Below are 109,734 nucleotides of genomic sequence, written 5' to 3'. Positions count from 1 at the left end.
CGTCGAACAGCGGCTGCATGTCGATGGCGAACCAGACCTCGCCGCCGTGTTTGCGGCGCGTCAGCACCTCGAAGCGCGCCGGGCGCTGGCTGCGCAGCGCCTCGTGGAACGGCGCCACGTCGGCCGAGGCGTTGCGCGGGCTGTGCAGCGCGCCGTCGACGGCCCGGCCGCGCACCTCGTCGGCCGACCAGCCGGTGATGCGCGTGAAGGCATCGTTGACCCACTCGATGCGGCCGCCGGGGTCGGTGACGACGACCACGTTGTCGGTGCGCGAGACCACCAGCGCCAGGCGCTTGAGCTCGCGTGTCTGCACCGCCAGGCGCTGCAACTGCTCGCGCAGCGCGCGCATCGTCGGCGCCGCGACCAGCAGCACGACGGCCGCCAGCACCAGCAGCGTCATGCCCACGCCCCACTGCAGCACGCTGGACTGGCGCGCGCTGCGCTCCAGCGAGGCCTCGTGCAGGCGGCGGTACAGCAGGTCGGCGCCGGCGAGCGCAGGCTCCACCTCCTCCTGCAGGGTCTCGGCGACCCGGGTCGCGTTGTCCGCATCACGGCGCGCGAGGTGCCAGTCCAGCGTGTCGGCGCGATACCAGAGGCGCTCTCGCACCACGTGCCAGCGCGCCAGCGCGGTGGCGACCTCGTCCTCGTCGTGCCATGAGAGCGTCTGCTGCGCCGCCAGCAGCGCCTCGATGCGCAACTCGGTGCTGCGCGACCGGTCGATCGCCTCGGACAGCAGCGCCGTGTCCACGGTCCCCGTCATGCCGCCGCCGGCGACCATCGCCGCCAGGCGGCCGACCTGCTGGCAGAAGCCGCGCTGCGCGCCGGCCAGGCCGATCAGCTCGGCATCCAGCGCACGCACGCGCTCGAGCCGGCCGTTGTACCAGGACTGGAAGCCGGCCAGCGCCACCAGCGTCGCGAAAGTGAACCACAACGCATAGCGGATGCGGCGGTGCGCTCGGTCAACGCTGCCAGGCGTCGTCGACGGGCTGGTGTCCATCAGGGGCGGGGGGGAGGGAAAGTCGCGGCCGGCGCGGACTGCGCCACGGCGTTTATCGGCCGTTGGGTGCGCCGGCTGAAGCGGTTTCGTGCACCACGCGGTCGTGGCGCGCGGCACGCGCCGCGGCGGCCGCACCGCCCAGGCCGGCGACGGCGGCCAGCCAGAACACCGCCGGCAGGCCGTGGTGCTCGGCGACCCAGCCGCCGGCCAGGCCACCGCAGACGCCCGGCACGCCGTAGCCCAGCACCGAGTACAGCGCCTGGCCGCGGGTGCGCAGCGCGCCGGGGAAGTGACGGCTCACCAGCACGATGCTGGCGGCGTGGTGGGCAGCGAAGGTCAGCGCGTGCAGCAGCTGCGCGGCCACCAGCAGCGCCGTCGAGCCCTCGGCCGCGGCCGTCATCGCGAAACGCGCCGCCGACGCCAGCCCGGCCCACTGCAGCCAGCGGTAGGCGTCGAAACGCGCCAGCGCCTGGCCCTGGAACCAGAAGAAGACGATCTCGACAGCCACCGACACCGCCCACAGCGCGCCGACCGCCGACTTCGGGTAGCCGCGCGCGTCCAGCAGCAGCGAGAAGAAGGCGTAGAGCGCGGTGTGCCCCAGCACCGTCAACGCCACCGAGGCGAAGAACCAGGCCACCGCGGGCCGGCGCAGCACCGGCAGCACCGGCGGCGGCAGCGCTGCGCCGGCGGCCTTGGCCCCGGGCTCGGGCAGGCGCATCGCGACCGCCAGCAGCAGCGCGTACAGCAGGCACAGCAGCACCGGGAACAGCGAGATGCCGGCACGCTGCAGCAGCGCGCCGGCGGCGACGACCGAGACCACGAAGCCGATCGAGCCCCAGACGCGCACGCGGCCGTAGCGCCGCGCGTCGAAGCCGCCGGTGGCGCTGAGCCGCGAGGCCAGCGCCGACTCGGACAGCGGCACGATGGCGCCGTTGGCCAGGAACAGCAGCGCGGTGCAGGCCGCCACCGCCCATTCGCCACGCACGAAGAGAAAGCCGCTGGCGGCCACCAGCGCCGCAGCCGCCGCCAGGCGGATCAGCCGCACGCGCGAGGCGCCGTGGTCGGCCCACCAGCCCCAGCCGTAGGGCGCGACGACGCGTGTCCAGCTCTGCAGCGAGGCCACGGCGCCGATCAGCAGCGTCGAGAAGCCCAGCTCCTTGAACCACAGCGGCGCGTAGGGGTTGAACAGCGCGATGCCGGCGAAATAGACGAACCAGACCGCGCCGAAGGCGCGCAGCCCGGTGGGCGCGGGGTTCAAGCGCCGGCCGGCCGGGCCGCGGGGATCGGCGGGATCGGCAGCTCGACGTCGCCGCACTGCGCACGCTGGCGCAGCACGTGGTCCATCACCACCAGCGCCAGCAGCGCCTCGGCGATCGGCGTCGCGCGGATGCCGACGCAGGGGTCGTGGCGGCCGTGGGTCTCGACCGTCGTCGGCTGGCCGGCACGGTCGATCGAGGCGCGTGCGATGCGGATCGAGCTCGTCGGCTTGATCGCCAGGCGCACGACGATCTCCTGCCCGGTCGAGATGCCGCCGAGCACGCCGCCGGCGTGGTTGCTGGCGAAACCTTCGGGCGTCAGCTCGTCGCCGTGTTCGCTGCCGCGCTGGGCGACGCAGGCGAAGCCGGCGCCGATCTCGACGCCCTTGACGGCGTTGAGGCCCATCATCGCGTGCGCGATGTCGGCGTCCAGGCGGTCATAGAGCGGCTCGCCCAGGCCGGCCGGCACGCCGCGCGCACGGACCTCGATGCGCGCGCCGCAGGAGTCGCCGGCCTTGCGCAGCGCGTCCATGTAGGCCTCCAGGCGCGGGATGTCGCGGGTGTTGGCGGCGAAGAAGTCGTTGGCGCCGATGTGGCGCTCGTCCTCGAACGGGATCTCGATCTCGCCGAGCGCGCTCATCCAGCCGGTGAACGTGCAGCCGTGGCGTTCCTTCAGCCACTTGCGCGCGACGGCGCCGGCGGCCACCGTCGACGCCGTCGTGCGTGCCGACGAGCGGCCGCCGCCGCGCGGGTCGCGCAGGCCGTACTTGCGCCAATAGGCGTAGTCGGCGTGCCCGGGGCGGAAGGTGTCCAGCAGGTTGCCGTAGTCCTTGCTGCGCTGGTCGGTGTTGGGGATCAGCAGCGCGATCGGCGTGCCGGTGGTGCGGCCTTCGTAGACGCCCGACAGGATCTGCACCCGGTCGGCTTCCTGGCGCTGCGTGACGTGGCGGCTGGTGCCCGGGCGGCGGCGGTCGAGCTCGGGCTGGATGTCGGCTTCCGACAGTTCCAGGCCGGGCGGGCAGCCGTCGATGACGCAGCCGATCGCCGGGCCGTGGCTCTCGCCGAAGTTGGTGACGCGAAAGAGTTCGCCGAGGGTGCTGCCGGACATGGGAACGCTGCGTTGGGGGCAGCGGATTCTATGCGGGGGCCCCCGGCCGGCCGCTCAGGCCGCCGGCTGCGCCGGCGTGTCTTCCTCGGGCCAGTCCTTGATGTAGGCCTTCAGCATGCGGTTCTCGAAGTCCTGCGCGTCGACCACCGACTTGGCGACGTCGTAGAACGAGATCACGCCCATCAGCGTGCCGTGGTCGAGCACCGGCATGTAGCGCGCGTGGCGCAGCAGCATCATGCGGCGCACCTCGTCGATGTTGGTCTCGGGCGTGCAGGTCAGCGGCGCGTCGTCCATCACCGAGCGAACGTGGCGCGTGCCGACGTTGCCGTGGCATTCGACGACCGCCGAGATCACCTCGCGGAAGGTCAGCATGCCGACGAGGTCGCCGTGCTCCATCACGACCAGCGAGCCGACGTCGAATTCGGACATCGATTTCATCGCCTCGGCGAGCAGCTGGTCCGGCGAAACCGTGTACGTCGTGTTGCCCTTGACGCGCAGGATGTCGGTGACTTTCATGCGGGCAATATAGCCCACAATCCGGCGCCATCCCCCCTGTGGAAGGTCCGTCATGGCCGGTCCCGCCGACCCTGGTTTCGACACGCTGGCGCTGCATGCCGGCGCCGCACCCGACCCCGCCACCGGCGCCCGCGCGGTGCCGATCCACCTGACGACGAGCTTCGTCTTCGACAGCGCCGAAGGTGCCGCCGCGCTCTTCGACCAGGAACGTTCGGGCCACGTCTACAGCCGCATCAGCAACCCGACGACGGCGGTCTTCGAGGAGCGCATGGCGGCGCTCGAAGGCGGCGTCGGCGCGATCGCCACGGCCAGCGGCCAGGCCGCGCTTCACCTGGCGATCACGACGATTGCCGGTGCCGGCAGCCATGTCGTCGCCTCGCGCGCGCTGTATGGCGGCTCGCACAACCTGCTGGCTTACACGCTGCCGCGTTTCGGCATCGAGACGAGCTTCGTCGATCCCGGCGACGTAGCCGCCTGGCGCGCAGCGATCCGGCCGAACACCCGGCTGCTGTTCGGCGAGACACTCGGCAACCCGGGGCTCGACGTGCTCGACATCCCGGCGGTGGCCGCCGTCGCGCACGACGCCGGGCTGCCGCTGCTCGTCGACTCGACCTTCACCACGCCCTGGCTGATCCGGCCCTTCGATCACGGTGCCGACCTCGTCTTCCACTCGGCGACCAAGTTCCTGTCCGGCCACGGCACCGTCGTCGGCGGCGTGCTGGTCGACGGCGGCAGCTTCGACTGGGAGGCCTCGGGGCGTTTCCCCGAGCTGACCGAGCCCTACGCGGGCTTTCACGGCATGGTCTTCAGCGAGGAGAGCACGGTCGCCGCCTTCCTGCTGCGCGCGCGCCGCGAAGGCCTGCGCGACTTCGGCGCCTGCATGAGCCCGCACACCGCGTGGCTGGTGCTGCAGGGGCTGGAGACGCTGCCGCTGCGCATGGCGCGCCACGTCGACAACGCACGCCGCGTCGCCGAGTTCCTGGCCGGCCAGCCCTTCGTCGAACGGGTTCGACACCCCGATCTGCCGGGGCACCCGAGCCACGAACTGGCGAAGCGCCTGCTGCCGCGCGGCTGCGGCTCGGTGTTCAGCGTCGACCTGCGCGGCAGCCGCCGCCAGGGCCAGGCCTTCATCGAGGCGCTGCAGATCTTCTCCCACCTGGCCAACGTCGGCGACTGCCGCTCGCTCGTCATCCACCCGGCGTCGACGACGCACTTCCGCATGGACGACGCGGCGCTGGCCGCCGCCGGCATCGGGCCGGGCACGGTGCGGCTGTCGATCGGGCTCGAAGACCCGGCCGACCTGATCGAGGACCTGAAGCGGGCGCTGAAGGCCGCGGAGCGTGCGGCATGAAGCTCGTCGTCAACGGCCACACGCTGTACGCCTACACCGGCGGCGTCGAGTTCGACCCCGCCCTGCCCTGCGTCGTCTTCGTGCACGGCGCGCTCAACGACCACAGCGTCTGGACGCTGCTGGCGCGCTGGTTCGCGCACCACGGCCGCTCGGTGCTGGCCGTCGACCTGCCCGGCCACGGCCGCAGCGAGGGGCCGCCGCCGGCCAGCGTCGAAGCCGCCGCCGACGGCCTGCTGGCGCTGCTCGACGCCGCCGGCGTCGAGCGCGCGGCCATCGTCGGCCACAGCCTGGGCTCGCTGATCGCGCTGGAGGCCGCGGCACGCGCCCCCGAGCGCATCACGCAGCTGGGCCTGATCGGCACCGCGTTCCCGATGAAGGTCAGCCCGGCGCTGCTGGCGACCGCACGCGAGACGCCGCAAGCGGCGATCGACCTGGTCAACACCTTCTCGCTGTCGACGATCGCCGCCAAACCTTCGTTCCCGGCACCCGGCGCCTGGCTGCACGGCGGCCAGCGCGCGCTGATGCGCCGGATGCAGGGCCAGGCCGAAGCCGGCGGGCTGAACCTCTTCGCGCACGACTTCGCGATCTGCGACGCCTATGCCGGCGGCCTGCAGGCCGCGGCGGCCGTGCGCTGCCCGGCGGCGCTGGTGCTGGGCCGGCGCGACTCGATGACACCGCCGCGTGCGGCGCGTGAACTCGGCGAGGCGCTGCGCGCGACGGTGACGACGCTGCCGGCCGGCCATTCGCTGATGGCCGAGGCGCCCGACGGCGTGCTCGCGGCACTGCGCGCGCTGCTCGATTGAGCCGGCGCCGGCGGCGCGCCGGCCCCAGGCTCCTACAATGGCGCCTCGTCCCCACGACGGATGAACCGGGAGCGAAGACGCCGCGACACCGCGGCGCACGCGGGCCGCACCAGGCCCGCCGTCTTCGCTACGGCCGCGGCCCTCGCCGCGAGCCGCCGCGAGCCTACCCCCGCGCTCGCGTCCCCGGTGCACCCCGGCGGCGCCGTCCGGCGCGCGCCGGCTTTCGCTTTCTGCGCCGTCGCCCCCGATGTCCTCGCCTTCAGAACTGCCGCCCGATCCCGCCACGCCCGATGAAAAGACGGCCGTGCCGCTGAAGATCGAGGACTGGCTCACCGTCGCCGTCATGGCGGCGCTCGCGCTGATCACCTTCGCCAACGTGCTGGTGCGCTACTTCACCGACCAGTCCTTCGCCTGGACCGAGGAGATCTCGGTCTTCCTGATGATCGTGCTGGCGCTGGTCGCCGGCTCGGCGGCGGTGGCGCGCAACCGGCACATCCGCATCGAGGTCTTCGCCGACGCCGGGCCGCCGCGGCGCCAGCGTGCGCTGGCGCGTTTCGGCGCGCTGATGGTGGCGCTGCTGTTCGCGATCATGGCGGTGCTGTCGGCGCGCATCGTCTGGGACCACGTGCAGTGGGAGGAGACCTCGCCGGGCATCGGCGTGCCGCAGTGGTGGTACTCGATCTGGCTGCCCATCCTCTCGGTGGTGATCGCCGGGCGTGCGCTGGGGCTGTTCGTGCGCCGCGGGCGCGAGCGTGACGGTGACGAGGAGGCCGGGCGATGATCCCGACGCTGCTCTTCGTCGGCTTCCTGGCGCTGATGTTCCTCGGCGTGCCGATCGGCGTCGCGCTCGGGCTGGCCGGCACCGCGGCGATCGCGCTGGCCAACCTGGACACGCAGTGGTTCGGGCTGCTGGCGGTGCCGCAGAACTTCTTTGCCGGGCTGGGCAAGTACCCGCTGCTGGCGATCCCGATGTTCGTGCTCGTCGGCTCGATCTTCGACCGCTCCGGCGTCGCGCTGCGGCTGGTGAACTTCGCCATCGCGATCGTCGGCCGCGGCCCCGGCATGCTGCCGCTGGTGGCGATCGTCGTCGCGATGTTCCTCGGCGGCATCTCGGGTTCGGGCCCGGCCAACGCCGCGGCCGTCGGCGGCGTGATGATCGCGGCGATGGCGCGCGCCGGCTACCCGGCGTCGTTCTCGGCCAGCGTCGTCGGCGCCGCGGCGGCCACCGACATCCTGATCCCGCCCAGCGTCGCCTTCATCGTCTACTCGGTGCTGGTCTCGGGCGCGTCGGTGCCGGCGCTGTTCGCCGCCGGCATGGTGCCCGGCATCCTGGCCGGCATCGCGCTGATCCTGCCGGCGGTGTGGCTGGCGCGCAAACACGGCATGGGCGCCGCCGAGGCCACGCTGCCGCGCCCGCCGTTCTGGGCCAGCCTGCGCGAGGCGAGCTGGGGCCTGTTCGCGCCGGTGCTGATCCTCGGCGGCATGCGCGCCGGCTGGTTCACGCCGACCGAGGCCGCCGTCGTCGCGGTGTTCTACGGCCTGTTCGTCGGCGTCTTCATCCACCGCACGATCGCGCTGCGCGACCTGGCGCCGATCCTGCGCGAGTCCGGCGAGCTGTCGGCGGTGATCCTGTTCGTCGTCGCGCTGGCGGGCATCTTCGCCTACTCGCTGTCGACGATGGGCGTCATCGACCCGCTGACGAACGCGATCGTCAACTCCGGGCTCGGCGAGTACGGCGTGCTGTCGCTGCTGATCCTGATGTTGATCGTCGTCGGGATGTTCCTCGACGGGGTCTCGATCTTCCTGATCTTCGTGCCGCTGCTGCAGCCCATCATGACCCACTACCAGTGGGATCCGGTGTGGTTCGGCGTGCTGCTGACGCTGAAGGTGGCGCTGGGCCAGTTCACGCCGCCGCTGGCGGTGAACCTGATGGTGTCCTGCCGCATCGCCGGCGTGCGCATGGAGGAGACCGTGCGCTGGGTCGGCTGGATGCTGCTGGCGATGTTCATGGTGATGGTCGCGGTGATCGTGTGGCCCCAGCTCGCGCTGTGGCTGCCGGCGCAGCTGGGTTATTGATCCCTGTCCCGAGGAGAAGACGACGATGAAACGAACGTTCCTGAAGTTCACGCTGGCCGCCTGCGCGCTGGCCGCCGCCGGTGTCGCCAGCGCCCAGACCGCGCTGCCGCCCGGCTACAAGGCCGAGTACCGCATGAGCCTGGTGCTCGGCACCGCCTTCCCCTGGGGCAAGGGCGGCGAGATCTGGGCGAATCTCGTGCGCGAGCGCACGCAGGGCCGCATCAACATCAAGCTGTATCCGGGCACCTCGCTGGTGGCCGGCGACCAGACGCGCGAGTTCCCGGCGATCCGCCAGGGCGTCATCGACCTCGCGGTCGGCTCGACGATCAACTGGTCGCCGCAGGTCAAGCAGCTGAACCTGTTCTCGATGCCCTTCCTGATGCCCGACCACGCGGCGCTGGACGCGCTGACGCAAGGCGCGGTCGGCCAGCAGATCTTCCAGGCCATCGACCGCGCCGGCGCGCTGCCGCTGGCCTGGGGCGAGAACGGCACGCGCGAGATCAGCAACAGCAAGAAGCCGATCCACACGCCGGCCGACCTGAAGGGCATGAAGATCCGCGTCGTCGGCTCGCCGCTGTTCCTGGACACCTTCACCGCGCTGGGCGCCAACCCGACGCAGATGAGCTGGGCCGACGCCCAGCCGGCACTGGCCTCGGGCGCCGTCGACGGCCAGGAGAACCCGCTGTCGATCTTCACCGCGGCCAAGCTGCACACCGTCGGCCAGAAGCATCTGACGCTCTGGGGCTACGTCGCCGACCCGCTGATCTTCGTCGTCAACAAGGACGTCTGGAAGAGCTGGACGCCGGCCGACCAGGCCATCGTGCGCCAGGCCGCCATCGACGCCGGCAAGCAGCAGATCGCGATCGCGCGCAAGGGCGTCGTCGAGGCCGACCAGCCGCTGCTCAAGGAGATCGGCGCGCTCGGCGTCACGGTGACCAAGCTGACGCCGGCCGAACGCGAGGCCTTCGTGAAGGCCACGCGCCCGGTCTACGACAAGTGGAAGAAGCAGATCGGCAGCGACCTGGTCGACGCCGCCGAGAAGGCGATCGCGGCGCGCAAGTAAACGCCGCTCAGGCAGGCCGACGGCGGCGCGCCAGCGCCGCCGCGGCCAGCGCGGCCATCACCAGCGCCGGACCGGCCGGCTCGGGCACGTCCTGCGTCACCTCCGTGAACACGAGGCTGCCGAAGCCTTCGGTGCCGGCGCCGGTGGTGTCGTAAGCCAACCGGGCTTCGCTGGCCGAACCGAAGCCGGCGACGAGCTGCAGCAGCGGCTGCACGAACGGGTCGCCGGTGACGAACGACAGGTCCACACCGAGCAGGCTGCCGGCCGAGAACCAGGCCAGCGGCAGGATGTCGGCATCGGCCATGTCCAGCGTGTAGCGGTGGCCGGCGAAGTCCAGCGTGAAGCTGTTCAGTTCGAGGCTGCCGTCGTAACCGGCCGCCGGGTCCTCGAAGCCGACGCTGCCGCTGATCGTGCTGCCGTCCAGCGGGCCGTAGTCGACGGCGCCGTCGATGCGATAGAGCGCGGCCTGCGCGGGGGCGGCCAGGCCGGCGAACAGCGTGGCGGCCAGCGCCGCGGCCGACAAGAGTTGGCGGGTCATCCAGGTCTCCAGGTTCAGAAGAGGAAGTTCGAGGCTTTGAGAAGCTCGGCGCAGGTGCGGCCCTTGACCAGCACCATCGCGCGCGCCGCTGCGGGGCCGGCAGCATCCGGGTCGATGCTCAGCAGCGCATCGGCGCCGGAGACGCTGCAGAAGAGGTAGCCCTGGCCGATCGGGTCGGCGGACGGCACACGCAGGCTGCGCAGCAGCTCGGCGAACGAGATGCGGTCATCACCCGGCGTGAAGTCGGTGATCGTCGCGCCGCCGGCAAAGCCGCTGCTGAAGACGAAGGTGTCGCGGCCGCCACCGCCGCTCAGCGTGCGCCGGCCGGCGCCGCTGACGATGACATCGTCACCCGGCGTGCCGGTGACGCTGGTGCTGGACGGTACCGCGGTGATCGTCTTCACCAGGTTCAGGCCGACGAGCACCGGGTCGTGGTCCGACGAGCGGTACGGCGTCGCCGCATACGGGTCGGGCGCGCAGGCGGCGCAGGCCGGCTGCTTGAACTCCAGGTTGTAGTCGTGCGCCACCGACTCGTCGGCGTTGATGTGCCAGTGCCGCGCACCGCTGACCTTGGGCGACAGCGTGGCGGTCGAGATCGCGTGGTCCAGGCGGCCGGCGGCGCCGTCGAAGACATAGGAATAGCCGGAGGCATCGAAGCGCCCGGGCTCGTCGACGTAGCCGCTGCCGGTGAACTGGAACACCGGATCTTCCTGGGCGTAGGCGTTGAAGTCGCCGACCAGCAGCACGTCGTGGCTGCCGCTGGCGGCCTGCAGCTGGGCGACGAAACGGCGCAGCTGCTCGGCCTGGGCGACACGCAGCGCGTTCCAGCAGCCCTGGCCGTCACCGCTGTCGACGTTGCCGGGGGCGTCGGCATCACCGGCGGCCGGGCAGCTGCTCTTGCTCTTCAGGTGGTTGACGACGACGGTGAAACGTTCGCCGTTGGCCGGCGCGAAGGTCTGCGCCAGCGGCGGGCGGCTGTTGACCGCGGCGGTGTCGCTGGCCGGCGCGCCGACACGCGTCAGGCGCGAAGGCTTGTAGATCATCGCCACCTTGATCGCGTCGCTGCCGGTGCCGGCCGCCGGCTCGGGCAGCGCGGCGTAGGTGCCCGAGCCGACACGCAGGTTCAGCGCGTCGACGAGGTTCTGCACCGCGACCACGCCGTTGTTCTGGATCTCCATCAGCCCGACGACGTCGGCGTCCAGCGCAGCCAGCGCCTCGACGATCTTGGCGCGCTGGCGCTGGAACTCGGCCAGGCTGTTGGCGCCGCGGCAGTTGGACGCCGAGACCGTGCCGCCCTGGCTGCAGCCCTGCCCGGTCTGGCCGCCGGCGGTGGCGCCGTTGGTGAAGGTCGTGAAGTAGTTCAGCACGTTGAAGCTGGCGACCTTGACGTTGCCGCCGACCGCGGGCGGCGCGACCGGGCGCGGGTTGGCCGTCGTGTAGCGCAATGCGCCCGTGTCCAGCGGCAGGATGCGGTAGTCGCTGGGCGCACCGGCACCGCTGGTCGCGGTCGACAGGCCGTAGTCGATGACACCGGTGATCGAGCCGATGACGTCGCCGGCGCGCAGCGCGCCGTTGGGGCCGGTGAACGGCGTCGGGTTGACGTTCTGTGCCGAGCTGCCGTCGTCCAGCACGATGCGGCGTGCGGCGTTGTCGGCGGCCAGCGCCTGGGCCTGTGCGCCGGGGCGATGGCGGTTGGTCGGCGTCTCCAGCCGGCCGCCGGCCGACAGCGTCAGCTGGCCGTAACGCGCCTGGAAGTAGCTCTGGTCCACCGTCAGCGGGCCGGACAGCGTGACCAGCATGCCTTCGTAGCGCTCCAGCCCGCCGGCGACCGGCAGCGCGAGCGGCAGCGGCGTGATGCTGCCGCTGCCGAGCAGGGTGATCGCGCTGGGCGTCGTCAGCTGGGTGACGCTGCCGCTGCCGGCGGCGAACTCGGCGACCTGGCCGGTCAGCTGCAGCAGCTGGCCGGCGGAGACCGTCGGCGCGCTGCCGGTGAAGACGAAGAGGCCGTCGGAGGTGGCGGTGTCGCCGTCGCCGCTGGCGTCCTGCAGGAAGAAGCCGTTGTTCGTCAGCCGGGTGACGACGCCCGAGGTCCTGACCGTCTGGCCGACGAAGGGGCTGCGCTCGCCGCTGCCCTGGATCTCCGGGATGCGGCGCGACGCCACCGTGTCGTCGCCGCCGCCCGTGTTGCTGCAGACCGTGGCCGCGCTGGTGCTGTTGCGCGGCGCCGGCGTGCCGGTGACGAAGTCGCTGGCGTTGTCGCCGCTGTCGGTGCAGCCGCCGGCCTTGCGCAGCAGCGCGCTGCTGCTGCTGGCCGCCGGCGCGGCGCCGCTGCCCTTGTAGAAGTTGGCGCTGCCGTAGCCGACGAGATCGACGATGTGCGCCTGCTGCTCGGCGCTGCAGGCGGTGGAGCCGCCGTTGCAGGCCAGGCCGGTGGCGATGTCCAGCAGCGCGACCTTGCCGTTGCTCGCCGACAGCTCGGTGTTGCCGATGGCGTCAGGCGCCGGCAGCGTCGGGCCGGAGCTGCTGCCTCTCAGCTGCACCAGATACCAGCGGCCGGGCTGCAGCGTGCCGCTGAGCAGCGTCACGCCGTTGCCGGCGAAGCTGCCCGTGCCGGTGGCGCTGGCGTACTGGACCGACCAGCCGTCCAGGCTCACCGGCGTGCGGCCGTTGTTGAACAGCTCGACGTAGTCGTTGGCGAAGACGTTGCCGTTGCCGCCGTAGACCTGGCTGATGACGACGCCGGCACTGGCCGGCGCTGCCGCCAGCCAGGCTGCGATGGCCGCCGCGACGGCCGAAACACGCTGGTTCATATCACGCCCCTCCTCAGGTGATGGGGCGGCACGCTATCCAGGCGTCGTGAAGCGTCCGTGACGCGGCCTGCCGCCGCCGCGCCATCCCCCCGAAGTGCGCGTCCCTTCGGGGAGGGGGTTCAAAAGCGAGACCTGACCCCGTCGAAAGCGGCGCTCAGACCGGTGGCGCGAAAACCGGGCTGCCGGGCAGGCCCTCGGGCACCGGCGGGTGGGTGACGAGGGCCTTCAGCTCGGGCCGCGGCCGGGCCAGCGGCGCAAGATCGGGGCGCGGGCGCGCGGTGGCGGGGTCGGCGGCGAGCATGCGTTCGAGCGCCGCGGCCTGGGCGAGCAGCGTGGCGTCGCCGTGGCGACGGCCGACGAGCTGCAGCGCGAACGGCATGCCGGCTTCGTCGCGCCCGGCGGGCAGCGCCAGCGCCGGGTGGGCGGCCAGCGTCACGCCGTAGCAGCAGGCCAGCCAGCGGTAGTAGGTGTCGAGCCGGCGGCCGTCGACGCGCTCGACGTAGAGCTGCGTCCACGGCGGCGGCGACACCGGCAGCACCGGGGCGACGATCAGGTCCAGGCGTTCCAGCGCCGCGGCGAAGGACCGGGCGATGCGGGTCTGCGCGCGCTGCGCACGCGCCCGGTCGGCGAGCGTGCAGCCTCCCGCCAGCTCGAGGTTGGCACGCAGGTTGGGGCCCAGCTGATCGGGCTCGACACCGTCGAACGCGGCGGCGAAGGCCTCGGCCCGCGCGACGTCGAAGGCCAGGTCGGCGTCGGCCAGGTCCAGTTCGACCGGCTCCACACGGGCGACCTGCGGCGCCAGCGCCGCCACGCGTGCGCGCAGCACGCGGCGGATCGCCGGGTCCAGCGGCAGGCCGCCGAAGTCCTCGCAGAAGCCCACGCGCAGCGTCGACGGGTCGCACTCGGGCAGCGGCCAGAAGGCCGACGGCGAGACCTCGACGGACAGCGGGTCGCGCCGGTCCAGCCCGACCATCGCCGACAGCATCAGCGCGGTGTCGGCGACGCAGCGCCCCATCGGCCCGAGCACCGGCAGCGGCGACCAGCCCAGCGTGCGCGCCGGGTCGGCGACCAGGCCAGGGCTGGGCCGCATGCCGACGACGCCGCTCCACGCGGCGGGGATGCGCAGCGAGCCGCCGGTGTCCGAGCCGGTGGCCAGCGACACCATGCCGGTGGCCAGCGCGACGGCGCTGCCGCCCGACGAGCCGCCGGCGCTGCACGCCGGGTCGAAGGGGTTGCCGGTCGCGCCCCAGACGGCGTTGCGCGTGTTCGCGCCGGCGCCGAGGTCCGGCGTGTTGGTCTTGCAGACGACGATGGCGCCGGCCGCGCGCAGCCGGGCGACCAGCGCGTGGTCCTCGCGCGGGACGTAGCCGCGCATCGCGGTGTTGCCGCAGGTCGTCAGCAGGCCGGCGGTGTCGAGCAGGTCCTTCACGCCCAGCGGCAGGCCGTGCAGCAGCGGCAGCGGCTCGCCGCGCGCCCCCGCGGCCTCGGCGGCGCGGGCGGCGGCGCGGGCACGCGCGAAGTCGGTGGCGCAGATGGCGTTGACGCCGGGGTTCAGCGCTTCGATGCGCGCGATGCTGGCGTCCAGCAACTCGACGGGAGAGAGCTCGCCGAGCCCGATCAGTGCGCGTTGCTCGACGGCGCTGAGCGCCAGCAGGGTGTCGGGATTCATCAGGGGCCGGGGTTCGGAACTTGAAACGGTGGAGTCGGGAGAGGGCCGCGAAAGACGGGGTCAGGTCCCGCAGGACCTGACCCCGGTGTTCCGACGGCACGGCTCACCCGAGCAGTTCGGCCAGCGTCAGCGCCTCCAGCCGCGCGCGGCGGCGGAACGGCGCGGTGGCGGCGGCCGGGGCGACCAGCAGCGCGTCGAGCAGCGGCAGGGCCGCGGTGGTGTCGGGGTCGCAGAGCAGCACGTGGCGCGCGGTGCCGCCTTCGTCGAGCCGCGCGACCCAGTCCAGGCCGGCCAGCAGCTCCAGCACCGGCTCGAGCTCCAGCGGGTCGGCACGCAGGCGCTCGGACAGCGCCGGCAGCGACAGCCCGTGGCCGGCCCCGCGGCGCGCGGCGGCCAGCTCGCCCAGCACGACGAGGGCCAGCTCGAAGCGGTGGCCCGCCGTCGGCGGCCGGCGCACGACACGCATCTGCAGGCTGGGTGCGTAGGCCGCGATGACCGCGCCGAGCAGCACGATGACCCAGCTGAGGTAGATCCACAGCAGCAGGATCGGCAGCGACGCGAAGGCGCCGTAGACCGAGGAGTACATCGGCACCTTGTCGACGTACCAGGCCAGCCCTTCCTTGGCGAACTCGAAGGCCACGGCGACGAACAGCGCGCCGGCCCAGGCGTGCTGCCAGCGCACCGTCGTGTTGGGCACGTAGCGGAACAGCCCCGCCAGCGCCGCGGCCAGCAGCGCGAACTCGGCGACGTTGAGCGCCGCGCTGACGCCGCCGGGCAGCACGCCGACCAGCCCGCGCGAGGCCGACAGCGCGTAGGACGTCATCGACAGGCTGACGCCGACGACCAGCGGCCCGAGCGTCAGCGCCGCCCAGTAGACCAGCACCCGCTGGGCGATCGGCCGCGGCTGGCGCACGCGCCAGATGGCGTTGAGCGTGCGGTCGATCGTCAGCATCAGCGCCAGCGCGGTGGCGCCAAGGAACAGCAGGCCCACCGAGCCGGCGCGGTTGGCCTGCGACGCGAACTGCGTCAGCGCACGCATCACCGGCCGCGCGATCGTGTCGGGCACCAGCGACTGCAGGAAGTACTTCTCCAGCGCGATCTGGAACTTGGCGAAGATCGGGAAGGCGGTGAACACGGCCAGCATCACCGTGACCAGCGGCACCAGCGCGATCAGCGTCGTGAAGGTCAGGCTGCTGGCGGTGAGGCCGAGGCGGTCTTCGCGGAAACGCTGGCGCAGCGTGCGCAGCGTGTCCAGCCAGGGCCACTGGCGCAGCGCGGCGGCGGCCTCGTGCCAGCGGGCACGCAAACGGCGGCCGATCGCTGCGGCCGAGAGACGATTCATGCTGGATATGATGCCAGCATGGTTTCCCCCGCCGTCCCCGACGTCCCCGCCGTTCCCGATGCCGCCGTGCGGCAGACCCGCGCGCTGGCCCTGGCCTCGCTGATCGCCCTGATCGTGCAGGGCCTGGCCTGGGAGCTGTGGATCGCGCCCACCGGCAGCGGCACGCTGGCGCTGAAGGTGCTGCCGCTGGTGGCCGCCATCCCCGGCATGCTGCGCCACCGGCTCTACACCTTCCGCTGGGTCAGCATGGCGCTGTGGCTCTACGTCACCGAGGCGCTGGTGCGCTCGACCAGCGAACACGGCGCCGGCCAGGCGATGGCCGTCGTCGAGCTGGTGCTGTGCATCGTGCTCTTCGTCTTCTGCTCGCTGTACGTGCGCCGCCGGCTGCGCGGCGTGAAGGCGGCGGCATGAATGCGGGGCTGCTGCAGACGCTGCGCGACGTGGTCGGCGCGGCCCAGGTGCTGACCGACGGCGACCTGACGGCCTATGAACTCGACTGGCGCCGCCGCTGGCGCGGCCGCGCGCTGGCCGTCGTGCGCCCGGGCAGCACCGCCGAGGTGGCGGCCGTCGTGCGCGCCTGCGCCGCGGCCGGCGTGGCCATCGTGCCGCAGGGTGGCAACACCGGCCTGGTCGGCGGCGGCGTGCCCGACGCCAGCGGCACGCAGGTGCTGCTCAACCTGCAGCGGCTGAACCGCATCCGCACGATCGACGCCGCCAACCTGACGCTGACCGCCGAAGCCGGCTGCGTGCTGCAGGCGGTGCAGGAGGCGGCCGCCGCGCAGGGCCTGCTGTTCCCGCTGAGCCTGGCGGCCGAAGGCAGCTGCACGATCGGCGGCAACCTCGCGGCCAATGCCGGCGGCACCCAGGTGCTGCGCTTCGGCAACGCGCGCGAGCTGTGCCTGGGGCTCGAGGTCGTCACCGCGGCCGGCGAGGTCTGGGACGGGCTGTCGGGCCTGCGCAAGGACAACACCGGCTACGACCTGCGCGACCTCTTCGTCGGCAGCGAAGGCACGCTGGGCATCATCACCGCGGCGACGCTGAAGCTGTTCCCGCAGCCGGCAGCGGTGACGACCGCACTCGCCGCCTGCGACAGCCTGGACGACTGTGTCGCGCTGCTGAACCTGGCGCGCACGCGGCTGGGCGCCGGGCTGACCGGCTTCGAGGTCATGGGCCGCTTCGCGCTGGAACTGGTGGCCAAGCACTTCCCGGCGCTGCCGCGGCCGCTGCCCGGTGCGCCGTGGACGGTGCTGCTGGAGCAGAGCGACACCGACGGCGAGGCCGCCGCGCAGGAGCGTTTCGAGGCCCTGCTGGGCGCGGCGCTGGAAGACGGCATCGTCGGCGACGCCGCGGTGGCCGCCAACCTGGCGCAGTCGCATGCGATGTGGCACTTGCGCGAGTCGATCCCGCTGGCCCAGGCCGAGGAAGGGCTGAACATCAAGCACGACATCGCGCTGCCGGTGTCGGCCATTCCCGGCTTCTGCGCCGCCACCGACGCCGCGCTGGCCGCGGCGATCCCGGGCGTGCGGCTGGTGTGTTTCGGCCACCTCGGCGACGGCAACCTGCACTACAACGTGCAGGCGCCCGAAGGCGGCGACGCCAAGCGTTTCCTGGCCGAGCAGGAGCCGGCGGTCAACCGCATCGTCTACGACGCGGTGACGGTCTGCGGCGGCTCGATCTCGGCCGAACACGGCATCGGGCAGCTGAAGCGCGAGGAGCTCGCCGAACGCAAGTCGCCGGTGGCGCTGGCGATGATGCGCGCGATCAAGGGCGCGCTGGACCCGCAGAACCTGCTGAACCCCGGCCGCGTGCTCTGACGCCGCGCCGGGCGCGGTCTATTGCAGCGGCCCCTTCAGCGCCGCCGGCAGCGGCAGCGAGAGCACCTCGATGCCCTCCTCGTTCAGCGCCTGGCGTTCCTCGGGCGTGGTCTGGCCGCGGATGCCGCGGTTCTCGCTCTCGCCGTAGTGGATGCGCCGCGCCTCCTCGGCGAAACGCTCGCCGACGTCCTCGGTGTCGGCGAGCAGCTGGCGCACGGCGCCCAGCCAGGCGGCCTGCAGGTCGGCGTCGGTGGCCGGGGCCTTGGGCGGCTCGGGCGGCGGCTCCTTGGCACCCGACAGGTTCAAGCGCGGCGCGCTCGGCAGCCGCGTGACGACGTGGTCGCCGCAGATCGGGCACTCGACGAGGCCACGGCCGTTCTGGTCCATGAACTCGTCGTCGGAGGCGAACCAGCCCTCGAAGCGGTGGCCGTTCGCGCAGCGCAGGTCGAGCACCTTCATCGTCGCGGGCTCAGGCGCTGGGGCCGTGCTCCGGGTCGGGGGTCCAGGCCAGCGGCCAGGCGCCGGCGCGCCAGCGCTGCAGCCAGTGCAGGCCGACGCGGGTCTTCACGTCGGGCAGGCCGTCGCCCATCGCCAGCGCGTCGAGCTCGGCTTCGGTGAGCTTCATCACCTCGACGAACTCGCCGTCGTCGAGCTGCTGCTCGCCGGCGACCAGACCGCGCGCGAAGTAGATCCAGATGCTCTCGCTGGAATAGGCGGCGGCGTTGTGGATCTCGCAGGCGAAGGCCCACTCGCGGGCGCGGTAGCCCGTTTCCTCGAGCAGCTCGCGGCGGGCGCATTCGAGCGTGTCCTCGCCGGCATCACGTTTGCCCGCCGGGAACTCGACGATCGAGCGGGCGATCGGGTAGCGGTACTGGCGCACCAGCACGACGCGGCCGTCGTCGAGCAGCGGCACGACGGCCACCGCGCCCGGGTGGCGGATGTACTCGCGCGTGGCCGCGCTGCCGTCGGGCAGCACGACCTCGTCGCGATGCACCTCGAGGAAACCGCCTTCGAGCAGCGTGCGCCCGCCGGTGCGGCGTTCGCGCAGGTGGACGTCGTCGGTCTCGTCGCTCATCGGGAGAGGCTCAGCTGGACAGCGCCTTCACGATCGCGTCGCGGCACATCGCCATCAGGCCACCGGGCAGCAGACCGAAGACCAGCACCGCCAGGCCGTTGACGGCGAGCAGCGCGTTGACGCCGGTGCTCTGGCCCACCGGGCCGGCGAGCTTGGGCTCGTCGAAGTACATGACCTTCACGACACGCAGGTAGTAGAACGCGCCGATCAGCGACATCATCACCGCGAACACCGCCAGCCAGACGTAGGCCTCGACGTTGGTCGACACCATCGCCTGCAGCACCGCGAGCTTGGCGTAGAAGCCGACCATCGGCGGCAGACCGGCCAGCGAGAACATGAAGATGCTCATCACGCCGGCGATCCACGGGCTGCGGCGGCCGAGGCCGGCGAGGTCCTCGATCTGCTCGCTCTCGAAGCCCTGGCGCGACAGCACCATGATCAGGCCGAAGGTGCCCAGCGTCGTCAGCACGTAGGCGACGACGTAGAACATCGACGAGCTGTAGGCGTTGCCGGCCGACAGCGTGTTGCCGCTGACGACGCCGGCCGACATGCCGAGCAGGATGAAGCCCATCTGCGCGATCGTCGAGTACGCCAGCATGCGCTTGAGGTTGGTCTGCGCGATGGCGACGACGTTGCCGACGACCAGCGAGGCCACAGCCAGCACGATGAACATCTGCTGCCAGTCGACCGCCAGACCCAGCATGCCCTCGACGAGCAGGCGGATCGTGATCGCGAAGGCGGCGAACTTCGGCGCGCCGCCGATCAGCAGCGTCACCGAGGTCGGCGCGCCCTGGTAGACGTCGGGCACCCACATGTGGAACGGTGCTGCGCCGAGCTTGAAGGCGACGCCGGCGACGACGAACACGACACCGAAGACCAGCACCTCGCGGTTGATGTTCGGGTTGGTCGCGATCTGCTCGAAGACGCGCGGGATCTCCAGCGAGCCGGTGGCGCCGTACATCATCGACAGGCCGTAGAGCAGGAAGCCGCTGGCCAGCGCGCCGAGCACGAAGTACTTCATCGCCGCCTCGGTGGCGACGGCGTGGTCGCGGCGCAGCGCGGCCAGCGCGTACAGCGACAGGCTCATCAGCTCCAGGCCGAGGTAGACGACGAGGAAGCTGTTGGCCGAGGTCATCACCGAGATGCCCAGCAGCACCATCAGCGCGAGCACGTAGAACTCGCCCTTGAGCATGTCGCGCGAGGCCAGCGTCGGCCGCGCGTAGGCCACGGTGGCGAGCATCGCGATGCCGGCGAAGAAGGCCAGCAGGTGGCCCATCGGGTCGGTGACGACCTGGCCGCCCATCGCGTAGGTGGTCTCGCCGCCGTTGAAGGCCGCGAAGTGCATGCCGGAGAACACCAGCACCGCGAGCTGGGTCAGCCAGAAGGTCGGCCGGCGCTCGGGGTCGGTGATGAAGAGATCGGCGATCGCGATCACGCAGATCGCCGCCAGCAGCCAGATCTCGGGCTGGAGGGCGAGCCAGTTCATCGGGTTCAGGTTCTGCATCGCGTGGCTCGGGTCAGGGCAGCTTCGAGACGGCAACGTGCTTGAGCAGTTCGCTCACCGACACGTCCATCACCTCGGTGAAGGGCTTGGGATACAGGCCCATCCACAGCACCGCGGCGGCCAGCAGGGCCAGCATCAGGAACTCGCGGGCGTCGATGTCCTGCAGTTCCTTGACGTGGTCGTTGGCCACCGGGCCGAAGTAGACGCGCTTGACCATCCACAGCGTGTACGCGGCGCCGAAGATCAGCGTCGTGGCGGCCAGGCCGGCGACCCAGAAGTTGTGCTTCACGGCGCCGAGGATGACCATCCACTCGCCGACGAAGCCGGCGGTGCCCGGCAGGCCGCAGTTGGCCATCGCGAACAGCACCGCGAAGGCCGCGAACTTGGGCATCGTGTTGACGACGCCGCCATAGGCCGAGATCTCGCGGCTGTGCACGCGGTCGTAGAGCACGCCGATGCACAGGAACATCGCGCCGGAGACGAAACCGTGCGAGATCATCTGCACGATCGCGCCGGTGACGCCGAGCTCGTTGAAGATGAAGAAGCCCAGCGTCACGAAGCCCATGTGGGCGATCGACGAGTAGGCCACCAGCTTCTTCATGTCGCGCTGCACCAGCGCGACGAGGCCGATGTAGACCACGGCGATCAGCGACAGCGTGATGATCACCCAGGCGTACTCGCGCGCCGCGTCGGGCGCGATCGGCAGCGAGAAGCGCAGGAAGCCGTAGGCGCCCAGCTTCAGCATGATCGCCGCCAGCACCACCGAGCCGCCGGTCGGCGCCTCGACGTGGGCGTCGGGCAGCCAGGTGTGCACCGGCCACATCGGCACCTTCACCGAGAACGCGGCGAAGAAGGCGACGAACAGCAGCGTCTGCGCGGTCAGCGTCAGCGGCAGCTTGTGCCAGTCCTGGATCTCGAAGCTGCCACCCGACTGGTAGTACAGGTAGACCACCGCGACGAGCATCAGCAGCGAGCCCAGCAGCGTGTAGAGGAAGAACTTGAACGCCGCATAGACCCGGCGTGCGCCGCCCCAGACGCCGATGATGATGTACATCGGGATCAGGGTGGCCTCGAAGAAGACGTAGAACAGCAGGCCGTCGGCAGCCGAGAACACGCCGACCATCAGGCCCGACAGGACCAGGAACGCGCCCAGGTACAGCGGCACGCGGTCGGTGATGACCTGCCAGCCGGCGATGACGACGATGACGGTGATGAAGGCCGTCAGCGGCACGAACCACACCGACAGCCCGTCGACACCGAGGTGGTAGTTGACGTTGAAGCGCTCGATCCAGGGCACGAGCTCCTGGTACTGCAGCGCCGCCGTGCCGGCGTCGAAGCCGGTGATCAGCGGGATCGTCACCAGGAAGCTGGCGACCGCGCCGACGAGAGCGATCCAGCGCGCGAGGTGGGGATTGCTGTCGCGGCCGACGGCCAGCAGCAAGATCCCGAAGGCGATCGGCATCCAGATCGCGAGACTCAGAAGACCCATTCTTTGCTCTCTTCTATTGCGGTCGCGAGTCAGCCCGTCAGGCCGCCGAGGAACGGCCACAGGCGCCAGGTCATGAAGCCGAAGATGCCCAGCAGCATGACGAGCGCGTACCAGTACAGGTGACCGGTCTGCACGCGGCGCAGCACGCCGGCGAGCAGGCCCACCGTCTTGGCCGAGCCGTTGACGATCGCGCCGTCGATCAGGCCGACGTCGCCCCCCTTCCACAGACCGGTGCCCAGCAGGCGCGCGCCGGCGGCCAGCACGTGCTCGTTGAACCAGTCCATGTAGTACTTGTTCTCGAGCACGGTGCGCAGCGGCTTGAGCGTGCGGTCCAGCGCGGCCGGGATCTGCGGTGCCTTCAGGTAGAAGACCCAGGCGGTGACGACACCGGCCAGCGCCAGCCAGAACGGCGCGGTCTGCAGGCCATGCAGCGCCATCGCGGTCGCGCCGTGCCACTTCTCGGCCAGCTCGGCCATCGCCGGGTGCTTCGCAGCGTCGACGAAGATCGCGCCGGCGAAGAAGTCGCCGTAGAGCATCGGGCCGATGGTCATGAAGCCGATCACGACCGAGGGCAGCGCCAGCAGCAGCAGCGGCGCGGTCACGACCCAGGGCGACTCGTGCGGCGTGGCGTCGTGGCCATGGCCGTGCTCATCGCCATGCGCGTGGTCGTCCTCCGGCGGGAAGGGCTTGTGGCGGAAACGCTCCTCGCCGTGGAAGACGAGGAAGTACATCCGGAACGAGTAGAACGCGGTGACGAAGACACCGGCCGTGACCGCGAACAGCGCGAAGCCGGCGCCCGGCAAGGTGCTGGCGTGCACCGCCTCGATGATGCTGTCCTTGGAGTAGAAGCCCGAGAACAGCGGCGTGCCGATCAGCGCCAGCGAGCCCAGCAGCGCGGTGATCCAGGTGATGGGCATGTACTTGCGCAGGCCGCCCATGTTGCGGATGTCCTGGTCATGGTGCATGCCGATGATCACCGAGCCCGCGGCCAGGAACAGCAGCGCCTTGAAGAACGCGTGCGTCATCAGGTGGAACACCGCCACCGAATACGCCGACACGCCCAGCGCCACCGTCATGTAGCCCAGCTGCGACAGGGTCGAGTAGGCGACGACCCGCTTGATGTCGTTCTGGATGATGCCCAGGAAGCCCATGAACAGCGCGGTGATCGAACCGATCACGAGCACGAAGTTCAGCGCCGTGTCCGACAGCTCGAACAGCGGCGACATGCGCGCCACCATGAAGATGCCGGCGGTGACCATCGTCGCGGCGTGGATCAGCGCCGAGATCGGGGTCGGGCCTTCCATCGAGTCGGGCAGCCAGACGTGCAGCGGGAACTGCGCGCTCTTGCCCATCGCGCCGATGAACAGGCAGATGCAGATCACGGTGATCAGCATCCAGTCCTGGCCGGGGAAGCTCAGCGCGGCCAGCTCCGGGCCCTTGGCGAAGGCCTCGGCGTAGTCCAGCGTGCCGGCGTAGGCGACGATCAGGCCGATGCCCAGGATGAAGCCGAAGTCGCCGACCCGGTTGACCAGGAAGGCCTTCATGTTGGCGAAGGTCGCGCTCGGCTTCTTGAACCAGAAGCCGATCAGCAGGTAGCTCACCAGGCCCACCGCCTCCCAGCCGAAGAACAGCTGCAGGAAGTTGTTGCTCATGACCAGCATGAGCATCGAGAAGGTGAACAGCGAGATGTACGAGAAGAAGCGCTGGTAGCCCGGGTCCTCTTCCATGTAGCCGATGGTGTAGACGTGCACCATCAGCGACACGAAGGTCACGACGCACATCATCATCGCCGTCAGGCCGTCGACGAGGAAGCCGACTTCCATCCTCAGGCCGCCGACGACGGCCCATTCGTAGATCGTGCCGGCGAAGCGGGCACCGTCCATCGCCACGGCCTTCAGCACGATGGCCGAGCAGATGAACGAGATCAGCACGCCGAGGATCGTCACCGTGTGCGCGCCGCGGCGGCCGACCGCCTTGCCGGCCAGGCCCGCGACGAGCGCACCGACCAGCGGCGCGAGCGGGACGGCGAGCAGGAGGTTTTGCGAGAGAGTCGCTGCCATGTCTGTCGTCAACCCTTCAGTTCGTCGAGTTCCTCGACGTTGATCGACGCGCGGTTGCGGAACAGCACGACGAGGATCGCCAGGCCGATCGCCGACTCGGCGGCGGCGACGGTCAGGATGAAGAACACGAAGATCTGGCCCGCCATGTCGCCCAGGTAGTGCGAGAAGGCGACGAAGTTCAGGTTGACGGCCAGCAGCATCAGCTCGATGGCCATCAGCAGCACGATCAGGTTGCGCCGGTTCATGAAGATGCCGATGACCGACAGCGCGAACAGGATGGCGCCCAGCGACAGGTAGTGGCCGAGCGTGATCGGTCCGAGGCTCATGCTTGGCCTTCCTTGTTGTCGGTCGCGGCGTCGGCCTTGACCGTGGGCACCTTGACCAGGCGCACGCGGTCGGCGCGCTTGACGCGCACCGCCATGGCCGGGTCGACGCGGCGGCTGTCCTTGCGGTGGCGCAGCGTCAGCGCGATCGCGGCGACGATGGCCACCAGCAGCAGCACGGCCGCCAGCTGCAGCGGGTACAGGTAGTGCGTGTAGAGCTCGATGCCCAGCAGCCGGGTGTTGCCCATCTCCAGCGCCTGCGCCGTCAGTTCGGGCGCCTGCGCCGGCTGGAAGCCGCGCAGCAGCACCAGCGACATCTCCAGCGCGATGACCGCGCCGACCATGCCGGCCAGCGGGAAGTGCTTCCAGAAGCCGGTGCGCACCGATTCGCTGTTGATGTCCAGCATCATGACGACGAACAGGAACAGCACCATCACCGCGCCGACGTAGACCAGCACCAGCACGATGGCCAGGAACTCGGCCTGCAGCAGCATCCAGATGCAGGCCGCGTTGAAGAAGGCGAGCACGAGGTAGAGCACGCCGTGCACCGTGCTGCGTGCGGTGATCACGCGCAGCGCGGCGAACAGCAGCACCGCGGAGAAGAGATAGAAGAGCGCCGTGGTCGTGTTCATGTTCTCAGCGGTAGGGAGCGTCCGCCTCGCGGTTGGCCGCGACTTCCTTCTCGTAGCGGTCACCGACGGCCAGCAGCATGTCCTTCGTGAAGTACAGGTCGCCGCGCTTTTCGCCGTGGTACTCGAAGATGTGCGTCTCGACGATCGAGTCGACCGGGCAGCTCTCCTCGCAGAAGCCGCAGAAGATGCACTTCGTCAGGTCGATGTCGTAGCGCGTCGTGCGGCGCGTGCCGTCGGCGCGCACGTCGCTCTCGATCGTGATCGCCATCGCCGGGCACACCGCCTCGCAGAGCTTGCAGGCGATGCAGCGCTCCTCGCCGTTCTCGTAGCGGCGCAGCGCATGCAGGCCGCGAAAGCGCGGCGACAGCGGAGTCTTCTCCTCGGGATACTGGATCGTGATCGCCTTGGACAGGAAGTGCCTGCCGGTCAGCGCCATGCCCTTGAAGATCTCGGCGAGCATGAAGCTCGACAGCACGTCCTTGATGGCGGAGGCGTTGGGCATCGTCGACCTCACTTCCAGATGTTGAACGGCGACTGGATCCACAGGCCGATCACGACCAGCCAGACCAGGGTCACCGGAATGAAGACCTTCCAGCCCAGGCGCATGATCTGGTCGTAGCGGAAGCGCGGCAGCGTCGCGCGCACCCACAGGAACATCGTCACGACGACGAAGACCTTGGCGACCAGCCAGAACCAGCCGGGGAGGAAGTCGAGGAAGGCGAACGGGGGCAGCCAGCCGCCGAGGAACAGCACGACGGTCATCGTGCTCACCAGGATCATGTTCGCGTACTCGGCCAGGAAGAACATCGCGAACGACATCCCCGAGTACTCGATCATGTGGCCGGCGACGATCTCGGACTCGCCCTCGACGACGTCGAACGGCGCGCGGTTGGTCTCGGCCAGGCCGGCGATGAAGAAGACGAAGAAGATCGGCAGCAGCGGCAGCCAGTTCCACGACAGCAGGTTGGCACCGTTGTCCACGCCCAGGCCGCGGCCCTGCGCGGCGACGATCTCGCCGAGGTTCAGCGTGCCCGAGACCATCACCACGACGACGAGCGCGAAGCCCATCGCGATCTCGTAGCTGACCATCTGCGCCGACGCGCGCAGCGCGCCGAGGAAGGCGTACTTCGAGTTCGACGCCCAGCCGGCGATGATGACGCCGTAGACCTCGATCGAGGTGATCGCCAGCAGCAGCAGCAGGCCGGCGTTGACGTTGGCCAGCACCGTCTCCGGGCCGAACGGGATCACCGCCCAGGCCGCCAGCGCCGGCGTGATCGTCATGATCGGGCCGAGGAAGAACAGGCCCTTGCTCGCCGCGGACGGACGGATGATCTCCTTGAAGATCAGCTTGACCGCGTCGGCGATCGGCTGCAGCAGGCCGCCCGGGCCGACGCGGTTGGGGCCGAGGCGGATCTGCGTGAAGCCGATGCCCTTGCGCTCCCACAGCGTCAGGTAGGCGACGCAGCCCATCAGCGGCAGCACCAGGACGACGATCTTCAGCAGCGTCCAGACCACCAGCCAGCCGCCGGGGCCGAGCGCGGCGGTGCCGTATTGGTTCAGCGAGTCCAGCATGGTCAGGCCTTCTCCACCGTGATCGGGCCGAACATCGCGCCCAGCGCGACGGTGTCCGGGTGGCCGGCGGCCACGCGCACGGCGCCGTCGGCCAGCCAGGGCTCCTCACGCGCGGCGAGCACGGCAGCGCCCTGCCCCTGCGCGACCAGCACCTTGTCGCCCTTGGCGAGAGCGAGCTGGCGCCACAGCGACGACGGCAGGCCGACCGGCGGCACACGCGCGTCGGCGCTGCGCTGCAGCGGCGCCGAGCGGCGCACCAGCGAGTCGGTGGCGTAGATCGGCACGTCGGCGACACGCTCGAGCGCGCCGTCGCGCGCGACCGGCGAGCCGGTGGCGGCGGCCGGCGTGTTGTCCAGACGCGCGGCGATCGTGGCCGGGTCGCCCAGCGCCTCGGCGCGCACGGCCTCGGCGCTGTCGTGATCGAAGCCCGGCAGTCCGAGCAGGTTGCCGAGCACGCGCAGCACCTTCCAGGCCGGACGCGTGTCGCCCAGCGGGCGCACGACGCCCTGGAAGCTCTGCAGCCGGCCTTCGGCGTTGACGAAGCTGCCGGCGGTCTCGGTGAACGGCGCGATCGGCAGCATGACGTCGGCGACGTCGGCCATCGCGTCCTCGAACGGCGACAGCGAGACGACGAGCCCCGAGCCACCCAGCGCGGCACGCGCGGCGGCGGCGTCGGCGGCGTCAAGCACCGGCTCGAGGTTCAGCGCGATCAGCGCCTTCATCGGCTGCGACAGCATCTGGCCGGCGTTGAACCCGCCTTCGCCCGGCAGCGCGCCGACGAGCTGGGCGCCGACGGTGTTGGCCGCCTCGCCGAGGTAGCCGACGGCGGCGCCGGTGTGCTGGCCGATCCACTGCGCCAGCGCCAGCAGCGCCGAGGCCTGCGGGTGTTGCGCGGCGGCGTTGCCCAGCAGCACGGCCTTGTGTTCGCCGGCGACGAGCGCGGCGGCGACAGCCTGCGCGGCTTCGCCCGGCTGGGCCTCGACCGGCGAGGCGACGCCCTTGGCGGCGGCGACCGCGGCAGCGACTTCGGCCAGCGCGCCATGCCAGCCCGACGGCAGCGCCGCCAGGTGGCCGGCCAGCGGCATCGCCCAGTCTTCGCGCGACGCCGACAGCGAATGGACGCGTGCCCCGTGGCGCGCCGCCTGGCGGATGCGCTGCGCGAACAGCGGGTGGTCCTTGCGCAGGAAGGAGCCGACGACGAACACCGTGTCCAGCGTCGTCAGCGCGGCGATCGGCAGGCCCAGCCAGCGCGCGTGGCCGGCCGGCGCGACGTTGGCGAAGTCGGCGTGGCGAGTGCGGAAGTCGACGCTCTGGCTGCCCAGGCCGCGCACGAGCTTGGCCAGCAGGTGCAGTTCCTCGACGGTGGAGTGCGCGCTGCCGAGCGCGCCGACGCCTTGCGGGCCGAACTCGGCGATGACGCGCTTCAGGCCGTCGGCGACGTAGCCCAGCGCGGTGTTCCAGTCCACGGCCTGCCACTGGCCGCCCTGCTTGATCATCGGCCGGGTCAGGCGCGACGGGCTGTTCAGCGCGTCGTAGCTGAAGCGGTCACGGTCGGCGATCCAGCACTCGTTGACGTCCTCGTTCTCGAACGGGACGACGCGCAGCACCTTGTTGGCCTTGACCTGGACGATCAGGTTGGCGCCGGTGCTGTCGTGCGGGCTGACGCTCTTGCGGCGCGACAGCTCCCAGGTCCGGGCCTGGTAGCGGAAGGGCTTGCTGGTGATCGCGCCGACCGGGCAGAGGTCGATCATGTTGCCCGAGAGCTCGCTGTCGACGGTGTTGCCCAGCATCGTCGTGATCTCGCTGTGCTCGCCGCGGTGGACCATGCCGAGCTCCATGACCCCGGCGATCTCCTGGCCGAAGCGCACGCAGCGCGTGCAGTGGATGCAGCGCGACATCTCCTCCATCGACAGCAGCGGGCCGACGTCCTTGTGGAAGACGACGCGCTTCTCCTCGCTGTAGCGCGAGGCGAAGCCGCCGTAGCCCATCGACAGGTCCTGCAGCTGGCACTCGCCGCCCTGGTCGCAGATCGGGCAGTCCAGCGGGTGGTTGATCAGCAGGAACTCCATCACGCCCTTCTGGGCGCGCACGGCCTTCTCGCTGTTGGTGCGCACCACCATGCCCTGCGTGACCGGGGTCGCGCAGGCCGGCATCGGCTTCGGGGCCTTCTCGATCTCGACCAGGCACATGCGGCAGTTGGCCGCGATCGAGAGCTTCTTGTGGTAGCAGAAGTGGGGAACGTAGGTGCCGGCCGCGTCGGCGGCATGCATGACCATGCTGCCTTCGGCGACCTGGACCTTTTTCCCGTCGAGTTCGAGTTCGATCATGCGAGCCCTAGGCGTGCTGGGAGACCATGCAGGTCTTGTGTTCGACGTGCCAGGCGAATTCGTCGCGGAAGTGCTTCAGCATGCCCTGCACGGGCATGGCAGCCGCGTCACCGAGGGCGCAGATCGTGCGGCCCTTGATGTTGTCCGCGACGGAGTCGAGCAGCGCCAGGTCCTCGGCGCGCCCCTTCCCGGTCTCGATGCGTTCCACCAGGCGCCACAGCCAGCCGGTGCCCTCGCGGCACGGCGTGCACTGGCCGCAGCTCTCGTGCTGGTAGAAGTAGGACAGGCGCATCAGGCTCCTGACCATGCAGCGCTTGTCGTTCATGACGATGACGGCGCCCGAGCCCAGCATCGAGCCGGCCTTGGCGATGGCGTCGTAGTCCATCGTCAGGTCCATCATCACCCGGGCCGGCAGCACCGGTGCCGACGAGCCGCCGGGGATCACCGCCTTCAGCGCCCCGCCCTTCACGCCGCCGGCCATCTCCAGCAGCGTGGCGAAGGGCGTGCCCATCGGGATCTCGAAGTTGCCCGGGCGCTCGACGTCGCCGACCACCGAGAAGATCTTCGTGCCGCCGTTGTTCGGCTTGCCGACCTCGAGGTAGGCCTGGCCGCCGTGGTTGATGATCCACGGCACCGCGGCGAAGGTCTCGGTGTTGTTGATCGTCGTCGGCTTGCCGTACAGGCCGAAGCTCGCCGGGAACGGCGGCTTGAAGCGCGGCTGGCCCTTCTTGCCTTCGAGCGACTCGAGCAGCGCCGTCTCCTCGCCGCAGATGTAGGCGCCGAAGCCGTGGAAGGCGTGCAGCTGGAAGCTGTGCTGCGAGCCGAGGATGTTGTCGCCGAGGAAACCGGCGGCACGCGCCTCGTCCAGCGCCTCCTCGAAGCGCTGGTAGACCTCGAAGATCTCGCCGTGGATGTAGTTGTAGCCCGTGCGGATGCCCATCGCGTAGGCCGCGATGCACATGCCTTCGATGACGATGTGCGGGTTGTACGAGAGGATGTCGCGGTCCTTGCAGGTGCCGGGCTCGCCCTCGTCGGAGTTGCACACCAGGTACTTCGGCCCGGGGAACTGGCGCGGCATGAAGCTCCACTTCAGCCCCGTCGGGAAGCCCGCGCCGCCGCGGCCGCGCAGTGCCGACAGCTTGACCTCGGCGATGACCTGGTCCGGCGTCATGCCCGGGCCGCCGTCGGCGCCCAGGATCTTCTTCAGCGCCGAGTAGCCGCCGCGCGCGACGTAGTCGGCCAGGCGCCAGTTGCGGCCGTCGAGGCCGGCGTAGATCTGCGGCTGCAGGTGCCGGCCGTGGAAGCAGGTCTCGACACCGCGGGTCTTGAACTTGGACAGGTCGACCATGCTCATCCTTCCTTGCGCAGCGTCTCGATCAGCTCGTCGAGGCGCTCGTCGCTCATGAAGCTCAGCATCTCGCGGTCGTTGACGAGCATCACCGGCGCGTCGGCGCAGGCGCCCAGGCACTCGCTGGGCTGGACGGTGAACAGGCCATCCTCGGTCGTGCCGTAGGGCTCGACGCCGAGCTTCTTGCAGACGTGGTCCAGCGCATGCTCGCCGTGGCGCAGCTGGCACGGCAGGTTGGTGCAGACGTTGAGCTTGTACTTGCCCACGCGCCGCTGGTTGTACATGTTGTAGAAGGTCGTGACCTCGTGGACCGCGATCGCCGGCATGCCCAGGTAGGCGGCGATCGCCTCCTCGGCTTCCTGCGACACGTGGCCCTGCTCGTGCTGGACGATCGCCAGACAGGCCATCACGGCCGACTGCTTCTGGTCGGCGGGGAACTTGGCCACTTCGCGCGCGAAGCGCGCCAGCGTGGCTTCGGAGAAATTCATCGATCGACCTCGCCGAACACGATGTCCATGGTGCCGATGATCGCGACCGCGTCGGCGAGCATGTGGCCACGCGCGAGCTCGTCGAGCGCGGCCAGATGCACGAAACCCGGCGGACGGATCTTCATGCGGTAGGGCTTGTTCGCCCCGTCGCTGATCAGGTAGATGCCGAACTCGCCCTTGGGGTGCTCGACGGTGGCATAGGCCTCGCCCTCGGGGACGTGCATGCCTTCGCTGAAGAGCTTGAAGTGGTGGATCAGCTCTTCCATGTTGGCCTTCATGTCCACGCGGGCCGGCGGCGCGACCTTGTGGTTGTCGGTGATGACCGGGCCGGGGTTCGCGCGCAGCCAGTCCACGCACTGCTGCACGATGCGGTTGGACTGGCGCATCTCCTCCATGCGGACGAGATAGCGGTCGTAGGTGTCGCCCTTCACGCCGACCGGGATGTCGAAGTCGACGCGGTCGTAGGCGTCGTAGGGCTGCTGCTTGCGCAGGTCCCAGGCGATGCCCGAGCCGCGCAGCATCGGGCCGGAGAAGCCCAGGTTCAGCGCGCGCTCGGGGGTGACGACCCCGATGCCGACGGTGCGCTGCTTCCAGATGCGGTTGTCGGTGAGCAGCGTCTCGTAGTCGTCGACGCGGCTGGGGAAACGCTTGACGAAGTCCTCGATGAAGTCGAGCAGCGAGCCCTGGCGGTTGGCGTTGAGCTCCTTGAGCGCGCGCTCGTTGCGGATCTTGCTGAACGTGTACTGCGGCATCGCGTCCGGCAGGTCGCGGTAGACGCCGCCCGGACGGAAGTAGGCCGCGTGCATGCGTGCGCCCGACACCGCCTCGTACATGTCGAAGATGTCCTCGCGCTCGCGGAAGGCGTAGAGGAAGACGTTCATCGCGCCGCAGTCCATGGCGTGCGTGCCCAGCCACAGCAGGTGGTTGAGCAGGCGCGTGAGTTCGGCGTACATCGTGCGGATGTACTTGGCGCGCAGCGGCACCTCGATGCCCAGCAGCTTCTCGACCGCCAGGCAGTAGGCCTGCTCGTTGACCATCATCGACACGTAGTCGAGACGGTCCATGTACGGCAGGTTCTGCAGGTAGGTCTTGGTCTCGGCGAGCTTCTCGGTGGCGCGGTGCAGCAGGCCGATGTGCGGGTCGGCGCGCTGGATGACCTCGCCGTCGAGCTCGAGCACGAGGCGCAGCACCCCGTGCGCGGCCGGGTGCTGCGGGCCGAAGTTCAGCGTGTAGTTCTTGATCTCGGCCATCAGTGCAGCCCGCCGTAGTTGTCCTCGCGCACGACGCGCGGAATGATCTCGCGCGGCTCGATCGTCACCGGCTGGTAGATCACGCGCTTCTTCTCGGGGTCGTAGCGCATCTCGACGTTGCCGGTGGTCGGGAAGTCCTTGCGCATCGGGTGACCGATGAAGCCGTAGTCGGTGAGGATGCGGCGCAGGTCGAGGTGGCCCTCGAAGACGATGCCGTAGAGGTCGAAGGCCTCGCGCTCGAACCAGTTGGCCGAGCCCCAGATGTCGTTGACCGAGGCCACCACCGGCAGGTCGTCGTCGGGGCAGAAGACCTTCAGGCGCAGGCGCCAGTTGTGCGTCACCGACAGCAGGTGCGAGACGACGCAGAAGCGCGGGCCGTCCCAGGGCTGGTTGCGATAGTCCGAGTAGTCGACGCCGCAGAGGTCGACGAGCTGCTCGAAGCGCAGTTCGGGCGTGTCGCGCAGCGTGCGCGCGACGTCCAGGTAGTCGGCGGCGCCGACGGTGATGGTGATCTCGCCGAGCGCGCGCACGGACGTGCGGATCTTGCCGGCCAGCGCGCTTTCGAGGGCGCTCTGCAGGAGGTCGAGTCGGATGCTCATCGTGCGGATCGCGCGGTCAGCGCGCGATGGTGTTTTCGCGTCGGATCTTGCTCTGCAGCTGCATGATCCCGTACAGCAGCGCCTCGGCCGTCGGCGGGCAGCCCGGCACGTAGACATCCACCGGAACGATGCGGTCGCAGCCGCGCACGACGGAGTAGCTGTAGTGGTAGTAGCCGCCGCCGTTGGCGCAGGAGCCCATGCTCAGCACCCAGCGCGGTTCGGCCATCTGGTCGTAGACCTTGCGCAGCGCCGGCGCCATCTTGTTGCACAGCGTGCCGGCGACGATCATCAGGTCGCTCTGGCGCGGACTGGGCCGGAACAGCATGCCGAAGCGGTCCATGTCGTAGCGCGCGGCGCCGGCATGCATCATCTCGATGGCACAGCAGGCGAGGCCGAAGGTCATCGGCCACAGCGATCCGGTCTTGGACCAGTTGATCAGCTTGTCCACCGAGGTGGTGACGAAGCCTTCCTTGATGACGCCTTCGATTCCCATAGCGTGTCTCCCAGCCGGCCGGGTTCAGTCCCAGTCCAGCGCGCCTTTCTTCCACTCGTAGACGAAGCCGACGACGAGGATGCCGAGGAACAGCATCATCGCCCAGAACCCGGTCGCGCCGATGTCGTGCAGGGCGACGGCCCAGGGGAAGAGGAAAGCGATCTCGAGATCGAAGAGGATGAAGAGGATGGCGACGAGGTAGTAGCGCACGTCGAACTTCATGCGCGCGTCCTCGAAGGCCTCGAACCCGCATTCGTACGGGCTGTTCTTCTCGACGTCCGGCCGATTGGGGCCGAAGATGAAGCCGAGGACCTGTGGCGCGACGCCGACGGCAAGGCCGACGAGCACGAACAGGATGACGGGGAGGTAGGCCTGGATGTCCATGTTTCTTTGATCCTAGTCAGAGTCCCGTCAGGTTCTGTCAGGTCGAAAAAAAACGCGCCTCGAACAGCCTACACGACTGCCCGACGGGCGCGCTTCTCGCCCGTTCGGATTGCTCCTCGGGGCGGCATTGCCGGATGCTTGGACCACCTCCGGACAACACGTCACTCGGTCTTTGGTGCCGACGGCGAGACTCGAACTCGCACAGCTTTCGCCACTACCCCCTCAAGATAGCGTGTCTACCAATTTCACCACGTCGGCAAGACGTCAAACTCTGGCGCTTACTGTCTGGTTGGCATGAGGGTCGCTCACCAGACAAAGACGCATTCTATATCGATTCGCGGTTTCTTTCTCGTAAAGCCTTACAGACGATTCAGTCGCGCTCAATTCGCACCGGTCGCGCCGGAGGCCGGCGCCGCCGGGGTCAGCGCACCCGGAATCGCACCGGTGGCCGGCGCGCTGGGTTCGGCCGGGGCCGTGGGCGCCGCGCGGTCGAGAACGCTGCCGCGCTCCTGGGACGGGCCTCGCACGCTGTTGGACATGAAGGCCAGCGCCAGCGTGCAGCAGAAGAAGAGCGTCGCGCAGGCCGCCGTCGAGCGCGACAGGAAGTTCGCGCTGCCGGTGGCACCGAACAGGCTGCCCGAGGAGCCGCCGCCGAACGAGGCGCCCATGTCGGCGCCCTTGCCGTGCTGGATCAGCACGAGGCCGATCATCGCCAGGGCCGACAGGATCTGCAGGACGAGGATGAGGTTCATCCAGATGTGCATGGGAAAACTCCGGGAAATACTCAGGCCGCGGCGCGGCAGATCGCGATGAAGTCGGCGGCCTTCAGCGAGGCACCGCCGATCAGCCCGCCGTCGATGTCGGGTTGCGCGAACAGCGTCGCGGCGTTGTCCGCCTTGACGCTGCCGCCGTAGAGGATGCGCATCGTCTGGCCGCGGCCGGTGGCGGCCTGCAGCTGCGCACGCAGCACCGCGTGCACCGCCTGCGCCTGCTCGGGTGTCGCGGTGCGGCCGGTGCCGATGGCCCAGACGGGCTCGTAGGCGACGACGATCTCGCTGGCGCAGTGCGTCAGCTGGTGGATCACCGCCGACAGCTGGCGCTTGACGACAGCCTCGGTCTCGCCGGCGTCACGCTGCTCCAGCGTCTCGCCGACGCAGACGATCGGCGTCACGCCACGCGCCAGCGCCGCCTGCGCCTTGCGCGCGACGACGGCGTCGCTCTCGGCGTGGTAGGCGCGGCGTTCGGAGTGGCCGACGATGGCATAGCGGCAGCCGCATTCGGCCAGCATCGCCGCCGACACCTCGCCGGTGTAGGCGCCCTGCTCGTGCTCGGAGACGTCCTGCGCACCCCAGCGCAGGTCCGTGCCGGCCAGCGTCGCCGCGGTTTCGGACAGGAACACGTGGGGCACGCAGACCGCCACGTCAGCGGCGTAAGGGCGGCCGGCCATCAGCGCGGCCAGCAGCTCGGCGTTCGCCGGGCGGCTGCCGTGCATCTTCCAGTTGCCCACCACGAGCTTGCGTCGCATCTTGGGAGTCCTCGAGAAGGGGTTCACCAGCTCAGCACGATCTTGCCGACGTGCGAACCGGATTCCATCAGCGCGTGCGCCGCGGCCGCCTCGGCCGCCGGGAACACGCGGTGCACGACCGGCTTGACGGCGCCGGTCTCCAGCAAGGGCCAGACCTGCTCGTGCAGCGCACGGGCCAGGCCGGCCTTGTAGCCGACGCTGCGCGCACGCAGCGTCGAGCCGGTGATCGTGATGCGCTTGCGCAGCACCTGGCCGGCGTCGAAAGCGCTGGCCGTGCCGCCCTGGACCGCGATGATCGCCAGGCGGCCGTCGACCGCCAGGCACTCGACCTCGCGCGCGACGTAGTCGCCGGCGACCATGTCGAGCACGACGTCGACGCCGCGGCCATCGGTCAGGCGATTGGCTTCGGCGGCGAAGTCCTGCGTGCGGTAGTTGATCGCGTGGTCGGCACCGATCGCCCGCGCGGCGGCGCACTTGTCGTCGCTGCCGGCGGTGACGATCACCTGCGCGCCGAAGGCCTTGGCGAGCTGGATCGCGGTGACGCCGATGCCGCTCGTGCCGCCTTGCACCAGCAGCGTCTCGCCACGCGCCAGGCGCGACAGGGCGAACACGTTCTGCCAGACGGTGAAGAAGGTCTCGGGCAGGCTCGCCGCCTCGACCATCGTCAGCCCGCGCGGCACCGGCAGGCACTGCGCCGCCGGAGCGGCGCACTGCTCGGCATAACCGCCGCCGGCAACCAGCGCACAGACCGCGTCGCCGATCGCCAGCCCCGCGGCCGCGAGATCCTCGGGCGCACCGTCGAGCACCGTCCCGGCGACCTCCAGACCGGGAAGGTCGGAAGCGCCCGGCGGCGGCGGGTAGTGGCCGCGGCGCTGCAGCACGTCCGGGCGGTTGACGCCCGAAGCCTGCACCGCAATCAGCAGCTCGCCGGCCGCCGGCACCGGCGCCGGGCGCTGCACGATCTGCAGCACCTCGGGCCGGCCGAAACGGCTGATCTCGACAGCACGCATCGCTGCGGCTTACTCCTGGCCGGGCGCGCGCTCGGCGCCCTGCTCCGGAGCCGGCGCCTCGGCGGCCGGCGCGTCGGCGGCCGGAGCCGCCTCGGCCCGCGGCTCGCGCGGTTCACGCGGCTCGCGGGGTTCACGCTCGCGGCGCGGACCACGATCGCCGCGATCGCCACGGTCACCCCGCTCGCTGCGCTCGCGGCGCGGACGCTCTTCCTCGACGTAGCCTTCCGGCTTGTCGAGCAGCGCCTTCATGCTGAGCTTGATGCGGCCCTTCTCGTCGGTCTCGAGCACCTTGACCTTGATGACCTGGCCTTCTTCGAGGAAGTCGGTGACCTTCTCGACACGCTGGTGGGCGATCTGGCTGATGTGCAGCAGGCCGTCCTTGCCCGGCAGGATGTTGACCAGGGCGCCGAAGTCCAGGATCTTGGTGATCGGGCCTTCGTAGACCTTGCCGATCTCGGCCTCGGCCGTGATCTCCTCGATGCGCTTCTGCGCGAAGGCGGCCTTGTCGGCGTCGGTGCTGGCGATCGTGATCGTGCCGTCTTCGCCGATGTCGATCGTGCAGCCGGTCTCGTCGGTCAGCGCCCGGATCGTCGCGCCACCCTTGCCGATGACGTCGCGGATCTTCTCCGGGTTGATCTTCATCGTGTACAGGCGCGGGGCGAACTGGCTCACCTCGGCCTTGGCGCCGCCGACGGCCTCGACCATCTTGCCCAGGATGTGCAGACGCGCTTCCTTGGCCTGCGCCAGGGCGACCTGCATGATCTCCTTGGTGATGCCCTGGATCTTGATGTCCATCTGCAGCGCCGTGATGCCGCTGGCGGTGCCGGCCACCTTGAAGTCCATGTCGCCGAGGTGATCCTCGTCACCGAGGATGTCGGTCAGCACGGCAAAGCGGTTGCCTTCCTTGATCAGGCCCATCGCGATGCCGGCGACGTGCGCCTTCAGCGGCACGCCGGCGTCCAGCAGCGACAGGCAGCCGCCGCAGACCGAGGCCATCGACGACGAACCGTTGGACTCGGTGATCTCCGAGACCACGCGCATCGTGTACGGGAACTCGTCCTTGTTCGGCAGCACGGCGACCAGCGCCCGCTTGGCCAGGCGGCCGTGGCCGATCTCGCGGCGCTTGGGGCTGCCCACGCGGCCCGTCTCGCCGGTGGCGAACGGGGGCATGTTGTAGTGCAGCATGAAGCGGTCCTCGAACTCGCCGGCCAGCGCGTCGATGCGCTGCGCGTCGCGTTCGGTGCCCAGCGTCGCGGCGACCAGGGCCTGCGTCTCGCCGCGCGTGAACAGCGCCGAGCCGTGGGTGCGCGGCAGCACGCTGGAGCGGATCTCGATCGGGCGCACGGTACGCGTGTCGCGGCCGTCGATGCGCGGCTCGCCGGCCAGGATCTGGCCGCGCACGATGCGCGCCTCGATCTCGAACAGCAGGTTGTCGACGGCGACCGGGTCGAAGGCGACGCCCTCTTCCTTCAGCGCGGCCTGCACGCTGGCGCCGACGGCACGCGTGGCCTGGGTGCGGGCCTGCTTGCTGCGGATCTGGTAGGCGGCGCGCAGCGGCTCCTCGGCCAACGCGGTGACCTTGGCGATGAAGGCCTCGTCCTTGGCCGGCGGCTGCCAGTCCCAGGCCGGCTTGCCGGCTTCACGCACCAGCTCGTTGATCGCGGCGATCGCGATCTTGCCCTGGTCGTGGCCGAAGACGACGGCGCCGAGCATCACTTCCTCGGACAGGCCGGTGGCCTCGGACTCGACCATCAGCACGGCGGCTTCGGTGCCGGCGACGACGAGGTCCATCTGGCTGTCGGCCAGCTGGGCGGCGCTCGGGTTGAGCACGTACTCGCCGTTGACGTAGCCGACGCGCGCGGCGCCGATCGGGCCATTGAACGGGATGCCGCTGATCGACAGCGCGGCGCTGGTCGCGATCATCGCCGGGATGTCGGCCTGGACCTCGGGGTTCAGGCTCAGCACGTGGATGACGACCTGGACCTCGTTGTAGAAGCCTTCGGGGAACAGCGGACGGATCGGGCGGTCGATCAGGCGCGAGGTCAGCGTCTCGAGCTCGCTCGGACGGCCTTCACGCTTGAAGAAGCTGCCGGGGATCTTGCCGGCGGCGTAGGTCTTCTCGATGTAGTCGACGGTCAGCGGGAAGAAGTCCTGGCCGGCCTTGGCGTCGGACTTGGCGACCACGGTGGCCAGCACGACGGTGTCGTCGACGCTGACGACGACGGCGCCGGTGGACTGGCGGGCGATCTCGCCCGTTTCCATCGTGACCTGGTGCGAGCCCCATTGGAAGCTCTTCGTGACCTTGTTGAACATGCTCATGGGCATTGCCTTTCGGTGTTGGGCCGGCGCGATGCCATTCCAGTGAAACCCTGTTCGAGGCGTCGTTGGAATGACACGGCTGCGTCCGTGCCCGGTTGGAGAAACCTGGGAAGACGGGGCCGCCGCGGCGCGGCGCCCCCGATCCGATTCTTACTTGCGAAGGCCCAGCTTGGCGATCAGCGCGGTGTAGCGATCGGGCGCACGGTCCTTCAGGTAGGCCAGCAGGCGCTTGCGCTGGTTGACCATCTTCAGCAGGCCGCGGCGGCCGTGGTGGTCCTTCAGGTGCTGCTTGAAGTGCGGGGTCAGCTCGTTGATGCGAGCGGTCAGCAGCGCGACCTGGACTTCGGGGGAGCCGGTGTCGTTGGCGCCACGGGCGTTGGCCGCGACGATCTCGGCCTTCTTCGCGATATCGAGGGACATGGGCGTTTCCTCTTGACGAGTGGAGACCGCCCAGGCCGTTGGCGCTGGCTGCGGTTTCCGTGTTGCGGACTTGCGGATCACCAGTGAAACCGACCGGTGCCGTGCGTGGATCCCGCCGGCCGAAACCAGCGGAACACGCGATTATAGACGGATCGCGGCCGCCAGCCGTTCCAGACCCGCATCCAGCCGTGCCGGGTCCTTGGACGCGAAGCACCAGCGCAACCAGCCCTCGCCTTCCGGGCCGAAGGCCGCACCCGGCGCCAGGCCCAGCCCGTGGTCGCGCACCAGTGTCTTGGCGAAGGCCAGCGAGTCGTCGCGGCCCTCGACGCGGAAGAAGGCGTACATGCCGCCCGGCGGCGAAGCCACGGTGACGCCGGGCAGCGCCTGCAGCCCGGCGACCAGCCGGTCGCGGCAGCCGCGCAGGCGCGCGACGAGGCCGGGCACGAACTCGTCGGCGATGCCCAGCGCCGCCAGGCCGCCGCGCTGCACGAAGACCGGGGCGCAGGAGCTGTTGAACTCCAGCAGCTTGCCGATGCCGTCGTGGTGGCCGGCCGGCAGCACCAGCCAGCCCAGCCGCCAGCCGGTCATCAGGAAGCTCTTGCTGAAGCTGTGCACGACGACCAGCCGGTCGTCGTCGCTGGCGATGTCCAGGAAGCTCGGCGCCGCCCGGGCGCCGCCGTCGAAGACCAGGCGCTCGTAGACCTCGTCGGCGACGATCCAGGTGCCGGTCCTGCGGCAGTGCTCCAGGATCGCCTGCTGCTCGGCGCGTGTTAGCGTCCAGCCGGTCGGGTTGTTCGGCGCGTTGACCAGCAGCACGCGGCTGCGCTCGGTGACACGCGCCAGCAGCTCGTCCAGGTCCAGCGCCCAGCGCCCGCCCTGCGGCCGCAGCGGCACGCGGGTGACGGTGGCGCCCAGGATCTCCGGCTGCGCCGTCAGGTTGGGCCAGACCGGCACGACGGCGACGACCTCGTCGCCGGCACCGACCAGCAGCTGCATCGCCAGCATCAGCGCGTTGACGCCCGAGGACGTGACGGCGATGCGGCCGGCGTCGACCGGGCCGTGCAGCGCGCTGGCGTAGGCGGCGATCGCCTCGCGCAGCTCGGGCAGGCCGAGGTTGTGCGAATAGAAGGTCTCGCCGGCTTCGAGCGAGCGTGCCGCGGCCCGCCGCACCGGTTCGGGCGTGACCTCGTCGCTTTCGCCGAACCAGAAGGCGAGCACATCGTCGCGGCCGAGGCCGGCGTTGGCGACTTCGCGGATCTTGGAAGCCGGCAGGGTCTGGATGGTGTCGCGCATCGGGGTCTCGGCGTCAGCGGGGGCGGATCATGCGGCAGGTGCTGGGCTGGGCGACGGCGGCTGCGTCCAGGCGGCGCAGCGTCTTGAAGCCGTAGCCCGAGCCTTCGACGTCGTGCGGCACCTCGCGGGTGCCGGCACGTTCCATCACGCTGACGACCAGCGGCTGCTGCAACTGGTGGTCCTCGGCGCGCATCGTCGCGCGGTGCAGGCCGCCGAGCGTGGCGCCGTCATAGCTCAGGCCTTCGAGCGCGTGCGCCACCGCGGCGGCTTCGGTGCCGCGCGCACGTTCGATCGCCGCGGCCAGCATCTCGACCAGCACCTGCATGCGCGCGTGCACGTAGTCCTCGCGCGGGTCCGGGAAACGTTTGCGGAACGCGGCGTAGAAGGCCTCGGCCGGCGCGCCGCCGACGTTGGGGTGCCACTCGGCCACCGCCAGCACCGAGCCGATGCCGGCGTCGCCCACCGCGGCCGGCGCGCCGAGCGCGTTGCCGTAGAAGGTGTAGAGCTTGGCGTCGCTGCCGACCTCGCGCAGCGCGCGCACCAGCAGCGTCAGGTCGTTGCCCCAGTTGCCGGTCAGCACCGCCTGGGCGCCGCTGGTCTTGATCTTCGTGGCGTAGGGGATGAAGTCCTTCACCCGGCCCATCGGGTGCAGCTCGTCGCCGACGATCTCGATGTCGGGGCGCTTGGCGGCGATCATCTCGCGCGCCTTGCGGTTGACGTGCTGGCCGAAGCTGTAGTCCTGGCCGATCAGGTAGACCTTCTTCACGGCGCGGTCGCCCTGCAGCACGTCGGTCAGTGCCGCCAGCCGCATGTCGGCGTGGGCGTCGAAGCGGAAGTGCCAGAAGCTGCAGCGTTCGTTGGTCAGCGCCGGGTCGACGGCCGAGTAGTTGAGGAAGATCGCGCGCCGGTCGGGCTCGCGCGCGTTGTGCTTGTCCAGCGCGTCGATCAGCGCCGCCGCGGTGGCCGAGCTGTTGCCCTGCAGCACGAAGGCAATGCGCTGGTCCAGCGCCGCGCGCAGCAGCGACAGCGCCTCCTCGGTCGAACCCTTGCTGTCCAGGCGCACCAGCTCCAGCGGCCGCGCGCCGCCGGGCAGGCGCACGCCGCCCCGTGCGTTGACACGTTCGACGGCCCACTGGATGTTGCGTGCGACGGCGTCACCGGCGTTGGCGAAAGCGCCCGAGAGGCCCTCGATCAGCGCGATCTTGATCGGCGCGGCCTGGGGTTGCGCGTGCAGCGGGGCGGCCAGGCCGGCGGCGGCGAGCGCGAGCCAGGCGCGGCGCGTCAGGGAGGAGGGGTTCATCGCGGAGACGTTCGGCTGGCGGCGGGCGCGGCGCGCCCGCCCGGAGACCGTCGCGCGCGGGCGGCGCGCCGGGGCGGAAGCGGGATTCTAGGAGGCCGCTGCCGAGACCTCGTCCAGCGGCCAGCGCGGCCGCACGTCGAAGGCGCCGTCGGTGCTGCCCTGAGCCAGACCGCGCTCCAGCCGCATCGCCGCGGCCATCGCGATCATCGCGCCGTTGTCGGTGCACAGCGCCAGCGGCGGGTAGAAGACACGCGCGCCGAGCTTCTTCGCGCCGGCGTCCAGCGTCTCGCGCAGCCGGCGGTTGGCGCCGACGCCGCCGGCGACGACCAGGCGCTTCGTGCCGCTGGCCTTCAGCGCGCGCAGCGCCTTGGCCGACAGCACGTCGACGATCGCCGCCTGCGTCGACGCCGCCAGATCGGCGCGCGACTGCTCGCAGACGTTAGGGCCCAGCTTGCGCTGCTGCGTCATCACCGCGGTCTTGAGGCCGGCGAACGAGAAGTCGAGGTCGCCGCTGTGCAGCAGCGGCCGCGGCAGCGCGAAAGCCGTGGCGTCGCCGAACTCGGCCAGCCGCGACAGCGCCGGCCCGCCCGGGTAGCCCAGGCCGAGCAGCTTGGCGCTCTTGTCGAAGGCTTCGCCGGCGGCGTCGTCGATCGTCTCGCCGAGCAGCTCGTACGAGCCGACGGCGTCGACGCGCATCAGCTGCGTGTGGCCACCCGACACGAGCAGCGCGACGAAGGGGAACTCGGGCGCCGGGTCGGCGAGGAAAGGCGACAGCAGGTGGCCTTCGAGATGGTGCACGCCGAAGGTCGGCCGGCCGAGCGCGGCGCCGAGCGCGACGGCGACGCCGGCGCCGACCAGCAGCGCGCCGGCCAGCCCCGGGCCGCGCGTGTAGGCGACGAGGTCGACCTCGGCCAGCGTGCGCCCCGATTCGGCGAGCACCTGGCGCGCCAGCGGCAGCACGCGGCGGATGTGGTCACGCGAGGCCAGTTCGGGCACGACGCCGCCGTATTCGGCGTGCATCTCGGCCTGGCTGTGCAGCGCCTCGCCGAGCAGGCGCGGTGCGGCGCCGGGCCGGGTCTCGACCAGCGCGACGCCGGTCTCGTCGCAGGAAGACTCGAATCCGAGAACGATCATGGCGGGCAGTGTCGAGGCGCTGGTGCGCGCCTCCCGAAGTGCTGGCACGGTGCTTGCGAGAGATGAAGCGACACCTCCGTCGGGTGTCTGTCTATCTCCTCAGCAGGGCAACAGGCCCTTTATACCCACCTCTCCGGCTCGCGCCGGGGAGGTTTTTTTCGTTTGGCGGCAAGACCCTGGCACCGACGCGGGGCGCGGTGCTCCGGCTCAGTGCTTCTCGCGCGCGTGGTTGATCGAGTAGCGCGGGATCTCGACCGTCACGTCCTGGTTCGACAGGATGGCCTGGCAGCTCAGCCGCGAGGTCGGCTGCAGCCCCCAGGCGCGGTCGAGCAGGTCTTCCTCGGTCTCGTCGAGTTCGCCCAGCGACGCGAAGCCCTCCTTCACGACGACGTGGCAGGTGGTGCAGGCGCAGCTCATCTCGCAGGCGTGCTCGATCTCGACGCCGTTGTCCAGCAGCGCCTCGCAGATCGAGGTGCCGGCCGGCGCCTCGACGGTCTTGCCCTCGGGGCAGTACTCGGGGTGGGGAAGGATTCGGATGACAGGCATGGTTCAGACGTCCTCGACACGGCGGCCGGACAGCGCCTGCCGGATGCCTTGGTTCATGCGCGCTGCGGCGAAGGCTTCGGTGCCGTCGGCCAGCGCCTTGACGGCAGCTTCGATCGCCGCGGCGTCGCTGCCGGCGGCGATCGCCAGCGTGTCGGCGATCAGCGTGTCGATCGCGGCACGCTCCTCGGGCGACAGCAGCGCGCCGTCGGCGTCGAGCGCGGCACGCGTGGCCAGCACCATGCGCTCGGCCTCGACCTGGGCCTCGCGCAGCGCGCGTGCGGCCATGTCGTCGGCGGCGTGCGTGAAACCTTCCTGCAGCATGCGCGCGATCTGGCCGTCGTCCAGTCCGTAGCTGGGCTTGACGACGACGCTGGCCTCGACGCCCGAGCCCTGCTCGCGCGCCGAGACGCTGAGCAGGCCGTCGGCGTCGACCTGGAAGGTGACGCGGATGCGCGCCGCGCCGGCAGCCATCGGCGGAATGCCACGCAGCTCGAAACGCGCCAGCGAGCGGCACTCGGAGACGAGGTCGCGTTCGCCCTGGACGACGTGGATCGCCATCGCCGTCTGGCCGTCCTTGAAGGTCGTGAAGTCCTGCGCCTTGGCCACCGGGATCGTCGTGTTGCGCTCGACGATGCGCTCGACCAGGCCGCCCATCGTCTCCAGCCCCAGCGACAGCGCGATCACGTCGAGCAGCAGCAGTTCGCCGTCGCCGGCATTGCCGGCCAGCGCGTTGGCCTGCACCGCCGCGCCCAGCGCGACGACCTCGTCGGGGTTCAGGTTGGTCAGCACTTCGCGGCCGAAGAGTTCGCCGACCGCGGTGCGCACCAGCGGCATGCGCGTCGCGCCGCCGACCATCACCACGCCCTGCACCTCCTCGCGCGTGACGCGGGCGTCGCGCAGCACCTTGCGCACCAGCGCCAAGGTGCGCTCGACCAGCGGCCGCGCCAGCGTCTCGAGCTGCCCGCGCGTCAGTTCGACGGCGTGTTCGGCGCCGCCGATGGTGGCGCGCCAGGTGGCGCTCTCGGCGGCGCTCAGCGCCTCCTTGGCGGCACGCGCGGCGACCAGCGCGGCGCGTTTGTCCTGCGGCGACACCGCCGCGACGCCGGCCTGCGCCAGCGCCCAGTCGGCCAGCGCGTGGTCGACGTCGTCACCGCCCAGCGCCGCGTCGCCGCCGGTGGCGACGACCTCGAAGACACCGCGGTTCAGACGCAGCAGCGACAGGTCGAAGGTGCCGCCGCCCAGGTCGTAGACGGCGTACAGGCCTTCGCTCCCCTGGTCCAGGCCGTAGGCGACGGCAGCGGCGGTCGGCTCGCTGATCAGGCGCAGCACGTTCAAGCCGGCGAGTTGCGCCGCAGCCTTGGTCGCCTGGCGCTGGGCGTCGTCGAAATAGGCCGGCACGGTGATGACGGCGCCGAAGATCTCGTCGTCGAACGAGTCCTCGGCACGCTGGCGCAGCGCCGCCAGGATCTCGGCCGAGACCTCGACCGGCGTCTTCTCGCCGTCACGCGTGGCGATGGCCACCATGCCCGGCGTGTCGACGAAGCGGTACGGCAGCTTGCCCGCCGTGCCCTGCAGGTCGGCCAGGCGGCGGCCCATCAGGCGCTTGGCCGAGACGACGGTGTTCTCGGGGTCCTCGGCGGCCGCGGCCAGCGCGTCCCAGCCGATGCGGCGACCGCCGCCGTCCAGGTAACGCACCGCCGACGGCAGCAGCACGCGGCCCTGCTCGTCGGGCAGGCACTCGGGCACGCCGTGGCGCAGCGAGGCGACGAGCGAATGCGTCGTGCCCAGGTCGATGCCGACGGCGATGCGCCGCTGGTGCGGGTCGGGCGTCGCGCCCGGTTCGGATATCTGCAGCAGCGCCATCGGCTCTTCAGCGGGTCGGGTCCAGGGCGTCGAGACGGCGCTCGATGTCCTGGCGGAAACGGTTCACGAACATCAGCGCACGCACGTCGGCGGCAGCCGCGGCGGCATCGTCCTCGGTGTCGAGACGGCGCTCGACGTCGGCCAGCAGCGCCCGTTCGGCGGCGGCGACCTCGGCGTCCAGCGCCTCGACGGCGGCCAGGTCGGCGGCTTCTTCCAGCGCTTCGCGCCACTGCATCTGCTGCATCAGGAACGAGGTCGGCATCGCCGTGTTGCGTTCGGCGTCGACGGCGGCGCCACGCAGCTCGCAGAGGTAGGCGGCGCGCGCCAGCGGGTCCTTCAGGCGCTGGTAGGCCTCGTTGACACGCACCGCCCACTGCATCGCCACGCGCTGCGCGGCGGCGCCCTGGGCGGCAAAGCGGTCGGGGTGCACCTCGCCCTGCAGCCGGCGCCAGGCGGCGTCGAGCGCGGCGCGGTCGACGCCATGGCGGCGCGGCAGGCCCAGCAGCGTGAAATCGTCGTCGTCGAGCTTCATAGCGCCTTGGCGTAGAAGGCCGAGAGGCCGTTGTCGGGGTAGCCGGCGAAAGCACCGCGGCGCACGTAGCCGCAGCGCTCGTAAAGACGAATCGCCTCGTGCTGGTCGACGCCGGTCTCCAGCAGCGCCCAGCGGTAGCTCTCGGTGCGCAGCCGGTCTTCCAGCGAGTTCAGCAGCTTCTCGGCGATGCGCTGGCCGCGTTCGGCCGGCGGCACGAACATGCGCTTGATCTCGCCGTAGGGCTCGCCCGCGGTGGCGGTCTCGCCGGGCATGCGGCGGAACGCGCCGATGCCGACCAGCCGGCCGGCGCGGCGCGCGACCTGGAAATACACGTCCGGCGCCAGCAGCGCCTGCACGTCGAGGATGTGGTTGGCCTCCGGCGGGTACAGCGATGCGAGATAGGCGTCGAGCTGCTCGAGCAGCGCGGCGACCTCGGGCTGGTCGGGGCGTTCGGGGCGGATGGTCAGCATCGCGTGCAAGGCAAAGCGCGGCCACGAGGGCCGCGCCGGACTCGGGGCAACCCGGTATTGTCGGTCAGACGCGGAAGGACTCGCCGCAGCCGCAACGGTCGCGTTCGCGAGGGTTGTGGAACTTGAAGCCCTCGTTGAGGCCTTCGCGCACGAAGTCCAGCTGCGTGCCGTCCAGGTAGGGCAGGCTCTTCGGGTCGACGAGCACCTTGACGCCGTGGTCCTCGAAGACGATGTCCTCGGCGCCCACCTCGTCGGCGTACTCCAGCTTGTAGGCCAGGCCCGAGCAGCCTGTCGTCTTGACGCCCAGGCGCACGCCGACGCCCTTGCCGCGGCGGCCGAGATAACGCGTGACGTGGCGGGCCGCCGCTTCGGTCAGAGTGATCGACATGATCCCCTTACGGCTGCGTCGCCACGGCTTCGCCGTGTTTGGCCTTGTAGTCCTGGACCGCGGCCTTGATCGCGTCCTCGGCGAGGATCGAGCAGTGGATCTTCACCGGCGGCAGCGCCAGTTCCTCGGCGATGTCGGTGTTCTTGATCTCCAGCGCCTGGTCCAGCGTCTTGCCCTTGACCCATTCGGTGACCAGCGAGCTCGACGCGATCGCCGAGCCGCAGCCGTAGGTCTTGAAACGCGCGTCCTCGATCAGCCCGGTGTCCGGGTCGACCTTGATCTGCAGCTTCATCACGTCGCCGCAGGCCGGGGCGCCGACCATGCCGGTGCCCACCGTCTCGTCACCCTTCTCGAAGCCACCCACGTTGCGCGGGTTCTCGTAGTGGTCGACGACCTTGTCGCTGTAGGCCATGTGAGTTCTCCTGGTTCTATCCGTTCAGTGCGCAGACCACTGGATCGTGCTCAGGTCGACGCCGTCCTTGTACATGTCCCAGAGGGGCGACAGCTCGCGCAGCTTGGCGACGCGGTCCTTCAGCGTCGCCACCGCGTAGTCGATCTCCGCTTCGGTCGTGAAGCGGCCGATCGTCATGCGCAGGCTGGAGTGCGCCAGCTCGTCGCTGCGGCCCAGCGCACGCAGCACGTAGCTGGGCTCCAGGCTGGCCGAGGTGCAGGCCGAGCCCGAGGACACCGCGATGCCCTTGATGCCCATGATCAGCGACTCGCCCTCGACGAAGTTGAAGCTGGCGTTGACGTTGTGCGGCACGCGCCGCTCGAGGTCGCCGTTGATGAAGACCTGCTCGATGTCGGCGATGCCGTCGAGCAGGCGCTTCTGCAGCATGCGGATGCGCTCGCTCTCGGTGCCCATCTCGGCCTCGGCGATCGCGAAGGCCTCGCCCATGCCGACGATCTGGTGCGTGGGCAGCGTGCCCGAGCGCATGCCGCGCTCGTGGCCGCCGCCGTGCATCTGCGCTTCCAGCCGCACGCGCGGCTTGCGGCGCACGTACAGCGCGCCGATGCCCTTCGGGCCGTAGCTCTTGTGCGAGGCCAGGCTCATCAGGTCGACCGGCAGCGTGCCGAGGTCGATCGCCACCTTGCCGGTGGCCTGCGCGGCGTCGACGTGGAAGATGATGCCGCGCTCGCGGCAGAGGCGGCCGATCTCCGGGATGTCCTGGATCACGCCGATCTCGTTGTTCACGAACATCACCGACACGAGGATCGTGTCCGGGCGCAGCGCCGCCTTGAAGCGCTCCAGGTCGAGCAGGCCATCCTCCTGGACGTCGAGGTAGGTGACCTCGAAACCCTGGCGCTCCAGCTCGCGCATCGTGTCGAGCACCGCCTTGTGCTCGGTCTTCACCGTGATCAGGTGCTTGCCGCGCGAGGCGTAGAAGTGCGCCGCGCCCTTGATCGCGAGGTTGTTGCTCTCGGTGGCACCCGAGGTCCAGACGATCTCGCGCGGATCGGCCTTGATCAGCGAAGCGACCTGCGCACGCGCCTTCTCGACCGCCTCTTCCGCTTCCCAGCCCCAGGCATGACTGCGAGACGCCGGGTTGCCGAAGTGCTCGCGCAGCCACGGGATCATCACGTCGACGACGCGCGGGTCCACCGGCGTCGTCGCGCCGTAATCCATGTAGATCGGGAAATGCGGGGTCATGTCGCTTACTTGGTGAAGGAACTGCCGAACGCGAAGACCGAGTTCGGCGCGGTGACCTTGATCGGCTTGACGACCGGCTGCGAGGAGATCGCGCGCTTGATCGGCGCTTCCTCGACCGAGACGCCCTTGGCGATCTGCTCGTCGACGAGCTTCTTCAGCGAGATCGAGTCGAGGTACTCGATCATCTTGTTGTTCAGGCTCGCCCAGAGGTCGTGCGTCATGCAGCGGCCGCCGTCGTCGCCGTGGCAGTTTTCCTTGCCGCCGCAGCCGGTGGCGTCGATCGGCTCGTCGACGGCGACGATGATGTCGGCGACGGTGATCTCGTCGGCGCCACGGCCCAGCGAATAACCGCCGCCCGGGCCGCGCGTGCTCTCGACCAGCTCATGGCGGCGCAGCTTGCCGAACAGTTGTTCCAGGTAGGACAGCGAAATCTGCTGCCGCTGGCTGATGGCCGCCAGCGCCACCGGGCCGCTGTGCGAGCGCAGCGCGAGGTCGATCATCGCGGTGACGGCGAAGCGGCCTTTGGTGGTCAGTCTCATGGATGTCTCCTTACGAAGGCGTCGGCGATCGCGGGTTTCCCCGTAGAGCGATCCCGACTAGATTGCTCAAGTATAGCTGAGACCAACCAATTTGGTCAAGCTTGGGGCGGCGCCGTCACGTGGACTGCGCACGCAGCAGGCGGGCGACGATCCCGTCGCACGCATCCTCGACCAGATCGAGAACACGTTCGAAACCCGCTGCCGACCCGTAATACGGGTCCGGCACCTCGCGCACGCCTGCATGCTGCAGTGCGTGCTCCATGAGCAACCCGAGGTCGGCGCGGGCGTCGTCGGGTGCGATCTGCCTCAGCCGGGCCAGGTTGTCCTCGTCCATCGCGAGGATCCAGTCGAAGCGCGAGAAGTCCTCGCGCTCGACCTTCCGGGCCCGCAGCCGGGCGAGATCGTAACCCCGCGCAGCCGCGTGGCGCACGGCGCGTGGATCCGGCGCCTCGCCGGCGTGATAACCGTGGGTGCCGGCCGAGTCGACTCGCAGCCGCTTCGCGAGCCCGGCGGCTTCGAGCTTGGCACGCAGCACGCCCTCGGCAGTCGGCGAACGGCAGATGTTGCCCATGCAGACCAACAAGATGCTGTTCGGCGCCGGGTTCATCGAGCGCCTCCGCGCGCGGCGTCAAGCGGAACCACGTTGACATCGTGGCCGTCGGCGCCGAAGGCCTGCTCGCGCAGCAGCGCGAGCTGGTCGCGCACCCGCGCCGCCTTCTCGAACTCGAGGTTGCGCGCGTGTTCGAGCATCTGCTTCTCCAGCGCCTTGATGCGCTTGCCCAGGTCCTTCTCGGACATCGCCTCGACCTCGGCGGCCGCCTGCGCCGACTGCAACTCGTCCTTGGCGGTCTTGTCGCTGACGACGCCGTCGATCAGGTCGCGGATCCTCTTGTTGACCGTGCGCGGCACGATGCCCATCGCCTCGTTGTGCGCGATCTGCTTGGCGCGCCGACGCTCGGTCTCGTCGATCGCGCGGCGCATCGAGTCGGTGATCTTGTCGGCGTAGAGGATGGCCTTGCCGCGCGCGTTGCGCGCCGCGCGGCCGATGGTCTGGATCAGGCTGCGCTCGGCACGCAAAAAACCTTCCTTGTCGGCGTCGAGGATCGCCACCAGGCTCACCTCGGGCAGGTCCAGGCCTTCGCGCAGCAGGTTGATGCCGACGAGCACGTCGAACAGGCCCAGGCGCAGGTCGCGCAGGATCTCCACGCGCTCGACGGTGTCGATGTCGCTGTGCAGGTAGCGCACCTTGACGCCGTTGTCCGACAGGTAGTCGGTCAGCTGCTCGGCCATGCGCTTGGTCAGCGTCGTGATCAGCACACGCTCGTTGACGTCGACCCGCTCGCGGATCTCCTGCAGCACGTCGTCGACCTGGGTCGAGGCCGGACGCACCTCGACCTCGGGGTCGACGAGGCCGGTCGGACGCACGACCTGCTCGACGACCTGGCCGGAATGCGTCTTCTCGTAGTCGGCCGGCGTCGCGGTGACGAACACCGCCTGGCGCATGCGGCGCTCGAACTCCTCGAAACGCAGCGGGCGGTTGTCCAGCGCGCTGGGCAGGCGGAAGCCGTACTCGACCAGCGTCGTCTTGCGCGCGCGGTCGCCGTTGTACATGCCGCCGAACTGGCCGATCAGCACGTGGCTCTCGTCGAGGAACATGATCGCGTCGCGCGGCAGGTAGTCGACCAGCGTCGACGGCGGCTCGCCCGGTGCGGCGCCCGACAGGTGGCGGGTGTAGTTCTCGATGCCCTTGCAGTGGCCGACCTCCTGCAGCATCTCGACGTCGAAGCGCGTGCGCTGCTCGACACGCTGGGCCTCGACGAGCTTGCCGTTCTTGACGAAGAAGTCGACACGCTCGCGCAGCTCGGCCTTGATGCCGTCGACGGCGCGCAGCACCTGCTCGCGCGGCGTCACATAGTGACTGGACGGGTAGATGACGAAACGCGGCACCTTCTGGCGCACGCGGCCGGTCAGCGGGTCCAGCAGCGCCAGCGACTCGATCTCGTCGTCGAAGAGCTCGATGCGCAGCGCCAACTCGCTGTGTTCGGCCGGGAAGACGTCGATCGTGTCGCCGCGCACGCGGAAGCTGCCGCGGCCGAAGTCGATCTCGTTGCGCGTGTACTGCATGGCCACCAGCCGGGCGATGACGTCGCGCTGGCCCATCTTGTCGCCGACACGCACGATGAGCCGCATCTGCGTGTAGTCCTCGGGCTTGCCGATGCCGTAGATCGCGCTGACGGTGGCGACGATGACGACGTCGCGGCGCTCGAGGATGCTCTTCGTCGCCGACAGCCGCATCTGCTCGATGTGCTCGTTGATCGCGCTGTCCTTCTCGATGAACAGGTCGCGCTGCGGCACGTAGGCCTCGGGCTGGTAATAGTCGTAGTAGCTGACGAAGTACTCGACGGCGTTCTTCGGGAAGAACTCGCGGAACTCGCTGTACAGCTGCGCGGCCAGCGTCTTGTTCGGCGCGAAGACGATCGCCGGCCGGCCCAGCCGGGCGATGACGTTGGCCATCGTGAAGGTCTTGCCCGAGCCGGTGACGCCCAGCAGCGTCTGGTAGCTCAGGCCGTCGTGCACGCCTTCGACGAGCTGGTTGATCGCGGTCGGCTGGTCACCGGCCGGCGGATACGGCTGGAAGAGCTGGAACGGGGAATCGGCAAACGTGACGAACTCGCCCCGGGCGGGCTCCGTCGCGACGTCGGTGGCTTCGGTCATCGGGAACAACCTGGTGGCGGACATCTAGAATTCGAGGGCAACCGCAGAGGGTAACGCAGCCGCGAACTGTCTGCCGGCCGCCCCGTCCGCCCCGCCACTCCTCAGGAATCCGCCATGTCCGCCTCCGTGTTCGCCGCCGTCCAGATGGCCCCGCGCGACCCGATCCTCGGTCTCAACGAACAGTTCGCCGCCGACCCGAACCCGGCCAAGGTGAACCTGGGCGTGGGCGTCTACTTCGACGACAACGGCAAGCTGCCGGTGCTGGCCTGCGTGGCCGCCGCCGAGAAGCAGCTGCTCGAAGCCACCAAGCCGAAGGGCTACCTGCCGATCGACGGCATCGCCGCCTACGACAAGGCCGTGCAGGGCCTGGTGTTCGGCGAAGGCAGCGAGGTGCTGCAGGCCGGCCGCGTGGCCACCGTGCAGGCGCTGGGCGGCACCGGCGGCCTGAAGGTCGGCGCCGACCTGCTGAAGAAGCTGAACCCCGCCGCCCGCGTGCTGATCAGCGACCCGAGCTGGGAAAACCACCGCGCGCTGTTCAGCAACGCCGGCTTCGAGGTCTCGACCTACCCGTACTACGACGCCGCGACGCGCGGCATCCGCTTCGACGCGATGCTCGCGGCGCTGAAGGCCGCCGCGCCCGGCACCATCGTCGTGCTGCACGCCTGCTGCCACAACCCGACCGGCTGCGACCTGACGCCGGCGCAGTGGACCGAAGTCGTCGCCGCCTGCCAGGCCGCCGGCCTGGTGCCCTTCCTCGACATGGCCTACCAGGGCTTCGGCGAAGGCATCGCCGAGGACGGCGCGGTCATCGGCCAGTTCGTCGCCAGCGGCCTGCAGTTCCTCGTCTCGACCTCGTTCTCCAAGAGCTTCTCGCTCTACGGCGAACGTGTCGGCGCGCTCAGCGTCGTCTGCGCCGACCGCGACGAGACCACGCGCGTGCTGTCGCAGCTGAAGATCGTCATCCGCACCAACTACTCCAACCCGCCGACCTTCGGCGCCCAGCTCGTGGCCACCGTGCTGACGACGCCGGCGCTGCGTGCGCAGTGGGAGGAAGAGCTGGCCGGAATGCGCCTGCGCATCCGCGCGATGCGCGCCGCGCTGGTCGAGAAGCTGGCCGCCGCCGGCGTGGCGGGTGACCTGTCCTACATCACGCGCCAGAAGGGCATGTTCAGCTACTCCGGCCTGTCGGCCGAGCAGATGCAGCGCCTGCGCAGCGAATTCGGCGTCTACGGCGTCGATTCGGGCCGCATCTGCGTCGCCGCGCTGAACAGCAAGAACATCGACGCCGTCGCCACGGCGATCGCCAAGGTCGCCTGACGCCCCTCCGGCCGGTGACAACCGGCCGGAACCCAAGCGTTTTCCGCGTTTCCCCCTGCCGTCCGGCGCGGCAGGATGCTCGTTGACCGACTACTATTGCTGCACTGCACAATGCAGGCCGCGAGGACGGAGACGAGCATGCTGTATCACCTGTACGAGACGCAGCGCGCGCTGATGGCGCCGTTCGCGGAGTTCGCGGCCGCCACCGCCAAGCTCTACGACCACCCGCTGTCGCCGTTCGCGCACACGCCGATGGCGCAGCGCGTGTCCGCCGGTTTCGACCTGCTGCACCGGCTGGCCAAGGAATACGAGAAGCCCGAGTTCGGCATCACCTCGGCCACCGTCGACGGCGTCGCCGTCGCGGTGCAGGAGCAGGTGGCGCTGGCCAGGCCCTTCTGCCGGCTGCTGCGCTTCAAGCGTTTCAGCGACGACCCGCACGCGCTGGCGCGCATGAAGACGCAGCCGACGGTGCTCGTCGTGGCGCCGCTGTCGGGCCACCACTCGACGCTGCTGCGCGACACCGTCACCAGCCTGCTGCACGACCACAAGGTGTTCATCACCGACTGGACCGACGCGCGCATGGTGCCGGCCGACGAAGGCCCGTTCCATCTCGCCGACTACGTCGCCTACGTGCAGGACTTCATCCGCCTGATCGGCCCGAACGTGCACGTCATCTCGGTCTGCCAGCCGACCGTGCCGGTGCTGGCCGCGGTGTCGCTGCTGGCCAGCGGCGGCGAGGCGACGCCGCGCACGATGACGATGATGGGCGGCCCGATCGACGCCCGCCGCAGCCCGACCGCGGTGAACAACCTGGCGATGAACAAGAGCCACGCCTGGTTCGAGGCCAACGTCATCTACCGCGTGCCGAGCAACTACCCGGGCGCCGGACGCGCCGTCTACCCCGGCTTCCTGCAGCACTCGGGCTTCGTCGCGATGAACCCCGACCGCCACGTCAGCAGCCACTACGACTACTTCCTCGACCTCGTGCGCGGCGACGAGGACAGCGCCGACGCCCACCGCAAGTTCTACGACGAGTACAACGCCGTGCTCGACATGCCGGCCGAGTACTACCTCGACACGATCAAGACCGTGTTCCAGGACTTCGCGCTGGTCAACGGCACCTGGGACGTGCACGGGCAGCGGGTGAGGCCGCAGGACATCACGACGACGGCGCTGCTGACCGTCGAAGGCCAGCTCGACGACATCTCCGGCGCCGGCCAGACGCGTGCCGCGCACGACCTGTGCTCGGGCATCCCGCGCACGCGCCAGTTCCACTACGACGTCGAAGGCGCCGGCCACTACGGCATCTTCTCGGGCCGACGCTGGCGCGAGAAGGTCTACCCGGAGGTGCGCGGTTTCATCGCCCGCTTCGACAAGCCGGCACCGCGCGCGGCCGCCCGATAATCGGGCGGTGACCGCCGCCCTCGCCGACCGACTCGACGCCGCCCTGCCGCAGACGCAGTGCACGCGCTGCGGCTACGCCGACTGCCGCACGTACGCCGAGGCGCTGGCCGCCGGCAGCGCCACCCTCGACCGCTGCCCGCCTGGCGGCGCCGAAGGTGTCGCGCGGCTGGCCGCGCTGCTGGGCGTCGAAGCCCGCCCGCTCGACCCGGCGCACGGCGCCGAAGGCCCGCGCGGCCTGGCCGTCGTCGACGAGAGCTGGTGCATCGGCTGCACGCTGTGCCTCAAGGCCTGCCCTGTGGACTGCATCGTCGGTGCGAACAAGCGCATGCACACCGTCATCGACGCACTGTGCACCGGCTGCGGTCTGTGCCTGCCCGCCTGCCCGGTCGACTGCATCACGATGGTCGAAGCCACGCCCGGCGCCAGCGGCTGGGCCGCCTGGAGCGCCGCCCAGGCCGACGAGGCCCGCGCCCGCTACAACGCCCGGCGCACGCGGCTGGAACGTGAGAAGCGCGAGAACGACGAGCGCCTGGCCGCCAAGGCCGCGGCCAAACTCGCCGACCTGCCGAACCAGACCCGGCTCACCGACCCGGCGGCGATCGACCGCAAACGTGCCGTCATCGAAGCCGCGCTGGCGCGTGCACGCGCCCGGCGCCAGGAAGCCTGATGCACGACGACGCGATCGAGCCCTTCTTCGCGACGCTGGCCGCGGCCAACCCGTCGCCGCAGACCGAGCTCGAGTTCACCAGCGTCTTCGAGCTGCTGTGCGCGGTGCTGCTGTCGGCGCAAGCCACCGACGTCGGCGTCAACAAGGCGACGAAGCGCCTGTTCGCGCGGGCGCCGACACCGCAGCGTTTGCTGGATCTGGGGCTGGACCAGGTCACCGAGTCGATCCGAACGATCGGCCTGTTCCGCACCAAGGCGAAGAACCTGATCCAGACCTGCCGCATCCTCGTCGAGCAGCACGGCGGCGAGGTGCCGCGCTCGCGCGAGGCGCTGGAGGCGCTGCCGGGCGTCGGCCGCAAGACGGCGAACGTCGTGCTCAACGTCGCCTTCGGCGAGCCGACGATGGCCGTGGACACGCACATCTTCCGCGTCGCCAACCGCACCGGGCTGGCGCCGGGCAAGACCCCGCTGGCCGTCGAGCTGAAGCTGCTGGAACGCGTGCCGCCGAAGTACGCCGTCGACGCGCACCACTGGCTGATCCTGCACGGCCGCTACGTCTGCCAGGCGCGGCGGCCGCAGTGCGAACGCTGCGCGGTGCACCGCTGGTGCGACAGCGCTGCTTCTACAATGCCCGCGGAGGGATAGGCGTCGAAGATGGGCAACCTGCAGGATCTGAGCGAGCGCGTCGACCGTCTCGTGTTGCGGCACGAGGAACTCAAGCGCTCCAACGCGCTGCTCGAGGCCCGGCTGGCCGCGGTGACCGCCGAGCGCGACAGCCTCGTGTCGCGGCTGGCCGCGGCACGCGCGCGCATCGACGCGCTGATCGAGCGCCTGCCGGCCACGCCGCCGGCGGCACCTGCAGCGCCGGCGCCCGGAGAAGGCGCATGAAGCAGGTCGAAGTCACGATCCTCGGCCAGGGTTACATCCTCGGCTGTCCCGAAGGCGGCGAGGCGCTGCTCGCCGCCGCCGTCGCCGCGGTCGACCGCGAGATGAGCGCGATCCGCGACGCCGGCAAGGTCAAGGCGCGCGAACGCATCGCCGTGCTCGCGGCCCTCAACCTGGCCTACCAGATCGCCGAACGCGGCAACGCAGCGGCGCCCGCCCCGGCTCCGGCACCCGCGCCGCAACCGGAAGCCGCCACGGCGACGTCCGCGGCCGACACCGAGGCGATCGACGCCCTGGTGCGCCGCCTCGACGCGGCACTGGGTGAAGACGGGCATCTTCTGTAGCCCTTTTCGCCTTCGGGCCGCGAGTCGGCCGACTAGAATGGCAGCGTCCGTCGCGCGTGCGCGGGTCTAGATTTCCTCGATCCGATGGTCTTTGACCATGGGCTTGGAACATCGCCTCGCTGGTGTGAACGTCTCGCGTCAGATGAGCCCGAAGCTTGGCTGACCTCGCCCACCTGAACGTTCCCCATGGGTTCTTCAGGAATGCGACCCCCGAGCGCGCGGCGGACACCCTTCCCGATTTTCCCGATCTCCCCGCGACGGTCCCTCGCATGGCGCGCCACTGGCTGATGAAGAGCGAGCCCGACGAGGTCTCGATCGACGACCTCGCCGCCGCGCCCGGCCGGCATCTGCCCTGGACCGGCGTGCGCAACTACCAGGCGCGCAACTTCATGCGCGACGCGATGCGCCCGGGCGACGACGTGCTCTTCTATCACTCGTCCTGCGCCGAACCGGGCATCGCCGGACTGGCGCGCGTGAGCGGCCCCGCGGTGCCCGACGAGACCCAGTTCGACCCGGCGAGCCCGTATCACGACCCGAAAAGCACGCGCGACCAACCGCGCTGGCTGCAGGTCGAGGTCGAACTGGTGCGCAAGACGCGGCTCTTGAGCCTGCGCGAGATGCGCCAGGCGCCCGAACTGGCGACGATGCGCGTGCTGCAGCCGGGCAACCGGCTGTCGATCACCGAGGTCGACGACGCCGAATGGGCCGCCGTGCTGGCCCGGCTCGAACGCTGACGCCGGCGTGGACTTCGGCGTCCTGCTCGTCGCCGAGCTGATCGCGCTCGGCATCGCCACCGGCTTCGTCGCCGGGCTGCTGGGTGTCGGCGGTGGCATGACGATGGTGCCCTTCCTGACCGCCATCCTGTCGCACCGCGGCGTCGAGGCTGGCCTGGCGGTGAAGATGGCGATCGCGACCTCGATGGCGACCATCGTCTTCACCTCGCTGTCGAGCATGCGCGCCCACCACCGCCACGGCGCGGTGCGCTGGGACTACGTGCGCGGCATCGCGCCGGGCATCGTGCTCGGCGGCCTGGTCTCGGGCGCCGGCGTCTTCGCGCTGGCCAAGGGCCGCGGGCTGGCGCTGTTCTTCGCCGTCTTCATCGGTTTCTCGGCGCTGCAGATGCTGCGCGGCAAGCAGCCGCGGCCGACGCGCACGATGCCCGGCGCGGCGGGTCAGGCAGCGGTCGGCTCGGGCATCGGGCTGGTGTCCGGGCTGCTGGGCGCCGGCGGCGGCTTTCTGTCGGTGCCGTTCATGAGCTGGTGCAACGTGCCGCTGCGCCAGGCGATCGCGACCAGCGCCGCGCTCGGTTTCCCGATCGCGCTGGCCAACGTCGCCGGCTACCTGATCGCCGGGCGCGACCTGCCGCCGGCGCTGCCCGGCGCCTTCGGCTACCTGTATCTGCCGGCGCTGGCGATCGTCTCGGTGGCCAGCGTGACGCTGGCGCCGCTGGGCGCACGCGCGGCGCAGCGCATGGACCAGCGCCGGCTGCGGCGCATCTTCGCGCTGATGCTGTTCGCGCTCGCGGCGTACATGGCCACGCGGGCCTTCGCCTGAGGCCGCGCGCTCAGCGCGGCTCGAACGGGATCGCCGCCAGCGTGACGTGGTTGCCGCCGCGGCGGCGCGCCTCGGCGATGGCGGTCTCGCAGGCCGACAGCAGCTCGTCGCGGCTGTGCGCGGTGTGCGGGAAGCTGGCCACCCCCATCGACACGGTGAAGGACATCTCGCGGCCGTCGAGCACGACGATCTGCGCCGCGCACTGGCGGCGGATGCCTTCCATGCGCGAGTGCGCGGTCGCCAGGCCGACGCCCGACAGCAGCACCGCGAAGCGCCGGTCGTCGAGCCGGCAGGAGGCGTCCATCGCCCGCGTGCCGCTGCGCAGCAGCCGGCCCAGGGCCTCGAGGATGCGCTTGTGCGCGGCCTCGCCGAGCGCACGCACCGGGTCGGACAGCGGATCGAGCTCGATGAAGACGATCGAGAACTCGCGGTGCTCGCGCGTGGACAGGTCGACCTCGCGGCGCAGCTGGTCCTCGAAATGGGCGCGGGTGTACAGGCCCGAGGCCGGGTCGCGCAGCGCCTGGTCGGCGAGCTCGCGGCGCAGCGACTCGTTGGCCTTCTGCAGCTGCTCGATCTGCGCCAGCGCGGTGGCCAGCTGCGCCTGCTGCTGATGCAGCGGCGCCAGGTCGATCCACAGGCTGGCGATGCGCCGCTGGCCGTCGCGCTCGTCGACGACACGCAGCACCGAGAAGTCGTGGCGGCGGCCGTCGCGCTCGATGCGGTGCTCGCTGCTGAACGGCGCGCCATGCATCAGGGCCGACTGGTCGGCGGCACGCAAGGCGCCGACGACCGGCGCGTCGAACAGTTCGGCGTCGGTGTGGCCGATCACCGCCTGGGCTTCGCGACCGAGGAAGCGCAGCAGCGCGTCGTTGGCGTACTCGTATCGGCCGCTCGCCGCATCCTTGATGCCGGCCAGCGCACCCTCACGCTGCATCCAGGCGTCCAGCAGCAAGGCCAGCGCCGCGGGCACGCGGGCGTCGGCAAGGCCGGCATCGATCACATCGGACATGGGCAAATGGAGGTTGGACGGTGATTGCAGGTCGCAGACACAAAAAGCGCGCGACAAGCAAAGCACCAATTCTGGCGCAAGCGGACCCCTAGCTTGAGCGTCGGCCCCCCCGGACAGGGCAGTCAGGCCGACACCCCCTGGCACCGGAGCGAGGTGCCCCCGTGTCGGGCCGGATTGCCGCGGCGTTCCGGCGGGTCCCCAATCCGCTCGATGACGCCCGGGTTCCGCGCCGAAATCGGTCCGGAACTTGCGAAACCGACTTAGGGAGACACCAGACCATGGGCATCGCGGGCTATCTGAAGGAGATCGGACGTGGCGCTGCCGGCGCGCGTTCGCTGTCGGCCGACGCCGCCGAGGCGCTGATGGGCGCGGTGCTGGACGGCGAGGCGTCCGACCTGGAGATCGGCGCCTTCGCGCTGGCGATGCGCATGAAGGGCGAGACGCTCGACGAGCTGGTCGGCTTCCTGGCGGCGGCCCAGGCCCGGCTGACGAGCTTCCACGCCGACGGGCCGGTCGTCGTGATCCCCAGCTACAACGGCGCCAGGCGCCTGCCCAACCTGACGCCGCTGCTGGCGATGACGCTGGCCCAGGAAGGCGCGCGCGTGCTCGTGCATGGCGTCGGCCACGATCCGGCGCGCGTGACGACGGCGACGATCTTCCACGACCTGGGCATGCCGGTCGCCCAGGACGAGGGCGACGTGCACGCCTTCTGGGCGCGGCACGAGCCCGCCTACGTCGCCACGGCGACGCTGAGCCCGGCGCTGCAGCGCCTGCTGGACGTGCGCTGGAGCGTCGGCCTGCGCAACAGCGGCCACACGATCGCCAAGATGCTCAACCCCTGCACCGGCGCGCGCGTGCTGCGCCTGGCGAGTTTCACGCACCCCGAGTTCGGGGCGCTGCTGGGCGCCTGGGCACAGCGCGAGCGTGTCGACGTGATGCTGCTGCGCGGCACCGAAGGCGAGGCGGCAGCCGACCCGCGCCGGCAGCCGCGCATGGAGACCTGGATCGGCGGCCAGCTGCGCAGCGAATGGTCGCTGCCGGCGCACGAGGGCGTGGTGACCGAGCTGCCGGTGCTGCCGCGCGAGATCGACGCCGCGACCACCGCGCTGTACATCCAGTCGGTGCTCAGCGGCGAGAAGCCGGCCCCGGCGCCGCTGGCCCGGCAGGTGGCCTGCATCCTCGGCGCGCTCGACGAGCTGCAGGAGCCGCGCCTCGCGCGCGAGGCCGCCGGCGCTTGAGGCCCGCGTCATCACCAGCTTGGCAAGCGCCGCCAGAACAGGCTAGAATCGCGCGCTTTGCTGGCAAACACCTAGCGTGTCGATCTCGGTTCGCCTGGGTCAGCCCAGAACCGCCGAGACACCGAGCGCACACACCACACGGGATCCCTGCTTACATGACCACCATCCGCGTCAAAGAGAACGAGCCGTTCGACGTTGCCCTGCGCCGCTTCAAGCGCACCATCGAAAAGATCGGTCTGCTGACCGAACTGCGCGCGCGCGAGTTCTACGAGAAGCCCACGGCCGAGCGCAAGCGCAAGAAGGCCGCCGCGGTGAAGCGTCATTTCAAGCGCGTGCGCAGCATGCAGCTGCCGAAGAAGCTCTACTAAGAGCTTCGGCCGCGCGCCACAACGAACAGCCCGCGCGGGACGCCGCAGCGGGCTTTTCCTTTTTGTCCGACGAAAGAAGACGATGAGCCTGAAGGAACGGATCAGCGAAGACATGAAGGCCGCGATGCGGGCCAAGGACAGCGAACGCCTGTCGACGATCCGCATGCTGCAGGCGGCGATCAAGCAGCGCGAGGTCGACGAGCGCGTGGTGCTGGACGATGCTGCCGTCATCGCCATCGTCGACAAGCTGATCAAGCAGCGCAAGGACTCGGTCGTCGCCTTCGAGCAGGGCGGCCGGCCGGACCTCGTGGCCAAGGAGAGCGCCGAGATCACGGTGCTCGAGGCCTACGTGCCGCAGCGCCTGTCGGCCGAGCAGATCGGCGCCGAGATCGCGGCGCTGGTGGCCGAGCTCGGCGCCGCCGGCCCCGGCGACATGGGCCGCGTGATGGCCGCTGCCAAGACCCGTCTCGCGGGGAAGGCGGAAATGGCGCTGGTGTCCGCCGCGGTCAAGCAGGCTCTGGCAAAGTAGGGGCATGAACGCCCCAGCCCTGCGCGCGATCGCCCCAGACGTCTACGTCGCTCCCCAACTCCCCCCGGAAGCGATGGCCGAGGCGGCCCGCGCCGGGTTCCGCAGCGTCATCAACAACCGGCCCGACCACGAGCACGGGCCCGGTCAACCCACCAGCGCGGAGATCGAGACCGCGGCCCGCGCGGCGGGGTTGGAGTACCGGCACCTGCCGGTCGCCGGCGGCTACCAGTCGCCCGAAGAGATCGCGGCCTGCGCCGCGCTGCTGCGCGAACTGCCGCGGCCGCTGCTGATGTTCTGCCGCTCCGGCAGCCGCTCGGCAAGGCTGTACCAGCTGGCCACGGCCGGCTGAGCGCGGCCGCACCCGGCCGCACCCGCCACCGGCATCCCCGGGCGTCCGCCTCGCCGGACGCGAGCGGCGGCGAGCGCCCGCCACTGGAGACAACGTGTCCGCCCTACTCCGCCTCTCAAGGCTCATCGACGCGATCAACGAGTTCGTCGGCCGCCACCTCGCCTGGCTCGTGCTGGTGATGGTGCTGATCAGCGCCACCAACGCCGTCGCGCGCAAGGCCTTCGCCGTCAGCTCGAACGCCTTCCTCGAGATCCAGTGGTACCTGTTCGCCGCGGTGTTCCTGCTTGCCGCGGGCTACACGATGCTGCGCCAGGAGCACGTGCGCATCGACGTCGTGCTCGGCCGCTTCCAGCGCCGCACGCAGGTCGTGGTCGAGGCGGTCTGCATCGTGCTGTTCCTGATGCCCTTCGGCCTGCTCGTCATCGACCTGGTGCTGCCGCTGGTCATCAAGGCCTACGAGACCGGCGAGATGTCGTCCAACGCCGGCGGCCTGATCCGCTGGCCGGTCTACGCGCTGGTGCCTGCCGGCTTCACGCTGCTGCTGCTGCAGGGCGTGTCCGAGTTCATCAAGCGCATCGCCTTCCTGCGCGGGCTGGCCGATGACCCGGGCCGGCGCGGCAAGAGCCGCAGCGACGAGGAGGAACTGGCCGCCTTCCTGCGCCAGCAGGCCGATGGAGCGAAGAAGTGATCGAGTTCCTCTCGGCCAACATGGCCCCGATCATGTTCGCGGGCCTGGTGCTGTTCCTGCTGGCAGGCTACTCGGTCGCGTTCTCGCTGGCTGCCTGCGGGCTGGCCTTCGGCTTCATCGGCATCGAGCTCGGCCTGCTGCCGTCGTCGCTGATGCAGGCGCTGCCGCTGCGCATATTCGGCATCCTGCAAAACGACACGCTGCTGGCGGTGCCGTTCTTCACCTTCATGGGGCTGATCCTCGAGCGCTCGGGCATGGCCGAGGACCTGCTCGACACCATCGGCCAGCTGTTCGGGCCGATCCGCGGCGGCCTGGCCTTCGCGGTGATCCTCGTCGGCGCGATGCTCGCGGCGACCACCGGCGTCGTCGCCGCGTCGGTGATCTCGATGGGGCTGATCTCGCTGCCGATCATGCTGCGCTACGGCTACGACCGGCGCGTGGCCAGCGGCGTCATCGCCGCGTCGGGCACGCTGGCGCAGATCATCCCGCCGTCGCTGGTGCTGATCATCATGGCCGACCAGCTCGGCCGCAGCGTCGGCGACATGTACAAGGGCGCCTTCATCCCCGGCTTCCTGCTCACCGGGCTGTACGTGCTCTACGTCGTCGGCATCGCCTTCCTGCGGCCGGCCGCCGTGCCGGCGCTGCCGCCCGAGGCGCGCACGATCCGCGAGGACGACGGCCGCTCCGGGCTGCGCTCGCTGGGCGTGCTGGCGCTGGTCTCGCTGGCCGCGGCGCTGGCCTTCGCCCACACCCGCCCCGACAGCATGCCGACCGACGAGCTGATCGTGCTGTCGATGTCGGTCGGCGTCGGCACCGCCTTCGTGCTGGCGGTGCTCAACCGCGTCGTGCGCGCGCGGCTGCTGTCGCAGATGGCCGAGCGCGTGACCTTCGTGCTGATCCCGCCGCTGGCGCTGATCTTCCTGGTGCTGGGCACGATCTTCCTGGGCATCGCCACGCCGACCGAAGGCGGCGCGATGGGCGCCGTCGGCGCGCTGGCGATGGCGGTGGTGCGCCGGCGGCTGTCGCTGCCGCTGCTGCGCCAGGCGATGGACACGACGATGAAGCTCTCGTGCTTCGTCATGTTCATCCTGATCGGCTCGACGGTCTTCAGCCTGACCTTCCAGGGCGTCGAGGGCCCGCACTGGGTGGAGAAGCTGCTCACCGGCCTGCCGGGCGGCCAGACCGGCTTCCTGATCGCGGTGAACGTGCTGATCTTCGTGCTCGCGTTCTTCCTCGACTACTTCGAGCTCGCGTTCATCGTCGTGCCGCTGCTGGCGCCGGTGGCCGACAAGCTGGGCATCGACCTCGTCTGGCTGGGCGTGCTGCTGGCGCTGAACATGCAGACCTCGTTCATGCACCCGCCGTTCGGTTTCGCGCTGTTCTACCTGCGCAGCGTGGCGCCGGCCGAGGACTACGTCGACCGGCCGACCGGCCGGCGCATCGGCCGCGTGACCACGGGCCAGATCTACCGCGGCGCGATCCCGTTCGTGATCATCCAGATCATCATGGTGGCGCTGGTCATCGCCTTCCCGAACCTGGTCTCCGGCGGGCTGGACAAGAAGGCCGCGCTGGACACCAGCGGCGTCGTCATCGAGGCCCAGCCGCCGGCCGAGGACCGCGACCAGAGCACCGAGAACCTGGACGAGCTGTTCGGCGCACCGCCGGCCAGCGCGCCGGGGCAACAAGAATGAAAGGGGTCAGGTCCCACAGTGAAAAGGGGTCAGGTCCCACGGGACCTGACCCCTTGCATCCTGGCCGCCGGAGCGTGGGCGCGACGCCCTGCCCCGGCCTCGCGCGTCAGACCTTCTGCGACTGCATGTAGCTGTCGAAGCCGGCCTCGGCGAAGCGGTACCAGAGGTTCTGCTCGCTGCGGAACTTGGAGAAGTCGGTGTAGACCTTCTTCCAGGCCGGGTTCTTGGCCGAGATCTCGGCGTACAGCGCCATCGCCTGCTTGAAGGCCTCGTCCATCGTGTCCTTCGGGAAGCGGAACAGCTTGGTGCCGCCGGCCACCAGCTGGCGCAGCGCGTTCGGGTTGCGCGCGTCGTACCGGGCCTGCATGTCGACGTGGGCCTCGGAGGCCGCCGCCTGGATCATCGCCTTGTACTCGGCCGGCAGGCCGCCGAAGGCCTTGGTGTTGATGAAGAAGTCCAGCTGCGGGCCGCCTTCCCACCAGGCCGGGTAGGCGTAGTGCGGCGCGACCTTGTTGAAGCCCAGCTTCAGGTCGTCGTAGGGGCCGACCCACTCGGCGGCGTCGATCGTGCCCTTCTCCAGCGCCTGGTAGATCTCGGCGCCGGGCAGCGCCTGCACGACGACGCCCAGGCGCTCCATCACCTGGCCGGTGACGCCCACGGTGCGCAGGCGCAGGCCCTTCAGGTCGGCCAGCTTGGTGATCGGCTTGCGGAACCAGCCGCCCATCTGGGCGCCGGTGTTGCCGCCGGGGAAGCTGATGATGTTGTAGTTGGCGTAGAACTCGCGCATCAGCGTCAGGCCGTTGCCCTGGTACATCCAGGCGGTCATCTGGCGCGAGTTCAGGCCGAACGGGATCGCCGTGCCGAGCGCGAAGGTGATGTCCTTGCCGACGAAGTAGTACGGCGCCGTGTGCGCCATCTCGACGGTGCCGTTCTGCACGCCGTCGACGACGCCGAACGCGGGCATCAGCTCGCCGCCGGCATGCACCGAGATCTGGAACTTGCCGCCCGACATCTCGCCGACGCGCTTGGCGAACAGTTCGGCGGCACCGAAGATGGTGTCGAGCGACTTCGGGAAGCTCGACGCCAGGCGCCAGCGGATCGTGCTCTGCGCGTGAACGATGGCCGGCGCGGTGCCGGCGGCGAGCACGCCGGCCAGGCCGGCGCCTCGGACGAAGGAACGACGTTCCATGAAAGTGTCTCCTGATCCCGACAGCGGTGAGAGGTTCGGGTGCGCAGGATTCTAGGCAGCACCCCCCTGGGTCTCCGAGGGGTTTTCCCGTTCGGCAGCGCGCGCCGTGCGGCGGCGCAACAGCGTCAGGCGCCGGCCAGCTTCATGCGGTCCAGCAGCACCGAGCCGACCGACTTGCTGCCCTGCTCGTAGACGTCCGAGCCGATGGCGACGATGCCGGCGAGCATCTCGCGCAGGTTGCCGGCGATCGTCACCTCGTGCACCGGGAAGGCGATGCGGCCGTCCTCGACCCAGAAGCCGGCAGCGCCGCGCGAGTAGTCGCCGGTGACGTAGTTGACGCCCTGGCCCATCAGCTCGGTGACGAACAGGCCGCGGCCCAGGCGGCGCAGCATCGTGTCGAGGTCGTCGCCGGGCTGCGTCAGCCGGCTGCTCATCGCCAGGTTGTGCGAGCCGCCGGCGTTGCCGGTGGTGCGCAGGCCCAGCTTGCGCGCCGAGTAGCTCGACAGGAAGTAACCCTGCACGACGCCGGCGTCGACGACGCGGCGGCCGGTGGTGCGCACGCCTTCGTCGTCGAAGGGCGCGCTGCCCTTGCCCTTGGCGGCGTGCGGGTCCTCGACGATGTCGACGTGCGCCGGCAGCACCTTCTCGCCCAGGCAGCCGTGCAGGAAGCTGGCCTTGCGGTACAGCGCGCCGCCCGAGGTGGCCTGCACGTAGGCCCCCAGCAGGCCGGCGGCGACCGCCGACTCGAACAGCACCGGCACCTCGGCGGTGGCGACGCGGCGCGACTTCAGCCGCGACAGCGCGCGTTCGGCGGCGTAGCGGCCGACGGCCTCGGGCGAGGCCAGCTCGGCGGCGTTGCGCATCGAGCTGTACCAGGCGTCGCGCTGCATGTCGTGGCGACGGCCCGGCAGCGAGGCGATCGGCGCCACCGACAGGTAGTGGCGCGAACTCGCGTAGCCGCCGCGGAAGCCGCGCGTGTTGCCGGCCCAGAAGTGCGACTGCTGCGCCGAGACGCCGGCGCCCTCGGAGTTGGTGATGCGGCGGTCGACGGCGAAGGCCGCGGCCTCGCAGCGCCGCGCCAGCTCGGCGGCGCCGGCAGCGTCGATGTCCCAGGGGTGGAACAGGTCGAGGTCGCGCGCGGCCTCGTCGGCGGTGGCCAGATCCTGCTCGTCGGGCAGGCCGGCGACCGGGTCCTCGGCGGTGAAGCGGGCGATGTCGTAAGCCGCCTGCACGGTGCGCGAGATCGCCGCGGGCGAGAAGTCGGAGGTGCTGGCGTTGCCGCGGCGGTGGCCGAGGTAGACGCTGACGCCCAGCGACTTGTCCTGGTTGCGCTCGACGTTCTCGAGCTCGCCCATGCGCACCGACACCGACAGGCCCACGCCTTCGGAGACCTCGACGCCGGCGTCGCTGGCCCCGAGCTTCTTCGCCTGGGCGAGAACGTCGTCGACGATCTGCTGGAACTGGTCGCGGCGGTAGGCGAAGCCGGGGGCGCTGGAGGTCGTCATCGTGGGGAGGAACGGGCCGGAACCGGCTCGGAAAGCGGAGAAAGGAGGCGCCCGACTATGATACCGGCCCGCTTCCAAGACCCTGTCCGCGATGACCCGACGCGCAGCACCGCACCGCGGCCTCGAACTCCCCTACGGCGGCGGCACCGACGCCGACGACGACCGCCCCAGCAAGACCCAGCTCAAGCAGAAGTCGCACGAGCTGCAGACCCTCGGCGAGCAGGTCGCCGCGCTGTCCGACGAGCGCCTGGCCGCCGTCGAGATGCCCGAAGCCTTGCGCGACGCGATCGAGGAGTACCGCCGCACGCGCTCGCACGAGGGGCGGCGCCGCCAGATGCAGTACATCGGCAAGCTGATGCGCTCGGCCGACGAGGAGGTGCTGCGCGAGGCCGTCGCCGCCGCCGCGCTGGGCTCGGCGCGCGAGACGCTGAAGCTGCACGAGGCCGAACGCTGGCGCGCCGAGCTGATCGCCGACGACGCGGCGCTCGACCGCTGGGTTCAGGCCCACCCCGAGACCGACGTGCAGCGTCTGCGCAGCCTGGTGCGCGCCGCGCGCCGCGACGCCGCGGCCAGCGTCGAGCAGCGCCAGACGAAGAACTTCCGCGAGCTGTTCCAGTTCCTCAAACCCTTCATCGAGATCCCGGCATGAGCGCTCAGGACAGCGTGCGCATCGGCCTGGTCTCGATCAGCGACCGGGCCTCGTCCGGCGTCTACGAGGACAAGGGCCTGCCGGCGCTGCGCGCCTGGCTGTCGGCGGCGCTGCGCAACCCGGTCGAGTGGGAGGAGCGGCTGATCCCCGACGAACGGCCGCTGATCGCCGCGACGCTGCGTGAACTGGTCGACGAACGCGGCTGCGCTCTGGTGCTGACCACCGGCGGCACCGGCCCGGCGCCGCGCGACGTGACGCCCGAGGCGACACTCGACGTCGCCGAGCGCGAGCTGCCCGGCTTCGGCGAGCAGATGCGCCAGATCAGCCTGGCCTTCGTGCCGACGGCGATCCTGTCGCGCCAGACGGCGGTGGTGCGCGGCCGGGCGCTGATCCTCAACCTGCCGGGCCAGCCCAAGGCGATCGCCGAGACGCTGGAAGGCCTGCCGCAGGCCACGCCGCCAGTGCGCGGCATCTTCGCCGCGGTGCCCTACTGCATCGACCTGATCGGCGGGCCGTACCTCGAGACGGACCCGGCGCGCTGCGCGGCCTTCCGGCCGAAGTCGGCGCAGCGGCCGGCTTCAGACAGCTGAACGACTGGAGACCGGAAGACGGGGTCAGGTCCCACGGAAGACGGGGTCAGGTCCTGTGGGACCTGACCCCGGGCTTTGGCAGCGTCACGAAAGACAAGAAGACAAGGGGTCAGGTCCCGCAGGACCTGACCCCAGCATCGGCATCCCGGCATCCGCCGGCCATGCGGCGCTACTTGACCAGGCGGTTCAGCCGGTCGGCGTCGAAACGCTCGGTGGTGTGCGCGTCCTGCGGCACGCAGTCGGCGGCCGGCAGCTCGCGCGAGCGGGCGGCGAGCTTCTCGATCGCCTGCCAGAGCAGCGCGATCTGGTGCTCGTGGCCCGAGGCGCTGTCGATCAGCCCCTTCATCGCCAGCGACACCGGGTCGTCGCCCTGCGTCACGCCGTAGGCCGAGAAGCCCAGGCGCGCGGCGCGTTCCTCGCGCTCGGCGTCGGCGTTCTTGACGACGATGCGCGCCGGGATGCCGACCGCGGTGGCGCCCGGCGGCACCGGCTGCAGCAGCACGGCATTGGAGCCGACACGCGCGCCGTCACCGACGGTGAAGCCGCCCAGCACCTTGGCGCCGGCGGCGACGATGACACCGCGGCCCAGCGTCGGATGGCGCTTGGCGCCGCGCTCCAGCGAGGTGCCGCCCAGCGTCACGCCGTGGTAGAGCGTGCACTCGTCGCCGACCTCGGCGGTCTCGCCGATCACCAGGCCCATGCCGTGGTCGATGAAGACCCGGCGGCCGATCTTGGCGCCGGGGTGGATCTCGATGCCGGTGGCCCAGCGCGAGACGTGCGAGATGAACCGCGCCAGCCAGCGCAGGCCGTGAGTCCAGCACCAGTGCGCGCGGCGGTGCATCACCAGCGCGTGCAGACCCGGGTAACAGGTCAGCACCTCCCACGTCGAACGGGCGGCGGGATCGCGCTCGCGGATGCAGGCGATGTCCTCACGCAGACGGGCGAACATGGGGTGGGCTCCGGGGGAATCAGTCGCGTTTCAGTGTAGCTGCACGTGCGATCCCTCGCAGGATCTGCACTTCTTCATGCGTCAGGCGCATACGGTTGGCCAGCTGGTTGAGCCGCGGCATCAGCTTCTTCGGCGCCTCGGGGTCGAGGAAACCGATCTCGACCAGCGTGCGCTGCCAGTGCTCGAGCACGCCCTGCACCGCGGCGGCGTCGGCCAGGCGCGGGTCGGCGGTGCGCGCGACGACCGGGAAGCCGCCTTGCGCCTGGCGCCAGTCGTAGGCCAGGATCTGCACCGCCTGGGCCAGATTCAGCGAGCCGTAGTCGGGATGCGTCGGGATCGAGAGGCAGACGTGGCAGCGGTAGACGTCGTCGTTGGCCAGCCCCGTGCGCTCGGGGCCGAAGACGAAGGCCACGCGGTCATCGCCGCGTGCGGCCAGCTCGGCGAAGTGCGGGCGCGGCGCTGCCGTCGGCGGGCCGAAGTCGCGCGGCGTCATCGCCGTCGCGCAGGCGTGCGTGACGCCGTCCAGCGCCTCGGCCAGCGTGGCGACGATGCGCGCGCCGGCCAGCACGTCGGTGGCGCCGCTGGCCATCGCCAGCGTCTCCTCGCGCTGCAGCACGTCGGCCCAGCGCGGGCGCACGAGCACCAGATCCGTGAAGCCCATCACCTTCATCGCACGCGCGGCCGCGCCGACGTTGCCGGCATGGCTGGTTTCCACGAGAACGAATCGGGTCGGGTCGGTCATCACCGTTAAAATGCCGGGTTGCACACGCTGCGGGGCGCGCATTGTCGCCGGCCCGGCGTGCACCGCTCTTTCATCCCGTCCCGCCCCCACTCCCCTACGAACAGGCCCTGCCCATGTCGACCGCGATCCATCCCATGCTCAACATCGCCGTGAAGGCGGCCCGCGCGGCAGGGTCCATCATCAACCGGGCGGCGCTGGACCTGGACGTGCTGAAGGTCGGCAGCAAGGGCCCGAACGACTTCGTCACCGAGGTCGACCGTGCGGCCGAACAGGTCATCATCGAGACGCTGCTGGAGGCCTACCCGGGCCACGGCATCCTGGCCGAGGAGTCGGGCCGCGAACACGGCTCGCGCGACAGCGAGTTCGTCTGGATCATCGACCCGCTGGACGGCACGACCAACTTCCTGCACGGCTTCCCGGTCTACGCGGTGTCGATCGCGCTGGCCCACCGCGGCCAGGTGCAGCAGGCCGTCGTCTACGACCCGACGCGCAACGACCTGTTCTACGCCTCGCGCGGCCGCGGCGCCTACCTCAACGACCGCCGCCTGCGGGTCTCCAAGCGCACGCGGCTGTCGGACTCGCTGGTCGGAACCGGCTTCCCGTTCCGCAAGGGCGACAACTTCAAGCGCTACGTGAAGATGTTCGAGGAGGTGATGCAGAGCTGCGCCGGCCTGCGCCGCCCGGGCGCTGCCGCGCTGGACCTGTGCTACGTCGCCGCCGGCCATTACGACGGCTTCTTCGAGACCGGGCTGAGCCCCTGGGACATCGCCGCGGGCTCGCTGATCATCACCGAGGCCGGCGGCCTGATCGGCAACTTCACCGGCGAAGCCGACTTCCTCTATCAGCGCGAGGTCGTCGCCGGCAACCCGAAGGTCTACGGCCAGCTGGTGCAGATCCTGGCGCCGTACACCCGCGTCATCAAGGAACCCGAGGCCGCGCCGGCCACCGCCGCCGCCCAGCCCGACGCGACCGACGCCTTCGTCGCCGCGGCCGCGCCGACGCCGGCCGCCCCGGCCGAGAAGAAGCGCCCGACGCGCATCCGCAAGGCCGACCTGGCCAAGCCCGGCGACGCGCCGATGTGAGGCCGCGGCGGCGCCTCTGGCGCCCCCGCCCCGTGAATCCCCGCGCCGCCGGCCGCTCACGCGAGCCGGCGGCTGTCGTTTCAGCGCCCCCACCGCATGTCCGCCGACACCCCGACCGCCTCCGCCCCCGCCGCGCCCGATTTCTCGGGTCACACGCCCATGATGGTCCAGTATCTACGGATCAAAGCGGAGTTTCCGGACACGCTCGTCTTCTACCGGATGGGCGATTTCTACGAGCTCTTCTACGACGACGCGCGCAAGGCCAACCGGCTGCTGGACATCACGCTGACGACGCGCGGCCAGAGCGCCGGCGAGCCGGTGGTGATGGCCGGCGTGCCGGTGCATTCGGTCGACGCCTACCTCGCGCGGCTGCTGAAGCTGGGCGAGGCGGTGGCGATCGCCGAGCAGGTCGGCGAGGTCGGTGCCGCCAAGGGCCCGGTCGAACGCAAGGTGGTGCGTGTCGTCACGCCGGGCACGGTGACCGACAGCGAGCTGCTGGCCGAACGCGCCGACACGCTGCTGCTGGCCGTGCACCGCCAGCGCAACACCTGGGGCCTGGCCTGGCTGGGCCTGGCCAGCGGCGAGCTCGGGCTCACCGAATGCAGCGAGCGTGAACTCGCCGGCTGGCTGGCGCGGCTGCAGCCGGCCGAGCTGCTGCACGACGGCAGCGGCGAGCTGCCGGCAGCACTCGCCCAGGCGCCTTGCGCGCGCACGGCGCGCCCGGCCTGGCAGTTCGAGTCGGCTTTGGGCGAACGCAAGCTGCGCGAGCAGCTTCAGGTGGCGACGCTGGCCGGCTTCGGCGCCCAGGAGCTGAAGGTCGCGCACGCCGCCGCCGCGGCGCTGCTGAGTTTTGCCGAACACACCCAGGGCCGCGCGCTGGCGCATCTGCGCAGCGTCGCCGTGCCGCGTTCCAGCGAGCTGATCGAGCTGCCGCCGGCTACGCACCGCAACCTCGAGCTGGTGCAGACGCTGCGTGGCGAGGACAGCCCGACGCTGCTGTCGCTGCTGGACACCTGCCGCACCGGCATGGGCAGCCGCCGGCTGCGCCACTGGCTGACGCACCCGCAACGCGACCGCAGCGAGGCGCGCGCGCGCCACGAAGCCATCGCCTGCCTGCTGGACCAGGGCTACGAGCCGCTGCGCGACGCGCTGCGCGGCGTCAGCGACGTCGAGCGCATCACCGCGCGCATCGCGCTGCGCCAGGTGCGCCCGCGCGAACTGTCGGGGCTGCGTGCGACGCTGCTGGGCCTGCCGGCGCTGCGCACCGCGGTGCCGGCCGGCGCGCCGCTGCTGGCCGAGTTCGACGCCGCGCTGGCGCCCGACGACGGCATCGCCAACGTGCTGTCGGCGATCGCCGAGGAGCCGGCAGTGATGCTGCGCGACGGCGGCGTCATCGCCGCCGGCGTCGACGCCGAGCTCGACGAGCTGCGCGCGATCAGCCAGAACTGCGACGCCTTCCTGCTCGACCTGGAGTCGCGCGAACGTGCGCGCACCGGTATCGGCAACCTGCGTGTGCAGTTCAACAAGGTGCACGGTTTCTACATCGAGGTCACCAGCTCCGGCCGCGACAAGGTGCCGGCCGACTACCAGCGCCGCCAGACGCTGAAGAACGCCGAGCGCTACATCACGCCCGAGCTGAAAGCCTTCGAGGACAAGGCGCTGTCGGCGCAGGAGCGTGCGCTGGCGCGCGAGAAGTGGATCTACGAGCAGGTGCTCGACGCGCTGCAGCCGCTGCTGCCGCCGCTGACCGCGCTGGCGCGGGCGCTGGCTTCGCTGGACGCGCTGGCAACGCTGGCCGAACGCGCCGCGGCGCTGGGCTGGTGCCGCCCAGAGTTCGTGCCCTACCCCTGCATCGAGATCGAGGCCGGCCGCCACCCGGTCGTCGAGGCGCGGCTGCGCGAGACCGGCGCCGGGCCCTTCATCGCCAACCACTGCCGGCTCGACGCGAAGACCAGGCTGCTCGTCATCACCGGCCCCAACATGGGCGGCAAGAGCACCTTCATGCGCCAGGTGGCGCTGATCGTGCTGCTGGCGGCGATGGGCTCGTACGTGCCGGCCAGCGCCTGCCGTCTGGGGCCGGTCGACGCGATCCACACCCGCATCGGCGCGGCCGACGACCTGGCCAACGCGCAGTCGACCTTCATGCTCGAGATGACCGAGGCCGCGGCCATCGTGCACACCGCCACCGAGCACAGCCTGGTGCTGATGGACGAGATCGGCCGCGGCACCAGCACCTTCGACGGCCTGGCGCTGGCCGCGGCCATCGCGACCCAGCTGCACGACCGCAACCGCAGCTTCACGCTGTTCGCGACGCACTACTTCGAGCTCACCGAGTTCCCGGCCGAGCACGAACGCGCGCTGAACCTGCACGTCGGCGCCGTCGAGAGCGGCCACGACATCGTCTTCCTGCACCAGATCGAACCCGGCCCGGCGAGCCGCAGCTACGGCGTGCAGGTCGCGCGCCTGGCCGGCATGCCGGCGACGGTGATCCGCCAGGCACGGGCGACGCTGGAGGCGCTGGAAGCCAAGGCCCAGGCCGGCCACGCGCAGGTCGACCTGTTCGCGCCGCCGCCGGCCGCGGCAGCGCCCGAGCCTTCGGCGGTGGAAGCGGCGCTGGCCGCGATCGACCCCGACCGCCTGGCGCCGCGCGAGGCGCTGGACGCGCTGTACCGGCTGAAGGCGCTGCTCGGCTGAGGCCGGACGTGGACGGCCCGGCGGGCCGTTCCTGGCGGCGCCTCGGCGATGGGGGTCACGGCGATGGGGGTCACGGCGATGGCGGCGATGGGGGTCGGCGGCGATGGGGGTCAGGTCCCTCGGGACCTGACCCCATACTGGCCCCCCGTACTGACCCCGTACCTGACCCCGACCCCGGCACCCCCGGCCGCTGCTACGCTTGCGGCCTTCGTCGCATCACCTCCACGGGCGAAACCGCCCGCCCCCTCCGATGACTTACTGCGTCGGCATCCGGCTCGAAGCCGGGCTCGTCTTCCTCTCCGACTCGCGCACCAACGCGGGCCTCGACCAGATCAGCACCTATCGCAAGATGATGATCTACGAGCGCCCCGGCGACCGTTTCATGGTGATGCTGTCGGCCGGCAACCTGAGCATCAGCCAGAGCGTGCGCGAGATCCTGCAGGTCGAGAAGCTGGACAACGGCGACGAGGAGCCGCTGACGATCTGGAACGCGCGCAGCATGTTCGACGCCACGCGTGTGCTCGGCGCCGCCGTGCGCCGCGTCTACCAGCAGGACGGCCCGTCGCTGAAGGCCGCCGGTGTCGACTTCAACACCAGCATGATCTTCGGCGGCCAGATCGGCGGCGAGGCGATGCGCATGTTCCTGGTCTACTCGGCCGGCAACTTCATCGAGGCCACGCGCGAGACCTGCTTCTTCCAGATCGGCGAGAGCAAGTACGGCAAGCCGATCCTCGACCGCGTGCTGACGCCGTCCACGCCGCTGGACGAAGCCGCCAAGTGCGCGCTGGTGTCGATGGACTCGACGCTGAAGTCCAACCTCTCGGTCGGCCTGCCGCTGGACCTGATGGTCTACCGCGCCGGCACGCTGTCCTCGGGCGACCACGTCTGCATCGACGAGCAGAACCCGTACTTCCGCATGATCCGCAGCACCTGGGGCCAGCGCCTGCGCGAGGTCTTCGAGTCGATCGACGACCCGCGCTGGGACGGCGGCGACACCGCGCACCCGCTGCTGGCGCGCCATTCGCGCTACGAGCCGATGCGGAAAATCACGCACCCCGGAGAGAGGATCGTCTGATCCCCGGCGGCCCCGCGGCCGCCTGTCCCGCCGGAGACGTGACAGGCGGGGTCAGGTCTCCTGAGACCTGACCCCGGGGCTCCCGGATCCGGTCAGGCGCGTTAACAAGGCCGCTCCCCCCTGGTCGCCGATGGCGACCTGTCCCCGAGGGGCGACACGAGCCGGGAAAGGCGGGGTCAGGTCTCCTGAGACCTGACCCCGGGGCTCCCCGGTCAGGCGCGTCAACAACGCCGCTCCCCCTGGTCGCCGATGGCGACCTGTCCCCGAGAGGCGACACGAGCCGGGACAGGCGGGGTCAGGTCTCCTGAGACCTGACCCCGGGGCTCCGAGCCAGGCGATCGCGACTGTCCCGCCGGAGACGTGCTCCGCGTCCCGGTTGTCGACGATCATTCGCCGTACACGAGAACTGCTGATGGCCACGGAGCACTCCACGATCGTCTTTTCGCACGCCAACGGCTTCCCGGCCGGCACCTACGGCGTGCTGTTCGCGCACTGGCGCGCCGCCGGGCACGAGGTGCTGGCGCTGCCCAAGGTCGGCCACGACCCGCGCTACCCGGTCACCGGCAACTGGCCGCACATCGCGCGCCAGCTGCTGGACTTCGTCGACGAGGCGGCGCCGGGCCGGCGCGTGCACTTCGTCGGCCATTCGCTGGGCGGCTACCTGAGCCTGATGGCGGCCTGCCGGCGGCCCGAGCTCGCCGCCTCGGTGGTGATGCTCGACTCGCCGGTGCTCGCCGGCTGGCGTGCGCACAGCGTGCAGGTCGCCAAGGCGACGAAGCTGATCGGCCGCATCTCGCCCGGCAAGGTGTCCAAGGCGAGGCGCCAGCACTGGCCCTCGGCCGAGGCGGCGCTGGAGCACTTCGCGAAGAAGGCGGTGTTCGCGCGCTGGGACCCGCGTGTGCTGGCCGACTACATCGCCCACGGCACCGAGCCCGACCCGGCCGGCGGCGTGCGCCTGGCCTTCCACCGCGACGTCGAGACGCGTTTCTACAACACGCTGCCGCACCACCTGGGCGATCTGGTGCACCGGCATCCGCCGCGCTGCCCGGTGGCCTTCATCGGCGGCACGCAATCGCTGGAAGTGCGCCAGGTCGGCATGGCGGCGACACGCGCGATCACCCGCGGCCAGGTCGAGTGGATCGCCGGCACGCACCTGGTGCCGATGGAGCAGCCGCTGGCCGTGGCCGACGCGGTGCTGGCGCGCCTGGCCGCGGCCGAAGCGGCATGAAGACGCTGCCGCTGCGGCTGCCGCCCGGCGCCGACCTGCGGCGTGCGCTGGAAGCGGCGCTGTCCGAACACGGCGCCGAAGCCGGCTTCGTGCTGCAGGGCATCGGCAGCCTGCAGCCCGCAGTCCTGCGGCTGGCCGGCGCCGAGACGACGGTGCGGCCCGAAGGCAGCGTCGAGCTGCTGACGCTGGCCGGCAGCGTGGCGCCCGGGGCGTCGCACCTGCATGCCAGCGTCTGCGACGCCACCGGCCGCGTGCTCGGCGGCCATCTGGGCTACGGCTCGGTCGTGCTGACGACGGCCGAGGTGCTGCTCGTGCTGCTGCCCGACTGGGCGTTTTCTCGCGAGCCCGACACGGCGACGGGCTACGCGGAACTGGTGGTGCGGCGGCGCTGAACGCCTCAGGCGCGCGGCGCCGGCGCGGCGGCCAGCTGGCCGGCCGAGGCGGTGGTCTGCGGCGTGGCCAGGAAGTCCACGCTGCCGAGCACGCCGAAGGTCATCATCGCGGCCAGACCGAAGGCGGCGGCACGGGCAACGAAGCTGTCTTTCATTTCGCTCTCCATCGGGTGACGTTGTCGATGGAGTGAACTCTAGGCAGCGCCCCCGGCCGCCGCGAGGCGCGTGCGACGAACTGCGCAGCGCGGCCGATGAACTGCGTTTTCAGCCCCGCCAGACGACACACTCGCCGTGGCGCGGCGGCGCCGGCCAGTCGCGTGCGGCAAAGCCGGTGGCGCCGCGCGGGACGGCGCGCAGCGCGTTCAGCCAGCCGGCGTGGCCGACGACCAGGCGCACGCCCTGCACCGCACCGGCCCAGCCATGCACCCGCGCCGTCAGCGCCTGCAGCGTCTCGCCGCCGCCGGGCGCGTAGCGCCACAGGTCGTTCTGCCAGGCCTCGACCTCGGGCCAGGCGATGTCGCTCCAGCGCTGTCCGTCCCAGGCGCCGAAGTCGAGCTCGGCGAGGCCGGCGTCGACGTCGACCTTCCAGCCCCAGAGCGCCAGCCAGCGGCCGACCTCGCGGCAGCGTGCCAGCGGCGACACCGTCACCGCCCGCGGCAGGCCGTGGCGGCGCGCCGCGGCGCGGATGCGGTGCGCCAGACGTTTGGCGCGGCGCCGGTCGACCGGCAGGTCGGTTCGGCCCAGGCAGCGGCCGGCGGCGCCGGCCACACGCGGATGTCGCCAGGCCCAGAGCTCAGCCATGCTGCATGCCCGCCAGGAAGGCGAGGTAGACGCCGAGCTCGGCGAACTGCTGCGCCGCGCCCAGCGTGTCGCCGGTGTAGCCGCCCAGGCGGCGCGCCAGCCAGCGTGCCATCCACAGCGTCACCGCGCCGACGACCAGCGCCGCCAGCGTCGTGTGCGCCAGGTCCAGGCGCCACAGCACCGCGGCGGCGCCGGCAGCGGCACACCACGCCACGACGACGAACAGCGTGCCGGCGCTCGCCTTCTGCGCAAGCGGCTTGGACTTGGCGTGCTCCAGGTCGCCGGCGTAGCTCAGCAGGCGCAGCATCAGCACCGGCACCGCACGCGACCAGGCGTGCGCCAGCGGCAGGATGGCCAGCGTGGCGAGGAAGTCGCGTGTCGCCAGCCCGTGCAGCGCCGCGGCCTTCAGGCCGAGCACGGCCACCAGAGCGCAGGCGCCGTAGCTGCCGATGCGCGAGTCCTTCATGATCGTGAGCGCCTTCTCGCGGCTCACCGCGCCACCCAGCGCGTCGCAGGTGTCGGCCAGCCCGTCCTCGTGGAAGGCGCCGGTCATCCAGACGGTGGCCGCCATCGACAGCCCGATGGCCACCGGCGCCGGCCACAGCGGGGCCGCGAACCACAGCACCGCGGCGCCGAAGCCGCCGACCACCAGGCCGACGGCCGGGTAGTAGCGCGAGCTGGCGTGCATCAGCTCCGGCCGCCAGCCCACCCAGGCCGGCACCGGCACGCGCGTCATGAATTGCAGCGCGACGAAGAACAGCCTCAGCTCATGCAGCACTGCTGACCTGCGCCGATTCGAAGCTCGCCATCTCGGCCAGGATCAGCTCGGCCGACTTGATCAGCGGCCAGGCCAGCGCCGCGCCCGAGCCTTCACCCAGGCGCAGGCCCAGGTCGACCAGCGGGCGCGCGCCCAGCAGTTGCAGCCAGCGGCCGTGGCCGTTCTCGGCCGAGCCGTGCGAGAACACGCAGGCGCCGAGGATGCGCGGCTCGATCGCCGCGGCCACCGCCACCGCCGAGGTGGTGATGAAGCCGTCGACGACGATCAGGCGGCGCAGCGCCGCGGCCTGCAGCACGGCGCCGACCATGGTCGCGATCTCCGGGCCGCCGAGCGCCGCCAGCGCGGCCATCGGCGTCGTCGCGTCGGGGTGGCGGTCCAGCGCCCGCTGCAGCACCGCCAGCTTGTGGGCGACGCCGGCCGGGTCCAGACCGGTGCCGCGGCCGGCGCACTGCTCGATCGACAGCCCGGTCAGACGCGCCATCAGCAGCGCCGCCGGCGAGGTGTTGGCGATGCCCATCTCGCCGAGCAGCAGCACGTTGCCCGGCAGGTCGCGCACGAAGGCCGCGCCGTTGGCGATCGCGGCCTCGCACTGGGCCTCGGTCAGCGCCGGGGCGACGGTGCTGTCGGCGCTGCCGTGGCAGCACTTGGACGCCACGAGGCCGGGCGCCGGCGCGAAGTCCTCCTTCACGCCGCAGTCCAGCACCGTCAGCGCCAGGCCGTGCTGGCGCGCCAGCACCGAGATCGCGGCGCCGCCGGCCAGCATGTTGTGCACCATCTGCACCGTCACTTCCTGCGGGAAGGCCGACACGCCCTGCGCGGCGATGCCGTGGTCACCGGCGAAGATGACCAGCTGCGGCGCGTCCAGGCGCGGGTTCTCGCGGCCCTGAACCAGCGCCATCTGCAGCGCGACGGTCTCGATGCGGCCGAGCGAGCCCTGCGGCTTGGTTTTCTGGTCGAGCCGGTGCTGCACGCGCGCGGCGAGTTCGGAGTCTTGGAAGTCGGGGACGGAGAAGTTCATGGAGCACAGGCCGCCGAGGCGGCACGACGATGGAAGCAGCGGCCGGCGGACATCGGGCCGCCGCCGCGCATGACACAGGACAGGTGGACACGACGCCGGCCGTCCTGCGAGGCCACGGCGCCGCCGATCTCAACCCAGCAGCAGCCTTTCGAGAGTGCCGGGCGTGAACGCCGCCTCGACGTGGTCGGCCAGGCCTTCGAAGACGCTCTGCAGCGTCGGCACGGTGTCGCCGTACAGCGCCCGCAGCACGTTCGGCGACTCGAACAGGCCATGCGCGTAGACGCCCAGCACGTTGCCGCGCTGCCAGCCGATCGGCTGGCCCGCCGGGTCGTGCAGCACCGGCCGCGCGGCGTCGGACAGCGCCACCGTGCGGCCGCAGTGGATCTCGTAGCCGGCGGCATCGACGCCGGCCAGCGCGCCCCAGGCACCGTCGGCGGCACCGAAACGCACCCGCGCCGGCTGCACGTGCTTGTCGGCGACGAAGCCGGTGGCCAGCGGCAGCAGGCCCAGGCCCGGCGCCGAGAAGCCGACCTCGCCGTCATGGCCCTCGGGGTCGGCCAGCGTCTGGCCCAGCATCTGCAACCCGCCGCAGACGCCCAGCACCGGCCCGCCGGCGGCGGCGTGGCGGGCGATCGCCGCGTCGAGGCCGTGCCGGCGCAGCCAGGCCAGGTCGCCGCTGACCTGCTTGGAGCCCGGCAGGATGATGCAGTCCACGCCTTCCAGCGCCGCGGCGTCGCGCGCCCACAGCAGGCGCAGACCGTCGATGCGCGCCAGCGGCTGGAACTCGTCGAGGTTGCTGATGTGCGGGTAGGCGACGATGGCGACGCGCCGGCGCGCCGCGCCGCGGCCCTGCGGCGCGTCGTGCAGCATGCCGTCCTCCTCGGGCAGGCCGTGGTCGCGCCACATCGGCACGACGGCCAGCGTCGGCACGCCGGTGCGGTCCTCCAGCTGCTGCGGCGCCGGCGCCAGCAGCGACGGGTCGCCGCGGAAGCGGTTGAGCACGAAGCCGGCGAGCTGAGGCTTCAGGTCCTCGGGCAGCAGTGCCCAGGTGCCGAACAGGTGCGCGAAGGCGCCGCCGCGGTCGATGTCGGTGACCAGCAGCGCCTGCGCCTCGGCCCAGCGCGCGGTCTGCAGGTTGACGTAGTCGTGCGGCGCCAGGTTGGTCTCGGCCGGCGAGCCGGCGCCTTCGATGATCAGCAGCTCGTGGCGGCGCTGCAGCCGCTCCAGGCTGTCGCGCGCGGTCGCGGCCAGCAGCTCGCTGCGTTCGCGCCAGCCGGCGCGCGACAGCCCCGGCTCGACACGGCCGTGCAGCAGCACCTGGCTGGCGGTGTCGCGCTCGGGCTTGAGCAGCACCGGGTTGTGCTCGACCGACGGCGCCAGCCCGGCGGCCAGCGCCTGGAAGTACTGCGCCGCGCCGATCTCGCCCCAGCCGCCGTCCAGCGCCGGCACGACACGCGCGTTGTTGCTCATGTTCTGCGCCTTGAACGGCGCGACGTCGACACCGCGGCGGGCGGCCCAGCGGCACAAGGCGGTGGCCAACCAGCTTTTCCCGGCACCGCTGGTCGTGCCCCAGACGATCAGCGCCCTAGCCTTCTTTTCCATCACGAATCGCTTATCCCAGGTCTGGCAGCGCCATGGCCCGGGCGCCGCTGCGGTCGATGCGCACCGCGCCGCCGAAGGCGTCGACGAGTGCAGCGTGCACGACCGGGTCGTCATGGCTGCCGTGGGCGAGCACGCGTCCGCCGCACAGCACCAGCAGCCGATCGGCGTGCAGCGCCAGCGGCAGATCATGCAGCACGCTGACCACCGTGTGGGTGCTTCCGAGCCGGCGGAACAGCTTTGCGAGCGCCACCTGGTGCGGCGCGTCGAGGTGCGTGGTCGGCTCGTCGAGCAGCAGCACCGGCGCCTCGGTGGCCAGCGCACGCGCCAGCAGCACACGCTGGCGCTCGCCGCCGGAGAGCTGCTGCAGGCGCCGGAACTGCCAGTCGCGGCACTCGGTGGCATCCATCGCCGCGTCGACGGCGGCCTCGTCGCGAGGGCCGGCGGTGCCGAGCAGGCCGAGGTGCGGCAGCCGGCCGAGCATCACGGTGTCGCGCACCGTCAGGTCGCCGCTGGCCTCGCCGGCCTGCGCCAGCCAGGCCAGGCGCAGCGCGCGTTCACGCGGCGCCCAGTCGCCCAGCGGCCGGCCGTCGAGCTCGACGGTGCCACGCTGGTACGGCAGCAGCCCAGCGAGCACGCGCAGCAGCGTCGACTTGCCGGCGCCGTTGGGGCCGACGATCGTCGTCCAGCCGGGCTGCAGCACGCAGCTGACACCGGACAGCACCTCGCGCGCGCCCAGCCGCGCGCCGACGTCGGCCGCGATCAGGTTCACCGCACGCCCCGCTTGTGCAGCAGCCACAGCAGGTAGCCGCCGCCGAGCACCGCGGTCAGCACGCCGACCGGCAGCTCCTGCGGCGCGATCAGCCCGCGGGCGAGCACGTCGGCGCCGAGCATCAGCACGCCGCCGGCCGCGGCGCTGGCCGGCAGCATGAAGCGCTGCGGCGCCGGCGCGAAACGGCGCACCAGATGCGGCGAGACCAGGCCGACGAAACCGACCAGCCCGGCCTGCGACACCGCCAGCGCGGTGCACAGCGCCAGCAGCACGACCAGCAGCAGGCGCAGCCGCGGCAGCGCCAGCCCCAGGCTGGCGGCGCTCTCCTCGCCCAGGCCCAGCGCGTCGAGCGCGCGCGCCAGGCGCCAGGCCGGCGGCAGCGCCAGCGCCAAGCCGACGGCCAGCAGCGCCACGCTCTGCCAGCCGAGGAAGCCGGTCGAGCCGAGCATGAAACTCTGCTTGCCGCGCAACGCGTCGGGCACCCAGGTCGTGACCAGATCGCTGGCGGCGCCGAGCACGACGCCGACGACGACGCCCGACAGCAGCAGCCGCATCGGCTCCTGCGCGCCGCGGGCGAGCATCAGCGTCAGCGTCACGCCGCCGAGCGCGCCGACGAAGGCGGCACCGACGAGGCCGATGCGCGCCAGCCACTCGACGCTGCCCAGCGCCAGCGCATGGCCGCCGATGGCGCTGGCGGCGAGCACCGCGACCACCGCCAGCGAGGCTCCCGAGCCGGTGCCCAGCAGGTAGGGATCGGCCAGCGGGTTGCGGAACAGCCCTTGCGCGATCGCGCCGGCCAGCCCCAGCAGCGCGCCGACCAGCAGCGCACCGATGGTGCGCGGGGCGCGGATCTGGCCGACGATCAGCTCCATCGGCACCGCCGAGTCGGCGTCGCTCCAGTGCCAGCTCCAGCCTTCGCTGCCGACCGCCAGGCCGAGCAGCGACAGCGCCAGCGCGGCCAGCGCCAGCCCCGCCACCAGGCGGCGGCGGCGCGACAGGTCCAGGGCCAGCGCGGGGTTCATTTCTCGGGCAGGCCGGCCAGGCAGTCGGCGATGGCGAGCGCGGCCTCGCCCATGCGCGGGCCGGGACGGATCAGCAGCAGGTAGCGCTCGCGCTCGAAGCCGCAGGCCTGGCCGTCCTTCAGCGCGCGCAGCGTGTGCCAGCCCGGGCGCTCGGCCATCGTCGCGAGCGCACGATCCTCCGCCATCACGAGGTCCGGCGACTTGCGCACGAGGAACTCGGGGTTCAGGCGCGGGAAGGCGCCGTACTCGGCCGGCACGACGTTGCGCAACCCCAGGCGCTGCAGCGTCTCGCCGATGAACGAGCCGGGGCCGGCGGCGTACGGCGTCGAGTCGACCTCGAAATAGACGCTGCGCCCGCGCAGCCGCGGCGGGATGCGCGCCGCGGCCGCCGCCTCGTCGCGGTGGATCGAGGCCCAGAGCTGCGCCGCGCGCTGCGGCTGGCCGAGCACGCGCGCCAGCGCATCGGTCGAGTGGCGCACCTGGGCGTGGGAGTCCGAGTCGAAGACCATCACCTTCAGCCCCAGCGCCTCCAGGCGTTCGGCAACCCGCGCCGAACGCGCGGCGAGCACGAGTTCGGGGCGCAGCGCGACGATGCGCTCGACGCTGGCGTCGTCCAGCCCGCCCAGGCGGGGCAGCGCGTTCACCTGCGCCGGCCAGTCGGAATAGCGGTCGACGCCGACCAGGCGCGCGCAGGCGCCGAGCGCGCAGACGGTCTCGGTCAGCGAGGGCAGCAGGCTGACGATGCGCTGCGGCGGCCCGCCCTGCCAGGCCACGCCGCGGTCGTCGCGCGGCGGCTCGGCGGCCGTCGCGGCGCCGGCGCACAGCGCCAGCAGCAGGAGCAGACGGCGCACCGGCTTCATCGCGGCCCCTTCAGCGGCAGTTCCAGCCCGGCGACCATCAGCGTCACGCGGGTGCTGGCCGCGGCCACGCGCTGGTGCAGCCGGCCGAGTTCGTCGACGAAGCGCCGCGCCTGGCGCGACATCGGCGTCACGCCCAGGCCGATCTCGTTGGACACGAGCACCACCGGGCCGCGCGCGGCGGCCAGCGCGTCGACGAGCGCGTCGACCTCGGCCGCCGGGTCGTCGACCGGCGCGCCGTCCAGCGGCATCAGCAGGCCGGTGAGCCACAGCGTCAGGCAGTCGACGACGACCATGCGCCCGGGCAGCGACTCCTCGCGCAGCACGGCGGCCAGCGCACGCGGCTCCTCGCGCGTGGCCAGCCCCGGCACGCGGGCGGCACGGTCGGCGCGGTGACGCTCGATGCGCGCGCGCATCTCGTCGTCGCCGGCCATCGCGGTGGCGACGAGCACGGCGCCGTGCCCCGGCAGCGCGAGCCAGTGCGCCGCGCGTGTTTCGGCGCAGCGCGACTTGCCGCTCTTGGCGCCGCCGAGGATCAGCTCGTGCATCGTCCGCCCCGGGTGTGCGGCGTCAGACGCCGCCTTCGTAGCGCAGGCCGAGCCAGAACTGCCGGGCCGGGCCGCGGTAGTAGGCCGAGGGCTCGAGGTTCTCGTCGGTCGCGTTCAGCAGCCGGCTCTCCAGCGTCCAGCCCTTGGCGAAGCGCCAGCCGGCCTTCAGGTCCAGCGTGGTCTCGGCGCCGAGTTCGCGGCTGTCGGGCCGGGCGCCGACGTGCAGCACGCTGGCCCCGGCGTTCCAAACGCCGTGGCGCCAGTCGAGGCCCAGCGTCTCCTGGTGCGCCGCACGGCGCGTCAGGCGGGCGCCGGTGTCCTCGTTCTTGGCGTCGAGGAAGTCGACCTGGGCGCGCAGCGACCAGTCGCCCAGCGCCTTGGCGCCCGACAGCGTCGCGCCCTGCAGACGGGCGCGGGAAGTGTTGGCGACGCAGCCAAAAGCGTAGAGGGGGTCGTCAGGACACAGGCTGCCCTTGGCCGGCCCGATCAGGTTCTTCAGCCGGTTGCGGAAGACCGTCAGGGCGGCGCGGTCGCCATCGGCGGCCCACTCGACGCCGAACTCGACGCTGCGCCCGCGTTCCGGCTTGATGCCCGGCACGCCGTAGCCGGGGTACAGCAAGTCGTTGAACGACGGCGCGCGGAAGCTGTTGCCGGCCAGCGCACGCAAGCGCCAGGCGGGCGTCAGCGCGAAGCTGCCGCCCAGGCGGCCGGTGGTTTGGGCGCCATAGTCTGAGCTGTCGTCACGGCGCAGGTCGGCCTGCCACGAGTAACGGCCGGCGCTGCCCGTCCAGGACAGCACGGCACTGTCGGTGTCGCGATCACCGCGGTAGCTGTCGGTCTTGGCGTCTTCTTCCAGACGCTCGACGGCGGCGACGATCTGGCCGGCGACGCCGGTCTCCCAAGCCAACTGCGCGAGCGCGTGGTCACGCGTGGTGCGGTAACGGTAGACCACCGCCTCGCCGCTGCGCGACTCGTCGACCGCGCGGTCGACCCGCAGTGTCGCAACCAGGCCCGGCGCGAGCGTGCCGCGCCAGTCGAGCGCGGTGGCGTCGACGTCGAGCTGGTCGCGGAAGTCCGGCGTGTTGTCGGGGGCGTAGTTCGGCGGCGCGTACTCGGTGCTGTCGATCTGGGTTTCCAGCCGGCTGCGCAGCAGCGACAGGCCGATGCGGTGGCCCGGCGCCGGCGTGAAGCCGATGCGCGCCTGGCCGCTGTCGCGCGTGTAGCCGTCGTCGTCGGCGTTGTAGTTGCCGTACGGATCGCCGGGGCGCAGCGCGCTGTCGCCGTCGTCGTGCTGCCGGGCCAGCGACGCGGCGAAGTCCCAGGCGCCGAAGCTGCCGCTGGCACCGGCCGACAGCTCGCGTGCGCCGCGGCCGCCGAACGCGGCGGCGGCGTCGAAACGCAGGCCGGCGTCGGCGCGGCGCGTGACGATGTTGATGACACCCCCGACGGCGTCGGCGCCGTAGAGGCTGGAGCCGGGGCCGCGCAGCACCTCGACACGCTCGATCTGCGCCAGCGGCAGCGCCTGCACCGACGGGTCGGCCAGCGTCGCCGAGCCGATGCGCACGCCATCGACCAGCACGACGGTCTGGCTGCCCGAGGCGCCGCGGATCATCACCGAGGTGGCGCCGCCGGGGCCGCCGCTGCGCGACAGCTGCACGCCGGCCTGCTCGCGCAGCAGGTCGGCCAGCGACGTGGCGCCCGAGGCACGCAGCGTGTCGCCGTCGATCACGACGACGTCGGCGGCCAGCCGCGAGACGGCCAGCGGCTCGCGCGAGCCGGTGACGACGATGGTTTCGGACGATTGCGCCGCCGCGGTGGCGGCGACAAACGAACAGGCGACCGCGACGACGGTGCGGCGGTCGAAACAGGACATGGACAAGCGGGCCTCCAGCCGCACACCCCGTGCGGACCAGCGATGAGTCAAGCCGCCGTCCTGGAACGCGGCACGCCCGATGTCACCCGCGCCGGCGGACGTCAAGACGGACTCCGGGCCGCGGGGGTTCGTGCGCGCCGCCCACCGCGACGCCGGCATCCCTGGCATCGGGCCGGTATCCGGGCTCGCGAGTGCCGGTCCGACGGTTTGACCGTGGACCGAAGCCGTCAGCGCCTTCCCAGTCCTCGCTGGACCAGTGGCTGCATTGCTGACCGCACCTCGCCGACCGTTGCGGGGGCAGCGCCGGAATTGCCGCGCGTCATCGTGGACGCGCCGCGCACCGGCTTCCCGTTCAACCCTCCGACACCTGCCGTGCAAGAGGGCACCTGATGCAAGCGGCGCGAAGTCTAGCACCGCCGGGGGGCGCGGCGACACGCCCGAGCGGCGCGCCGGCGCACCGGGGAGCGGCAGGGGGCGCCGCCTATAATCACGCTTTACCACCTGGGCACAGCGACTTGCGCATGTGCCCCACGCGACATGACCAAGTTCGTCTTCGTCACCGGCGGCGTGGTGTCCTCCCTCGGCAAGGGGATCGCGGCAGCCTCGCTGGCGGCGATCCTCGAGTCGCGAGGTCTGAAGGTCACCCTGATCAAGCTGGATCCGTACCTCAACGTCGACCCGGGCACGATGAGCCCGTTCCAGCACGGCGAGGTGTTCGTCACCGATGACGGCGCCGAGACCGACCTCGACCTCGGCCACTACGAGCGTTTCATCACCACGCGGATGAAGCGCACGAACAACTTCACGACCGGGCAGATCTACAAGAGCGTGCTCGAGAAGGAGCGCCGCGGCGACTATCTCGGCAAGACGGTGCAGGTGATCCCGCACGTCACCAACGAGATCCAGGACTACGTGCGCCGCGGGGCCGTCGACGTCGACGTCGCGATCGTCGAGATCGGCGGCACGGTCGGCGACATCGAGTCGCTGCCCTTCCTGGAGGCCGTGCGCCAGCTGAGCCTGAAGCTCGGCCCGGCGAACACCGCCTTCGTGCACCTGACCTACGTGCCGTGGATCGCCGCCGCCGGCGAGCTGAAGACCAAGCCGACGCAGCACACGGTGCAGAAGCTGCGCGAGATCGGCATCCAGCCCGACGCGCTGCTGTGCCGGGCCGACCGCCGCATCCCCGACGACGAGCGCGAGAAGATCAGCCTGTTCACGAACGTGCCTCAGCACGGCGTGATCTCGATGCCCGACGTCGACACGATCTACAAGGTGCCGCGCGTGCTGCACGAGCAGGGCCTGGACGAGCTGATCTGCATGAAGCTGCAGCTGCTGACCAAGCCCGCCGACCTGCGCCGCTGGGACACGCTGGTGCAGGAGGTCGAGCACCCGCAGAACCGCGTGACGATCGCGATGTGCGGCAAGTACACCGACCTGTCGGACTCGTACAAGTCGCTCAACGAGGCGCTGCGCCACGCCGGCATCCACAACCACGCCAAGGTCGACATCGAGTACGTCGACGCCGAGACGCTGGACGAGCACAACGTCTCGCAGCTGGCGCAGTACGACGCGATCCTCGTGCCCGGCGGCTTCGGCCAGCGCGGCGTCGAGGGCAAGATCCTGGCCGCCAAGTTCGCCCGCGAGCACCGCCTGCCCTACCTCGGCATCTGCCTGGGCATGCAGGTCGCGACGATCGAGTACGCGCGCCACGTCGCCGGCCTGGAGAACGCCAACAGCACCGAGTTCGCGCCGCAGACGCCGCACCCGGTGATCGCGCTGATCGAGGAGTGGCAGGACCGCGACGGCTCGATCCAGAAGCGCAGCGCCAGCTCCGACCTCGGCGGCACGATGCGCCTGGGCGCGCAGAGCTCGGACGTCAAGCCCGGCACGCTGGCCTACCAGATCTACGGCCCGGTCGTCACCGAGCGCCACCGCCACCGCTACGAGGCCAACGTCAACTACCTCGACCGGCTGCAGGCCGCCGGCCTCGTCATCAGCGCGCTGACGCAGCGCGAGCAGCTGACCGAGATCGTCGAGCTGCCGCAGGACCGCCACCCGTGGTTCATGGGCGTGCAGTTCCACCCCGAGTTCAAGAGCACGCCCTGGGGCGGGCACCCGCTGTTCTCCAGCTACGTCAAGGCGGCGCTGGACCACCAGGCGCGGCGCGGCGAAGGCGTCGCGCAAAAGGCAGTCGCATGAAGCTCTGCGGTTTCGAGGTCGGCATCGACCGGCCCTTCTTCCTGATCTCCGGCCCCTGCGTCGTCGAGAGCGAGCAGCTCCAGATGGACGTCGCCGGGCGCCTGAAGGAGATCACCTCGGCGCTGGGCATCCCGTTCATCTTCAAGTCCAGCTACGACAAGGCCAACCGCTCCAGCGGCAGCTCCTTCCGCGGCCCGGGCATGGAACGCGGGCTGGAGATTCTGGCCAAGGTGCGCCGCGAACTCGGCGTGCCGGTGCTGACCGACGTGCACACCGAAGCCGAGGTGCCGCAGGTCGCCGCCGTCGTCGACATGCTGCAGACGCCGGCCTTCCTGTGCCGCCAGACCGATTTCATCCGCGCCGTCGCCCAGTGCGGCAAGCCGGTGAACATCAAGAAGGGCCAGTTCCTCGCCCCGCACGACATGAAGAACGTCGTCGACAAGGCCCGCGCCGCGGCGCGCGAGAAGGGCCTGGCCGAGGACCTGTTCACGGTCTGCGAACGCGGCGCGAGCTTCGGCTACAACAACCTCGTCTCGGACATGCGCAGCCTGGCGATCATGCGCGAGACCGGCGCGCCGGTGGTCTTCGACGCCACGCACAGCGTGCAGCTGCCCGGCGGCCAGGGCACCAGCTCGGGCGGCCAGCGCGAGTTCGTGCCGGTGCTCTCGCGCGCGGCGGTCGGCGTCGGTGTCGCCGGCCTCTTCATGGAGACGCACCCGGACCCGGCGAACGCGATGTCCGACGGCCCGAACGCGGTGCCGTTGAAGCACATGAAGGCGCTGCTGGAACAGCTCGTCGCCATCGACCGCGTCGTCAAGCAGCAGCCGCTGCTCGAAAACGACTTCAGCTGCTGAGCCCGGCCATGTCCGCCCCCGCGTACCTGCTGGTCGAGATGAAGATCAGCGACCCCGAGCGCTACAAGCAGTACATGGCCGAGGCGCCGGCGGCGGTGAAGGCCGCCGGGGGCGAATACCTCGTGCGCGGCGGCCGCCACGAGTGCCTCGAGGGCGATTGGAACCCGGCGCGCGTGGCGATGCTGCGTTTCCCCAGCTACGAGGCGGCGAAGGCCTTCTACGACGGCCAGATGTATCGTGCCGCGCGCGCCCACCGTCAGGACGCGACCGACTACTTCAACATGGTGCTCGTCGAAGGCGTGGACGCCCCGGTCTGAGCACAGAGATCCTCCAGAAAAGAAAGGCAGCTCCCATGAGTGCGATCGTCGACATCGTCGGCCGAGAGATCCTCGACAGCCGCGGCAACCCCACCGTCGAGTGCGACGTGCTGCTGGAAAGCGGCACGATGGGCCGTGCGGCCGTGCCCTCGGGCGCGTCCACCGGCAGCCGCGAGGCGATCGAGCTGCGTGACGGCGACAAGGGTCGCTACCTCGGCAAGGGCGTGCTGCGCGCCGTCGAGCACATCAACACCGAGATCAGCGAAGCCGTGCTGGGCCTGGACGCCAGCGAGCAGGCCTTCCTGGACAAGACCCTGGTCGATCTGGACGGCACCGAGAACAAGGGCCGCCTGGGCGCCAACGCGACGCTGGCCGTCAGCATGGCCGTCGCGCGTGCCGCGGCCGAGGAATCGGGCCTGCCGCTGTACCGCTATTTCGGCGGCATGGGCCGCATGAGCCTGCCGGTGCCGATGATGAACGTCATCAACGGCGGCGCCCACGCCAACAACAACCTCGACCTGCAGGAGTTCATGATCCTGCCGGTCGGCGCGCCCAGCTTCCGCGAGGCCATCCGCTACGGTGCCGAGGTCTTCCACGCGCTGAAGAAGATCATCGACGCCAAGGGCATGCCGACGTCGGTGGGCGACGAAGGCGGCTTCGCACCGAACGTCGCCAACCACGAGGCCGCGATCCAGCTCATCCTGGAAGCCATCGACAAGGCCGGCTACACCCCGGGCGAGCAGATCGCGCTGGGCCTGGACTGCGCCGCCAGCGAGTTCTACAAGGACGGCAAGTACCACCTCGACGGCGAAGGCCTGGTGCTGTCGGCCGGCGAGTGGACCGACATGCTCGCCACCTGGGCCGACAAGTACCCGATCATCTCGATCGAGGACGGCATGCACGAAGGCGACTGGGACGGCTGGAAGCTGCTGACCGAGCGTCTGGGCGGCAAGCTGCAGCTCGTCGGCGACGACCTGTTCGTCACCAACACCAAGATCCTCGAGGAAGGCATCCGCAAGGGCATCGCCAACTCCATCCTCATCAAGATCAACCAGATCGGCACGCTGACCGAGACCTTCTCGGCCATCGAGATGGCCAAGCGCGCGGGCTACACCGCCGTCATCAGCCACCGTTCGGGCGAGACCGAGGACTCGACGATCGCCGACATCGCCGTGGGCACCAACGCCGGCCAGATCAAGACCGGCTCGATGTCGCGCAGCGACCGTATCGCCAAGTACAACCAGCTGCTGCGCATCGAGGAAGACCTCGGCGAGATCGCCTCGTACCCGGGCCGCTCGGCGTTCTACAACCTGCGCTGAGCCCTTGCGCTGGCTCAGTTTCGTGCTGGCGGGGCTGCTCGCCGCCGTTCAGGCCGACCTCTGGTTCGGCCGCTCGAGCGTTCCCTACACGATGAGCCTGCGCACCCAGCTGGCCGCCCAGCAGGCGGCCAACGACCAGGCGCGCGAGCGCAACGCGCGCCTGGAAGCCGAGGTCAGTGACCTGAAGGAAGGGCTGGAGATGGTCGAGGAGAAGGCACGCGCCGAACTCGGCATGGTCAAGCCCGACGAGATCCTGGTGCAGGTGGCGCCGCCCCGGCGCTGAGACGGTCCCCGACGTGATCGAAGCGGTCCTCGCGCCCGCGCAGCCGCTGCTGCGCGTGGCCTTCACGCTGCTGGGCAGCCCGGTGACGTGGCTGGAGCTCGTGGCCTTCGCGCTCGGCGTCTGGATGGTGCTGTGCAACCTGCGCGTGAACCCGCTGGCCTGGCCGCTGGCGATCGCCAGCTCGCTGCTATATGCGTTGCTGTTCGCCGACAGCCGCCTCTACGGCGAAGCCTCGCTGCAGTTCTTCTTCATCGCCGTGGCCTTCTGGGGCTGGTGGCAGTGGCTGCGCGGCCGCGGCGACGACGGCGGCCCGCTGGTCGTGCACCGGCTGACGCCGGCGGCGCGGCGGCGTGCGCTGCTCGCCACCGCGCTGGCCTGGCCGGCGCTGGCGCTGCTGCTGGACCACGCCACCGACAGCGACGTGCCCTGGCTGGACGCCTTGCCCACCGTCGGCAGCGTCGCCGGCCAGCTTCTGCTCGGCCGCAAGCTGGTCGAGAACTGGCCGGTGTGGATCGCGGTCAACGTCGTCAGCGTCGTGCTTTTCGCCGTCAAGGGGCTGTGGCTGACGGTGCTGCTGTACGCGGTGTTCGCGGTGATGGCGGCCTTCGGCTGGCGCGCCTGGCACCGCCTGGCGCAGGAGCACCGTGGCCGCTGACACGCTGATCGTCGCCATCGTCGGCGCCGAGAGCACCGGCAAGACGGTGCTGGCGCAGACGCTGGCCGCACGCATCGAAGCCGAGACCGGCCTGGTCTGCGCCTGGGTGCCCGAGCATCTGCGCAGCTGGTGCGAGACCCGCGGCCGCACGCCGCGCGCCGACGAGCAGGCCGCGATCGCACGCGCCCAGCGCGACACGATCGAGGCCGCCGCGGCCGGCGCCGACGTCGTTGTCGCCGACACGACGCCGCTGATGACCGCGGTCTACAGCCGGCTGCTGTTCGGCGACGACACGCTCGACGCCGAAGCCTGCGCCTGGCAGCGCGAGCGCTGCGGCGCGACGCTGCTGACCGCGCTGGACCTGCCCTGGGTGGCCGACGGCCTGCAGCGCGACGGCCCGCAGGTGCGGATCCCGGTCGACACGACGCTGCGCGAACTGATGGCGCGCCACGGCCTCGCCTGGGCGCTGGTCTGCGGCGACGGCGATGAACGCCTGGAGAACGCGCTCGACGCGCTGGCGCCGCTGCTGCGCGAGCGTGCCGCGCCGCGCCGCGGCCTGTTCACGCGCCTGGCCGGCCGCGACGCGGCCGACCGCCCCTGGCGCTGCGAACTCTGCGACGACCCGGCCTGCGAACACGCCGCACGGCGCGGCTGAGGCCGGCGCCTACTGCATCGTGCCGGTGGACGGCGGCTGGTCGCGCTGCGGCGTGAACATCTCGCCGACGTCGACGGCGTCGAAGCGGTAGTGCTGGCCGCAGAACTGGCAACCGACCTCGACCTCGCCGCGCTCCTCGATCAGCGAGGCGCTCTCCTCGCGGCCCAGGGTCTTCAGCATGTCGCTGACGCGCTCGCGCGAGCAGCTGCAGGCGAAACGCGGCGCGAGCGGCTCGAAGACCCGCAGCGTCTCCTCCCAGAAGAGCCGATGCAGGATGCGCTCGGCGGGCAGCGTCAGCAGCTCCTCGCGCGTCAGCGTGGCGGCCAGCGTCGCGATGCGGTCGAAGGCTTCGCTCAGGCCGATGTCGTCCTCGTTGCGGCGGCCGGCGAGATTGCCCTCCCCTTCGACCGGCAGGCGCTGGATCAGCAGGCCGGCAGCGGTCGTGTCGTCGGCGGCGAGCACGAGGCGGGTGTCGAGCTGCTCGGACTGCAGCATGTAGTGCTCCAGCACCTCGGAGACCTTCTGCAGCGGCTCGCGGCGGTCGCCGTGCAGCGGCACGACGCCCTGGTAGGGCTGCTGGCCCGGCAGGCGGTCCTTGGGGTCCAGCGTGATCGCGCAGCGGCCCTGGCCGTGCACGTTGACCAGTGCCTCCAGGCGGGCGTCGTCGGCGACCTCGCCGGTCAGCGTCGCGGTGGCGCGAAAGGCCAGGTCGGGCTGCACCTCGGCCACCGCCAGCTGGACCGGCCCGTCGCCGGAGATCTGCAGCACCAGCGCGCCGTTGAACTTGATGTTGGCCTGCATCAGCACCGCCGCGGCCGACATCTCGCCGAGCAGCTCGCGCACCGGGCGCGGGTAGCCGCCGGCGGCTTCGCGCCGCGCCAGCATCTCGCGCCAGCCTTCGCCCAGACGCACCAGCATGCCGCGCACCGGCAGGCCTTCGAACAGGAATTTGGTCAGGTCGGACATCAGCCGATTCGCTCCAGTTGGTCGCGGTGGCGAGCCGCGTTGTTCACGTAATGTGCGGCGGACAGCGCCAGCCGGGCCGATTGTTCCGGCGTCAGCGTGCGCACCACCCTGGCCGGCGCGCCGACGATCAGCGAGCCGTCCGCAAACTCCTTGCCTTCGGTGACCAGCGCCCCGGCGCCGACGATGCAGCCGGCCCCGATGCGGGCGCCGTTGAGCAGCACCGCGCCCATGCCGACCAGCGAGCCGTCGCCGATCGTGCAGCCGTGCAGCACGACCTTGTGGCCGATCGTCACGCGCTCGCCGATCACCAGCGGGATGCCGGCGTCGGTGTGCAGCACGCTGCCGTCCTGCACGTTGCTGTCGCGGCCGACGGTGATCCAGTCGTTGTCGCCGCGCAGCACGGCGCCGTACCAGACGCTGGCGCCGGGTTCGAGTGCGACGCGGCCGATCACGGTGGCCGTCTCGGCCACCCAGGCCGTCGCATCGATGCGGGGGACGGCGTCCCCGAGGCGGTAGACGGCCAAGGCGGCACTCCAGGCAAAGGGCACAATTTTAAGGATGACGCAGCATCTCGACACCTTGGGGGCCTTGGCAGACCTGACGCTGCGGGCGACGGCCTGATGCGGGTCCTCGTCGCCGGTTTCCAGCACGAGACCAACACCTTCGCGCCGACGAAGGCCGGCTGGCCGGCCTTCCTGGCCGGCGACGCCTTCCCCGAGTTCACACGCGGCGAGGCGATGCTCGAGCGCCTGGCGCCGACCTCGCTGCCGATGGCCGGCTTCATCGCCGACGCGCGCGAGCGCGGCTGGACGCTGCTGCCGTCGATCTGGGCCGGCGCGTCGCCGTCGGCCCAGGTCACGCACGACGCCTTCGAGCGTCTGGCCGCCATGCTGCTCGACGACGCGCGTAGCGGCGGCTTCGACGCCGTCTACCTCGACCTGCACGGCGCCGCCGTCGCCGAGCACGTCGACGACTGCGAAGGCGAACTGCTCGAACGCCTGCGCGCCGTCGTCGGCCCGGCAGTGCCGGTCGTCGCCAGCCTGGACCTGCACGCCAACATTGGCGCCCGGCTGCTGCGCCACGCCGACGCGCTGACCGTGTTCCGCACCTATCCGCACGTCGACATGGCCGAGACCGGCGCCCGCGCCGCGGGCCTGCTGGCCGAACGCGTCTCGGGCGGGGCCTTCGTCACGCGGTCCCGCCGCCTGCCGTTCCTGCTGCCGATCAACGCCCAGTGCACGCGGGTCGAGCCGGCGGCCGGCGTGATGGCCGACCTGGCGACGCTGGAGGCGCAGAGCGGCGTGCACCTCGGCCTGGCCTTCGGCTTCCCGGCGGCCGACGTGCCGCACTGCGGGCCGGTGGTCTTCGGTCACGGCCGCGACGCCGAGACCGTCGAGGCCAACGTGATGGCGCTGGCCGAGAACCTGATCGACGCGCGCGAGGAGTTCGCCGTCGAGCTGCCCGATGCCCGCGAGGCCGTCGCCGAGGCGCTGCGCGCCGCGCGCCACGCCGAGCGGCCGGTGGTCATCGCCGACACCCAGGACAACCCCGGCGCCGGCGCCGACGCCAACACCACCGGGCTGCTGCACGCGCTGCTCGACGCCGGTGCCGGCCGGCGCTATCCCGGTGCGGTGGCGCTCGGGCTGATGCACGACCCCGAGGCGGCGCGTGCCGCGCACGCCGCCGGCGTCTGCGCGGGGCTGGAGCTGACGCTCGGCCGCAGCGTGCGCTGCGCCGACGGGCGCGACAGCGAGCCGCCGTTGCAGGTCCGCACCACCGTGCTCGCGCTGCACGACGGCGAGGTCGCGCTGCACGGCCCGATGACCGCCGGCAACACCGTGCACCTGGGCCCCTGCGCCTGCCTGGACGTCGACGGCGTGCGCGTGCTCGTCACCAGCGGCAAGGGCCAGCTGATCGACGAGGCGCTGTGCCGTTTCCTCGGTGTCGAGCCGCGGGCACTGAAACTGCTTGTCGTGAAGAGCTCGGTGCACTTCCGGGCCGCGTTCACGACGATCGCCTCGCGCATCGTCGTCGCTCGTGCGCCCGGGCCCATGCCCGCCGATCCGACCGAGCTCGACTGGACCCGTCTGCCGCAGGACATCGCGCGCCGCCCTTGATTTGGCACGCGCCTCGTGCTGAAAAAAGCAGCGGACCCACGAGTACACTTCGCGGGCCTCAACCCTTCCTGTCCCAACCCCATGACCCAGATTACGACCCGTCGCTTCCTGCAGACGGCCGCGGTTCTCGCGGCCGGCATCGTGCTCGCCGCCTGCGGCAAGAAGGAGGAGCCGGCTGCCGTCGAACCGGCAGCTTCGGCGCCCGCCCCGGCCCCCGCGCCCACCGTCTACGCGGTCGGCACCGACGCCGCCTACGCTCCGTTCGAGAGCCAGGACGAGAAGGGCGAGATCGTCGGCTTCGACATCGACGTGCTGAAGGCCATCGCCGCCAAGGCCGGCTTCGAGGTCAAGTTCATCAACACCCCCTGGGAAGGCATCTTCAATTCCCTGGGCCAGGGTGACCGCGACATCGTCATCTCGGCGGTGACGATCACCGACGAGCGCAAGCAGACGCTGGACTTCAGCGACGCCTACTTCGACGCCGCCCAGCTGATCGCCGTGCGCGACAACAGCAAGGTCACCAAGTTCGCCGACCTGAAGAAGCTGAAGGTCGGCGTGCAGACCGGCACCACCGGCGACGAAGCCGTCACCAAGCTGCAGGGCAAGACCAGCACGAACATCAAGCGCTTCGAGTCGACGCCGCTGGCGCTGAAGGAGCTCGAGTCGGGCGGTGTCGACGCGGTCGTCGCCGACAACGGCGTCGTGATCCACCACGTCGCCAACAACCCGGGCGCCAAGTTCAAGACCATCAGCGACACCGAGTTCGCGCCGGAGCAGTACGGCATCGCCGTCAAGAAGGGCAACACCGCGGTGCTCGAGAAGATCAACCAGGGTCTCGCCGGCATCAAGGCCGACGGCACCTACGACCAGATCTACACCAAGTACTTCGGCGCGCCGCCGGCCAAGGCTGAAGCGCCGGCGTCGGCTGCGTCGAACTGATCCGGGACGGCGATGGATCTTCGCTGGGAGATCCTCGCCGGCTACGGGCCGCTGTTCGCCAGCGGCCTGCTGATGACGATCAAGCTCACGCTGGTCGCCATCGGCGCCGGGTTGATCCTGGGGGTGCTGTTCGGGCTGGTGAGCAGCTCGGCCGACGCGCCCCAACCGACATCACGTCCGCTGGCCCTGCTGTTGCGCGCGGCCCGCGGCATCACGCTCGCCTACGTCACGTTCTTCCGCGGCACGCCGCTGTTCGTGCAGATCCTGCTGGTGCACTTCGCGCTGATGCCGGCGCTGGTGCATCCCGACCACGGCCTGCTGATCTCGGGCGAGACGGCACGCATGTTCCGCCAGGAACACGGCGCCTTCCTGTCCGGCTGCGTCGCGCTGAGCCTCAACGCCGGGGCGTACATCAGCGAGATCTTCCGCGCGGGGATCCTGTCGATCCACCGCGGGCAGACGCAGGCCGCCTACAGCGTCGGGCTGACGCACGCGCAGGCGATGCGCTACGTCGTCCTGCCGCAGGCCTTCCGGCGCATGGTGCCGGCGCTGGTGAACGAGGGCGTCACGCTGATCAAGGACTCGTCGCTGGTGTCCGCCATCGGCCTGGCCGAGCTCGCGCTGGCGGCACGCACCGTGGCCGGGGCGTACTCGCGCTACTGGGAGCCCTACCTCGCGATCTCCGCGATGTACCTGGTGCTGACGCTGACGCTGTCGCTGCTGGCCAAGCGCCTGGAAGCCCCTGCGCATCTGCGCGGACGCTGACGCGCCGTCACGGCATGCAGGCCGGCCGCCCTTCGGGGCCGCCGGCCTTTTTCCTGCCCGCGTTCAGGTCTCGAAGAAGTAGCGCTTGAGGCCGGCGAGGATCATCTCGATCGCCACCGCGGTCAGCACCAGGCCCATCAGCTTCTCGATCGCCGCGACCATCGACGAGCCGAGCAGGTTGCGGATGCGGTCGGCAGCCAGCAGCACGACGCCCGAGACCAGCATCGCCGCGGTCAGCGCGCCGAACCACTGCGCCATGTTGTCCGGCTGGCGCGAGGCCAGCAGCAGCACGGTGGCCATCGCCGACGGCCCGGCCAGCAGCGGCACCGCCAGCGGGAAGATGAACGGCTCGCGCCCGCGGCCGTCGGCCGCGTAGACCTCGCCGCCGGTGGCGAAGATCATGCGCACCGCGATGATCAGCAGGATGACGCCGCCGGCGACCTCCAGCGAACGCTCGGACAGCCGCATCAGCGACAGGAAGGCCTGGCCGCCGACCATGAAGGCCGCGAGCACCAGGAAGGCGATCGTCGCTTCGCGGATGGCGACGAGACGGCGGCGTGCCGGGTCCACGCCGCGCAACACCGAGATGAAGATCGGCAGGCTGCCGAAGGGGTCGAGCACCAGCAGCAGCAGAACGAAAGCCGAGAGAAAGTCGTGATCCATGGCGCCATTGTCGCCGCCGCCGAAGACGGTCACGCCGCGCTCCGCTGTTGCGCGAAAGCCGCAATCGGGCGTCACGAAGCCGCCATATGACAGGGGTGCACCGGGTTTGCCCGAGGCGGGGTCGTAGACTTGCGGCGAACCCCGGAGACAGACTTCATGAAGAGCTTCGGGGTCTAACGTAAAGGACGAAACGACTATGAAGCGCACCCTGATCGCTCTCGCGTGCCTGGCCTCGACGGCCGCGTTCGCGCAAAGCAACGTCACGATCTACGGCCGCCTGAACACGACGGTCGAGAACCAGAAGAACATCGACTCGGCTGACTCGAAGACGGTTCTGAACAACGTCGCCTCGCGCCTGGGCTTCAAGGGCACGGAAGATCTGGGCGGCGGCCTGAAGGCCCTGTTCCTGATCGAGCACCGCTTCGCCAGCGACACCGGTGTCGCCGCCGACGAGTTCTGGTCCGGCGACGCGTTCGTGGGCCTGGAAACGCCGTACGGTACCGTCCGCGCCGGCCGCATCACCAGCCCGGCGTACTACGCCACGGCCGACTACGTCAGCCTGCACAACCACGACACCGGCACCTCGGCCGATGCGTTCTACGCCGCTGCCAGCCAGCCGAAGAACACGGTCGCCTACCTGACCCCGTCGTTCGGTGGCCTGACCGCCGAGTTCGCCTACTCGGCCGACGAAGACGTCAACAAGCCCTTCACCAAGACCTGGCAAGCCGCCGTCAACTACGACGCCGGCCCGCTGCACCTGGGTGCCGGCTACGACGAGAACGACTACGGCGACAAGCAAGTCGCGCTGCGTGGCCTGTACGAACTGGGCGCCATCACCCTGGGCGGCTACTACCAGCTGGCCGACAGCAAGGACATCGGCAAGCGCAACTCGATCCGTGGCGCGGTCCAGTACACGCTGGGTGCCAGCGAGTTCCACGTGAACGTCGGCTGGGCCGACGACTGGGATGACGTCAGCAAGAGCGGCGCCGTCCAGTACACGCTGGGCTACAACTACAACCTGTCGAAGCGCACCAAGGTCTACGCCTTCTACACCGCCATCAACAACGACAGCGGCGCCGCCTACGGCACGGAAGTCGACTTCGGCAAGGATCCGCGCTCGTTCGGCGTCGGCATCCGCCACAACTTCTGATCGGTTTCCGACCGTCAGTCAAAAGCCGGTCGCAAGACCGGCTTTTTTCTTGCCCGCTCGCGGCGTGACGGCCGCGGCAGGCCAGACCCCCGACTCAGCCGCCGCAGGCCTTCAGCGCGCGGGCGAAAGCCGCGACGGCGAAGTCGATCTGCGGCGCATCGATGACCAGCGGTGGCGCCAGCCGCACGACGGTGCCGTGCGTGTCCTTGGTCAGCACGCCCTGGGCCATCAGCGCTTCGCAGACGGCACGCGCCGAGGCGAAACCGGGCGCGAGTTCGACGCCGACGAGCAGGCCGCGGCCACGCACTTCCCGCACCGCCGGGTGCGCCAGGGCCTGCAGCGCGCCGATCAGGCGTTCACCCATCGCCGCGGCACGTTCGGCCAGCCGTTCGCGCTCCAGCAGATCCAGCGCCGCCAGCCCGACCGCCGCAGCCAGCGGGTTGCCGCCGAAGGTGCTGCCGTGGTCGCCGGGCGTGAACTGCGCCATCACGTCCTCGCGCGCGAGGAAGGCGCTGACCGGCAGCAGGCCGCCGCCGAGCGCCTTGCCCAGCGTCAGACCGTCGGGCACGACGTCCTCGTGGTCGACCGCCAGGCGCCGGCCGGTGCGGCCGAGCCCGGTCTGGATCTCGTCGCAGAGCAGCAGCACGTTGCGGCGCGTGCAGAGCTCGCGTGCGGCGCGCAGGTAGCCCGGTGGCGGCACGACGATGCCGGCCTCGCCCTGGATCGGCTCGAGCAGCACGGCGCAAGTGTGTTCGCCGATCGCCGCCTCCAGCGCCGCGAGGTCGCCGAACGGCACCGTGTCGAAACCCGGCGCGAACGGGCCGAAGCCGTCGCGGTACTGGGCTTCGCTGGAGAAGCCGACGATGGTCGTCGTGCGACCGGCAAAGTTGCGGGCGGCGACGACGATGCGCGCCTGGCCGTCCGGGATGCCCTTGACCTTGTAGCCCCACTTGCGCGCCGCCTTCAGCGCCGTCTCGACGGCCTCGGCGCCGCTGTTCATCGGCAGCGCACGGTCCATGCCGGTCAGCGTGCACAGGCGTTCCAGGAAGGGCCCGAGCCGGTCGCTGTGAAACGCGCGCGAGGTCACGGCCAGCCGCGCCGCCTGTTCGGTGAGCGCCGCCACCAGCACCGGATGGCCGTGACCGAAGCTGACGGCCGAGTACGCGCTCATCATGTCCAGATAGCGCCGGCCCTCGGTGTCGCGCAGCCAGACGCCCTCGCCGCGCGTCAGCACGACCGGCAGCGGGTGGTAGTTGTGCGCGCCGAAACGCGCCTCGAGTTCGATCGGCGACGGCCGGATCGCGGTGGGGTGCAGACGGTCGTTCATGCACCACACTGTGCCCAGGCAGCGAGGAAATGTGCTTTCCAGATGCTGCGTGGCAAAGCCATTTCGATGCAAGATTCTTTCTCCAGATCGACTGAAAGGATGCACCGTGACCGATCTTGATGCCATCGACCGCAAGATCGTCGCCGAGCTACAGCGCGACGGCCGCGTCTCCAACGTCGAACTCGCCACCCGCGTGCACCTGTCGGCGCCGCAATGCCTGCGGCGCACGCGCGCGCTGGAGGAACGCGGCGTGCTGCGCGGCTACGGTGCGCGTGTCGACGCCGCCGCGCTGGGCTACGGCGTCACCGCCTTCGTCAGCCTGAACATCCACGGCGGCGCCTTCGATCGCGTGCGCGACATCGAGGCGCGCATCCGCGACTTCCCGCAGATCCTCGAGTGCCACACCGTCAGCGGCGACTGCGACTACCTGCTGAAGGTCGTCGCACACGACCTGAAGGCGCTGTCGCAGTTCCTGACCGACCGGCTGATGCAGATCCCCGGCGTCGACGACGTGCGCTCGATGATCTGCCTGGAGGAGATCAAGCCGCAGGCGCCGCTGCCGACCGACGGCTGAGCCTCAGCCGCGCGGATGGTGGCGGGCGTGCAGCTGGCGCAGCCGCTCGCGCGCGACGTGGGTGTAGATCGTCGTCGTGCCGATGTCGGCGTGGCCCAGCAGCATCTGCACCGCGCGCAGGTCGGCGCCGTGGTTCAGCAGATGGGTGGCGAAGGCGTGGCGCAGCGTGTGCGGCGACAGCGGCACGAGGATGCCGGCCGCGCGCGCGTACTTCTTGACCAGCAGCCAGAAGGCCTGGCGCGTCATCGCGCCGCCGCGCGCGGTGACGAAGAGCGCGTCGCTGGCCTGGCCGCCGAGGATCGCCGCGCGGGCCTCGCCGAGATAGCGTTGGAGCCAGCCGTGCGCCTCCTCGCCGAACGGCACGATGCGTTCCTTGGAGCCCTTGCCGACGACACGCAGCACGCCTTCGGCCAGCCCCAGGTGCACGCTCTTCAGGCCGACGAGCTCGCTGACACGCAGCCCGCTGCCGTACATCAGCTCGAGCATCGCGCGGTCGCGCAGGCCGAGCGCGGTGTCGGTCTCGGGCGCGGCCAGCAGCGCCTCGACCTGGCGTTCGCTCAGGCTCTTGGGCACCCGCAGCGGCTGGCGCGCCGACTGCAGGCGCAGCGTCGGGTCGGCGGCGACGAGGTGCTCGCGCAGCGCCCAGCGGAAGTAACGCTTGAAGACGGTGAGCCGGCGGTTGGCCGTCGTCGCGCGCGTCGCCGTGTGTCGTTCGGCGATGTAGGCCAGCAGGTCGGCCTCGCGGCTGTCGTCCAGGCGCTTGGCGTGGCGGCGTGCCAGCCAGCCGGCGTACAGCGTCAGGTCGCGGCGGTAGGCGGCCAGCGTCAGCGGCGCCAGCCCGTCCTCGATCCACAGCGCGTCGACGAAACGGTCGATCGAGGCGGCACTGGCGGCCGCCTCGGCACCGGCCGGCGCGTCGACGGGCTCGGCGCTCACTCCAGCGTCAGCTTGGCCGACTGCACGACCTTCTTGTAGACCTCGTACTCGGCCTTGATCTGATCGCCGAACTCCTTCGGGCTGTTGGCGACGATCAGCGAGCCGGTGTCCTCGATGCGCTTCTTCACCTCGGGCAGCATCACGGTCGTCTTCACCGCGGCGTGGATCTTGTCGACGACCTCCTTGGGCAGGTTCTTCGGCCCGTAGACGCCGTAGAAGGCCATGCGGTTCACCGGCTCCAGGCCGACTTCCTTGAAGGTCGGCACGTTGGGCAGCACTGCCAGGCGCTGCGGCGCCGCGACGACGATCGCGATCAGCCGGCCGTCCTTGATGAACGGCAGCGCCGACGGCAGGTTGTCGAACATGATCTGCACCTGCCCGGCCACCGTGTCGTTGAGCGCCGGGCCGGCGCCGCGGTACGGGATGTGGGTGATGAAGACGCCGGCAAGGCTCTTGAACAGTTCGGTCTGCAGGTGGCCGATGCCGCCGGTGCCCGAGCTCGAGTAGCTGTACTTGCCCGGGTTCTTCTTCAGCTCGGCGAGAAATCCCTTGTAGTCACGCGCCGGGAAGCTCGGGTGCACGACGATGACGTTGGGCGTGGCCGCGATGTTGATGATCGGCGTGAAGTCGGTCAGCGGGTTGTACGGCACCTTCGGGTTGATCGCCGGATTCGAGGCCACCGAGGACACGGTGGCCACGCCCAGCGCGTAGCCGTCGGGCTGGGCCTTCGCGGTGTCGTTGGCGCCGATGATGCCGCCGCCGCCGGCCTTGTTCTCGACGACCATGGTCTGGCCCAGCGCCGGCGTGATCTTGTCGGCCACGGTGCGCGCGATGATGTCCGTCGTGCCGCCGGGCGCGAACGGCACGACCAGCTTGACCGGCTTGGCCGGATAGCCCTGGGCCCAGGCAGCCAGCGGTGCGGCCAGGCAGGCCAGGAACAGCGCGGACAGCGTTCTTCTCTTCATGCGGGCAGTCTCCATTCGTCGGTTGGGTGGGAACGGGGTCTGCGGCCGATTGTGGGTGATCAACGCGGCGGCTGTCCGAGCAATCCGGCCTTCAGCCGCTCGTCCACGGGGCGAACACCGAGAAAGATCCGCAACACCGCGGCGTACAGGTCCTCGCCGGGCAGGTCGGCCCCCCCGGCTCTGCCGTTCATCGAGAACACGAGGCCACGCCCGGGCAGGTAGTCCAGGTTCACGACGTCGCCCTTCTTGACCTGGCCGGTGGCCAGCACCTGGGCGTTGAAGTCCGCCTGGCGCTGGGCCAGCGCCGGCTGCTCGGCCGGCGGCGTGTTGCGCCGGAAGCCCTTGTCGATGGCCTTGACGAACTCCTTGGCCGGCGCGGTCTGCAGCATGCGCAGCTGGATGCGCTTGGCGCCGGGCGCGGCCAGCACCTCGGGCACGGTGCTCGCGCGGCGGCTCAGGTAGAGCCCTGCGGCATAGCCGTCGATCCAGGCCACCGAGCGCGTGCCGACGCCGTTGAGCACGAGGTCGGCCCCGCCGACGTGCATCGTCGCCGGGAAGGTCTGGCCGGCGATCGTCAGCTGCGCAGCAGCCGGTCGCACGAGCAGCAGGCCGCCAGCGGCGGCGGCGGCGAGCAGAAGGCGGCGTTGTTCGTTCATCGTCGTCCGGGGAATCATCGGCCCTTTGTACAACGCCGCGGCAAGTCCCGCCGCCGACCGGGGCGCTGGCACACTGCGCCTCCGATGCCCGACCTGCTGCTGCTCGCCCCCGATTTCCTGCTGATCGTCGCCGGCTACCTGATCTGCCGCCACACGCCGCTGGGGCGCGGCGTCTGGGACGGTGCCGAGCGCCTCGTCTACTACGTGCTGTTCCCGGCGCTGCTGTTCGGCAGCATCGTGCGCGAGCCGCTGTCGCTGGGCGCGATGCTGCCGCTGGCCGGCAGCGGGCTGGCCATCGTCGCCGCCGGCGTCGTGCTGGCCTACGCGCTGGCGCATGCGCCGGGCGTGGACGCGCGGCTGCACGCCTCGGGCGCGCAGACGGCGTTCCGCTTCAACTCCTACGTCGGCCTGGCGGTCGCGGCACGCATCGCCGGCGCCGACGGCGTGGCCTGGACGGCGCTGCTGATCTCGCTGTGCGTGCCGCTGTGCAACATCGCCGCGGTCTGGCCGCTGGCGCGCCACGGCGGCCACGGCTACGCACGCGAGCTGCTGCGCAACCCGCTGATCCTGGCCACCGCCTCGGGGCTGGTGTTCAACCTGCTGGGATTGCGGCTGCCCGAGCTGCTGTCCGGCGCGCTGGGGCGTGTCGGTTCGGCGGCGGTGCCGATCGGGCTGATGGCCGTCGGCGCCGGGCTGCAGTTCGGCGCCCTGCGCGAAGGGCCGAAGCTCGCCGCCGCGCTGCTGGCGATCCGCCACCTGGCGCTGCCGGCGCTGGCGCTGGCGATCGTCATCGGGCTGGACCTGCCGCCGGGCCAGCAGGCGACGGTGGTCGCCTTCGCCGCGCTGCCCACCGCGTCCAGCGCCTACGTGCTGGCCACGCGCATGGGCGGGCACGGCGGCTACGTCGCCGGCCTGGTGACGCTGTCGACGCTGGTCGCGATGGCCGGGCTGCCGCTGGCGCTGGCGGCGCTGGCCGCGCTGCGCTGAGCCAGCGCCCAGTCGACGTGCTCGGCGACGATTTCGCCGGCGGCGTCGCGCCCGGTGGCCAGCGCCGCGGCCAGCACCGGGTCGTCGGCCACACGCAGGCTGTTGCCGGCGGCCACCGCCAGGTTGCGCCGCCAGCGTCGCCAGCCGATGCGGCGGATCGGGCTGCCTTCGGTGCGCTTCAGGAAGTCGGCCTCGCCCCAGGACCACAGCGACAGCAGCGTCGGCGCCGCGAGGTCGGCGCGCCAGTCGAAGTCGGGCAAGGACGCGCGGCGCGCGTACTTGTTCCACGGGCAGGCCGTCTGGCAGTCGTCGCAGCCGTAGATGCGCTGGCCGAGCGCCGGCCGCAGCTCGACGGGAACGGGGTCGTCGGTCTCGATCGTCAGGTAGCTGATGCAGCGCCGTGCGTCGACGCGCCATGGCGCGACGATGGCCCGCGTCGGGCAGGCGTCCAGGCAGGCCGTGCAGCTGCCGCAGTGCGGCGCCTCGGGCGCGGTGACCGGCAGCGCCAGATCGACGTAGATCTCGCCGAGGAAGAAGGTGGAGCCGGCTTCGCGCGACAGCGTCAGCGTGTGCTTGCCGCGCCAGCCGATGCCGCTGCGCGAGGCGAGCTCGACCTCCAGCACCGGCGCCGAATCGACGAAGACGCGGTGGCCGAAAGGCCCGATCTCGGCTGCCAGCCGGTCGGCCAGGCGCTGCAGCCGCGTGCGCAGCACCTTGTGATAGTCGCGGCCGCGGGCGTAGACCGAGATCACCGCCTCGCCGGGCGCCGCCAGCCGGCGCTGCTCGGCCTCGCGCCAGTCCTGGGCCAGGTCGCGCGGCAGGTAGTCCATGCGCGCGGTGATCACGCGCACCGTGCCCGGCACCAGCTCGGCCGGGCGCGCACGCTTCAGGCCGTGGGCGGCCATGTAGGCCATCGAACCGTGGAAGCCGGCCTCCAGCCAGGCGAGCAGGCCCGGCTCGGCCGAGGCCAGGTCGATGTCGGCCACGCCGATCTGGGAGAATCCCGCCTCATGCGCCCAGATCCGCAGTCGTGCGAGCACGGAGGGCCCGTCGACGTGTCGTTCGGTTCGCATCCGACGATTCTAGAGAGCCGCCTCGTCACCTGGCCCGACGAGGCCGCTTGTGCCGCCTGGGCCGCCGCGCTCGCCGCGCGGCCCGAACTCCGCGACGCCTACCTCGAACTCGACGGCCCGCTCGGCGCCGGCAAGACCACCTTCGTGCGCCAGCTGCTGCGTGCGCTGGGCGTCGCCGGGCGCATCAAGAGCCCCACCTACGCCGTCGTCGAGCCCTACGTCCTGCCGGACGGGCTGGCGGTCTCGCACTTCGACTTCTACCGCTTCGACGACCCGCGCGAGTGGGAGGACGCCGGGTTCCGCGACGTCTTCGCCCGCCCCGGGCTGAAGATCGCCGAGTGGCCCGAGAAGGCGCGTGCGGTGCTGCCGCCGCCCGACCTGCGGCTGGCGATCGCGCCGCAGGACGACGAACGCCGCCTCGTCACCGTCGAGGCCTGCACCGCGCGCGGGCGCGCGCTGCTCGCATGAGGCGCCGCCGCCTGGTCGCCGGCGCCGGGCAGCTCGTGCTGCTGCTGACGGCCCCCGGCATCGCCTGGGGCGCCGGCATCGTCGCGGTGCGCGTCTGGCCGGCGGCCGACTACACCCGGCTGACGATCGAGTCCGACGGCCCGCTGGTGGCGCGCCACTTCGTCACCGAGGCGCCCGAGCGCCTGGTCATCGACCTCGAGGGCCTGGAGCTCAGCCCGCTGCTGCGCGACATCGTCGGCAAGATCCGCCCCGACGACCCGTACATCGCCGGCGTGCGTGTCGGCCAGTTCCAGGCGCGGGTGGTGCGTCTGGTGCTCGACCTGAAGCAGACGGTGGCGCCGCAGCAGTTCACGCTCGCCCCGGTGGCGGCCTACCAGCACCGGCTGGTCTTCGACCTCTACCCCAAGGCCGAGACCGACCCGCTGCTGGCGCTGATCCGCGAGAAGGAGTCCGCCGAGCGCGACGCGGCCAAGGCGGTGGAAGACGCGTTGGGCGAACTGATCGCCCGCGTCGACAAACCCGGCCTGCCGCAGCCGACGCCGAGCCGGCCGCCGGCGCCGGTGCCGCCGCTGCAGACCCCCGCCCCCGAGAAGGAGGCGCCGCCGACCGACGCCGAACGCCGCCGCGTCGACCGCCTGATCATCGTCGCGCTGGACCCCGGCCACGGCGGCGAGGACCCGGGCGCGATCGGCCCGACCGGGCTGCGCGAGAAGGACGTCGTGCTCGCCGTCGGCCTGGCGCTGCGCGACAAGCTCAACGCCGTGCCCGGCATGCGCGTGATGATGACGCGCGACGCCGACTTCTTCGTGCCGCTGCACGAGCGCGTGCGCAAGGCGCGGCGCGTGCAGGCGGACCTGTTCGTCTCGATCCATGCCGACGCCTTCATGCGCCCCGAGGCGCGCGGCGCGAGCGTCTTCGCGCTGTCGACCAAGGGCGCGTCCAGCACCGCGGCACGCTGGATGGCGCAGCGCGAGAACGCGGCCGACCGCGTCGGCGGCGTCAACGTCGCCTCCGTGCGCGACGCCCAGGTGCGTCAGGCGCTGCTGGACATGAGCACGACGGCGCAGATCAAGGACAGCCTGAAGCTCGGCCGCGAGGTGCTGTCGCGGCTGGACCGCGTCGGCCGCCTGCACAAGAAGGACGTCGAGCAGGCCGGCTTCGCGGTGCTGAAGGCCCCCGACATCCCGTCGATCCTGGTCGAGACGGCGTTCATCTCGAACCCGGAGGAGGAAGGTCTGCTGCGCGACGCCGGCTACCGCGCGCGCCTCGTCGACGCGCTGGCCACCGGCATCCGCCGCTACTTCGCGAAGAACCCGCCGCTGGCGCGGCAGCGTTCGCTCTGATTCAGGCCGCGCCGGGCGCGGCGCGCCGCGACTTCCAGGCGCCGTAGAGCACGAACAGGCCGGGCACGAGGATCATCGCCCAGATGATGGTGCTGAGGTTGTCCTTCACCCAGGGCAGGTTGCCGAACAGGTAGCCGGCCGTCGTCAGCCCGCCGACCCACAGCAGCGCGCCGCTGACGTCGAACAGCGTGAACTTGCTGCGCGACATCTGCGCCACGCCGGCGACGAAGGGCGCGAAGGTCCGCACGAAGGGCATGAAGCGGCCGGCGATCAGCGTGAAGCCGCCGTAACGTTCGTAAAACGCATGCGTGCGGTCGAACGCGCTGCGGTTGAAGAAGCGCGACTCGTTCCAGCCGAAGACCCGCGGCCCGACGAAGCGGCCGATCGTGTAGTTGCACTGGTTGCCCAGCACCGCCGCGGCGATCAGCAGCCCCATCGCCAGCGGCAGGTTCATGACCCCGGCGCCGCAGAGGGCGCCGACGACGAACAGCAGCGAGTCACCGGGCAGGAACGGCATCACGACGACGCCGGTCTCCACGAAGATGATCGCGAACAGCAGCGCGTACACCCACGCTCCGTAGGCCTGCACGAACGCCGCCAGGTGCACGTCGACGTGAAGGATGAAGTCGACCAACCATTGCACAACTTCCATGGCACCGGATTATCAACGGCTGGTTATGCTCGCTGCCGGATGGGTAACGAGGATCAGCCGTCGACGGACATCGACAGCGCCGTTCGTCGCAGGCTGCTGCACACGGCGCTGCGCAACGCCACCCGCAGCATCTGGATGCTGCTGGCGGCGATGGCGCTCGTCGTGCTGCTCGGCTGGCTGGGCGGGCGGCCGCTGGCCGGTGGCGTGGCGGCGGCCGTCGGCGGCGTCGCGGCGCTGATGCGCCTGCAGCTGGCGCGGCGCCACGCCAGCGAGCCGCCGCGCAGCGACGCCGAGACGGCCCGCGTCGTGCAATGGCTCGACGTCTCGGCGGCCGCCGTCGGGCTGATGTGGGCGCTCTGCACCTTCACCGTCTATCCGGCGCTCGACGAGACCGCACGCACGCTGTACCTGGTGATGGTCTGCGGCTCGATCGCCTACTCGGCGCAGTTCATGGCCATGGCCGGGCGTTCGTTCACCTGGCTGACGCTGCTGCAGGTCGGCTCGATCGTCGTCGTCAGCCTGGTGCTGGACCCGGTGCGCTCGGCGGCGCTGGCGGCGATCGCGCCGCTGTACGGCCTGGCCATGCTCAACGCCTCGCGCGAGCTGCGCACCACGGTCACCGAGTCGCTGCGCCGCGGCCTCGAGGCCGAGGCCGTCAACACCACGCTGCAGCGGGCCAAGCAGGCGGCCGACGCCGCGAGCATCGCCAAGTCGCAGTTCCTGGCGACGATGAGCCACGAGATGCGCACGCCGATGAACGGCATCCTCGGCGCGCTCGACCTGATGCGCGACACGCCGCTGGACAAGCGCCAGCGCGCCCTGGTGCGCACCGCGGTGGCCTCCGGCGAGTCGCTGCTGTGCATCATCGACGACGTGCTCGACCATTCGACGATCGAGTCGGGCAAGCTCAAGCTCGACCCGACGCCGATGTCGATGCACGCCGTCGCGGCCTCGGCCGCGGCGCTGCTGCGCTCCACCGCCGAGCAGCGCGGGCTGAAGGTCGACCTGCAGATCGAGGCCGACGTGCCCGACGCCGTCGTCGGCGACGCCTCGCGGCTCAAGCAGGTGCTGCTGAACCTGATCGGCAACGGCATCAAGTTCACCGAACGCGGCGGCGTGACGCTGCGGCTGTCGCGCGCGCCGGCGCCGCCGGGGATGTGCGGCGTGCGCTTCGAGGTCGCGGACACCGGCATCGGCATCCCGGCCCAGGCCGTGCCCAAGCTGTTCCAGCCCTTCTCGCAGGTCGACGCGACGCGCAGCCGCAGCCACGGCGGCACCGGGCTGGGGCTGTCGATCAGCCAGCGCATCGTCGCCGCGATGGGCGGACGCATCACGGTCGACAGCGTCGAAGGCCGGGGCTCGCGCTTCTCGTTCACGCTGGCGCTGCCGCCGGGGCCGGACCCGGGTTTCGTGAACGCGGCGGCCCCGGACTCCGGCCTGATGCCGCTGGACGCCGCCCCGACGCTGCAGGGCCGCGTGCTGCTGGTCGAGGACAACCCGGTGAATCGCCTGATCGCCGCCGAGATGCTCAAGAGCTGCGGCCTGGACGTCGTCGAGGCCGAGGACGGCCAGCAGGCGCTGGAGACCATCGACCGCGAGCACTTCGACCTGGTGCTGATGGACATCCAGATGCCGGTGCTCGACGGCTACGAGGCCACGCAGCGCATCCGCGAGCGTGAGGCGCGGCTGCGGCTGGCGCGTGTGCCGATCGTCGCGCTGACGGCCAACGCCTTCGACGAGGACGCCGCGCTGTCGTTGGCCGCCGGCATGGACGCGCACCTGTCCAAGCCCTACACGCGCGAGCAGCTGCGCGCGCTGCTCAAACAATGGCTGTGAGCCGCATGCCGCTGGTCCGGCGGCTGCTCGCGCTGCTGCTGGTGCTGACGCTGGCCTGGGCCGGGGTCTCGACGCAGGGCGACGCCGTCGCGGCCGGCGGGCCGGGCGGCGACACCCAGGCGGCGCCGGCCGCGCTGCCCGACGAAGGCACGGTCGCCGAACACCACCTGGACGACACCCCGGCCCAGTCGGCCTGGAGCGGCGAACTGCCGCCGGCCGACAGGCTGCCCGACGCCGCGCCGCTGCCGGCGCCGCCGGCCACGGGCGCCCGGCGCAGCCCGCCGCCACCGGACCGGCGCCATCCCGACGCGCCGCAGGACAGCCGCTTCAAACCGCCGCGCGCCTGAGACGCGGCGAGCGGGGCCGCCGGGTCCGGCTCGCCAGCCCCAGGCTCGAGCGCGGACACGCGCACGACCCTGGCGCTGCACCGACGCCGCCGCCCCGCCTTCGCGGGGCCGTCCGAACGTCCTGCCCTGCCGCTTGCCCGGCAGCTCCCGATGCGCACTCGTTTCCTGGCCGCCGCCGCGCTGGCCCTGGCCCTCGCCGCCTGCACCGACGGCTATCCGAACACCGACGCCCCGACCCCCGACCTGATCCGCCTCGACCAGCCCGGCCGGCTGCAGGCCCTCAACGAAGCCGCCGCCGCGGCCGCGTCGGAGGTCGACTGGCGCTTCCGGCTGCGGCCGGACTGCACGCTGCACGCCGAACGCCGCCGCCTGTTCGGTGTCGACGAGCTCTTCGTGCTGCCGCTGTCCGGCGCCGACCCCCAGCTGCGCGCCAGCGACGGCGCCCGGCGCTTCGAGCTCGTCGCCACCGCGGCCGACGGCCGCGAGCTGAGCGTGTTCGCCACCCGCAGCCGCGTCGACGCGCTGCGCGCCGAACTGGCACTCAAGCTGCTGCGCCGCGACTGCCGCCCCGAAGGCCGCGCCGGGGCCGCTGCCTACAATCCGCGCGGATGACCGCCCCACCCGCCCGCCGTCCGATCCGCGAACTGCCCGACGAACTCGTCAGCCAGATCGCCGCCGGCGAGGTCGTCGAGCGCCCGGCCTCGGTGGTGCGCGAGCTGGTCGACAACGCGCTGGACGCCGGCGCACGTGCCATCGTCGTGCGCCTGGCCGCCGGCGGCGTGCGCAGCATCGTCGTCGAGGACGACGGCTGCGGCATCCCGATGGAGGAGCTGCCGCTGGCGCTGAAGCGCCACGCGACGAGCAAGATCGGCTCGCTGGGCGAGCTGGAGTCGGTGCGCACGATGGGTTTTCGCGGCGAGGCGCTGGCCGCGATCGCGTCGGTGTCCGAGATGGCGATCACCAGCCGCAGCGCCGACGCAGCGCACGGCTGGCGTGTCGACGCACGCAGCGGCGAGCTGCAACCGGCGGCACGCGCCCAGGGCACGACGGTCGAGGTGCACGAGCTGTTCTTCTCGACGCCGGCGCGGCGCAAGTTCCTGAAGAGCGAGGCCACCGAGCTCGCCCACGCCCTGGATGCCGTGCGCCGCCACGCGCTGGCGCGGCCCGACGTCGGTTTCGCCGTCTGGCACGAAGGCCGCGCCGTCGCGCAGTGGCGCGCCGCCGGTGCCGAGCAGCGCCTGGGCGACGTGCTGGGGCGCGACTTCATCACCGCCAGCCGGCCGCTGGAGGCCGCCGCCGGGCCGCTGCAGCTGTGGGGCCGCGCCGGCCAGCCCGAGGCGGCGCGCAGCCGCACCGACCTGCAGTACCTGTTCGTCAACGGCCGCTACGTGCGCGACCGCCTCGTCTCGCACGCCGTGCGCGCCGCCTACGAGGACCAGCTGCACGGCAGCAAGCAGCCGGCCTACGCGCTGTTCCTGCAGATCGAGCCCGAACTCGTCGACGTCAACGTGCACCCGACGAAGATCGAGGTGCGTTTCCGCGACGGGCGTGCGGTGCACCAGGCGGTGCAGCGTGCGCTGGTGGACACGCTGGCCGGCACCCGCGCGGCGGCGGTGCCGGAGCCCAGCCCAGAGCCCGCGGCCGCGGGGCCCGACATCGCCGACACACCCGCGGCGGCCGTGGCGCCGCCG

113 protein-coding genes, 1 tRNA gene and 1 riboswitch (1 of these 115 only partly in view) are annotated in these 109,734 nt (G+C 71.1%); of the genes, 47 read left to right on the top strand and 67 right to left on the bottom strand.

Annotated features, from left to right (window positions below; translation table 11 throughout):
• The 4 genes from RBXJA2T_RS12650 to RBXJA2T_RS12635 form a co-directional block, all read right to left on the bottom strand.
• Positions 1–931 carry the 5' end (the start) of a putative bifunctional diguanylate cyclase/phosphodiesterase gene (locus RBXJA2T_RS12650; RefSeq protein WP_009857777.1) on the bottom strand. It extends 1,412 nt beyond the left edge of the window, so the window shows 931 of its 2,343 coding nt (coding positions 1–931); the start codon lies at positions 929–931; its stop codon lies beyond the left edge, outside the window.
• A 118-nt stretch (positions 932–1,049) separates the two neighbouring features.
• Positions 1,050–2,255 carry an MFS transporter gene (locus tag RBXJA2T_RS12645; RefSeq protein WP_009857776.1) on the bottom strand — a complete coding sequence of 402 codons (1,206 nt, stop codon included), beginning with the start codon at positions 2,253–2,255 and terminating at the stop codon, positions 1,050–1,052.
• Complete coding sequence (gene aroC, locus RBXJA2T_RS12640) at positions 2,252–3,361, bottom strand: chorismate synthase (protein ID WP_009857775.1); 1,110 nt, start codon at positions 3,359–3,361, stop codon at positions 2,252–2,254. The genes RBXJA2T_RS12645 and aroC overlap by 4 nt, the downstream gene beginning before the upstream one ends.
• Before the next feature lie 54 nt (positions 3,362–3,415).
• Positions 3,416–3,877: a CBS domain-containing protein gene (locus RBXJA2T_RS12635; RefSeq protein WP_009857774.1), complete on the bottom strand. Its 462-nt coding sequence runs from the start codon at positions 3,875–3,877 to the stop codon at positions 3,416–3,418.
• A gap of 52 nt (positions 3,878–3,929) precedes the next feature.
• Here RBXJA2T_RS12635 and RBXJA2T_RS12630 point away from each other — a divergent pair, with 52 nt between their 5' ends.
• From RBXJA2T_RS12630 to RBXJA2T_RS12610, 5 genes are all read left to right on the top strand, one after another.
• Complete coding sequence (locus RBXJA2T_RS12630) at positions 3,930–5,228, top strand: O-acetylhomoserine aminocarboxypropyltransferase (RefSeq protein ID WP_009857773.1); 1,299 nt, start codon at positions 3,930–3,932, stop codon at positions 5,226–5,228.
• Positions 5,225–6,031 (top strand): alpha/beta fold hydrolase, encoded by an 807-nt coding sequence (locus RBXJA2T_RS12625; protein ID WP_009857772.1) that lies wholly within the window; start codon positions 5,225–5,227, stop codon positions 6,029–6,031. The genes RBXJA2T_RS12630 and RBXJA2T_RS12625 overlap by 4 nt, the downstream gene beginning before the upstream one ends.
• Before the next feature lie 247 nt (positions 6,032–6,278).
• On the top strand, positions 6,279–6,812 hold the full coding sequence (locus RBXJA2T_RS12620) for a TRAP transporter small permease (RefSeq protein WP_029718869.1): 534 nt from the start codon (positions 6,279–6,281) through the stop codon (positions 6,810–6,812).
• Complete coding sequence (locus RBXJA2T_RS12615) at positions 6,809–8,107, top strand: TRAP transporter large permease (protein ID WP_009857770.1); 1,299 nt, start codon at positions 6,809–6,811, stop codon at positions 8,105–8,107. Before RBXJA2T_RS12620 ends, RBXJA2T_RS12615 begins: the two co-directional genes overlap by 4 nt.
• Positions 8,108–8,132: 25 nt before the next feature.
• Positions 8,133–9,170: a DctP family TRAP transporter solute-binding subunit gene (locus tag RBXJA2T_RS12610; protein WP_009857769.1), complete on the top strand. Its 1,038-nt coding sequence runs from the start codon at positions 8,133–8,135 to the stop codon at positions 9,168–9,170.
• A 7-nt stretch (positions 9,171–9,177) separates the two neighbouring features.
• Here the strand turns inward: RBXJA2T_RS12610 and RBXJA2T_RS12605 are convergent, their stop codons facing one another.
• The 4 genes from RBXJA2T_RS12605 to RBXJA2T_RS12590 form a co-directional block, all read right to left on the bottom strand.
• Positions 9,178–9,708 (bottom strand): PEP-CTERM sorting domain-containing protein, encoded by a 531-nt coding sequence (locus RBXJA2T_RS12605; protein WP_237704887.1) that lies wholly within the window; start codon positions 9,706–9,708, stop codon positions 9,178–9,180.
• Positions 9,709–9,722: 14 nt separating this feature from the next.
• Positions 9,723–12,518 (bottom strand): ExeM/NucH family extracellular endonuclease, encoded by a 2,796-nt coding sequence (locus RBXJA2T_RS12600; RefSeq protein WP_009857767.1) that lies wholly within the window; start codon positions 12,516–12,518, stop codon positions 9,723–9,725.
• A gap of 154 nt (positions 12,519–12,672) precedes the next feature.
• Positions 12,673–14,187: an amidase gene (locus tag RBXJA2T_RS12595; protein WP_009857766.1), complete on the bottom strand. Its 1,515-nt coding sequence runs from the start codon at positions 14,185–14,187 to the stop codon at positions 12,673–12,675.
• 103 nt (positions 14,188–14,290) lie between these two features.
• Entirely contained in the window at positions 14,291–15,529 is a 1,239-nt protein-coding gene (locus RBXJA2T_RS12590) for a YihY family inner membrane protein (RefSeq protein ID WP_009857765.1), read from the bottom strand.
• 18 nt (positions 15,530–15,547) lie between these two features.
• Here RBXJA2T_RS12590 and RBXJA2T_RS12585 point away from each other — a divergent pair, with 18 nt between their 5' ends.
• Both RBXJA2T_RS12585 and RBXJA2T_RS12580 read left to right on the top strand, forming a co-directional pair.
• The gene (locus RBXJA2T_RS12585) at positions 15,548–15,940 is read left to right on the top strand and encodes a DUF2069 domain-containing protein (protein WP_009857764.1); all 393 of its coding nucleotides are present in this window, start codon (positions 15,548–15,550) and stop codon (positions 15,938–15,940) included.
• Positions 15,937–17,343, top strand: coding sequence for an FAD-binding oxidoreductase (locus RBXJA2T_RS12580; protein ID WP_009857763.1), 1,407 nt, complete (start codon positions 15,937–15,939; stop codon positions 17,341–17,343). Before RBXJA2T_RS12585 ends, RBXJA2T_RS12580 begins: the two co-directional genes overlap by 4 nt.
• 18 nt (positions 17,344–17,361) lie before the next feature.
• Here the strand turns inward: RBXJA2T_RS12580 and RBXJA2T_RS12575 are convergent, their stop codons facing one another.
• The 35 genes from RBXJA2T_RS12575 to uvrB form a co-directional block, all read right to left on the bottom strand.
• Entirely contained in the window at positions 17,362–17,802 is a 441-nt protein-coding gene (locus tag RBXJA2T_RS12575; RefSeq protein WP_009857762.1) for a DUF1178 family protein, read from the bottom strand.
• A 10-nt stretch (positions 17,803–17,812) separates the two neighbouring features.
• Positions 17,813–18,418: an NUDIX domain-containing protein gene (locus RBXJA2T_RS12570; protein ID WP_009857761.1), complete on the bottom strand. Its 606-nt coding sequence runs from the start codon at positions 18,416–18,418 to the stop codon at positions 17,813–17,815.
• 10 nt (positions 18,419–18,428) lie between these two features.
• A complete protein-coding gene (nuoN, locus tag RBXJA2T_RS12565; protein WP_009857760.1) occupies positions 18,429–19,922 on the bottom strand; it encodes an NADH-quinone oxidoreductase subunit NuoN in 1,494 nt (497 codons plus the stop codon).
• Positions 19,923–19,935: 13 nt separating this feature from the next.
• Entirely contained in the window at positions 19,936–21,411 is a 1,476-nt protein-coding gene (locus RBXJA2T_RS12560) for an NADH-quinone oxidoreductase subunit M (RefSeq protein ID WP_009857759.1), read from the bottom strand.
• Between the two features lie 29 nt (positions 21,412–21,440).
• Positions 21,441–23,471 carry an NADH-quinone oxidoreductase subunit L gene (gene nuoL, locus RBXJA2T_RS12555; protein WP_009857758.1) on the bottom strand — a complete coding sequence of 677 codons (2,031 nt, stop codon included), beginning with the start codon at positions 23,469–23,471 and terminating at the stop codon, positions 21,441–21,443.
• A gap of 8 nt (positions 23,472–23,479) precedes the next feature.
• Positions 23,480–23,797 (bottom strand): NADH-quinone oxidoreductase subunit NuoK, encoded by a 318-nt coding sequence (gene nuoK, locus RBXJA2T_RS12550; protein WP_009857757.1) that lies wholly within the window; start codon positions 23,795–23,797, stop codon positions 23,480–23,482.
• Positions 23,794–24,426, bottom strand: a complete 633-nt coding sequence (locus RBXJA2T_RS12545) for an NADH-quinone oxidoreductase subunit J (RefSeq protein WP_009857756.1) — start codon at positions 24,424–24,426, stop codon at positions 23,794–23,796. Before RBXJA2T_RS12545 ends, nuoK begins: the two co-directional genes overlap by 4 nt.
• Positions 24,427–24,430: 4 nt before the next feature.
• On the bottom strand, positions 24,431–24,928 hold the full coding sequence (nuoI, locus tag RBXJA2T_RS12540) for an NADH-quinone oxidoreductase subunit NuoI (protein ID WP_009857755.1): 498 nt from the start codon (positions 24,926–24,928) through the stop codon (positions 24,431–24,433).
• 8 nt (positions 24,929–24,936) lie between these two features.
• A complete protein-coding gene (gene nuoH, locus RBXJA2T_RS12535) occupies positions 24,937–25,998 on the bottom strand; it encodes an NADH-quinone oxidoreductase subunit NuoH (protein WP_009857754.1) in 1,062 nt (353 codons plus the stop codon).
• 2 nt (positions 25,999–26,000) lie between these two features.
• Positions 26,001–28,325, bottom strand: coding sequence for an NADH-quinone oxidoreductase subunit NuoG (gene nuoG, locus RBXJA2T_RS12530; protein WP_009857753.1), 2,325 nt, complete (start codon positions 28,323–28,325; stop codon positions 26,001–26,003).
• A gap of 7 nt (positions 28,326–28,332) precedes the next feature.
• The gene (nuoF, locus tag RBXJA2T_RS12525; RefSeq protein WP_009857752.1) at positions 28,333–29,679 is read right to left on the bottom strand and encodes an NADH-quinone oxidoreductase subunit NuoF; all 1,347 of its coding nucleotides are present in this window, start codon (positions 29,677–29,679) and stop codon (positions 28,333–28,335) included.
• Complete coding sequence (locus tag RBXJA2T_RS12520) at positions 29,676–30,161, bottom strand: NADH-quinone oxidoreductase subunit NuoE family protein (RefSeq protein ID WP_009857751.1); 486 nt, start codon at positions 30,159–30,161, stop codon at positions 29,676–29,678. Before RBXJA2T_RS12520 ends, nuoF begins: the two co-directional genes overlap by 4 nt.
• Positions 30,158–31,411, bottom strand: a complete 1,254-nt coding sequence (locus RBXJA2T_RS12515; RefSeq protein ID WP_009857750.1) for an NADH-quinone oxidoreductase subunit D — start codon at positions 31,409–31,411, stop codon at positions 30,158–30,160. Before RBXJA2T_RS12515 ends, RBXJA2T_RS12520 begins: the two co-directional genes overlap by 4 nt.
• A complete protein-coding gene (locus RBXJA2T_RS12510; protein ID WP_009857749.1) occupies positions 31,411–32,010 on the bottom strand; it encodes an NADH-quinone oxidoreductase subunit C in 600 nt (199 codons plus the stop codon). Before RBXJA2T_RS12510 ends, RBXJA2T_RS12515 begins: the two co-directional genes overlap by 1 nt.
• A gap of 16 nt (positions 32,011–32,026) precedes the next feature.
• Positions 32,027–32,503 (bottom strand): NuoB/complex I 20 kDa subunit family protein, encoded by a 477-nt coding sequence (locus RBXJA2T_RS12505; protein ID WP_009857748.1) that lies wholly within the window; start codon positions 32,501–32,503, stop codon positions 32,027–32,029.
• A 24-nt stretch (positions 32,504–32,527) separates the two neighbouring features.
• On the bottom strand, positions 32,528–32,887 hold the full coding sequence (locus RBXJA2T_RS12500; RefSeq protein WP_009857747.1) for an NADH-quinone oxidoreductase subunit A: 360 nt from the start codon (positions 32,885–32,887) through the stop codon (positions 32,528–32,530).
• Positions 32,888–33,060: 173 nt separating this feature from the next.
• A tRNA-Leu gene (locus tag RBXJA2T_RS12495) sits at positions 33,061–33,145 on the bottom strand.
• Positions 33,146–33,267: 122 nt separating this feature from the next.
• Entirely contained in the window at positions 33,268–33,651 is a 384-nt protein-coding gene (gene secG / locus RBXJA2T_RS12490) for a preprotein translocase subunit SecG (RefSeq protein WP_009857746.1), read from the bottom strand.
• Between the two features lie 20 nt (positions 33,652–33,671).
• Positions 33,672–34,412: a triose-phosphate isomerase gene (gene tpiA / locus RBXJA2T_RS12485; protein WP_009857745.1), complete on the bottom strand. Its 741-nt coding sequence runs from the start codon at positions 34,410–34,412 to the stop codon at positions 33,672–33,674.
• Positions 34,413–34,435: 23 nt separating this feature from the next.
• Positions 34,436–35,422 (bottom strand): NAD(P)H-quinone oxidoreductase, encoded by a 987-nt coding sequence (locus RBXJA2T_RS12480; protein WP_009857744.1) that lies wholly within the window; start codon positions 35,420–35,422, stop codon positions 34,436–34,438.
• 9 nt (positions 35,423–35,431) lie between these two features.
• Complete coding sequence (gene pnp / locus RBXJA2T_RS12475; RefSeq protein WP_009857743.1) at positions 35,432–37,741, bottom strand: polyribonucleotide nucleotidyltransferase; 2,310 nt, start codon at positions 37,739–37,741, stop codon at positions 35,432–35,434.
• Positions 37,742–37,891: 150 nt separating this feature from the next.
• Positions 37,892–38,161, bottom strand: a complete 270-nt coding sequence (rpsO, locus tag RBXJA2T_RS12470) for a 30S ribosomal protein S15 (RefSeq protein WP_009857742.1) — start codon at positions 38,159–38,161, stop codon at positions 37,892–37,894.
• 141 nt (positions 38,162–38,302) lie between these two features.
• Complete coding sequence (locus tag RBXJA2T_RS12465; protein WP_009857741.1) at positions 38,303–39,454, bottom strand: pyridoxal phosphate-dependent aminotransferase; 1,152 nt, start codon at positions 39,452–39,454, stop codon at positions 38,303–38,305.
• Positions 39,455–39,467: 13 nt separating this feature from the next.
• A complete protein-coding gene (locus RBXJA2T_RS12460) occupies positions 39,468–40,754 on the bottom strand; it encodes a branched-chain amino acid ABC transporter substrate-binding protein (protein WP_009857740.1) in 1,287 nt (428 codons plus the stop codon).
• An 87-nt stretch (positions 40,755–40,841) separates the two neighbouring features.
• Positions 40,842–41,888: a tRNA (adenosine(37)-N6)-threonylcarbamoyltransferase complex transferase subunit TsaD gene (gene tsaD, locus RBXJA2T_RS12455; RefSeq protein ID WP_009857739.1), complete on the bottom strand. Its 1,047-nt coding sequence runs from the start codon at positions 41,886–41,888 to the stop codon at positions 40,842–40,844.
• Positions 41,889–42,095: 207 nt separating this feature from the next.
• Entirely contained in the window at positions 42,096–42,434 is a 339-nt protein-coding gene (fdx, locus tag RBXJA2T_RS12450; RefSeq protein ID WP_009857738.1) for an ISC system 2Fe-2S type ferredoxin, read from the bottom strand.
• Positions 42,435–42,437: 3 nt separating this feature from the next.
• Positions 42,438–44,297 (bottom strand): Fe-S protein assembly chaperone HscA, encoded by a 1,860-nt coding sequence (gene hscA / locus RBXJA2T_RS12445; protein WP_009857737.1) that lies wholly within the window; start codon positions 44,295–44,297, stop codon positions 42,438–42,440.
• Positions 44,298–44,304: 7 nt separating this feature from the next.
• Positions 44,305–44,829 carry a Fe-S protein assembly co-chaperone HscB gene (hscB, locus tag RBXJA2T_RS12440; protein ID WP_009857736.1) on the bottom strand — a complete coding sequence of 175 codons (525 nt, stop codon included), beginning with the start codon at positions 44,827–44,829 and terminating at the stop codon, positions 44,305–44,307.
• Complete coding sequence (locus tag RBXJA2T_RS12435) at positions 44,826–45,299, bottom strand: GNAT family N-acetyltransferase (protein ID WP_009857735.1); 474 nt, start codon at positions 45,297–45,299, stop codon at positions 44,826–44,828. Before RBXJA2T_RS12435 ends, hscB begins: the two co-directional genes overlap by 4 nt.
• A 64-nt stretch (positions 45,300–45,363) precedes the next feature.
• Positions 45,364–45,687: an iron-sulfur cluster assembly protein IscA gene (iscA, locus tag RBXJA2T_RS12430; RefSeq protein ID WP_009857734.1), complete on the bottom strand. Its 324-nt coding sequence runs from the start codon at positions 45,685–45,687 to the stop codon at positions 45,364–45,366.
• A gap of 7 nt (positions 45,688–45,694) precedes the next feature.
• Positions 45,695–46,099 carry a Fe-S cluster assembly scaffold IscU gene (iscU, locus tag RBXJA2T_RS12425; protein ID WP_009857733.1) on the bottom strand — a complete coding sequence of 135 codons (405 nt, stop codon included), beginning with the start codon at positions 46,097–46,099 and terminating at the stop codon, positions 45,695–45,697.
• 24 nt (positions 46,100–46,123) lie between these two features.
• A complete protein-coding gene (locus RBXJA2T_RS12420) occupies positions 46,124–47,338 on the bottom strand; it encodes an IscS subfamily cysteine desulfurase (protein ID WP_009857732.1) in 1,215 nt (404 codons plus the stop codon).
• Between the two features lie 5 nt (positions 47,339–47,343).
• Positions 47,344–47,877 carry a Fe-S cluster assembly transcriptional regulator IscR gene (iscR, locus tag RBXJA2T_RS12415; protein WP_009857731.1) on the bottom strand — a complete coding sequence of 178 codons (534 nt, stop codon included), beginning with the start codon at positions 47,875–47,877 and terminating at the stop codon, positions 47,344–47,346.
• Positions 47,878–47,992: 115 nt separating this feature from the next.
• On the bottom strand, positions 47,993–48,484 hold the full coding sequence (locus RBXJA2T_RS12410) for a low molecular weight protein-tyrosine-phosphatase (RefSeq protein ID WP_009857730.1): 492 nt from the start codon (positions 48,482–48,484) through the stop codon (positions 47,993–47,995).
• A complete protein-coding gene (uvrB, locus tag RBXJA2T_RS12405) occupies positions 48,481–50,592 on the bottom strand; it encodes an excinuclease ABC subunit UvrB (RefSeq protein ID WP_009857729.1) in 2,112 nt (703 codons plus the stop codon). Before uvrB ends, RBXJA2T_RS12410 begins: the two co-directional genes overlap by 4 nt.
• Positions 50,593–50,706: 114 nt before the next feature.
• Here uvrB and RBXJA2T_RS12400 point away from each other — a divergent pair, with 114 nt between their 5' ends.
• From RBXJA2T_RS12400 to RBXJA2T_RS12365, 8 genes are all read left to right on the top strand, one after another.
• Positions 50,707–51,909, top strand: a complete 1,203-nt coding sequence (locus tag RBXJA2T_RS12400; RefSeq protein WP_009857728.1) for an amino acid aminotransferase — start codon at positions 50,707–50,709, stop codon at positions 51,907–51,909.
• Between the two features lie 138 nt (positions 51,910–52,047).
• Complete coding sequence (locus RBXJA2T_RS12395; protein ID WP_009857727.1) at positions 52,048–53,313, top strand: polyhydroxyalkanoate depolymerase; 1,266 nt, start codon at positions 52,048–52,050, stop codon at positions 53,311–53,313.
• Positions 53,314–53,320: 7 nt separating this feature from the next.
• Positions 53,321–53,980, top strand: coding sequence for an electron transport complex subunit RsxB (gene rsxB / locus RBXJA2T_RS12390; protein WP_009857726.1), 660 nt, complete (start codon positions 53,321–53,323; stop codon positions 53,978–53,980).
• Entirely contained in the window at positions 53,980–54,624 is a 645-nt protein-coding gene (nth, locus tag RBXJA2T_RS12385) for an endonuclease III (RefSeq protein WP_009857725.1), read from the top strand. Before rsxB ends, nth begins: the two co-directional genes overlap by 1 nt.
• 9 nt (positions 54,625–54,633) lie before the next feature.
• The gene (locus RBXJA2T_RS12380; RefSeq protein WP_009857724.1) at positions 54,634–54,867 is read left to right on the top strand and encodes a hypothetical protein; all 234 of its coding nucleotides are present in this window, start codon (positions 54,634–54,636) and stop codon (positions 54,865–54,867) included.
• Entirely contained in the window at positions 54,864–55,208 is a 345-nt protein-coding gene (locus RBXJA2T_RS12375) for a cell division protein ZapA (RefSeq protein WP_009857723.1), read from the top strand. The genes RBXJA2T_RS12380 and RBXJA2T_RS12375 overlap by 4 nt, the downstream gene beginning before the upstream one ends.
• A 269-nt stretch (positions 55,209–55,477) precedes the next feature.
• The gene (locus RBXJA2T_RS12370; protein WP_009857722.1) at positions 55,478–55,942 is read left to right on the top strand and encodes an EVE domain-containing protein; all 465 of its coding nucleotides are present in this window, start codon (positions 55,478–55,480) and stop codon (positions 55,940–55,942) included.
• A gap of 7 nt (positions 55,943–55,949) precedes the next feature.
• Positions 55,950–56,762 carry a sulfite exporter TauE/SafE family protein gene (locus RBXJA2T_RS12365; RefSeq protein ID WP_009857721.1) on the top strand — a complete coding sequence of 271 codons (813 nt, stop codon included), beginning with the start codon at positions 55,950–55,952 and terminating at the stop codon, positions 56,760–56,762.
• Positions 56,763–56,772: 10 nt separating this feature from the next.
• Here the strand turns inward: RBXJA2T_RS12365 and RBXJA2T_RS12360 are convergent, their stop codons facing one another.
• Positions 56,773–57,771: a GGDEF domain-containing protein gene (locus tag RBXJA2T_RS12360; protein WP_009857720.1), complete on the bottom strand. Its 999-nt coding sequence runs from the start codon at positions 57,769–57,771 to the stop codon at positions 56,773–56,775.
• Between the two features lie 278 nt (positions 57,772–58,049).
• Between RBXJA2T_RS12360 and ybiB the strand changes: the two genes are divergently transcribed.
• From ybiB to RBXJA2T_RS12330, 6 genes are all read left to right on the top strand, one after another.
• A complete protein-coding gene (gene ybiB / locus RBXJA2T_RS12355; RefSeq protein ID WP_009857719.1) occupies positions 58,050–59,009 on the top strand; it encodes a DNA-binding protein YbiB in 960 nt (319 codons plus the stop codon).
• A 155-nt stretch (positions 59,010–59,164) separates the two neighbouring features.
• Positions 59,165–59,377, top strand: a complete 213-nt coding sequence (gene rpsU, locus RBXJA2T_RS12350; protein ID WP_009857718.1) for a 30S ribosomal protein S21 — start codon at positions 59,165–59,167, stop codon at positions 59,375–59,377.
• An 82-nt stretch (positions 59,378–59,459) separates the two neighbouring features.
• Positions 59,460–59,906 carry a GatB/YqeY domain-containing protein gene (locus tag RBXJA2T_RS12345; RefSeq protein WP_009857717.1) on the top strand — a complete coding sequence of 149 codons (447 nt, stop codon included), beginning with the start codon at positions 59,460–59,462 and terminating at the stop codon, positions 59,904–59,906.
• A gap of 4 nt (positions 59,907–59,910) precedes the next feature.
• Positions 59,911–60,255 (top strand): protein tyrosine phosphatase family protein, encoded by a 345-nt coding sequence (locus RBXJA2T_RS12340; RefSeq protein ID WP_029718867.1) that lies wholly within the window; start codon positions 59,911–59,913, stop codon positions 60,253–60,255.
• A gap of 94 nt (positions 60,256–60,349) precedes the next feature.
• On the top strand, positions 60,350–60,943 hold the full coding sequence (locus RBXJA2T_RS12335) for a TRAP transporter small permease subunit (protein WP_009857715.1): 594 nt from the start codon (positions 60,350–60,352) through the stop codon (positions 60,941–60,943).
• Positions 60,940–62,634 (top strand): TRAP transporter large permease, encoded by a 1,695-nt coding sequence (locus tag RBXJA2T_RS12330; protein WP_009857714.1) that lies wholly within the window; start codon positions 60,940–60,942, stop codon positions 62,632–62,634. The genes RBXJA2T_RS12335 and RBXJA2T_RS12330 overlap by 4 nt, the downstream gene beginning before the upstream one ends.
• Before the next feature lie 106 nt (positions 62,635–62,740).
• Here RBXJA2T_RS12330 and RBXJA2T_RS12325 read toward each other — a convergent pair whose 3' ends face one another.
• Both RBXJA2T_RS12325 and pmbA read right to left on the bottom strand, forming a co-directional pair.
• Entirely contained in the window at positions 62,741–63,823 is a 1,083-nt protein-coding gene (locus RBXJA2T_RS12325; RefSeq protein WP_009857713.1) for a TRAP transporter substrate-binding protein, read from the bottom strand.
• Between the two features lie 125 nt (positions 63,824–63,948).
• On the bottom strand, positions 63,949–65,328 hold the full coding sequence (gene pmbA / locus RBXJA2T_RS12320) for a metalloprotease PmbA (protein ID WP_009857712.1): 1,380 nt from the start codon (positions 65,326–65,328) through the stop codon (positions 63,949–63,951).
• A 91-nt stretch (positions 65,329–65,419) separates the two neighbouring features.
• Between pmbA and yjgA the strand changes: the two genes are divergently transcribed.
• Positions 65,420–65,977 carry a ribosome biogenesis factor YjgA gene (gene yjgA / locus RBXJA2T_RS12315; RefSeq protein WP_009857711.1) on the top strand — a complete coding sequence of 186 codons (558 nt, stop codon included), beginning with the start codon at positions 65,420–65,422 and terminating at the stop codon, positions 65,975–65,977.
• Positions 65,974–66,567, top strand: coding sequence for a molybdopterin adenylyltransferase (mog, locus tag RBXJA2T_RS12310; protein ID WP_009857710.1), 594 nt, complete (start codon positions 65,974–65,976; stop codon positions 66,565–66,567). Before yjgA ends, mog begins: the two co-directional genes overlap by 4 nt.
• Positions 66,568–66,736: 169 nt before the next feature.
• On the opposite strand, the gene cysE is transcribed toward mog, so the two are convergent.
• Both cysE and RBXJA2T_RS12300 read right to left on the bottom strand, forming a co-directional pair.
• Positions 66,737–67,516: a serine O-acetyltransferase gene (gene cysE, locus RBXJA2T_RS12305; protein WP_009857709.1), complete on the bottom strand. Its 780-nt coding sequence runs from the start codon at positions 67,514–67,516 to the stop codon at positions 66,737–66,739.
• 19 nt (positions 67,517–67,535) lie between these two features.
• Positions 67,536–68,258 carry an RNA methyltransferase gene (locus RBXJA2T_RS12300; protein WP_029718866.1) on the bottom strand — a complete coding sequence of 241 codons (723 nt, stop codon included), beginning with the start codon at positions 68,256–68,258 and terminating at the stop codon, positions 67,536–67,538.
• A 113-nt stretch (positions 68,259–68,371) separates the two neighbouring features.
• On the opposite strand from RBXJA2T_RS12300, the gene RBXJA2T_RS12295 reads away from it, so the two are divergent.
• The 5 genes from RBXJA2T_RS12295 (at position 68,372) to RBXJA2T_RS12275 (ending at position 74,729) form a co-directional block, all read left to right on the top strand.
• A complete protein-coding gene (locus RBXJA2T_RS12295; protein ID WP_009857707.1) occupies positions 68,372–69,340 on the top strand; it encodes an inositol monophosphatase family protein in 969 nt (322 codons plus the stop codon).
• Between the two features lie 96 nt (positions 69,341–69,436).
• Positions 69,437–72,034 (top strand): DNA mismatch repair protein MutS, encoded by a 2,598-nt coding sequence (mutS, locus tag RBXJA2T_RS12290; RefSeq protein ID WP_029718865.1) that lies wholly within the window; start codon positions 69,437–69,439, stop codon positions 72,032–72,034.
• Positions 72,035–72,284: 250 nt separating this feature from the next.
• On the top strand, positions 72,285–73,109 hold the full coding sequence (locus RBXJA2T_RS12285; RefSeq protein ID WP_009857705.1) for a proteasome-type protease: 825 nt from the start codon (positions 72,285–72,287) through the stop codon (positions 73,107–73,109).
• Positions 73,110–73,521: 412 nt separating this feature from the next.
• Entirely contained in the window at positions 73,522–74,337 is an 816-nt protein-coding gene (locus RBXJA2T_RS12280) for an alpha/beta fold hydrolase (protein WP_009857704.1), read from the top strand.
• Positions 74,334–74,729 (top strand): PPC domain-containing DNA-binding protein, encoded by a 396-nt coding sequence (locus RBXJA2T_RS12275; RefSeq protein ID WP_009857703.1) that lies wholly within the window; start codon positions 74,334–74,336, stop codon positions 74,727–74,729. Before RBXJA2T_RS12280 ends, RBXJA2T_RS12275 begins: the two co-directional genes overlap by 4 nt.
• A gap of 5 nt (positions 74,730–74,734) precedes the next feature.
• On the opposite strand, the gene RBXJA2T_RS20525 is transcribed toward RBXJA2T_RS12275, so the two are convergent.
• From RBXJA2T_RS20525 to RBXJA2T_RS12230, 10 genes are all read right to left on the bottom strand, one after another.
• Positions 74,735–74,884, bottom strand: a complete 150-nt coding sequence (locus tag RBXJA2T_RS20525) for a hypothetical protein (protein WP_009857702.1) — start codon at positions 74,882–74,884, stop codon at positions 74,735–74,737.
• Between the two features lie 109 nt (positions 74,885–74,993).
• Positions 74,994–75,530 (bottom strand): histidine phosphatase family protein, encoded by a 537-nt coding sequence (locus tag RBXJA2T_RS12270; protein ID WP_029718903.1) that lies wholly within the window; start codon positions 75,528–75,530, stop codon positions 74,994–74,996.
• Positions 75,523–76,308 (bottom strand): adenosylcobinamide-GDP ribazoletransferase, encoded by a 786-nt coding sequence (locus tag RBXJA2T_RS12265; protein ID WP_009857700.1) that lies wholly within the window; start codon positions 76,306–76,308, stop codon positions 75,523–75,525. The genes RBXJA2T_RS12270 and RBXJA2T_RS12265 overlap by 8 nt, the downstream gene beginning before the upstream one ends.
• Positions 76,298–77,326 carry a nicotinate-nucleotide--dimethylbenzimidazole phosphoribosyltransferase gene (cobT, locus tag RBXJA2T_RS12260; RefSeq protein WP_009857699.1) on the bottom strand — a complete coding sequence of 343 codons (1,029 nt, stop codon included), beginning with the start codon at positions 77,324–77,326 and terminating at the stop codon, positions 76,298–76,300. Before cobT ends, RBXJA2T_RS12265 begins: the two co-directional genes overlap by 11 nt.
• A gap of 129 nt (positions 77,327–77,455) precedes the next feature.
• A complete protein-coding gene (locus RBXJA2T_RS12255; protein WP_029718904.1) occupies positions 77,456–78,928 on the bottom strand; it encodes a cobyric acid synthase in 1,473 nt (490 codons plus the stop codon).
• A gap of 10 nt (positions 78,929–78,938) precedes the next feature.
• On the bottom strand, positions 78,939–79,697 hold the full coding sequence (locus RBXJA2T_RS12250) for an ABC transporter ATP-binding protein (protein ID WP_009857697.1): 759 nt from the start codon (positions 79,695–79,697) through the stop codon (positions 78,939–78,941).
• Positions 79,694–80,719 (bottom strand): FecCD family ABC transporter permease, encoded by a 1,026-nt coding sequence (locus tag RBXJA2T_RS12245; RefSeq protein WP_009857696.1) that lies wholly within the window; start codon positions 80,717–80,719, stop codon positions 79,694–79,696. Before RBXJA2T_RS12245 ends, RBXJA2T_RS12250 begins: the two co-directional genes overlap by 4 nt.
• Complete coding sequence (locus RBXJA2T_RS12240; protein ID WP_009857695.1) at positions 80,716–81,579, bottom strand: ABC transporter substrate-binding protein; 864 nt, start codon at positions 81,577–81,579, stop codon at positions 80,716–80,718. The genes RBXJA2T_RS12245 and RBXJA2T_RS12240 overlap by 4 nt, the downstream gene beginning before the upstream one ends.
• Positions 81,576–82,124 (bottom strand): bifunctional adenosylcobinamide kinase/adenosylcobinamide-phosphate guanylyltransferase, encoded by a 549-nt coding sequence (locus RBXJA2T_RS12235; RefSeq protein WP_009857694.1) that lies wholly within the window; start codon positions 82,122–82,124, stop codon positions 81,576–81,578. Before RBXJA2T_RS12235 ends, RBXJA2T_RS12240 begins: the two co-directional genes overlap by 4 nt.
• A gap of 22 nt (positions 82,125–82,146) precedes the next feature.
• The gene (locus RBXJA2T_RS12230; RefSeq protein WP_009857693.1) at positions 82,147–83,997 is read right to left on the bottom strand and encodes a TonB-dependent receptor plug domain-containing protein; all 1,851 of its coding nucleotides are present in this window, start codon (positions 83,995–83,997) and stop codon (positions 82,147–82,149) included.
• Between the two features lie 153 nt (positions 83,998–84,150).
• Positions 84,151–84,402: riboswitch (cobalamin riboswitch) on the bottom strand.
• A 132-nt stretch (positions 84,403–84,534) separates the two neighbouring features.
• Between RBXJA2T_RS12230 and pyrG the strand changes: the two genes are divergently transcribed.
• From pyrG to RBXJA2T_RS12195, 7 genes are read left to right on the top strand one after another with little or no spacing between them, the layout of a single operon-like run.
• The gene (pyrG, locus tag RBXJA2T_RS12225; RefSeq protein WP_009857692.1) at positions 84,535–86,196 is read left to right on the top strand and encodes a CTP synthase; all 1,662 of its coding nucleotides are present in this window, start codon (positions 84,535–84,537) and stop codon (positions 86,194–86,196) included.
• The gene (gene kdsA / locus RBXJA2T_RS12220) at positions 86,193–87,050 is read left to right on the top strand and encodes a 3-deoxy-8-phosphooctulonate synthase (RefSeq protein WP_009857691.1); all 858 of its coding nucleotides are present in this window, start codon (positions 86,193–86,195) and stop codon (positions 87,048–87,050) included. The genes pyrG and kdsA overlap by 4 nt, the downstream gene beginning before the upstream one ends.
• An 8-nt stretch (positions 87,051–87,058) precedes the next feature.
• Complete coding sequence (locus RBXJA2T_RS12215; protein ID WP_009857690.1) at positions 87,059–87,367, top strand: DUF1330 domain-containing protein; 309 nt, start codon at positions 87,059–87,061, stop codon at positions 87,365–87,367.
• Between the two features lie 35 nt (positions 87,368–87,402).
• A complete protein-coding gene (gene eno / locus RBXJA2T_RS12210; protein WP_009857689.1) occupies positions 87,403–88,686 on the top strand; it encodes a phosphopyruvate hydratase in 1,284 nt (427 codons plus the stop codon).
• Positions 88,687–88,690: 4 nt separating this feature from the next.
• Complete coding sequence (gene ftsB / locus RBXJA2T_RS12205) at positions 88,691–88,969, top strand: cell division protein FtsB (protein WP_009857688.1); 279 nt, start codon at positions 88,691–88,693, stop codon at positions 88,967–88,969.
• Between the two features lie 13 nt (positions 88,970–88,982).
• Positions 88,983–89,624 carry a nicotinamide riboside transporter PnuC gene (gene pnuC, locus RBXJA2T_RS12200; protein WP_009857687.1) on the top strand — a complete coding sequence of 214 codons (642 nt, stop codon included), beginning with the start codon at positions 88,983–88,985 and terminating at the stop codon, positions 89,622–89,624.
• The gene (locus tag RBXJA2T_RS12195) at positions 89,614–90,279 is read left to right on the top strand and encodes an AAA family ATPase (RefSeq protein ID WP_009857686.1); all 666 of its coding nucleotides are present in this window, start codon (positions 89,614–89,616) and stop codon (positions 90,277–90,279) included. Before pnuC ends, RBXJA2T_RS12195 begins: the two co-directional genes overlap by 11 nt.
• Positions 90,280–90,288: 9 nt before the next feature.
• Here the strand turns inward: RBXJA2T_RS12195 and hslO are convergent, their stop codons facing one another.
• On the bottom strand, positions 90,289–91,245 hold the full coding sequence (gene hslO / locus RBXJA2T_RS12190) for an Hsp33 family molecular chaperone HslO (protein ID WP_009857685.1): 957 nt from the start codon (positions 91,243–91,245) through the stop codon (positions 90,289–90,291).
• A complete protein-coding gene (locus RBXJA2T_RS12185; protein ID WP_009857684.1) occupies positions 91,245–91,769 on the bottom strand; it encodes a gamma carbonic anhydrase family protein in 525 nt (174 codons plus the stop codon). Before RBXJA2T_RS12185 ends, hslO begins: the two co-directional genes overlap by 1 nt.
• A gap of 96 nt (positions 91,770–91,865) precedes the next feature.
• Between RBXJA2T_RS12185 and RBXJA2T_RS12180 the strand changes: the two genes are divergently transcribed.
• The 3 genes from RBXJA2T_RS12180 to RBXJA2T_RS12170 all read left to right on the top strand — a co-directional run bounded on the left by RBXJA2T_RS12180 (position 91,866) and on the right by RBXJA2T_RS12170 (position 95,066).
• Positions 91,866–93,362, top strand: a complete 1,497-nt coding sequence (locus RBXJA2T_RS12180; RefSeq protein WP_009857683.1) for a M81 family metallopeptidase — start codon at positions 91,866–91,868, stop codon at positions 93,360–93,362.
• Between the two features lie 81 nt (positions 93,363–93,443).
• Positions 93,444–94,301 carry a basic amino acid ABC transporter substrate-binding protein gene (locus RBXJA2T_RS12175; RefSeq protein WP_009857682.1) on the top strand — a complete coding sequence of 286 codons (858 nt, stop codon included), beginning with the start codon at positions 93,444–93,446 and terminating at the stop codon, positions 94,299–94,301.
• A gap of 12 nt (positions 94,302–94,313) precedes the next feature.
• Positions 94,314–95,066 carry an amino acid ABC transporter permease gene (locus RBXJA2T_RS12170; protein WP_009857681.1) on the top strand — a complete coding sequence of 251 codons (753 nt, stop codon included), beginning with the start codon at positions 94,314–94,316 and terminating at the stop codon, positions 95,064–95,066.
• Between the two features lie 63 nt (positions 95,067–95,129).
• On the opposite strand, the gene RBXJA2T_RS12165 is transcribed toward RBXJA2T_RS12170, so the two are convergent.
• On the bottom strand, positions 95,130–95,729 hold the full coding sequence (locus RBXJA2T_RS12165) for a MarC family protein (RefSeq protein WP_029718905.1): 600 nt from the start codon (positions 95,727–95,729) through the stop codon (positions 95,130–95,132).
• A gap of 196 nt (positions 95,730–95,925) precedes the next feature.
• On the opposite strand from RBXJA2T_RS12165, the gene RBXJA2T_RS12160 reads away from it, so the two are divergent.
• Positions 95,926–96,879, top strand: a complete 954-nt coding sequence (locus RBXJA2T_RS12160; RefSeq protein WP_009857679.1) for a porin — start codon at positions 95,926–95,928, stop codon at positions 96,877–96,879.
• 94 nt (positions 96,880–96,973) lie between these two features.
• Here RBXJA2T_RS12160 and rocD read toward each other — a convergent pair whose 3' ends face one another.
• The gene (gene rocD, locus RBXJA2T_RS12155; protein ID WP_009857678.1) at positions 96,974–98,206 is read right to left on the bottom strand and encodes an ornithine--oxo-acid transaminase; all 1,233 of its coding nucleotides are present in this window, start codon (positions 98,204–98,206) and stop codon (positions 96,974–96,976) included.
• 106 nt (positions 98,207–98,312) lie between these two features.
• Here rocD and RBXJA2T_RS12150 point away from each other — a divergent pair, with 106 nt between their 5' ends.
• Positions 98,313–98,780 (top strand): Lrp/AsnC family transcriptional regulator, encoded by a 468-nt coding sequence (locus RBXJA2T_RS12150; protein WP_009857677.1) that lies wholly within the window; start codon positions 98,313–98,315, stop codon positions 98,778–98,780.
• A gap of 3 nt (positions 98,781–98,783) precedes the next feature.
• On the opposite strand, the gene xerD is transcribed toward RBXJA2T_RS12150, so the two are convergent.
• Genes xerD through RBXJA2T_RS12135 form a run of 3 tightly spaced genes read right to left on the bottom strand, consistent with a single transcriptional unit; the run spans position 98,784 to position 101,337 of the window.
• Positions 98,784–99,716: a site-specific tyrosine recombinase XerD gene (gene xerD / locus RBXJA2T_RS12145; protein WP_009857676.1), complete on the bottom strand. Its 933-nt coding sequence runs from the start codon at positions 99,714–99,716 to the stop codon at positions 98,784–98,786.
• Positions 99,713–100,681, bottom strand: a complete 969-nt coding sequence (locus RBXJA2T_RS12140) for a tripartite tricarboxylate transporter substrate binding protein BugE (protein WP_009857675.1) — start codon at positions 100,679–100,681, stop codon at positions 99,713–99,715. Before RBXJA2T_RS12140 ends, xerD begins: the two co-directional genes overlap by 4 nt.
• Before the next feature lie 59 nt (positions 100,682–100,740).
• Positions 100,741–101,337: a chalcone isomerase family protein gene (locus tag RBXJA2T_RS12135; RefSeq protein ID WP_009857674.1), complete on the bottom strand. Its 597-nt coding sequence runs from the start codon at positions 101,335–101,337 to the stop codon at positions 100,741–100,743.
• Between the two features lie 84 nt (positions 101,338–101,421).
• Here RBXJA2T_RS12135 and RBXJA2T_RS12130 point away from each other — a divergent pair, with 84 nt between their 5' ends.
• Positions 101,422–102,324: an AEC family transporter gene (locus RBXJA2T_RS12130; protein WP_009857673.1), complete on the top strand. Its 903-nt coding sequence runs from the start codon at positions 101,422–101,424 to the stop codon at positions 102,322–102,324.
• On the opposite strand, the gene queG is transcribed toward RBXJA2T_RS12130, so the two are convergent.
• Entirely contained in the window at positions 102,237–103,397 is a 1,161-nt protein-coding gene (gene queG, locus RBXJA2T_RS12125) for a tRNA epoxyqueuosine(34) reductase QueG (protein WP_029718906.1), read from the bottom strand. The genes RBXJA2T_RS12130 and queG overlap by 88 nt on opposite strands.
• Between queG and tsaE the strand changes: the two genes are divergently transcribed.
• Positions 103,335–103,865, top strand: a complete 531-nt coding sequence (tsaE, locus tag RBXJA2T_RS12120; protein WP_009857671.1) for a tRNA (adenosine(37)-N6)-threonylcarbamoyltransferase complex ATPase subunit type 1 TsaE — start codon at positions 103,335–103,337, stop codon at positions 103,863–103,865. The genes queG and tsaE overlap by 63 nt on opposite strands.
• A complete protein-coding gene (locus RBXJA2T_RS12115) occupies positions 103,862–105,208 on the top strand; it encodes an N-acetylmuramoyl-L-alanine amidase (protein WP_009857670.1) in 1,347 nt (448 codons plus the stop codon). Before tsaE ends, RBXJA2T_RS12115 begins: the two co-directional genes overlap by 4 nt.
• A 1-nt stretch (position 105,209) precedes the next feature.
• Here RBXJA2T_RS12115 and RBXJA2T_RS12110 read toward each other — a convergent pair whose 3' ends face one another.
• On the bottom strand, positions 105,210–105,860 hold the full coding sequence (locus RBXJA2T_RS12110; protein WP_009857669.1) for a DedA family protein: 651 nt from the start codon (positions 105,858–105,860) through the stop codon (positions 105,210–105,212).
• 39 nt (positions 105,861–105,899) lie between these two features.
• On the opposite strand from RBXJA2T_RS12110, the gene RBXJA2T_RS12105 reads away from it, so the two are divergent.
• From RBXJA2T_RS12105 to mutL, 4 genes are all read left to right on the top strand, one after another.
• Positions 105,900–107,696, top strand: coding sequence for an ATP-binding protein (locus RBXJA2T_RS12105; RefSeq protein ID WP_009857668.1), 1,797 nt, complete (start codon positions 105,900–105,902; stop codon positions 107,694–107,696).
• A 5-nt stretch (positions 107,697–107,701) separates the two neighbouring features.
• Positions 107,702–108,043 (top strand): hypothetical protein, encoded by a 342-nt coding sequence (locus RBXJA2T_RS12100; protein ID WP_009857667.1) that lies wholly within the window; start codon positions 107,702–107,704, stop codon positions 108,041–108,043.
• Positions 108,044–108,193: 150 nt separating this feature from the next.
• Positions 108,194–108,655, top strand: coding sequence for a hypothetical protein (locus RBXJA2T_RS12095; protein WP_009857666.1), 462 nt, complete (start codon positions 108,194–108,196; stop codon positions 108,653–108,655).
• Positions 108,652–109,734, top strand: a 1,083-nt coding sequence (mutL, locus tag RBXJA2T_RS12090) for a DNA mismatch repair endonuclease MutL (protein ID WP_009857665.1), incomplete at its 3' end; no start/stop codon positions are given. The genes RBXJA2T_RS12095 and mutL, both read left to right, overlap by 4 nt.

Source organism: Rubrivivax benzoatilyticus JA2 = ATCC BAA-35 (genome assembly GCF_000190375.1).
Taxonomy (GTDB): Bacteria; Pseudomonadota; Gammaproteobacteria; order Burkholderiales; family Burkholderiaceae_C; genus Rubrivivax; species Rubrivivax benzoatilyticus.
Note: the sequence above shows the minus strand (reverse complement) of the source record. Positions and strands in the feature narration are given on the sequence as shown.

Coding starts and splice junctions, on each gene's coding strand:
- RBXJA2T_RS12295 (WP_009857707.1), top strand. CDS start 68,372: ATGTCGACCGCGATCCATCCCATGCTCAACATCGCCGTGAAGGCGGCC.
- RBXJA2T_RS12635 (WP_009857774.1), bottom strand. CDS start 3,877: ATGAAAGTCACCGACATCCTGCGCGTCAAGGGCAACACGACGTACACG.
- RBXJA2T_RS12625 (WP_009857772.1), top strand. CDS start 5,225: ATGAAGCTCGTCGTCAACGGCCACACGCTGTACGCCTACACCGGCGGC.
- nuoN (WP_009857760.1), bottom strand. CDS start 19,922: ATGCAGAACCTGAACCCGATGAACTGGCTCGCCCTCCAGCCCGAGATC.
- fdx (WP_009857738.1), bottom strand. CDS start 42,434: ATGCCTGTCATCCGAATCCTTCCCCACCCCGAGTACTGCCCCGAGGGC.
- RBXJA2T_RS12400 (WP_009857728.1), top strand. CDS start 50,707: ATGTCCGCCTCCGTGTTCGCCGCCGTCCAGATGGCCCCGCGCGACCCG.
- RBXJA2T_RS12545 (WP_009857756.1), bottom strand. CDS start 24,426: ATGAACACGACCACGGCGCTCTTCTATCTCTTCTCCGCGGTGCTGCTG.
- aroC (WP_009857775.1), bottom strand. CDS start 3,361: ATGTCCGGCAGCACCCTCGGCGAACTCTTTCGCGTCACCAACTTCGGC.
- iscR (WP_009857731.1), bottom strand. CDS start 47,877: ATGAGACTGACCACCAAAGGCCGCTTCGCCGTCACCGCGATGATCGAC.
- hscB (WP_009857736.1), bottom strand. CDS start 44,829: ATGAAGCTCGACGACGACGATTTCACGCTGCTGGGCCTGCCGCGCCGC.
- RBXJA2T_RS12255 (WP_029718904.1), bottom strand. CDS start 78,928: ATGGAAAAGAAGGCTAGGGCGCTGATCGTCTGGGGCACGACCAGCGGT.
- RBXJA2T_RS12270 (WP_029718903.1), bottom strand. CDS start 75,530: ATGGCTGAGCTCTGGGCCTGGCGACATCCGCGTGTGGCCGGCGCCGCC.
- RBXJA2T_RS12500 (WP_009857747.1), bottom strand. CDS start 32,887: ATGGACATCCAGGCCTACCTCCCCGTCATCCTGTTCGTGCTCGTCGGC.
- RBXJA2T_RS12275 (WP_009857703.1), top strand. CDS start 74,334: ATGAAGACGCTGCCGCTGCGGCTGCCGCCCGGCGCCGACCTGCGGCGT.
- RBXJA2T_RS12395 (WP_009857727.1), top strand. CDS start 52,048: ATGCTGTATCACCTGTACGAGACGCAGCGCGCGCTGATGGCGCCGTTC.
- RBXJA2T_RS12435 (WP_009857735.1), bottom strand. CDS start 45,299: ATGCTGACCATCCGCCCCGAACGCCCCGACCAGCCCGAGGTCGCCGCG.
- nuoH (WP_009857754.1), bottom strand. CDS start 25,998: ATGCTGGACTCGCTGAACCAATACGGCACCGCCGCGCTCGGCCCCGGC.
- nuoL (WP_009857758.1), bottom strand. CDS start 23,471: ATGGCAGCGACTCTCTCGCAAAACCTCCTGCTCGCCGTCCCGCTCGCG.
- RBXJA2T_RS12165 (WP_029718905.1), bottom strand. CDS start 95,729: ATGGATCACGACTTTCTCTCGGCTTTCGTTCTGCTGCTGCTGGTGCTC.
- RBXJA2T_RS12115 (WP_009857670.1), top strand. CDS start 103,862: ATGAGGCGCCGCCGCCTGGTCGCCGGCGCCGGGCAGCTCGTGCTGCTG.
- RBXJA2T_RS12160 (WP_009857679.1), top strand. CDS start 95,926: ATGAAGCGCACCCTGATCGCTCTCGCGTGCCTGGCCTCGACGGCCGCG.
- nuoG (WP_009857753.1), bottom strand. CDS start 28,325: ATGATCGAACTCGAACTCGACGGGAAAAAGGTCCAGGTCGCCGAAGGC.
- cysE (WP_009857709.1), bottom strand. CDS start 67,516: ATGTTCGCCCGTCTGCGTGAGGACATCGCCTGCATCCGCGAGCGCGAT.
- cobT (WP_009857699.1), bottom strand. CDS start 77,326: ATGAACTTCTCCGTCCCCGACTTCCAAGACTCCGAACTCGCCGCGCGC.
- RBXJA2T_RS12285 (WP_009857705.1), top strand. CDS start 72,285: ATGACTTACTGCGTCGGCATCCGGCTCGAAGCCGGGCTCGTCTTCCTC.
- rpsO (WP_009857742.1), bottom strand. CDS start 38,161: ATGTCCCTCGATATCGCGAAGAAGGCCGAGATCGTCGCGGCCAACGCC.
- ybiB (WP_009857719.1), top strand. CDS start 58,050: ATGGGCATCGCGGGCTATCTGAAGGAGATCGGACGTGGCGCTGCCGGC.
- RBXJA2T_RS12135 (WP_009857674.1), bottom strand. CDS start 101,337: ATGAACGAACAACGCCGCCTTCTGCTCGCCGCCGCCGCCGCTGGCGGC.
- RBXJA2T_RS12585 (WP_009857764.1), top strand. CDS start 15,548: ATGGTTTCCCCCGCCGTCCCCGACGTCCCCGCCGTTCCCGATGCCGCC.
- RBXJA2T_RS12630 (WP_009857773.1), top strand. CDS start 3,930: ATGGCCGGTCCCGCCGACCCTGGTTTCGACACGCTGGCGCTGCATGCC.
- RBXJA2T_RS12175 (WP_009857682.1), top strand. CDS start 93,444: ATGACCCAGATTACGACCCGTCGCTTCCTGCAGACGGCCGCGGTTCTC.
- RBXJA2T_RS12375 (WP_009857723.1), top strand. CDS start 54,864: ATGAAGCAGGTCGAAGTCACGATCCTCGGCCAGGGTTACATCCTCGGC.
- RBXJA2T_RS12575 (WP_009857762.1), bottom strand. CDS start 17,802: ATGAAGGTGCTCGACCTGCGCTGCGCGAACGGCCACCGCTTCGAGGGC.
- RBXJA2T_RS12615 (WP_009857770.1), top strand. CDS start 6,809: ATGATCCCGACGCTGCTCTTCGTCGGCTTCCTGGCGCTGATGTTCCTC.
- rocD (WP_009857678.1), bottom strand. CDS start 98,206: ATGAACGACCGTCTGCACCCCACCGCGATCCGGCCGTCGCCGATCGAA.
- RBXJA2T_RS12140 (WP_009857675.1), bottom strand. CDS start 100,681: ATGAAGAGAAGAACGCTGTCCGCGCTGTTCCTGGCCTGCCTGGCCGCA.
- RBXJA2T_RS12370 (WP_009857722.1), top strand. CDS start 55,478: ATGGCGCGCCACTGGCTGATGAAGAGCGAGCCCGACGAGGTCTCGATC.
- iscA (WP_009857734.1), bottom strand. CDS start 45,687: ATGTCGATCACTCTGACCGAAGCGGCGGCCCGCCACGTCACGCGTTAT.
- RBXJA2T_RS12515 (WP_009857750.1), bottom strand. CDS start 31,411: ATGGCCGAGATCAAGAACTACACGCTGAACTTCGGCCCGCAGCACCCG.
- RBXJA2T_RS12240 (WP_009857695.1), bottom strand. CDS start 81,579: ATGAAGCCGGTGCGCCGTCTGCTCCTGCTGCTGGCGCTGTGCGCCGGC.
- RBXJA2T_RS12105 (WP_009857668.1), top strand. CDS start 105,900: ATGGGTAACGAGGATCAGCCGTCGACGGACATCGACAGCGCCGTTCGT.
- RBXJA2T_RS12570 (WP_009857761.1), bottom strand. CDS start 18,418: ATGAGCGACGAGACCGACGACGTCCACCTGCGCGAACGCCGCACCGGC.
- RBXJA2T_RS12245 (WP_009857696.1), bottom strand. CDS start 80,719: ATGAACCCCGCGCTGGCCCTGGACCTGTCGCGCCGCCGCCGCCTGGTG.
- RBXJA2T_RS12180 (WP_009857683.1), top strand. CDS start 91,866: ATGCGGGTCCTCGTCGCCGGTTTCCAGCACGAGACCAACACCTTCGCG.
- RBXJA2T_RS12560 (WP_009857759.1), bottom strand. CDS start 21,411: ATGGGTCTTCTGAGTCTCGCGATCTGGATGCCGATCGCCTTCGGGATC.
- RBXJA2T_RS12360 (WP_009857720.1), bottom strand. CDS start 57,771: ATGTCCGATGTGATCGATGCCGGCCTTGCCGACGCCCGCGTGCCCGCG.
- RBXJA2T_RS12480 (WP_009857744.1), bottom strand. CDS start 35,422: ATGCGTGCTGTCGAGATCAGCCGTTTCGGCCGGCCCGAGGTGCTGCAG.
- tsaE (WP_009857671.1), top strand. CDS start 103,335: ATGCGCCCAGATCCGCAGTCGTGCGAGCACGGAGGGCCCGTCGACGTG.
- pyrG (WP_009857692.1), top strand. CDS start 84,535: ATGACCAAGTTCGTCTTCGTCACCGGCGGCGTGGTGTCCTCCCTCGGC.
- RBXJA2T_RS12100 (WP_009857667.1), top strand. CDS start 107,702: ATGCCGCTGGTCCGGCGGCTGCTCGCGCTGCTGCTGGTGCTGACGCTG.
- uvrB (WP_009857729.1), bottom strand. CDS start 50,592: ATGACCGAAGCCACCGACGTCGCGACGGAGCCCGCCCGGGGCGAGTTC.
- hscA (WP_009857737.1), bottom strand. CDS start 44,297: ATGGCGCTGCTGCAGATATCCGAACCGGGCGCGACGCCCGACCCGCAC.
- RBXJA2T_RS12170 (WP_009857681.1), top strand. CDS start 94,314: ATGGATCTTCGCTGGGAGATCCTCGCCGGCTACGGGCCGCTGTTCGCC.
- iscU (WP_009857733.1), bottom strand. CDS start 46,099: ATGGCCTACAGCGACAAGGTCGTCGACCACTACGAGAACCCGCGCAAC.
- nuoK (WP_009857757.1), bottom strand. CDS start 23,797: ATGAGCCTCGGACCGATCACGCTCGGCCACTACCTGTCGCTGGGCGCC.
- RBXJA2T_RS12460 (WP_009857740.1), bottom strand. CDS start 40,754: ATGAACCCCTCCTCCCTGACGCGCCGCGCCTGGCTCGCGCTCGCCGCC.
- RBXJA2T_RS12215 (WP_009857690.1), top strand. CDS start 87,059: ATGTCCGCCCCCGCGTACCTGCTGGTCGAGATGAAGATCAGCGACCCC.
- RBXJA2T_RS12620 (WP_029718869.1), top strand. CDS start 6,279: ATGTCCTCGCCTTCAGAACTGCCGCCCGATCCCGCCACGCCCGATGAA.
- RBXJA2T_RS12600 (WP_009857767.1), bottom strand. CDS start 12,518: ATGAACCAGCGTGTTTCGGCCGTCGCGGCGGCCATCGCAGCCTGGCTG.
- kdsA (WP_009857691.1), top strand. CDS start 86,193: ATGAAGCTCTGCGGTTTCGAGGTCGGCATCGACCGGCCCTTCTTCCTG.
- pnp (WP_009857743.1), bottom strand. CDS start 37,741: ATGAGCATGTTCAACAAGGTCACGAAGAGCTTCCAATGGGGCTCGCAC.
- RBXJA2T_RS12580 (WP_009857763.1), top strand. CDS start 15,937: ATGAATGCGGGGCTGCTGCAGACGCTGCGCGACGTGGTCGGCGCGGCC.
- tsaD (WP_009857739.1), bottom strand. CDS start 41,888: ATGATCGTTCTCGGATTCGAGTCTTCCTGCGACGAGACCGGCGTCGCG.
- secG (WP_009857746.1), bottom strand. CDS start 33,651: ATGCACATCTGGATGAACCTCATCCTCGTCCTGCAGATCCTGTCGGCC.
- hslO (WP_009857685.1), bottom strand. CDS start 91,245: ATGTCCGACCTGACCAAATTCCTGTTCGAAGGCCTGCCGGTGCGCGGC.
- RBXJA2T_RS12380 (WP_009857724.1), top strand. CDS start 54,634: ATGGGCAACCTGCAGGATCTGAGCGAGCGCGTCGACCGTCTCGTGTTG.
- RBXJA2T_RS12520 (WP_009857751.1), bottom strand. CDS start 30,161: ATGAATTTCTCCGAAGCCACGCTGGCGCGCTTCGCGCGCGAAGTGGCC.
- RBXJA2T_RS12280 (WP_009857704.1), top strand. CDS start 73,522: ATGGCCACGGAGCACTCCACGATCGTCTTTTCGCACGCCAACGGCTTC.
- RBXJA2T_RS12130 (WP_009857673.1), top strand. CDS start 101,422: ATGCCCGACCTGCTGCTGCTCGCCCCCGATTTCCTGCTGATCGTCGCC.
- RBXJA2T_RS12340 (WP_029718867.1), top strand. CDS start 59,911: ATGAACGCCCCAGCCCTGCGCGCGATCGCCCCAGACGTCTACGTCGCT.
- mog (WP_009857710.1), top strand. CDS start 65,974: ATGAGCGCTCAGGACAGCGTGCGCATCGGCCTGGTCTCGATCAGCGAC.
- RBXJA2T_RS12325 (WP_009857713.1), bottom strand. CDS start 63,823: ATGGAACGTCGTTCCTTCGTCCGAGGCGCCGGCCTGGCCGGCGTGCTC.
- RBXJA2T_RS12095 (WP_009857666.1), top strand. CDS start 108,194: ATGCGCACTCGTTTCCTGGCCGCCGCCGCGCTGGCCCTGGCCCTCGCC.
- RBXJA2T_RS20525 (WP_009857702.1), bottom strand. CDS start 74,884: ATGAAAGACAGCTTCGTTGCCCGTGCCGCCGCCTTCGGTCTGGCCGCG.
- nth (WP_009857725.1), top strand. CDS start 53,980: ATGCACGACGACGCGATCGAGCCCTTCTTCGCGACGCTGGCCGCGGCC.
- nuoI (WP_009857755.1), bottom strand. CDS start 24,928: ATGCCCAACGCCTCCGCCATCAAGGACGTGCTGTCGAGCTTCATGCTC.
- queG (WP_029718906.1), bottom strand. CDS start 103,397: ATGCGAACCGAACGACACGTCGACGGGCCCTCCGTGCTCGCACGACTG.
- RBXJA2T_RS12300 (WP_029718866.1), bottom strand. CDS start 68,258: ATGACCGACCCGACCCGATTCGTTCTCGTGGAAACCAGCCATGCCGGC.
- RBXJA2T_RS12590 (WP_009857765.1), bottom strand. CDS start 15,529: ATGAATCGTCTCTCGGCCGCAGCGATCGGCCGCCGTTTGCGTGCCCGC.
- RBXJA2T_RS12230 (WP_009857693.1), bottom strand. CDS start 83,997: ATGTCCTGTTTCGACCGCCGCACCGTCGTCGCGGTCGCCTGTTCGTTT.
- RBXJA2T_RS12610 (WP_009857769.1), top strand. CDS start 8,133: ATGAAACGAACGTTCCTGAAGTTCACGCTGGCCGCCTGCGCGCTGGCC.
- eno (WP_009857689.1), top strand. CDS start 87,403: ATGAGTGCGATCGTCGACATCGTCGGCCGAGAGATCCTCGACAGCCGC.
- RBXJA2T_RS12345 (WP_009857717.1), top strand. CDS start 59,460: ATGAGCCTGAAGGAACGGATCAGCGAAGACATGAAGGCCGCGATGCGG.
- RBXJA2T_RS12605 (WP_237704887.1), bottom strand. CDS start 9,708: ATGACCCGCCAACTCTTGTCGGCCGCGGCGCTGGCCGCCACGCTGTTC.
- mutS (WP_029718865.1), top strand. CDS start 69,437: ATGTCCGCCGACACCCCGACCGCCTCCGCCCCCGCCGCGCCCGATTTC.
- RBXJA2T_RS12410 (WP_009857730.1), bottom strand. CDS start 48,484: ATGAACCCGGCGCCGAACAGCATCTTGTTGGTCTGCATGGGCAACATC.
- nuoF (WP_009857752.1), bottom strand. CDS start 29,679: ATGAGCATGGTCGACCTGTCCAAGTTCAAGACCCGCGGTGTCGAGACC.
- RBXJA2T_RS12235 (WP_009857694.1), bottom strand. CDS start 82,124: ATGCACGAGCTGATCCTCGGCGGCGCCAAGAGCGGCAAGTCGCGCTGC.
- RBXJA2T_RS12420 (WP_009857732.1), bottom strand. CDS start 47,338: ATGACCCCGCATTTCCCGATCTACATGGATTACGGCGCGACGACGCCG.
- tpiA (WP_009857745.1), bottom strand. CDS start 34,412: ATGCGACGCAAGCTCGTGGTGGGCAACTGGAAGATGCACGGCAGCCGC.
- RBXJA2T_RS12510 (WP_009857749.1), bottom strand. CDS start 32,010: ATGAGCATCCGACTCGACCTCCTGCAGAGCGCCCTCGAAAGCGCGCTG.
- yjgA (WP_009857711.1), top strand. CDS start 65,420: ATGACCCGACGCGCAGCACCGCACCGCGGCCTCGAACTCCCCTACGGC.
- RBXJA2T_RS12465 (WP_009857741.1), bottom strand. CDS start 39,454: ATGCGCGACACCATCCAGACCCTGCCGGCTTCCAAGATCCGCGAAGTC.
- RBXJA2T_RS12505 (WP_009857748.1), bottom strand. CDS start 32,503: ATGGGAATCGAAGGCGTCATCAAGGAAGGCTTCGTCACCACCTCGGTG.
- RBXJA2T_RS12110 (WP_009857669.1), bottom strand. CDS start 105,860: ATGGAAGTTGTGCAATGGTTGGTCGACTTCATCCTTCACGTCGACGTG.
- RBXJA2T_RS12595 (WP_009857766.1), bottom strand. CDS start 14,187: ATGAATCCCGACACCCTGCTGGCGCTCAGCGCCGTCGAGCAACGCGCA.
- rpsU (WP_009857718.1), top strand. CDS start 59,165: ATGACCACCATCCGCGTCAAAGAGAACGAGCCGTTCGACGTTGCCCTG.
- pmbA (WP_009857712.1), bottom strand. CDS start 65,328: ATGACGACCTCCAGCGCCCCCGGCTTCGCCTACCGCCGCGACCAGTTC.